The sequence below is a fragment of the Thioalkalivibrio sp. ALE31 genome (assembly GCF_000377405.1).
Classification (GTDB): Bacteria; Pseudomonadota; Gammaproteobacteria; order Ectothiorhodospirales; family Ectothiorhodospiraceae; genus Thioalkalivibrio.
The window spans coordinates 86038-199165 of record NZ_KB905021.1 but is presented as its reverse complement, the minus strand read 5'-3'; the positions used below and the strand labels follow the sequence as shown (position 1 = coordinate 199165).

The window sequence follows — 113128 nt, the reverse complement described above, 5'->3', positions numbered from 1 at the left end:
GTTCCAGCGGGGTGTACGGGCGCACGCCGTCCACTTCCTCGATCGTGTCGTCGATGTAGAACAGCGGCACGATCTCGACCAGGCCGCCGACGCTGATCACCGCCAGGGTGAGGATGATCAGCAGGCCGGCATTGGTTTCAACGCTTTCATGCTTCATGGATCTAGTCTCTCCCTAATCAGGCCGTGCGGGCTTCGGCGGACGCGGCCTGGGCCTCGCGGGCCTCGGCCTTGATGCCCGAGCGAACGGTCATCGCGATGTTGAACGCCATGATCAGCATGCCGGCCAGGAAGAACCCGCCACCAATGGCACGCACCACGTACGGCTTGTGCAGGAACACCACCGACTCGGTGAAGGTGTAGGCCAGGTTCCCGTACTGGTCAAAGGCGCGCAGCATCAGGCCCTGACCGATACCGGCCACCCACATCGCGGTGATGTACAGCACGATCCCAATGGTCGCCAGGAAGAAGTGCACATACACCAGCTTCAGGCTGTACAGGTTGACGTTCCACAGCCGCGGGATCAGGTGATACAGCGAGCCGAAGGAGATCATCGCCACCCAGCCGAGGGCGCCGGAGTGCACGTGGCCCACGGTCCAGTCGGTGTAGTGCGACAGCGCGTTCACGCTCTTCAGGGACATCATCGGACCCTCGAAGGTCGACATGCCGTAGAACGCCAGCGCGGTGATCAGGAACAGCATGATCGGGTCGGTGCGCAGCTTATCCCAGGCGCCCGACAGGGTCATGATGCCGTTGATCATGCCGCCCCAGGAGGGCAGCAGCAGCAGGATAGAGAAGGTCGCCGCCAGGGTGGAGACCCAGTCCGGCAGCGCGGTCCAGTGCAGGTGGTGCGCACCCACCCACATGTACAGGAAGACCAGCGCCCAGAAATGGATGATGGACAGCTTGTACGAGTAGATCGGGCGGCCAGCCTGCTTCGGCACGAAGTAGTACATCATCCCGAGGAACGCGGCCGTCAGGAAAAAGCCCACCGCGTTATGGCCGTACCACCACTGGGTCATCGCATCCTGCACCCCGGAGAAGATGGAGTAGGAATGCGGGTGGAACAGGCCGACCGGGACCTGGATGTTGTTGAAGATGTGCAGCAGCGCGGTGGCCAGGATAAAGGCCATGAAGAACCAGTTCGCCACGTAGATATGCGGCTGGTTCCGACGCAGCAGGGTCATCAGGTAGATCATGAAGTAGGCGACCCAGACCACCAGGATGATGATGTCGATCTGCCAGTTGAACTCGGCGTATTCGCGGCCCTGGGTGATCCCCATCATGTAGGTGATCACGCCGAGGACCAGCGCCAGGTTCCACCCGTAGAAGGTGAAGCTCGCCATGGAGTCACTCCACAGCCGGGTCTGACAGGTCCGCTGCACCACGTAGTAGGACGTGGCGAACAGCGCGTTACCCCCGAAACCGAAGATCACGGCCGTGGTGTGGACCGGACGGAAGCGCCCGAAGGTGATCTGCGCGATATCGAAGTTCAGGAACGGGAACGCCAGCTGCGAGGCGATCCAGACACCGGCGGCCATCCCGAACACGCCCCAGAGGACGGCGGCAATGGCAAACCGCTTGATAATCGCGTAGTTGTACTGCTCGGAAGTCGCGACTGACGCTGCGGGTGCGGCACCCGCCGTAGTGGCTGCTTGTGACATGACTTTTCCACCTTGCTGCGGGGAACACGGATGTCCCGATGGTTCGGGGGCGTGAACTCTACCCCATTCCGGGCCCACAAAAAACCAATACCGCCTGTGTAACTCGGATATTGAGCGGGACGGGCGGAACTTTTCCTGTCCAAGAGAATACATCTTCCGGTGGATCGCCCGCGAGGGACGCGGGCGGCATTTTCGTTGATCCAGATCAACGAACCGGCTGAACCGGGATCACGCGCCCGTCTGGCCGCGACGGGGGCGGCGCATCCGGCACCCAGGCATGACCATAGACCACCTCCCAGGTCGCGGGCAGACGACCCTCCACGCCGAAGTCGCGGGCATAGGCCTCGGCGACGGCCACCAGACGCCGGGGGCCAAACAGACCCGACGAACGCCCCGCCAGGGCGTTGCGCACCCCGACCCCGCGCAGGTCGCGGATCAGGCCGGTCAGATCCGGGTAGGTCAGGGTCAGGGCCTCCTGGTCCATCACCGGATCGGCAAAGCCGGATCGCACCAGGGCATCGCCGATGTCGTGCATGTCCATGAAGGCGTTGACATGTGCCCCGGCGCCGCCATCCACGGTCGCGAAGGCGGCGCGCAGCTCGCGCAGGGTGTCCGGGCCGAAGGTGGTAAACAGCCACAGCCCGCCCGGGCGCAGGATACGCCGCACCTCGGCGAAGGCCTGGTCGAGGTCGCTGCACCACTGCAGGGCCGAGCTGGAAACCGCCAGATCAAAGGACCGCTCGGCCAGCGGCAGGGCCTCAAGGTCACCGCAGACCACCTGCGGCCGCCGCAGCCAGCGCCCGCGCCGCCGCGCCCGCGCAACCATCTCCGGGGCGAAGTCCACGCCGGCCAGGCGCGCCCCGCGGTAGCGGCGGCTCAGGTGATCCAGGGCCTCGCCGATGCCGCAACCCAGATCGACGATGCGTTCCGGCTCCATCCGGATCCAGTCCAGACGCTCCAGCATCCGCTCCTGCACCTCGCGCTGCAGGACCGCATGCTCCTCGTAGGTGGCAGCGGCCCGTGCAAAGGCCTCGCGCACCCGCGCCTTGTCGAGATCGAAGCTGTCGGGTCGGGTCATGCGGACTCCCCTGCACTGCAGTGATCCAGAAACTCGGAAACAAATCCGGCCAGCCGCTGCGGCCGCGCCCACCAGTCCGCATGACCGCCCGCCCCGCGACCGGTCCGGCCATCGGGGCGCAAGCTCGTCAGTCCCACCTCCACCGCGGCCGGCACCAGCGCGTCCTCCGGCTCCAGCCAGCACGCCACCGGCGCCTGCACCCCGGCCCAGGCGGCGCGCAGGTCGGCGCCCTGCAGCAAGTCCAGCCCCGCCGCCAGCCCTTCCGGGGAGGCGGGGGCCGCCTGCATCCGGTCTGCCAGTGCGCGCGCGAGCGAGGCCGCATCGGGACTGCCACGAGCACAGAGCATCGCCAGACGCCGATTGAGTCGGCGGCGGTCGCCTCCGAGGGCGGCGCGGAAGTCCTCCAGCTCGTCCAGCGGCAGGGCGGCCGGCCAGTCATCATTACGGATGAAGCGTGGCGTTGCCCCAATCAGTACAAGCCCCTGCGGGCCCGTCCACTGACGCGCCGCCGCGAGCGCCACCAGGCCGCCCAGGGACCAGCCAGCCCAGACCGGGTACTCGACGTCCGCGGGCAGCGCGGCGATCAGGGCCGCGGCGGCGCCCTCCGCATCCGCCAGCCGCCAGCCGTCGCCCGCGGCCCCATGACCGGGCAGATCCGGCGCCAGTACCCGCGTGCCGGCCGGCAGCTTGGCCCGCAGGGGCGCCCAGACCGCGCCGGAAAAGCCCCAGCCGTGCAACAGCACCAGCGTCGGGTCATGGACCGGGCGGGTCGCAGCCTCCATCTCAGCGCGCTGAACGCCGGCCACCGGCTTGCGTATCATGTGCGCTCGCAATCTCTTGCCCATCCGCGCAGACAGGCTCACCGCTCATGGCTATTACAATCGGCATCATCATCGCGTATCTGCTGGGATCGCTTTCCACGGCCATACTGGTCAGCAAGCTGCTGCGCCTGCCGGACCCGCGCACCACCGGGTCGAAGAACCCCGGCGCCACGAATGTCCTGCGCTCGGGCGGCAAGAAGGCGGCCATCATCACGCTCATCGGGGATGTCGGCAAGGGCTGGCTGCCGGTGTTCGTCGCGCTCCAGCTGGAGCTCTTCCCCGGCTGGGCGATCGGCCTGATCGGCCTGGCCGCCTTCCTCGGTCACGTGTTCCCCGTGTACTACCGCCTTCAGGGCGGAAAGGGTGTGGCCACCGCACTTGGCGTGATCCTCGCAATCAGCCCGGCGGCCGGCGGACTGGTGCTGCTCACCTGGCTCGTGGTCGCCGCGATCTGGCGATATTCGTCGCTGGCGGCCCTGGTCGCGGCCGGCATGGCCCCGGTGTACACGATCCTGCTGGGCATGGATCACTGGATCAGCGCCGCGGTCGCGCTGATGAGCGTAATCCTGTTCATCCGCCACGACAGCAATATCCGCCGTCTGATGCGCGGCGAGGAATCGCGGATCGGCCAGAAGAACAAGGCCCCGGCCCCCGGAGACTGACGGCCCGCCGAGCACGGGCCGGGCAGGGCTTCAGCCCGGTCCGGCCGGAACCGGCGCCTCCAGTTCGGCCAGGGGCCAGCGGGCCCGCGCGGCGACAACCGGGGCCCCGGCATCCCCTACGCCACCGGCCTGCAGCCGCCGCAGCCCGGCCAGCGCGATCATCGCCCCATTGTCGGTGCAGAACTCCGGGCGCGGAAAATACACCGGCACCCCCTGGCGTTGCGCCATGGCCTGCAGCCCCGCGCGCAGCGTGGTGTTGGCGGCCACGCCACCGGCCACCACCAGCGCCGGGGCCCCGGTCTGCTCCAGACCGCGCCGGGTCTTTTCCACCAGGGTGTCGGTCACGGCCTCCTCGAAGGCGCGGGCCACATCCTCCGGGCGGTAACTTTGCTTCTTCAGCGCGGTCAGGACGGCGGTCTTCAGGCCGGAGAAGCTCATGTCCAGCCCCGGGCGATCCAGCATGGGGCGCGGCAGCCGCAGGGCATCCGGCTCGCCCTGTTCCGCCAGGCGCGCCAGCGCCGGGCCACCCGGATACCCCAGCCCCAGCAGCTTGGCGGTCTTGTCGAAGGCCTCGCCGGCGGCATCGTCGATGCTCTCGCCGATCAGGTCGTAGTCGCCCAGGGCCCGGGCATGGATCAGCTGGGTATGCCCCCCGGAGACCTGCAGCACCAGGAACGGGAAGTCGAGCCCGGTATCCTCCAGAAACGGCGCCAGCAGGTGGCCCTCCAGGTGATGCACCGCCAGCGCCGGGATACCCCAGCCCCAGGCCAGGGAGCGGGCCACCGAGGCACCGGTCAGCAGCGCCCCCAGCAGTCCCGGCCCGCCGGTGTAGGCCACCGCATCCAGGTCCGGCCCGTCCACGCCCGCCTCCTCCAGCACCGCGCGCACCAGCGGCAGGAGCCGCCGGATGTGGTCGCGCGAGGCCAGTTCCGGCACCACGCCGCCGTAGATTGCGTGCAGATCCGTCTGGCTGTACAGCCGGTGCGCGAGCAGGCCACGGTCGCTGTCGATCAGCGCCACGCCCGTCTCGTCACAGGAGGTTTCGATACCCAGTACCTTCATGGCGCCAGCATGCCGGGTTTCGTCGATGCCACCAAGCATCCCCGGAACGACCGCGCCATTGCGCCAGGACCGGGGTTCACAGGCGCCCCCGGCGATCGGGGATACCCCCCAGCGGCAGATGCGCGCAGCCGCGACCGAGAGCCATGACCTGGAAGCGCTCGCCCATCTCGCCCGGCAGGGTCAGCATGCGCACGGCCTGCGCCGCCTGCATGGTCAGGCGGGCATCCTCGCCGCTACCGACGCGGGCCTCGAAACGCTGCGGCAGCCCCGCCCCCAGGAGGAACTCGCCCTGCCCGGCGTAGGCCAGCACATCGAGGCCCGCGGCATCCGCCGCCTCGGCCACAGCGGTGAAGTCGACACTGGCGGTCAGGTCCATCAGCCCCGGATAGGCCAGAGGATCCTGGATCATCTGCTGGCGGTAGTAGCCGACCAGGGTCCCCTGGTGCCGTTCCGGGGCGTAGTAGGCCGCCTGCGGAAAGCCGTAATCCACGATCACGGCCACCCCCTGCTCCAGCCCCTCGGCGAGCGCGCGCACCCACGCCGCCTGCGCCGGCCGCCACTCGGACAGGTAGCCCTCGGGCCAGGGGCCATAGTCGGCCGCCAGCCGCGTCACGGGTTCGGCCAGGGCTGGCGGGGCCTCGCGTTCGGCCAGGGTCAGCGCCCCGTCCGCCTCGGTAGTGACGCCGACCTGCCACACGCGCCCCTCGCGCCAGCGGAACAGCTCCACCGGCAGGGCATCCAGCACCTCGTTGGCCAGCACCACCCCACGCAAGGGGGCCTCGGGGAGGGCATCGAGCCAGGCCACACGCGCGTATTCCGCCGGCTCCAGCTGGGCCTGCAGGTGGGCCTGCTGCCGGGCGCGCAGGTCCGGGCTCACCTCGATGATCCAGTACCGCCCCCAGGCCACCCCAAGCTCGCGCAGGGTGGTGATCACGTCCCCCGCCAGGCGGCCACTGCCGGCACCGAATTCCAGCAGCGTGCCGGCGCCGTCGAGGTCATCGCGCAGCACCGGGGCCAGCCAGGTCGCCAGGGTCTCGCCGAACAGCGGCGAGAGCTCCGGCGCGGTGACGAAGTCCCCGCCCTCGCCCAGCTTGTGGGCCCCGTTCACGTAATAGCCCAGGCCCGGCGCATACAGGGCCGCCTGCATGTAATCGACGAACGGAAGGAACCCCTGGCCCGCCGCAATACTCTGTTGCAGGTGAGTGCGCAGACGCGCGGCGATCTCCCGGGCGACCGGATCGTCGGCGGTGTTTGTGCTAGGTTTCGGCGGCAACATGGCGACGCATGGTACCAACCCGGGGATGGACGTGGCGCAGGCACCCACCGACAATTTGAGCAGGACACCCGACCCGGCGGGCGTGGTGCTGATCACCGGGGCCGCACGGCGCGTCGGCGCCACCATTGCCCGGCACCTGCACGCGGCCGGGTTGCGGGTGCTGATCCATTACCGCGGCTCGCGTGACGAGGCCGACGCGCTGGCCGCCGATCTGAACACGGCGCGCCCCGACAGCGCCCGCACCCTGCAGGCCGACCTGCTCGACCCCCAGGCCATCGAAGTCCTCGCCCGCGACGCCGAGGCGGCTTGGGGGCGGCTGGACTTTCTCGTCAACAACGCCTCGACGTTCTATCCAACCCCCGTTGGCGAGATCCGCGAATCCGCCTGGAACGACCTAATCGGCTCCAACCTGAAGGCGCCGACCTTCCTCACCCAGGCCTGCAACCCGGCGCTGCAGCGGGCGCGGGGCGCGGTCGTCAATATCGTGGATATCCACGCGCTGCGCCCGCTGAAGGGCTACCCGGTGTATTCGGCGGCCAAGGCCGGGCTCTGGGCCCTGACCCAGGCCTTTGCCCGCGAACTGGGGCCCGGCGTGCGGGTCAATGGGGTTGCGCCCGGCGCGATCCTGGCGCCGGAGGATGCGCAGAATACCGGCACCCACGAGGCCATGATCGAGCGCACTGCCCTCAAGCGCGAGGGCAGCCCGGAGGATATCGCCCGCACCGTGCGGTTCCTGCTGCTGGATGCGCCGTACATTACCGGCCAGGTCATCCCGGTGGATGGCGGGCGCTCCGCATCGCAGTAGCCGTACCCGGGGTCAGCCGCGCTACACTGGCCAGAACCAAGAACACGCGTCAGGAGACCACCCGATGATCGATTCCAAACGCTTCGACGATCTGGCTCGCCGGATCACCGAGAGCCTCCCGGAGTCCGTGCGCCATATGCAGGAAGACGTGCAGCGGCAGGTCCGCTCATCGCTGCAAAGCGGCTTCGAGCGCATGGACCTGGTCACCCGCGAGGACTTCGACATCCAGGTCGCCCTGCTGGAGCGCACCCGCGAACGCCTCGCCGAACTGGAGGCTCGCGTAGCCGCGCTGGAGGGGCGGCCGGACGACACCCCGGGGCAGTAGCCACCACTGAAACCACCCGCCGGGGACGGACCCCCGGCGGCCGAACGGAGGGGCACGGATGCCCGTCACCATTGCCTACGCCCGCGCCATCGACGGCATCCATGCCCCGCTGGTGACCATCGAGACCCACCTGGCCAATGGCCTCCCGGCCTTCCAGATCGTCGGCCTGCCGGAGGCCGCGGTGCGCGAGAGCCGTGATCGCGTGCGCGCGGCGATCCAGACCAGCGGCTTCGAATTTCCGCGGCGGCGCATCACCGTCAACCTGGCCCCGGCGGACCTCCCCAAGGACGGTGGCCGCTTCGACCTCGGCATCGCCCTGGGCATCCTCGCCGCCAGCCAGCAGATCCCGGCCGAAGCCCTGGCGGCACACGAATTCCTCGGCGAACTGGGGCTGGACGGCCAGTTGCGGCCGGTGGGCGGCACACTGGCGGCCGGACTCGCCGCCGCGGATGCCGACCGCGCCCTGGTGGTCAACCCGGAGGACGGCGCCGAGGCGGCACTGGCGAGGCGCGCGCGAGTTCTCACCGGGTCACACCTGACCGCGGTATGCGCGGCGCTGGCCGGACGCGACGCCCTGGCACCCGCCCGGCCGCCCGACCCGAACCCGCCGAGCCACCCGGACCTCGCGGACGTACGCGGCCAGCACCAGGCGCGGCGCGCCCTGGAGATCGCCGCGGCTGGCGGGCACCACCTGCTGATGGTCGGCCCGCCCGGCAGCGGCAAGTCGATGCTCGCGGCGCGCATCCCCGGCATCCTGCCGCCGATGGACGAGGCCGAGGCGCTGGAGACGGCCGCCATCCACAGCCTGCGCGGCAGCACCCACCTGCGGGGTGACTGGCGGGCCCGGCCGTTCCGCTCCCCCCATCACACCGCGTCGGGCGTGGCCCTGGTGGGCGGCGGCAGTACCCCGCGCCCCGGGGAGATCTCGCTTGCGCACCAGGGCGTGCTGTTTCTGGACGAACTGACGGAGTTCGACCGCGCGGTGCTGGACGTGTTGCGCGAACCGCTGGAGACCGGCGTGATCCACATCTCGCGTGCCGCCCGCCAGGCCGAGTTCCCGGCCCGCTTCCAGCTCGTGGGTGCGATGAACCCCTGCCCGCAGGGCTTCGACTGCGACCTGGCCGAACGCTGCGAATGCACCCCGGAACAACGGGCCCGGCACCGCAAGCGCCTGTCCGCACCCCTGCTGGACCGGATCGACCTCGCCATCGAGGTGCCCCGGATCCCGCCGGCCGACCTGGCCGGCGCGACCGAGCCCACCGAGACGTCCGCCGCGGTCGCGACGCGCGTGACCCGGGCGCGCAACCGCCAGCAGGCGCGCCAGGAGGGGCTCAACAGCACCCTGGATGGCGCGGGACTCGATCGACACGCCGCCCTTGCGGCCGTCGACCGCGAGCTACTGGACAAGGCGGCCGAGCGCTTCCGTCTCTCGGCACGGGCCTATCACCGCATCCTGCGCGTGGCGCGCAGCATCGCCGATCTGGAGGGCGCGGAAGCGATTGCCACCCGACATCTCACCGAGGCGCTGAGCTACCGCGCCCTGGACCACTGGCGTACCCAATAAACGGGGAAGCGTCGGCCCGCAAAGAAAAGGCCCCGCCCGGTCTACCGGGCGGGGCCTTTGTACGCGGCAACGGCGCGACGATCAGTCTTCGAAGGTCGCCACGTAGACGGCCAGATCGGCGATGTCCTGATCCGACAGGTTCGCGGCATTCGGCGCCATCAGGGCCGTCTGGTCACCGACGGTCTCGCCGGCGCGGTAGCGCACCAGCTTGTCGGCGATGTACTCGGCATCACGGCCGGCCAGCTTCGGGAACACCGGGGTGCCCTGACCCTGCGCACCGTGGCAGGCCACGCAGGTGTTGTAACGCGACTGACCGCGTTCGGCATCACCCTCGCCGACCGCAATGGCGGCCACGGCTTCGGCCTCTTCCTCGGCAGCTGCTTCGCCCGCGTCGGTGGTGGCAACCGGCTCCTCGCCTTCGGCGGCCGCGTCGTCAGCGGCAGTGTCGCCGTTTCCGTTGGCGCTGCCCTCGTAGCCGTGATCGACGCCTGCCTGATCGAGCATGTAGGCCACAGCCTCGTGCAGCTGCTCGTCGCTCAGGCTGGAGTCTCCACCGCGCGCCGGCATGGCGCCGATGCCGTTGATCGAGTTCTCGAACAGGGTCTCCAGACCTTTGTCGTTCAGACGGTTAGTCCACTCGTCCGTGTCATCCTTGAGCGGGGCACCGGAGGCGCCCGAGTCATGGCAGGCGGCGCAGACGTTAGCGTAGATGTCGCCCGGGCTCAGGTCCGCGGCTTCCTCGGCGGTATCCACCTCACCGGAGACCACCCGGCCGATCGGCGCGATGCGTTCGGCAATACGCTCCTCGCTCACGGCCTCCGCCTGCGAGCCCATCATGTCCCCAATCCAGCTCGCAAGCTGCGACACCAGAAACAGGACTGTCGCCAGCAGGGCCAGGGACGAGATAAACAGCAACACCTTGTTCCCGGTGTCCATCTTGATCGGTTGATTTCCCACTTCTCTCCCTCCGAGATCCTGGCCATGCATGGCCTTGTGGTGTGCTCTTTCGAAAGCGCTCGCGCGGTACGCGCAAATCGGGCGCAGAGTATAGGGCATCATGCCAGGCGCGACCACAAACCCAGCGGCGCGGTCAAATATGGCTGGACGCACCCGCGGCCCCGCCCGTATCATTGCAGCCCTTGCGCCCGTAGCTCAGCTGGATAGAGCGCTGCCCTCCGGAGGCAGAGGTCAGAGGTTCGAATCCTCTCGGGCGCGCCATTACGCAAAAAGGGACCCTCGTGGTCCCTTTTTGCGTAATGGGGTGTCTGAGGGCCCGATTCGAACCTCCGTTCGAGCCGAGGCCCGCAACGCGGGCCGACGCGCGGTACCGCCGCAGGCGGTGCCGGCCCGAAGGGCCAAGCGACCGCAGGTCGCGCAGCCATCCTCTCGGGCGCGACGCCCGAACACCCCGGGCGTAGCCCCAAGCTCCATTCAAGCCGAGACCCGCAGCGCGGGCTGAGCGCGCCACAGCCACGGCCCGTGCCGGCTCGAAGGACCGGCGGCGCAACGAGCCCAGCCCCTCGGCGGCAGCCTCGGGACGTTCGCCGACACGAAGCCAGCCTCGCGCCCCCACCCTCTCGGGCGCGAAGCACGAACACCCCCGAATCCAACCCGGCGAACCTCCAGTTCGAGCCGAGACCCGCGCAGCAGCGCTGGCATTCCCGCCTGCTTGCGGGATACGCACCGAAGCGCCACCGGCCTCCGCTCGCCCCACACCCGCCACAGCGACGCCCCGTGCAGCCCGAATCGTCGCCCGGCATGATCTGGATCAAATCGAAGGCCGATTCCGGGGGCTAGCGTCGAAGGTGCATGGACCCAACTAGAGGAAAGATCATGCTGATGGAAATCATGTTTCAGTCGCCCATCGGGATCCTGACGATCGTGACGCTGGCGGGCATCGCGGCCTTCTTCGCGTACGTGATTTACTTCATCGTTCACGGGATGCACGAGAACGACAAGGGGCAATAGGCCCGGACGGATCCTGCCCGGGGCAGCCCCTCCAAACAGAAAAGGCCGGGGCGTCGGTCATCCAACGCCCTGGCCTTTGGTACGGATTACCCGGGGCGCCCGGGTAACCCGTATGGTTGCGTCCGACTCAGGAGCCGGAGCCCCCGGGCGTATCGCCCAGTTCGGCGCGCGGTGCGTCGCCACGGCGAGCATCCGCGGCCACTTCCGGGCCGACGCGGCTCGGCTCGGCCAGGGAGTCGGTGCAGGTCTGGGCACCGTGGTACAGGCGCACGACGTGCTTGGCCTCGGCGAAGAACAGCCAGCGCTCCATGCCGATCCCGACCAGGCTCGACACCGCCGCCAGCCAGGCGATACCGGCCGGCGCACCGGAGAGGATCGAACCGAAGACCAGTACCGGGGCGATGAAGCCGAGCAGGAAGACGCCCATCTTGATGTTGTCGATGGTGTCCTTGCGCGGGTCGTAGCCGAACTCGTCAGTCAGGAAGGTCCCGGCGGTGTGGCCGGTATCCAGCAGACGCACGGTCGCCCGGTTGAAGGTGGTCGCGGTGTTGATGGTCGGACCGTTCACGCGCGAGATCCAGAAGTAGTAGATCCCCTTGAGCAACGCGGCGGCCAGCAGCGCGACGATGGCCACGCCCGCGTGCAGCGTGGTGGCATTGCCGAACACCGCGGCGATGGCGGCGAACAGCGTGGTGCCGGTCGCGATGCCCAGCATGATGTAATTCGCCGGGGTCAGCGCCGTGTTCCACTGGCGGATGGTCTTCAGGCAGCCGTAGATCATGCCGGTGGAGAACAGGGTGATCACGGCCAGCACGGCAGCGATCGCGCCGGCCATGGCGGGCAGCGGCCCGATGGCCGAACCCTGCAGCAGCACACCCAGACCGTAGATACCGGCGAAGGGGTAGAACAGCACCGCGAACACGGCCTCGCGCGACAGCCAGGAGGTCTTGAAGCGCATGAAGGAACGCCAGGCGTTCTTCTTGTTCGCCAGGTGACCGGTGGAGAGCATCAGCCCCAGGGTGATCATCCCCAGCGACACCAGGCCGTGCGCCAGCAGCTCGCCGTGGCTCATGGCCGGGCCGATACCCGCGAGATGGAAGGCCGCCAGCAGGATGAACAGGCCGTAGCCCGCACCCGAGATGACGGTAAACAGGATGACGGAAAATGCCGGATGCATATGAATTCTCCCGTTCGGGCCGCGCCTAGCGCGCGACCATCTTGTTGACCCAGTCCTTCACCGAGGTGACGAGCTTGTTGGCGCGCACGTCGTCGGTGGGGATCGGGCGGGTGATACGCGGGGGCAGATAGGTGTTGACCGGCTTGTAGCCCAGCTCCGGCATCTGCTTCACGCCGCCGCGCTCGCGCACCAGGCGGCTGACCTCGGAGTCCTGGTCGTCGAAGTCACCGAAGAACCGGGCGTGCGCCGGGCAGGTGATCACGCAGGCCGGCTGGCGCTCTTCCGGCGGCAGCTGCTCGTCGTAGATACGGTCCACGCACAGCGTGCACTTCTTCATCACGCCGTCTTCGCGGTCCAGCTCGCGCGCACCGTAGGGGCAGGCCCAGGCGCAGTAGTTGCAGCCCATGCACTTGTCCTGGTCGACCAGCACGATGCCGTCTTCCGGGCGCTTGTAGGAGGCGCCGGTCGGGCAGACGTTCACGCAGTCGGCATGCTGGCAGTGCATGCAGGACATCGGGATGTTCACGGTCTTGTTGTTGGGATAATCGCCGACTTCGTAGTGGCGAATACGGTTGAACCACACGCCGCTGGGGTCCTCGCCATAGGGGCGATAGTCGGTCAGCGCGCCGGTGGTACCGCTGGTGTTCCACTGCTTGCAGGCCACCGCGCAGGCGTGACAGCCCACGCAGGTATCCATGTCGATTACGAGTCCAAGTCGCATTTCAGGTACTCCTCAAATTCTCTCGGGCCGCCGGCTTCGGCCGGCGGCATGGCCCGGATCCGTGATGCCTACTGTTCGTCGTCCAGCGAGCCGCGCGTCAGCACGTCGCGGATGGAACGGTTCAGGTGCACCGGCTTGTGCGCCGCGTAGCGGAGCTGGTCCGGGGCCTCGGACATGCCGGGCGCCGGCTTGATCGTGTCGAAGTCGGGCCAGGTGCTGGCCTCTTCCGGGTCGGCCGGGGTGATCTTGACCTTCAGGTCGTACCACGCGGCCTGGCCGGTGACCGGGTCGGAGTTGGTGATGTTGTCCACCGGGTCGCCCTTCTTCGGCAGCAGCTCACTGATCAGGTGGTTCATCAGGAAGCCCTTGTTGGACTCGTTCGCGTCCGGCTTCAGGCCCCAGGCGCCCTTCTGCTTGCCGATGGCGTTCCAGGTCCAGACGGTGTTCGGCTCGCAGCCCTCGATCAGTTTCACCTGCACGCGGATCTTGCCGTTGTGCGACTCCAGCCAGACCCAGGACATATCCGCGATGCCCATGGACTCCGCCTTGCCGCGGTTCATGTACAGGTAGTTCTGGGCGCAGATCTGGCGCAGCCAGGCGTTCTGGGAATCCCAGGAGTGGTACATGAACATCGGACGCTGGTTGACCGCGTAGAACGGGTACTCGTCCTCGTCGATGCGGGTCTGCTCCAGCGGCTTGTGCCAGATCGGCAGCGGATCGAAGAACTGGGTCAGGCGGTCCTTGTGCTCCTGCTTGGTCGGCTGCGGGCCGTCATACAGGCCCTGGCCGGCGAGCTTGAAGCGCTGCTGGGTCTCGGAGTAGAGCTCGATCGTGATCGGATCGGTCTTGCCCACCCAGCCGGCGTGCTTGGCCAGTTCCAGGTAGTCCTTGTTGGCGAAGCGGTAGAACTGCTGGTTCGGCGCCAGGTGGTGCACGAAGAACCCCTGGTTCTCGATGTACGCCTCCCACTGCTTCGGGTTCGGCTCGCCGCGCAGGTGGGTCTTGCCGTCCTTGCCGCGATAGCCGGACAGGAAGCCGATGCCCGGCTCCTTCTCGAAGTTGACGATGAAGTCCTTGTAGTCCGCGAACTTGCGGCTACCGTCGTCCTTGGTGAACGCCGGGAACTTCAGGCGACCCGCCAGCTCGACCATCACCTCCTGCCACGGACGCACGTTGCGGTCGACCTCGAGGATCGGGTGGCGGATGGAGTCCGCCGCCGCGGCCGGCTCGGAGATCGGGCGGTCCAGCATGGAGATGGTGTCGTAGCGCTCCAGATAGGTGGTATCCGGCAGCACCAGATCGGCAAAGTTGACCGTCTCCGAGTGGAACGCATCCGCGACCACCAGAAACGGGATCTTGTACTCGCCGCTGTCGTCCTTCGCCCGCAGCATGTCCATTACCTCGGCGGTATTCATCGAGGAGTTCCAGGACATGTTCGCCATGAAGAAGATCAGCGTGTCGATCGGATAGGGATCGCCGTTGACCGCATTGGTCACCACCATGTGCATCAGGCCATGGTTGGAGATCGGGGCATCCCAGGAGAACGCCTTGTCGATGCGCAGCGGGTTGCCTTCGTCATCGATGACCAGGTCCTCCGGCGCGGTCGGGAAACCGAGCGGCGGGCTCTTCAGCGGGGTGTTCGGCGCGCATTCCTTGGCCGGCTTGATGCCCGGCGGGACATGCTTGGGATACGGCGGCTTGGCCAGGTGACCGCCGGGGCAGTCCACCGAGCCCAGCATGATCTGCAGCAGATGGATCGCGCGGCAGGTCTGGAAGCCGTTGGAGTGCGCGGAGATGCCGCGCATCGCGTGCATGGACACCGGGCGCCCGAACACCTTGTCGTGCTTGCGGCCCCAGGAGTCGGTCCACTCGATGTCGAGCTCGATCGTCTCCTTGAACGCGACGTGCGCCATCTCCAGCGCCAGGCGCTCGGTCTGGTCGGCCGGGACGCCGGTGACCTCGGCGGTGTTCTCCGGGGAATACTCGTCGCTCAGGTAGCGCTCGGCCAGCAGCGTCATCACGGTCTTGACCGGGCGGCCGTCGGGCGCGGTGTACTCGCCGAACAACGCCGGCTTGATGTCGACCTGGGTGCCGTCGACGAACGCCTCCTGTTCCAGCTCCCAGACCAGCGGGTTGCCGGCCTCGTCACGCAGGATCAGGCCATCGCCCTTCTGCCCCGGGGTCTGCACCACCAGCTGGGTGGCGTTGGTGTAGCGCACCAGGAAGTCCCAGTCGAACTGGTCGTTCTTCAGCAGCACGTGCAGCATCGACAGCGCGAACAGGCCGTCGGTACCGGGCTTGATGCCCACCCACTCGTCGGCGATCGCCTGGTAGCCGGTGCGCACCGGGTTGATCGCGACAAACTTGCCGCCGCGGCGCTTGAGCTTCTCCAGACCGATCTTGATCGGGTTGGAGGCATGGTCTTCCGCCACGCCCCACAGCATGTGGTACTTGGTGCGGTCCCAGTCGGGGTCGCCGAATTCCCAGAAGGCGAAGCCGGTGGTATACAGACCGCCGGTGGCCATGTTCACCGAGCAGAAGCCGCCGTGGGCCGCCCAGTTGTAGGTGCCGAACTGGGTCGCCCACAGACCGGTCAGAGCCTGCATCTGGTCGCGGCCGGTGAAGAACGCCAGCTTGCGCGGGTCGGTCTCGCGGATCTTCTGCAGCCGCGTGGACAGCATGTCCAGGGCCTCGTCCCAGGAGATCGGCTCGAACTCGCCGGCGCCGCGCTCGGTGCCGGGCTTGCGGCGCATCGGCTGGTGCAGGCGCGCCGGGGACTGCTGCTTCATGATCCCCGCGTTACCCTTGGCACACAGCACCCCCTTGTTGATCGGGTGATGCCGATTGCCCTGGATATAGCGGACCTTGTTGTTCTGGACGGTAACCTTGATGCCGCAGCGGCAGGCACACATGTAGCAGGTGGTGTACTTGATCTCCTGCTCGCTGTGGTTCTCGAACTCGGGCAACGCGCTCATTCAGACGACCCCATAGATTACGGTTTGCTTATTCATGGGCCATATTGGCCATAAGCCGGGCTTTTGGCCAACGAAAAGTTCTTATCTTGGAATAAGACAAAATTATCTGTGAGAGATTTTGTTTATTGCCGCAACGATTCTGAGGCATTGTTGTTGCGTTCCCGGAGAAGTGGTCTACGATGTGTGTGATGAAACATATCGCCCCCATCGGCAGGACGGAGCACCCCATGGAACAGCCCCTCAAGGACGAGAACGCACTGGTGGATGCCTTCGGCCGCCGCATCGAATATGTCCGCCTCTCGGTCACCGACCGCTGCGACCTGCGCTGCTTCTACTGCATGCCCAAGGGCTTTCGCGACTTCGAGGAGCCGGATCACTGGCTCAGCTTCGAGGAGATCGAGCGCGTCATGGGAGCCTTCGGACGTCTGGGCACCCGCCGCGTGCGCCTGACCGGCGGCGAGCCGCTGGTACGCAAGAACCTCCCGGACCTGGCCGCACGCCTGAACGCCCTGCCTGGCATCGACGACATCTCGCTGTCCACCAATGCCACGCGCATGGCGCGCCATGCCCAGGAACTGAAGGATGCCGGCGTGGCGCGCATCAACGTCAGTCTCGACTCGCTCAAGCCGGAAGTCTTCAAGGAGATCACCGGCGGCAAGCTGGAGAAGGTCCTGGACGGGCTGATGGCCTCCAAGGCCGCCGGGCTCGACCCGATCAAGATCAACATGGTGGTAATGGGCGGGATCAACGAGCCGGAAGTCGAGGACATGGTGGACTTCTGCATCGAGCACGGCTTCACCCTGCGCTTCATCGAGACCATGCCGATGGGCGACACCGGCCGCGAGGCGAAAGAGGGCCACTACGTGAACCTGCAGGACGTGCGCGCCCGTCTGGAGCCGCGCTACAACCTGGTACCCGGCGTGATGCCCGGCGGCGGCCCGGCGCGCTACATGCAGATCCCGGACACCCCCGTGCGCATCGGCTTCATTACGCCGATTTCGCAGCACTTCTGCGATACCTGCAACCGCGTGCGCCTGTCGGTGGACGGCACCATCTACACCTGCCTGGGCAACGACCACAGCCTGAACCTGCGCCCCTACCTGCGCGAGGGCTGCACCGATTCCGAACTGGAGGATCTGGTGGTCCAGGCCATCAACCTGAAACCGGAACGCCACGAATTCTCCGAGCGCCCGGAAAAGGTCATGCGCTTCATGTCCATGACCGGCGGCTAGCGTCACGGCGGGGCTGGCCTCCTACATGCCTGGGGCCTCGACACCGCGCGAGCATTCCACAGGAACGAGGAAGGCCCGCTGGAAAGCGGGCCTTCTACGTGTCGGCGAACGGCGATCGGGCTCAGTCGACGGCGCCTTCCGGCGGCAGCTTTTCCTTCATGGAGTCGGACAGCGGCACATCGTGCACGACCAGCACCGGCAGGCGGGCGTTGCGCACCAGCCACTCGGTCGCGGAACCGGAGAGCATGTTGGCGATCTGACTGCGCCCGCGGGTCCCCATCACGATCATATCCGCGCCCCACTCCTCGGCATGACGGGAGATCTCCTCCGGCGCACTGCCCACGGCGATGGCGACCTCGTCATCTGCCTCCGCCCACTCCTGCAACTGCGACCGGATTTTTTCTTCCGCCGAATGGCGCATTTCCTTTGCATTCAGGGGCGACGACCCCGCACCACTGAACGCACCAGCGGAACTGGGCCCTGCCACGTCCGACGGCTTCATCACATAGAGCAGCCGCTTCTTCGCCCCAGGGCAGTGCTGGCGTGCAACAGCCAGGGCCGCGGCAGAGGCGGGCGAGAAGTCGACGGCGATGATGACGCGCTGCAGCATGAAGATCCCCAATTGAACGCATGGAAGAGCCCCGGCAAAGGCTTGAGCGGGGCGGCAAACTTCAGGACGGGCTTATGAAGTGCTAGACTTTGTCGCCTTTCCTGGCGGTTTCAGTCTGTACCGGCATTGAACCGCTTGCAACCGCGCCATCCACTGGTGGCAACCGGGCCCGGCTACTTCGCACAAGTCTCTGGTACCTGTTCGTTCACCCGTTGATCCCGACGCATGTCGGCTTCGGCGCGCATCGGTATTGGGGACCATATCGTGCAGCAGACCCTACAAGACTTCCTGTCCCGCCAGCGCAAGATCTGGTTGTTCAATGTGCGCGGAGACCTGATTGCCGGGATCGTGGTCGCGCTGGCCCTGATCCCGGAGGCGATCGCGTTTTCCATTATCGCCGGGGTGGACCCGAGCGTGGGCTTGTACGCGTCCTTCACCATGGCGGTGGTGATCGCCTTCGCCGGAGGGCGCCCCGGCATGATCTCGGCCGCGACCGGGGCCATGGCCCTGCTGATGGTGACACTCATCGCCGAGCACGGACTGCAGTACCTGCTGGCCGCGACCATCCTGACCGGCATCATCCAGATCCTGTTCGCCTGGGCCAAGCTCGCGCGCTACATGATGTTCATCCCGCGCACGGTGCTGGTCGGCTTCGTGAATGCGCTGGCGATCCTGATCTTCCTGTCCCAGGTGCCCTACCTGGTGGATGGCGACACCACCATGTGGGCGCTGGTCACGGCCGGCCTGATCATCCTCTATGGCCTGCCGATGATCCCTGGCTATCCGAAGCTGCTGCCGCCGCCGCTCGTCGCGATCGTGGTGCTCAGCGTCGTGGTCTATTTCATGGGGCTGCCGACGCTGGAGGTCGGCGACATGGGCGACCTGCCGGACGGCCTGCCGGTGTTCCTGTTCCCCGACATCCCGCTGAACTGGGAGACGCTGCAGATCATCTTCCCGACCGCCTTCGCGCTGGCGATCGTCGGCCTGCTGGAGTCGCTGCTGACCGCCTCCATCCTCGACGATCTGACCGACACGCCCTCCGGCAAGAACCGCGAGGCCCAGGGCCAGGGCATCGCCAATGTCGTCACCGGCTTTTTCGGTGGCATGGCGGGCTGCGCGATGATTGGGCAGTCGGTGATCAACATCAAGTCCGGGGGGCTGGGGCGGTTGTCCACGCTGTCGGCGGGCATCTTCCTGCTGCTGTTCATCGTGTTCCTGGGGGATCTGGTCTCGATCATCCCAATGGCCGCGCTGGTCGCGGTGATGATCATGGTCTCCATCGCCACCTTCGACTGGGGCTCGCTGACCACCCTGCACAAGCTGCCGCGCACCGACGCCACCGTGCTGATCGTGACCGTCGGCACCACCGTGATCACCCACGACCTGTCGCTGGGCGTATTCGCCGGCGTGCTGCTCTCGGCGATCTTCTTCGCGCGCAAGATGGTCAAGGCGGTCGAAGTCACTAGTGCGCTCTCCGAGGACGGCCGGACCCGGATCTACACCGTGCGCGGCCAGCTGTTCTTCGTCGCCGTGGACAAGTTCATCGACAGCTTCGACTACCGCGAGGGCATCCATCACATCGAGATCGACCTGACCCGCGCCTCGCTGTGGGACAGCTCGGCGGTGGCCGCCATCGACAAGGTCGTCGGCAAGTTCCGCCGCAACGGCATGGAGGTCGAGGTGAAGGCCCCGCGAGGTGAAAGTGGTGAACTGCACGACAAGCTCGCGCAGCACGACAAGGGCGCCGACCTGGGGCCGGGCGGGCACTAGCACCGCCACCGTCATTGCGAGGAGTGCAGCGACGAAGCACAAAGGCGCGAAGCGCGTTGAACGGCCGCAGGCCGGCCCGAAGGGCGAGCGCAGCGAGTAATCTCCCTCCGAAACCCTCGGACCCCGACACTGCGCAAGCTTCAGGAGGTTGCCGCGGCCCCTGCGGGGCCTCGCAATGACGGTGCCCGTGGCGGCGCCGGGGGATTGGAGAGATTGGACCTCTTGTCCAGGCGTGGCAGGCTAGGCGGATGATGAATCTTCGCCGGCCGGCACCCCCGGCCGACCCCCGGGCCGAGCAGGAGCGGATTCGGCGTGCGCTGCTCTGGCCCATGCTGGGGGCCGCCATCCTGATCGTGATCCACGCCCTGCACGACCTGCTGGGCGGGGACTGGTCGCGGCTGGGCATCCTGCCGCGCGACGCGGTCGGGGCGCTGGGCATCATCACCTCGCCGCTGATCCACGGCTCCTGGGGCCACCTGCTCGCCAATGTGCCGACCCTGTGGGTGCTCGGCATGCTCACGCTCTACGGCTTCCCGCGCGCCACCCGCGTTGCGGTCCCGCTGATCTGGCTGATGGGCGGACTGGGCGTCTGGCTGTTCGCGCGCGAGGGGCTGCACATTGGCGCCTCGGGCCTGACCCACGGGCTGATGTTCTTCGCCGTGGTGATCGGGATTCGCCGCCGCGATGCGCTGTCCATCGCGGTGGCCATCATCATCCTGTTTCTCTACGGCAGCATGATCTGGGGCGTCTTCCCCAGCGGCCCCAGAGTCTCGTTCGAGGCGCACCTGTTCGGTGCGGTTGTCGGTGCGGTCTGCGGCTGGTTCCTCTATCGCCGCGACCCGTTCCCGGTATATCGGCGGCATGACTGGGAGGACGAGGACCCCACCGACCCCGAGACCCTGCGCAAAATCGAACAGGGGCGGCTCGACGAGATCGAGCCGAAAGAACCACCGGAGGGGCCCGGGCGCCGCGACTAGCCGGGCACCCTTTCTGGATGCCGTTCGTCGCGCTCGGTGCATCCCGCGACGTAGCGGCGACGGCGCTTCGTCGCACCGTCATTGCGAGGAGGCGAAGCCGACGTGGCAACCTCCGAACTCTGGCAACGCGGTGCTTCCGGAGCGAGATTGCTTCGTCGGCTTTGCCCCCTCGCAATGACGGGGGCAGGGTCCGGCGTGGTGGGGCGCTCTAGCGCCCGAAGGTCATGCGCATGCCGGCCATCAGGGTCAGGCCGGGGGCCGGCTCGTAATAGCGGCGGTTGCCGTCGTTGATGCGGATGTTGTCGACGTTGTCTGCGTCCAGCAGGTTGTTTGCGGCCACGAAGGCCTCGACATGGGCGTTGCCATCCTGCCAGTGGCGGCCCGCGCGCAGGTTCAGCGTGGTCTGTCCGCCCACCCGTTCGTCGTTGGCGTCGTTCACGTAGCGCCCGCCTGTGTACAGCGCATCGATGGTGAAAAAGTAAGGTCCCTGACGCCAGTCGGCCTCCACGAACAGCTGCTCGCGCGGCAGCCCGGGCAGGCGATTGCCGTCGCGCCGTTCGCCCTGCTGGTCCACGAAATCCCGATAGCGGAAATCGTTCAGGCTGAGCGCGCTGGACAGCGTCCACTGCTCCGTCGCGGACCAGTCGACCGCCAGCTCGAAGCCGTTACGCGCGGTCCGGCCGGCGTTGGTGTAGAACGTGCGACCGTCCACGTTGGGCTCTTCGAACGGGGCGATCTCGTCGCGTACGCGGGTCGCGTAGACCGAGGCATCCCAGGCCAGGCGACCGGTCTCGCGGCGGATCCCGACCTCGATGCTGCGTGCCCGCTGAGGGTCGAGGGCGTCGTTGAAGCCACCCCCGCCCTCGGGGTTCGCGAACTCGGTGAAGGTCGGGGTCTCGAAGTTGGTGGCCACGTTCACGTAGGCCCGGTAGTCCGGCTGGAAGTGCCAGATCAGCCCCGCCATCGCGCTGGTCTCGCGGAAGGTCCTCGCATCCGACCGATCCGGTTCGCCGACCCGGTCAGAGAAGTGGTCGTCGATGGACATGCGGATGCGGTCGTGGCGCGCGCCGAGCACCATGTTCCAGTCCGACCCCAGCGCGGTGTCGGTTTGTATAAACACTCCTCGCGAGCGGGCGCGCTCTAGCTGGTCCAGGGCCAGATCTCCAACGACCTCGTCTTCGTCACAGTCCAGCCCCGGTGCGAAAGTCCCCGACGTACAGCGCCGGGTGCGGTCGTCACGCTGCTCTTCCAGGTCGATCCCGGTCAGCACCCGGGTCGGCCCGATGTCCTGTTCGTACTGGGCGTTGAGGCCGTAGAAGTCGCGATCAAAGGCCACCCGCGAGTCACCGGGGAATGGCAGTTGCTGCGCGTAGTCGCGCTGGGTCCAGAACCCCCCGAGGCGCAGCTCGCCGGGTCCGAGGGACTGTTCCCACTGCAACCCCGTCGTGAGCTGCTCGGCCGCCTGGGTACTGTCAAGGGCCGTGGCCAGCGGGGCGGCCGCGCGCCGGTTCTGACGCATCTCCTCGCGGGTGAGCCCGCCGGGGTCGTCGGTGCGGGGAGCATCGAGGTAGCGCAGGTGGAAGTTCAGCGTGCCGGCCTCCAGCTCCGAGGCGGTGTGCAGGCGCAGGTAGCGCTTCTCGGCGGTGGACTGGTCGCGGTAGCCGTCGATCGCGAAGTCGTGGGCGGTCAGGGAATAGCGATGGGTGCCGTGGTCCTGTTCGGCGATGGCCTCGGCGCGGCGATAACCGTAGCTGCCCAGCAGCACCCCGCCACCAAAGCCACGCGGGTCGCGGCCGTCGCGGGTGCGCGCCGAGATCACGCCTCCGGAGGCATTGCCGTACAGCGCGGCGCTGGGTCCGCGCAGCACCTCGATGTCGCGCAGGTTAAGCAGGTCGATCGCGTCCACCTGTGACTGGCCGTCGGGGGTGGTCTCCGGGATGCCGTCCTGCAGGATGCGCAGCCCGCGCACGCCAAAGGGAGCGCGCGATCCGAAACCGCGGATCGAGATCCGGACATCCTGGGCAAAGTTGTAGCGGTTCTGGGCGAACAGGCCCGGCACGCGATTGAGCGCCTCGTCCAGCTGCAGGCCCTGCCGCCCCTCGGTCGCCTGGCGCTCGTCCACGCGCGATACCGCGGCCGGCAGGTCCGCCAGCGGCGTGGCCAGGCGCGGAGCAGTGACAGTCACTTCGACTGGATGCAGGACCGTGGGCCCGTCGTCGGCCTGTGCGGTGACCGCCACCAACAGGCTGGCGAACAGGGGCCAGCGCACTCGCCCAGAGAACGTCGGATCCGGCCGTCGCGCCACCACGGTCCCTCCCATTCGGTACTGCATCGTGACGGGCCTCGAACCCGCTCACCCTTTAGAGGACTCGCCGCTCGCTAGCAGGTTCCCGGCCCAGGTGTTTCATTTGCGCAACAGTGTCGCGTTTTAACGCGATCTTCACCGCCCCGTAACGGACACGTCACTCGCCCTCCCCATGCTTGCGCCCTGTCGGGACGCCCTCGCGGCCCGCCAACTTGCACACCTAATGAAGGGGAGAATCCCATGAATCGCAAGCACCTGCTGACCAGCCTCATCGCCGCCGGACTCGTCGTACCGGCCCTGGCTACCGCCGACTGGACGCTGTACGGCCGCGCCCACCTGTCCGCCGATGTCCTCGACGACGGCGCCGACTACAACGAGTTCAATGTCTCGAGCAATTCCAGCCGCCTGGGCTTCAAGGGCGAGCGCGAGTTCCGCGAACAGCTGGTCGGGATGTTCCAGATCGAACAACAGATCGACTTCGACACCAACGGCACAAACTTCGCGACCCGCGACACCTTTGTGGGCCTGAAGGGCTCCGAGTGGGGCATGCTCCGCATCGGCAAGTTCGACACCCCGTTCAAGCGCGCCCGTGGCCCGGCCAACTTCTTTGGCGACCAGATCGGCGACATGCGCAACCTGACCCGTTCCGCCGCGCAGACCGGCCGCTTCGACGAGCGTTTCAACAACAGCATCCACTACCAGACCCCGAGCTTCGGCGGCCTAACCTGGAACATCCAGTACTCGAACGAGACGGACGGCGCCACCACCGCCGACGGGGCCCCGAACAAGGCCTACTCCACATCTCTGAACCTGAGTATGGGCGACCTGACCGGCGCTCTGGCCTACGAGAAGCAGGAAGATGGCGATGTGAACCCGGATGCCTGGCGCCTGGCCGTCGGCTATCGCATCACCCCGGCCTTTCGCATGGGCGCCTTCTACCAGAACTCGGAAACCACCAGTGGTGACGATGCGGATATCTACGGCCTCGGCGGCCAGTTCCGCCTGACCCCGAGCATGTACCTGAACGGTCACGTCTTCCAGCTGGATTCCGATCTGGCGGATGCTGACGCAACGATGTACGCCCTGGGCCTGGAATACCGCCTCGACAGCGACCTGCGCTTCTACGGCAACATCGCAATGGTCGACAACGACGACAACTCGGCCCTGGCGCCGTGGAATGCCGCCAAGAGCGTCAGCCAGCCGGGTGTGGGTGGCGAGACCGCTACCGCCCTCTCGATCGGGATGCGTTACGACTTCTGACCGGGCAACACCGGGGCCGGCGGCCAGGACCGCCGTCCCCGTTTTACGAGCCCCGCCGGACTACGCCCCGGCGGGGCTTTTAGTTTTGTGGGAGGCCTTTCGTCGGGCGCGCTTAGAAGGCGGGTTCCCAGCCACTGGAACCCTCGACCAGCCGAAGGCGATCGGTGAGATCCTCCGAGTACCCGCCAGCGGACACCGTGGCATCCACCTGACAGTCAAAGACGCCCCCGTCCACCTCGCTGCAGTCGCTGCTGTGGATATCGACCGAGACGCCCTGTGCGCCGAGGCCGCTGGCCGCGACCATCTGGGCCATCACCGCCTCGATGTCGGCGGTCGACGGGCCACCACCAGAACACCCCGCCAGTACAAACGCGACGCCCGCCGCAGCCAGTCCTTTCTTGATCATCATTGCACTCCTCCTGAGTTATTGCAGGTAACAGGTCGTGCCCGAGTCTGGACCCGGGGAAACGCGGATTCACCGACACGAAGCTAGCGGGTCAGCTCGCGCGCCAGGGCCAGATAGACGCGCCGGTTTGCCTCGTCCCGGGTCGCCTCGCCGCGGAAGCGGGCAAAGGCCATGTTGTCGCGCTCGCCGTGTATCGGCACACGGTCATAGTCGGCATAGGTATCGTCGAGCTCCAGCCGGAACAGCGTGAGGACCGTATCCATGCCCCTGCGCAGGCCGCGCTCGCGGGTCTGGATGACGAGGATGGCGGTACTATCGCGCGACCCGAGCGGGAATACGTGATCGGCGGTCATGTCGCCCACCGGCTGCACATGCGCCGCCACCGTCTGCGCCAGCAACGCCTGACCGTAGGCCTGTTCGGCGGACCGCAGCGCCGAGCGCTCGTCCGAATACTCGAAGCTGCGCACGCTCTGGTTTTCCAGTTGCTGCTGCTGACGATCCAGCGACGTGGCGCGGCGGTTCAGGAGGGTCTCCTCGCGGCCGAGGTCGCGCCGGGTACCAAAGCGGTTTTCCGCCACGATCAAACGATCGTCCAGGACCTTGCGGGCATCGGCCAGGTCGGCCCGCAGGGTGCCCTCGGGTGCGCGCCGCCGGAACCCGCCCGTCACGCCAATCGTTTCGTCCAGTTCGTAGTAGTCGAGCAGACCGGAGGCCAGGATCGGGTCCAGTTGCGCGTTCACGGCTTCGCCGCCGCGATACGGGCGGCCGGACACCATCACGCACACCCCGTGGGTAGCACGCGCATCGATCTGTAAAGGGCTGTCGGCACTGGGGCAGGAGCGACTGGCGTCCACCTCCCAGGAGCGCCACGAATAGCCGTCGAACCGCGCCACCGGGCGCACCGGCAGCTCGTGCTCCATGATGGCCTCGTTCAGTGCGGCGAGGACGGAGTCGGCAATCTCGGCCTGCTTCGCTTCCAGGGCCTCGATCTCGGCCTCGACCGCTTCCACCGCCTCGCGCTCCTCTTCGACGAAGGCGTCGATGGCCGCGAGGTTCTCCTCCAGCTCGCTGCGTTCGGCCGCCAGCTCCTCGCGCGCCTGTTCCAGTTCCGCGCGCGCTTCTGCCTGCTCGCGCTCGAAGTTGTCATGGACGGCGCGGCGCTTGTCGGTGAAGGTGGCATAGGCCGCCTGCAACTGGTCGGCCGGCTCGCCTTCCACCATCAGGGTCAGATCGGAGACCGTCTCTGCGGCCAGCTGTTCGGAGAGCGCCTCAAGGTGGACCGCGGCCGGCTCCAGGTCGGCTACGGCGGCCTCGACGGATACGGTCAGCGACCAGCCGGCCTCGACCTCCTCGAGAAGCCCGCGCGCCTGGGCCTGATCGGCGATGGGCAGCTCGCCAAAGTCGAACTCGGCCTGATCGGGATAGGAAGAACTGCAGCCCGTGGCAAGCGCCAGGGCGAAGGCAGGCAGGACGCCCGCGAGAGATGCACGCTTCATGAACGCATTCCTTTGCTGAGACCTCGGCTTCCGTGCCGCAGGATTGATAGAAGGCTAGCCGCGAGCCCGGTCAATCAACTTTCGTGATCCGGCGAACGCCCGTTGACCGGCCGATCACCATCGCCCCATCACCATCGGCGAGGTGCCGCCCTGTGGACCGGCTGGATAAAAACAGCCGCCAAATCCGGGGGGTTCGGCGGCTGGCCGCGTCACGGACGTTTGGGGGTCTGGTACTCGGCTTCCTTCTGGAAGGGTTCCCAGATGGTCTCGTAGCCGACGAAGCCCTTTTCGTTGGGCTTCATCTGCCGGGTTACCAGAAAGCGTGACTTGCCGTCCGGCACTTCCGGGTGCTTCTTGTCGGATTGCTGACTCATGGTGCATTCACCTCGCTTCGATGAAAAAAGAGGGGCGGAGAACTGGCGTCGCCCTGCCCCGACATACTCACGCGCCGAACGCCTGCTCCATCACTCGATAGGGACCGCGCGCCCGCTGTCGATCTCCGGGCCCGACTCCACCTTGCCACCGTGTGCGATTTCCTCGTCGGTGGCATCGCGTACCAGCAGGATGTTCAGCTTGAAGATCACCTGACGGCCGCACAGTGGATTGTTGCCGTCGATGGTGATGGTCTTGTCGTCGAGCCGTGTCACCAAAAAGCTCTTGGTCTGGCCGCGATCGTTCTCCATCAGGATGGCGGTCCCCACCTCGCGGTACTCCTCCGGCACGTTTTCGATCGCGTCCGTGATCACGAGCGACTCGTCGCGCGGGCCATAGAGGGCGTTGCAGTCGATCGGCACTTCGATGGTTTCGCCCTGGGCACGGCCTTCCAGCTCGCCCATGACCTGGGGCGACAGGACCTCGTTGACGCCGTGGACATAGCCCAGCGGGAACTCGACCTCGGTCAGCACCTGGCCGGTTTTCTGGTCGATCACCTGGTAGTTCAGCTCGACGTACTTGTTGTCCTTGATTACTTCGGTCATGAACAGTCCCGCATTGTCAGAAAATGGACGCACCGAAGATGCGTACCTCGCCTTCCTCGTAGCCGAGGACCATCCGGCCCAGCCACTCGCCCTCCTTCTTCGTGCTGCGCACGCGATACAGGACGGTGACATGCTCGCCACGGCGAATAATGCCCAGGAAATCCCAGTCCTCGCTGAGATTGCGGGTCAACTCGCTCTGGGCGAACTGCTTGCCCACCTCGACCTCGTTGAGGCCAAACAGCAGGTGGTAGGAGAACCGGCGGACGAACTTGCCGTACTGCCCCTTGTTGGAGTGCTTGATCAGGTCGCTCCAGATGGGGTGGGCAATCTCGAGGATCTCCTGGTCGGAGTGGTCGATGATGTTCATCGAGGTCTCCGGCAACGTCTGTGCTTCAGCTGCACTGGTCATATTGAAAACCCTCAGGTGTGGCGGTTGAAAGGGATGATCTACGCGCGAACGCGTGGGTCATCGCGGCTGCCGAGCATGGTGGCGAGGCCGGCTGCGGCCCCGCCACCGCCACCGCAGCACCCTAGGCTTCCTCCTTCTCGGCCTCCTTGGCCGGCGCCTCGTCCTTGTCGACCAGGTGGTAGCAGGGCGCCTTCTCCATGGTGTACTCGCCCGTCTTCGGGTCACGACGCGAAACCGTCAGGTGGTGCCAGTTCTTGTCGTCGAGCTTCATGTAGTCGCCGCGGTAGTAGTAGCCCGGCCAGCGGGTTTCCTTGCGGAACAGGGTGTGGTGGAAGACGCTCTCGGCGGTGCGCACGCGGTGCTTCAGTTCCCAGGCACGCAGCAGCTCATGGATGTCCTCCGCCGCCAGCTTCTCGAGGTCCTCTTCGAGGATGTGCATCTTCTTCAGGCCGATATTGAGCAGCTTCTCGTTGGTCATGTAGCTGACCGTTACGCCGCCACAGTATTCATCCATCAGCTTCTGCAGGCGGTCAAGACCCTGGCGCGGGTTGATGAAGTTCGGATTGACCGAACCGGCCACGACCTCGTTGCTGTAGACCTTGTAGTGCTCCAGCGGCTTATAGATCTCCTCTTTCAGCTTGTTGATCTGCGAATCGGAGACACGGATGCCGTCGGCCTTGCCATCGTCGATGTACTTGCAGGCGGCCTTCGCGGCCAGACGGCCCTCGGTGAAGGAACCGGAGGAGAACGCGTGCGGCGTACCGCCCACGGCATCGCCGGCACCGAACAGGCCCTCGACACTGGTCATGCGGTTGTAGCCCCAGAAGTACTCGGGCGGGGAAACATCCTCCGGACCAGAGCACCAGGCGCCACAACCCGTGGCGTGCGAGCCCATCACGTAGGGCTCCGAGGTGGTCAGCTCGGGGTTCTCGTTCTTGGGGTCCACGTCGGTGGCGGCCCACAGGACGGCCTGGCCGACGGTCATGCCCAGGAAGTTTTCCCAGCCCACCTCTTCAAGGTGCGGGTCCTGGAAGGCCTCCATGGTGACCATGTGGATCGGGCCACGGCCCGCGTTCACCTCGTTCAGGAACGCATGGTTGCGCAGGCAGGTCGGGATCGGGCGATGCGTACGGTGAGAGACCTCCGGATCCAGGTATTCCTTGCCGACCATCTCCTGCAGCTGCGGCCACCACTTGGATTCGTACTCTTCCCCGTTGCAGTTCTGCGTACGGGTCTTCAGATGCAGGAAGTACGCACCCACCGGACCGTAGCCATCCTTGAAGCGGGCCAGCACGATGCGGTTCTCCATCTGGGTCATCTTGGCACCGGCGTTGATCAGCAGGCCATAGGCCGAGCCGGAAGACCACGGGGCATACCAGACGCGACCCGCACCTTCACCGACCGAACGCGGCTTGAAGATCATCGAGGCGCCACCGGCGGCCACGATCACCGACTTCGACTTGAAGACGTGGTAGTTGCCGGTGCGCACATTGAAGCCCACGGCGCCGGCGACCCGGTTCTCCTTGGACTCGTCCATCAGCAGATGGGTCACGCAGATCCGGTTGTAGATCGTGTCCGCGGACTTCTTGGCGGCCTCGGCCACGATCGGCTTGTAGGACTCGCCGTGGATCATGATCTGCCAGCGACCTTCTCGCTGATAGGCGCCCGTCTTCGGGTCGCGCATCAGGGGCAGGCCCCACTCCTCGAACTGGTGCACGGTGGAGTCCACGTGGCGCGCCATGTCGAACAGCAGGTCCTCGCGCACCATGCCCATCAGGTCGATACGGGCGTAGCGCACATGGTCCTCGGGGTTGTTCTCGCCCCAGCGGGTGCCCATGTAGCAGTTGATCGCGTACAGGCCCTGGGCCACCGCGCCGGAACGGTCGATGTTGGCCTTTTCGGCAATCACGACCTTCTTGTCCTGACCCCAGAAGCGAGCCTCCCAGGCGGCACCCGTGCCGCCGAGCCCGGCGCCACAGACCAGGATGTCGATGTTGTCTTCGACGATTGTCTTGTAGGCCATCAGTAGTACACCCCTTCTTTCAGTTTGAGACCGGCGGCCTCAAGCGTGTGCAGATCCCCCTCATCCATCCGGATGTACTTGGGCTCGTTGAACAACAGCTGGCTGTCGCGCATGGACTTGTCGGGTGCGGGGACGTCTGCCAGCTGCGGGATGTGCTTGCCCCAGGGCTTGGTGGTAATCGGCGACAGGAAGTCCTTCTCCCGACCGTCGCGGAACTTGATCTTCCAGGCAATGGTGCCGCGCTCTTCGTCGCGATCGACGCGCACGCTGTGCCCCAGTGGCGCGAAGTCCGCGTAGCCGCGCACGTCAATCGCATGGTGCGGGCAGGCCTTCACGCAGGAAAAGCATTCCCAGCACATGTTGGGCTCGATGTTGTAGGCGCGACGGGTGGTTTCGTCGATATGCATGATGTCTGACGGGCAGATGTCCACGCAGTACCCACAGCCATCGCAACGGGTCATGTATACGAAAGTTGGCATGGTTGTCCTCGATCGATGCTGGTGTTCGGGTTAATGGCTAGTAGTGGTGCGGCGCTTCACGCTGGATACCCTTCCCCATCTCCATCGGCGCATCGCGCAGCAGTTCCATGGAATGGCGCTGCTGCTGCTCGGGATCGTCGCGCGTGAGGGTCGGGAGGTTCTCGGCGGAGCCATCGGCACGGGTAATGCGCTTCTGGTAGGCCGCGGCAGGCTTGAAGAACATGTGCGCGAACTTGGACCAGTAGACGGTCGCGAACAGGGTCGTGGTCGCCGCGAGGAAGAGCGCGAAGAACAGCCACCCGAGGGCGCCGGTGCCTTGGGTCAGCGACCACAGGATGGCGAAGGTCGACATCGCCAGCAGCGACACGATGAACAGATCGGCCCGGACCAGCTGGTACCAGCGACGGCCCTCGGAGTAGACGTCGACGCGAATGAAGAACCAGAACCAGTAGCCGCCGAAGGCCAGCGACAGGGCGCCCAGATGCCACAGGACCGGCCACACGCCCGCGGCGGGCTCGCTGGCGTAGCCAAAGATCAGGACCGCGGAGGAGACCACGAACAGGACAAAGCCCCACATGGTGAACAGATGGGACGCGCGTCGCTTCGGGTTCTTGAATTCACCGGAGGTCAGAACCTCTTTTCCCAGGGTCTGCATGGCCTGGGAGAATTTCTCGCCGCCGCTCACGCTGCGGGTCGCGTTCTTCTCGGCTTTCTTGGCGTTCTCGAAGAAGTACTGGGCACTCCTCTTGTGCATCATGTCGAGGATCGTGCCGGCGGCCACCAGAATGACCATGAGCACGACATACGCCTGCATTGCGGCTGGTGGAATAAACGCAGCCAGTTCGGCAAAGGGATTGCTAGTGATCACGGCGTCAGGCCTCCTCAGAGTGTCCAATGGGCACACCGAGTCTGTGCCAACTCGATCTTTTGCTTCAAATCAAACTTGCTTCCCCGCGCATAAGCCTGATGAATGAGGTCATATGCTTATTTATGGAAACGCTTATCTAGCGGCCCGGGCAGACGCCATCGCAAGCCGCCAGGCTGGCCAGGGGCCGCGCACCGCCCGCTGCCCGCAGCACGCGGGTCCGGGGCGCCAGCGATGGCACCGGAGCGAACGCCCGGGCCGGGTGAGACAAAGGGAGAACGGTCGCAGATCGAGGCGCTCCCGGGGCAGGGCTGACGGCCATGACGGGCGGGCAGATCCGGATGTACGGCTGCGGGGACGGTCAAGAAACCCGAACCTTTATGGACTATCTTGTGCTACGTTCGGGGTCGACCAGCAGCGCGCCCGACCCGTCAACCGGGTGGGCGCATGCGCCCCGAACACGACTTACGTGTGGCACAGACCACCCCATCCATGCAGTTCACATCCAGCGTCGGCAGGAGAGAAAGCCCCATGATCAAACCGCACGGTGCAGACACCCTGAAGCCCCTGTTCGTCTACGACCCCGATCAACACCACGCCCTGCTGCAGGAGGCCGAGACCCTGCCCTCCGTGGTCATCAGCTCCGGCGCCGCCGGCAACGCCGTCATGATGGGCGGCGGCTATTTCACGCCGCTGACCGGGTTCATGAATGTCGCCGACGCCATGAGCTGCGCGGAGAACATGCGAACCACCAGCGGCCTGTTTTTCCCGGTGCCCGTGGTCAACCTGCTGGAGGATGCGGACGCCATTCGCGGGGCCAAGCGGATTGCCCTGCGCGACCCGAACATGGAGGGGAACCCGGTCCTCGCCATCCAGGAGGTCGAGGCGATCGAGGAATTCACGCCCGAGCAGATGGCGACCATGACCGAAAAGGTCTACGGCACGACCGACATGGAACACCCCGGGGTCGCCGCCTTCAACAGCGTGGGCCGCGTCTGCGTATCGGGGCCCATCCAGGTGCTCCACTTCTCGTACTTCCAGGATGATTTCCCTGACACCTTCCGCACTGCCGTCGAGATCCGCAACGAGATCTCGGAACGCGGCTGGAACCGGGTGGTCGCGTTTCAGACCCGCAACCCGATGCACCGCGCCCACGAAGAGCTGTGCCGCATGGCCATGGAGCAACTCGATGCGGACGGCGTGGTGATCCACATGCTGCTGGGCAAGCTCAAGCCCGGCGACATCCCGGCCCCGGTGCGCGACGCCGCCATTCGCAAGATGGCCGAGCTCTACTTCCCGCCGAACACGGTGATGATTACCGGATACGGCTTCGACATGCTCTATGCCGGTCCGCGCGAGGCCGTGCTCCATGCGCTATTCCGCCAGAACATGGGCGCGACCCACTTCATCATCGGGCGTGATCACGCCGGGGTGGGGGACTACTACGGGCCGTTCGATGCCCAGACGATCTTCGACACCGAGGTACCCGCGGGCGCGCTGGAGATCGAGATCTTCCGGGCCGACCACACGGCCTACTCGAAGAAGCTCGACCGGGTGGTGATGATGTGCGATGCACCCGACCACACGAAGGAGGATTTCGTGCTCCTGTCCGGCACCAAGGTTCGCGAGATGCTGAGCCGAGGCGAGGCACCGCCGGTCGAGTTCTCCCGCCCGGAAGTGGCCAAGATCCTGATGGAGTACTACCAGGGGCTGAACCGGTAGCAGAAACGCGGTTCAGGCATCCGACCACCCGCACACTCGCGCGGGTGGCCGGATGTCGGCTCCGGCTAATAGGTCTTGGACAAGGTCGCCTGGATCTGCGCGAAGGTGCGGGCGACGTCGAAGGTCTGCACCTGAATCCCCAGCTGACGCCCGATCTGGGTCGCCGAGAATATCCCCCTTATGCGAGTCTCACCCGTCTGGGGATCCCGCTGACCGACCAGCGCATGCTGGCGCCCCCAGTCCTTCAGCGTGGCGACGATATCCGCCACGTCCGCCTGCATCACGCGCTGCATGTCCAGCAGGTCCACGTCATCCAGCGGCACCATCAGGTCACGCACCCGAAGGTCGTCGTACCGCATGCCGCGCTCGTTCACCATCTGGACCGGGCGCTCCCCCTGAGTGTCGCGGGCCGTGATCAGACCCAGCACGCGCTCCGAGTCCACTACGATCAGCAGCCGGACACCCCGGGCGATCATCTGCTCGGTCGCCTGGTTGAGCGTCGCCTCGGGACCGATCGTCGCAACCGGCACCCGGCGGAAATCGGTCATTACGCACAGCGCCGAGGAAGCCAGGGTGACCTGGGGGTCTTCCTCCGACACCTGCTGGAGCCCGATTCCGGGGGCCGCCTTTTGCGACGGAAGGGGCTTGTGCGGGAATTCTGCGGTCATCGCGTTTCTCCATCCACGGTGGAATCCAGAGGGACACGAATGACGCGCCCTCTCCTAGACGATGCCCTGAGACGAAGGCGCTGACAAGCGGGTCGATCATCCCGCGCCGAAACGCCACCCCGCTGCCGAATGCGGGCCGTATGACCGAGTCGGATCAGGCCGCGCTCTCCTCGGGTGTCGCCCGGATCGCAAAGTCCATGGTTTCGAGATCGCCCAGCGCCCAGGTCGCCCGCGGCGCCCCAAGCCCGGCCACGGTGCCCGGATTCACGAGCCAGGTGGCGCCATCCTTCACGTGCGGCTGCTGGCGGATCTCGGTCTCGTGGCTGTGGCCGCAGCAGACGAGGTCATAGTCCCCGGTGCAGGCCATCGCATGGGCGTAATGGGGGTAGTGCGTGACGAAGATGCGCCGGCCACCGAGGGTGATGGTGGCGTCCAGCCCGTAGTAGTGCAGGAGGCCATCGGACTGGTGCGCGATGCGCGAGATCGCGACCGGGTCCCCCAGGTTGTTGCCGTGCACCGCGTGGATCGGCACACCCAGCTTCAGTGACGCCCGCAGCGTGTTGCCGCCGATCACGTCACCACAGTGGATGACCGCCTCGGCGCCCTCGGCAATGCCGGCCTCGATCGCGCGGGCCAACATCGGGCCACGGTCGTGACTGTCGGAAACAATGCATACCTTCATGGGTTGGCAGGCCTCTGTTGTGAAATTCCGGTGCCGGAACGATAACACTGCCGCGCCCCGCCCTGCGTCCGGGCCCGATTCGGGGCATCCGAACGGGCGCGAAGAATCCATCTTTGACTCCCTTGTGGTGGATACTCCGGAACTGCATAGTGGGGGTAACCCCGATCGAAGTAAGGGGTATTGCAGTATATCGCGATTGTCTAACTTACAAGGCGTTGACGATTTATGGCACAGACCCCGTCGCAGGAAATCAAGAACACCACCTGTTACATGTGCGCCTGCCGCTGCGGCATCCGGGTGCACCTGCGCGACGGGGAGGTGCGCTACATTGATGGCAACCCGGAGCACCCGATCAACGAAGGCGTGATCTGCGCCAAGGGCGCCTCCGGGATCATGAAACAGCACTCGCCCGCGCGGCTGACCCAGCCCCTGCGGCGCAAGGCCGGCGCCGAGCGCGGGGATGGCGAGTTCGAGCCGATCTCCTGGGAAGAGACCTTCGAGATCCTCGCCGAACGCCTCGGGCACATCCGCGAGACCGACCCGAAACGCTTTGCCCTGTTTACCGGGCGCGACCAGATGCAGGCCCTGACCGGGCTGTTCGCCAAGCAGTTCGGCACCCCCAACTACGCGGCCCACGGCGGCTTCTGCTCGGTGAACATGGCCGCCGGCATGATCTACACCATCGGCGGCTCGTTCTGGGAGTTTGGCGGCCCCGACCTGGAACGCTCGAAGCTGTTCGTGATGATCGGCACCGCGGAGGACCACCACTCCAACCCGCTGAAGGTGGCGATCTCCAAGTTCAAGCGCCAGGGCGGGCGCTTCATCTCCATCAACCCGGTGCGCACCGGCTACTCGGCCATCGCCGACGAATGGGTGCCGATCCGCCCCGGGACCGACGGTGCCCTGCTGCTGGCACTGATCCACGAGATCATCAACAAGGGCCTGTACGACCGCGACTTCCTGGTCCGCTACAGCAATGCCGGCCAGCTGGTGAACATGAACGAGGAGCAAGACGACTTCGGCATGTTCCTGCGCACCGAGGATCCGCCCGAGGAGGGCTGCTACGACGCGCAGAACCAACTGTGGTGGGACCGCAAGACCGGACGCGCGGTGCCGACCCACACGCCGGATGCCGATCCCTTCCTGCTCGGCGAGTTCACCCTGGATGACGGCACCCCGGCCAAGCCCGCCTTCCAGCTGCTGCAGGACCGGGTCGCCGAATACACGCCGGAATGGGCCGCCCGGATCACCGGGATCGATGCCGAGGACATTCGCCGGCTGGCCCACGAAATGGGCGTTACCGCGCGCGACCAGCGCATCGAACTCCCCATTGCCTGGACCGACTCCTGGGGCGTGGAACACGAATCCGTCACCGGGAACCCGGTGTCGTTCCATGCGATGCGCGGACTGGCCGCGCACTCCAACGGCTTCCACACCATCCGTTCGCTGTCGATTCTGATGTCGCTGCTGGGCACCATCGACCGCCCCGGCGGCTTCCGCCACAAGGCGCCGTTCCCGCGTCCGATTCCACCCTGCGCCCGCACGCCCAAGGGGCCGGAGGGCGTGCAGCCGGGCAAGCCGCTGGACGGCATGGTGCTCGGCTGGCCCGCGGACCCGGACGACCTGTTCGTGGACGACAAGGGCGAGCCGGTACGCCTCGACAAGGCCTTCTCCTGGGAATACCCGCTGGCCGTGCACGGCATGATGCACAACGCCATCACCAACGCCTGGCGCGGGGACCCCTACCCGATCGACACCTTGCTGATCTTCATGGCCAACATGGCGTGGAACTCGACCATGAACACGGAAGAGGTCCGCAAGATGCTGAACGACAAGGATGACAACGGGGACTACAAGATCCCGTTCCTGGTCGTCGCGGACGCGTTCCAGTCCGAGATGACCGCGTTCGCGGATCTGATCCTTCCGGATACCACCTATCTGGAACGCCACGACGTGATGTCCATGCTGGACCGCCCGATCTCCGAGTTCGACGGCCCGGTGGACTCGGTGCGCATCCCGGTGGTGCCGCCCAAGGGCGAGTGCAAGCCGTTCCAGGAAGTCCTGATCGAGCTCGGCTCGCGCCTGAAACTGCCGGCGTTCGTGAACGAGAACGGGGAGCGCAAATTCCGCGACTACCCCGACTTCGTCGTCAACTACGAGACCGAACCGGGCTCCGGTATCGGCTTCCTGGCCGGCTGGCGCGGCAAGGGCGGGGAGAAATCCCTGCGCGGCGAACCCAACCCCAACCAGTGGGAGATGTACGCCCAGAACAACTGCGTATTCCAGTACGAGCTGCCGCGCAGCTACCAGTACATGCGCAACTGGAACAAGGGTTATCTCGAGTGGTCGCAGCGCAACCGCATCACGCGCTTTGGCGAGCCGATCCTGATCCACCTCTATTCCGAGGTGCTGATGAAGTTCCGCGCCGCCGCCCAGGGCAAGGGCCCATCGCGCAAGGCCCCGGCGCATCTGGCCAAACGCGTGGAGACCTTCTTCGACCCGCTGCCGTTCTACTACGACCCACTGGAATACCAGACCACCAACAAGCACACCTATCCGTTGGCCGCGATCACCCAGCGTCCCATGGCGATGTACCACTCCTGGGACTCCCAGAACGCCTGGCTGCGACAGATCCACGCGCACAACCTGCTCTACGTGAATTCGCGCACCGCGCGCGCCGCCGGGATCAACGACGAGGACTGGATCTGGGTGGAAAGCCAGTGGGGCCGGGTACGCTGCATGGCCAAGTACTCCGAGGCGGTCGAACCCGGAACGGTCTGGACCTGGAACGCGATCGGCAAGGCCGCGGGGGCCTGGAACCTGACACCCGAGGCCAACGAGTCGCGCAAGGGTTTCCTGCTGAACCACCTGATCTCCGAGGAGCTCCCCGGCCAGGATGGCCCGATCTCCAACTCCGACCCCGTCACCGGGCAAGCCGCCTGGTACGACGTGCGCGTGCGCATCTACAAGGCCGAAGAAGGGGCGCCGCAGGAGACATCTCCCCAGTTCAAGGCCCTGCACCCCTACCCCGGCCAGTCCAAGCGGGCCCGTGTGGTGAACTTCTTTGCGGGAATAGGAGGTAAGAAATGACCCAACTCGCCCTTGTCATCGATCTCAACGTCTGCGTGGGCTGCCACGCCTGCGTCACCAGCTGCAAGGAATGGAACACCTCGGGCGATGCCGGCCCGCTGGTCGACCAGAACCCCTACGACGCGGATCCCACCGGTACCTTCTTCAACCGCGTGCAGAGTTTCGAGGTCGGTGAATACCCGAATACCGAGACGGTCCACTTTCCCAAGTCCTGCCTGCACTGCGAAGAGCCTCCCTGCGTGCCGGTCTGCCCGACCGGGGCCTCCTACAAGCGCGAGTCGGACGGCATCGTGCTGGTCGATTACGACAAGTGCATCGGCTGCAAGTACTGCTCCTGGGCCTGCCCCTACGGGGTGCGCGAGGTGGACACCGAAAGCAAGGTGATGACCAAGTGCACCCTGTGCGTGGACCGCATCTACAACGAGGAGCTGCCGGAGTGGGATCGCAAACCCGCCTGCGTACGGGCCTGTCCGACCAACGCACGACTCTACGGGGACATTCATGACCCCGAATCGGTCGTCTCGAAGGCGATCCGTGAAGCGGGCGGCTACCAGCTGATGCCGGAATGGGGCACCAAACCGGCCAATCACTACCTGCCACGACGCAAGACTCAGCTGACCATCCGCGAGGACGAGGTGGAGCGCGCCGACAACCCGCTGAAGATCGACAGTCAGCTGCCGAAGCCCGGGCAGGAAGAACCCTCGCTCGACGACGTCACCAGCTGGTAAACAGGGACGAAGACACTATGCATCCAGCCTTCTCGGTTATCTTTCTCACCACCCTGATCGGCGCCGGCCAGGGCCTGTTTCTCGGTCTGTTCGGTGCCGAGTCTCTCAGTCTTCTGGGCGTGCTGCCGCCGCCCGGTTCGGACTTCCTGGCGCTGGGCTCCGCACTCGCCCTGGTCTTCCTGGTCCTCGGGCTGGTCGCCTCGTTCTTCCACCTGGGGCGCCCGGAACGCGCCTGGCGCACCGCCACCAAGTGGCGCACCTCGTGGCTGTCGCGCGAGGTGATCGTGCTCCCGGCGTTCATGGGCGTGGTCTTCCTGTACGGCGCGGCCCACGCGTTCGGGTTCAACCCGCCTCTGGGCACGCTGGCCGGGGACGTCCCCATCCTGCCAACCGTCGTGCTCGGTGCCATCGGCGCGCTGCTGGCGATCGTTCTGTATGTCACGACCGCGATGATCTACGCCTGCATCAAGTTCCTGCAGGAATGGCACTCCCCGCTGACCGTGGTGAACTACACCGTGCTGGGCGCTGCCAACGGCTTCACGCTGGCGGCTGCCTATGCGGCCTGGGCCGGTGTCCCGCTGGTCGCCTTCCTGGCGACGGTGGCGATCGTGCTGACGCTGCTGGGCCTGGCCACCCGCATCGCATCGCTGGTGCGCAACGCCCGTATCAAGTCGAAATCCACGGTGCAGACCGCGATCGGCGTGAAACACCCGAAGATCCAGCAGAAGTCCCAGGGCTTCATGGGCGGTTCGTTCAACACCCGGGAGTTCTTTCACCACATGTCCGCGACGTTCCTGCGCGGGATGAAGTGGATCTTCCTGCTGGGGGCGTTCGCGATCCCGGCGCTCCTGCTCCTGATCGCCCTGGTCACCCGGGTCGACCCGGTCAATGTGCTGATCGCCGCGTTTGTCATCCAGTACCTGGGCCTGGTGGCCGAGCGCTGGTTCTTCTTCGCCCAGGCCAACCACCCGCAGAATATCTACTACCAGTCGGTCGCCTGACCCCGGTTGGGGGGCGGCCTGGCCGCCCCTCGTTCACCCCCACTACGGGCCCTGTTTCAAACAGACCGCTCAGGTGGCAGGCCAGCCCTCCGTCGCGATGCCTTCCCCCAGATCGACCTCTACCAGGCGGCGACGCACCTCCAGCAGCTTCTCGACCAGGGCCGGTTCGACGCGCTCGTAGGCCTCCGCGTCCGGCACCCGGTTGACCACCACCCCCAGCAGTTCGGTGATCGCGTTGCCGATCGAGTTCTGGCTGATCGTCACGATCAGACGGCCCTCGTCATTGCGGTAGATCAGCTGCTTGAAGGCCGGCTGCCAGCGAATGGCATGGGCGTACTTGGCATCGGTAAAGCAGCGGTCGCGCACCTTCTTGGCAGTCTTCAGGAAGTCGTTGTTGAACAGCAGGACCTCCTCCACCGCATCGGGAAAGTGCACGCCCTCGGGCATCGGGGCATTGCGGGTGGAGACCTGGGAGAAGAAGGTGCGATAGAAGTCCAGGAAGCCCTGCAGGATGGCGTCGTATTCGCGCCAGAAGCGGATGTCCTTCAGCGCCTCGACCCCGCCCTGGATCTCCCAGCTCGGCAGGCCGTGCGGGTAGCCGGTCAACCCGAGGCGCGCCTCGTGATCGGACGCCGGGCGCAGGATCTGCAGGTCCAGGGCCCGGGTAAAGAACGCCCGGTAGACCTCGCGCATATAGGCCTGAAACAGGCTGTGCTGCCCGCCATCAGTCAGATTGGGATTGCCCGGATCCGCCAGCGGCGCATCGGCCAGCGACGCCATCGGGAAGACGATGAAATGGTTGTGCAGCATGCGGATGCTGGGCACCCCCGGCGCGGTCAGCGGCCAGGTCGCGTCCAGGCTGGCCTCGCCCGCCAGCACCAGGGCCTCGGCCGGGTCCGGGTACTGCTCCAGCATGTACTCGATGATCACCCCGTTCATCCGGTTCCAGACATGCCGCACCGGCTCCGGCACCTGGGTGCGCCGCACCGGGCGGCCCATCGGGTCGAGGATGGTCTGCGAGGTGTTGTAGATGATGGAACAGTCGAACTCGTTGCTGTGCCCCAGCGCCTTGCGATAGAGCAGCAGGTTTTCCGGATTCACCAGCAGCCCGTTGTTGTGGACCAGGTCCGCCAGGTTTTCGGTGCTGTTGAAGAATTCGTTGGGTTTCATGCCCTCCGGGATGTCCAGGGGGATGGGCCGAAACGGCGTGGTGATCTCGCGGGGGCCGGCTTGCATGACGGTCAGTGACTCCTTGCAGGGGGGCGATGCCAGGGCGGCGCGGGCGGACTTGTACCTACAACCACAACACCTGTACTGTAACTTGCGCGGCTCGGGAGTGTCTGCCGCGACCATAGCACAACCACCCACTCCTCAGAGGAGCGAGAGCATGCGACTGATTCTGTTGGGGGCGCCCGGCGCCGGCAAGGGCACGCAAGCCCAGTACATCTGCGAGAAGTACAACATCCCGCAGATCTCTACCGGCGACATGCTGCGCGCGGCGGTGAACGCAGGCACCCCACTGGGCATGAAGGCCAAGGAGGTCATGGATGCAGGCGGCCTGGTCTCCGACGACATCATCCTGGGTCTGGTGAAGGAACGCGTGGAGCAGCCCGATTGCTGCGACACCGGCTTCCTGTTCGACGGCTTTCCGCGCACCATCCCGCAGGCCGAGGCCCTGAAGGAACAGAACGTGCCGCTCGACTTTGTCGTGGAGGTGGATGTCCCGGACGAAGAGGTGATCCGGCGCATGAGCGGGCGGCGGGTGCACCCGGGCTCCGGTCGCACCTACCACGTCGAGTTCAACCCGCCGAAGGTCGAGGGCAAGGACGACGTCACCGGCGAGGACCTGATCCAGCGCGAGGACGACAACGAAGAGACGGTGCGCAAGCGCCTGGAGGCCTATCACAGCCAGACCCAGCCGCTGGTCGACTTCTACGCCAAGTGGGAGGAAAGCGGCGAGCCTGACGCCCCGAAGTGCGTCCATATCAAGGGGACCGGATCGGTGGAAGACATCCGCGACCAGATCTTCAAGGCCCTCGGATAGCAAAGACCCGCCCGGTCTTCCGGGCGGGTCTTTGTAAAGGCGGGGCACACGCCCCAGCTGGCCCCTGGCCCCTGGCCCCAGACACGGGACCAGGGGCTTTCTGCTAGCGACCGAGCACCTTGGTCACCTTGTTCTGCCGCAGCCGGTAGGCATCCGGCATACCGGAACCCAGCAGGGGCCGCAGGTACATGCGGAAGGCATCGGTCACATCGGTGCCCGAGGCATCGATGAACTCGTCCGGCATCACCTTGGTCTTGCCGGCGACCGCCTCCAGCGGCACATACTCGTAGTCCACCGAGTAAAAGCCGGTGCGCTTGATCGCCACCGAACCGTCGCGACCTTCCCACATCGCGAACTGCACAGCCTTCTCGCCCACCTCGCGGGCTTCGCGCTGGTCGACATCCGAAACACAGCCAATAAAGGCCCGCTGCAGATAGCCGAAGGTGTCGCCACGCACCCGCTTCACCCCCAGCTTGTCGCGGATCTCGCCACACAGCATGTCCGCCAGCGCCCCGGTACCGGAGAGCTGGACGTTACCGTGGGCATCCTTCTCGACATCCTTCGCCAGCTTGGTCGCGATGGGTTCATCGTTGGCATCGTGGATGCCTTCGCTGACCGCGATCACGCAGCGGCCGTGGCGATCCATGGTGGCCTTCACGTCCTTCAGGAACTGGTCGACCTCGAACACCCGCTCCGGCACGTAGATCAGGTGCGGCCCGTCATCCGGGAATTTCTTGCCGAGCGCGGAGGCCGCGGTGAGAAAACCGGCATGACGCCCCATGACCACCGCCAGATAGATCCCCGGCAGGGCGTAGTTGTCGAGGTTGGCACCAATAAAGGCCTGCGCCACGAACCGTGCCGCCGACGGGAAACCCGGCGTGTGGTCGTTCTCCACCAGGTCGTTGTCGATCGTCTTCGGGATGTGCACGCAGCGCATCGGGTAGTTGGCCTTGCGCGCCTCCTCGCTGACGATGCGCACCGTGTCGGAGGAGTCGTTGCCGCCGATATAGAAGAAGTAGGTGATCTCGTGGGCCTTCAGGACCTTGAAGATCTCCTTGCAGTAGTCAAGGTCCGGCTTGTCGCGCGTGGACCCCAGGGCGGACGAGGGCGTCTGCGCGACCATCTCCAGGTTGTGGGTGGTCTCCTGGGTCAGGTCCAGGAATTCCTCGTCGATGATCCCGCGGACCCCGTGGAAGGCCCCGTAGACCAGTTCGACGTCGGTGAATTTCCGGGCCTCGAGGACCGCACCCACCATGGATTGATTGATTACCGCCGTCGGGCCTCCACCCTGGGCGATCAGAACCTTGGCCATCTTCGTCCTCCTTTTGCGACTTGCGTGCGAACCATCGGTGAACCGGCCGCATAGCGACCGGGGCATCTCGATGCAACAAAGCCCGAAGATAGCAAATTCCGCACCCTGTGTACGGAATTGTTTAATTGTATTATCAGAAACTTATTTAATGGCGCACAGCCCGGCGGGCCTACCTGCATAAGCGTCAGTTGTGCCCCCGGCAGGGGGCAAGGCAGAACTCAGTCGCGCAGGTGCTGATTGACGAAGTGCGTGACCCGAATCATCGCGTCGCGCGAGGCGAGGTCATCGGCGAAGGTGCGGTTATTGCCGTTGCGGAAGTCGAAGCCGCGACCCACACCGGGATATTCGATCCAGGTGACATCACCGCCGCGGCTCTCCAGTCCATCCGCGGCCATGCGCGCGGTACGGTGGCGCTGGTACTGCTCCTCGTCGCCGATCAGGATCATCATCGGGATCTCGAGCTGATTGACCTCGTTGGCGTAGCGGTACACCTGGTGCGGCTCGCCCAGATTCGGGTCCTGCAGGTGCGGGTAGTAGCCGGCCCAGCAGGCGACATCCTCGACCTGGCGCTCGAAGGTGACGGCGACCTTCAGGGTCTTGTAGCCGCCACGAGTGATGGAGACCAGGCAGGCACGGTCGCCCGCGATGTCGTCACGCGCCAGCAGGACATCCAGCCCGCTGTTCAGATCGCCTTCCAGCTCGTAGTCATGATCCAGCGGGTGGCTCTCCATGAAGCGGCCGGTGTACAGGTCCGGCGCCAGCACCACGAAGCCGCGGGCGGCCAGGCGCTTCACGTGCAGTTCGGCCAGGTCGTCCAGGCCGCGCCGGCCGTGGGTCCAGAGGATCGCCGGATAGGCCTCGCCATCGGCCGGTCTTGCCACCATCGCCGGGATGTCGATGCCGTCGCGCTGGTATTCGATGCGTTCAATGGTGACCTCGTGGTTCTCCAGATCGGAATACATCACGCCGTCTTCCCACCAGTCGTCATCCCACCACCAGTTGTCGGAACCGGTGGGTTCATCGGCCGCCAGCGGCGCTACGAACAGGCTGGCAGCCGCCAGGAACAGGAGAGGACGCAGTACAGAAACCATCGGGAACCTCGTGCGGATCAATGTGGACAGGGCCGTCACAGGGAGACGGGCCGCTCGCGGGCTTTCTTCCGAGGGTAGTGCAAATGGCGAGGCCCTGCCGGGGGGCGCAGCAGATCGCCCAGATCCGACAGACTCCTAGTCTCCGCCGGAAAACCCGAGCTGGCGCCAAGCCTCGTAGACGACCACGGCGACTGCGTTGGAGAGATTCAGGCTGCGGCTGCCGGGCTGCATGGGCAGGCGCAAGCGCTGCCCGGGAGGCAGGGCTTCGAGCACCGAGTGGGGAAGACCGCGGGTCTCGGGGCCAAACAACAGGGCATCGCCAGCGCGGAAGGCCGGCGCATCATAGCGGGCGTGGCCGCGCGTGGTGATGGCGAAGACCCGGTCGGGCCGCACCGATTCCCGCCACTGTTCGAGGCTGTCATACTCTTGCACCCGGGCCAGCTCGTGATAATCGAGCCCGGCGCGGCGCGCCCGCGCACTGTCCAGCTCGAAACCGAGGGGATGGATCAGGTGCAGCGCGGCGCCGGTATTGGCCGCCAGACGAATGATATTGCCGGTGTTCGGCGGGATCTCCGGTTGAAAGAGGACGATGTGAAGCATGAGTGATTCGCGCACCGATCCGCGGCTGGCCCTGGAGTTCTGCGGGCTGCATTTGAACACGCCGCTGGTGCTGCTGTCCGGCTGCGTCGGCTTCGGCGAGGAGTACACCCGCGTGGCCGGCTTCTCCAATCGCGACGCCGGTGCGATCTGCCTGAAGGGGACCACGGGCGCGGCCCGGCTTGGCAACGCGCCGCACCGGGTCTACGAGACCCCGGACGGCATGCTCAACGCCATCGGCCTGCAGAACCCGGGCGTGGACCACGTGGTGGACCACACCCTGCCGCAGCTGGACTTCGAGGAGACCCGCTTCTTTGCCAATGTCTCCGGCTCCACCATCGAGGAGTACATCGAGGTCACCCGCCGCTTCGACGACTCGCCCATCGACGCCATCGAGATCAACATCTCCTGCCCCAATGTAAAGGAAGGCGGGGTCGCCTTCGGCAACGACCCGGACATGTCCGCGCGCGTGGTCGAGGCCTGCCGCAAGGTCACCTCCAAGCCGCTGATCACCAAGCTCTCACCCAACCAGACCGACATCGCCGAAAACGCCCGCCGCTGCATCGAGGCCGGCACCGATGCTTTTGCGGTGATCAACACGCTGATGGGCATGGCGGTGGACGTCGAGAACCGGCGCGCGGTGATCGGCAACAACCAGGGCGGACTCTCGGGGCCCGCGATCAAGCCGATCGCGCTGCTGAAGGTCCAGCAGGTCTATCAGGTGGCCGCGCCCCACAACGTGCCGATCATCGGACAGGGCGGCGTGATGAACGCGACCGACGCGCTGGAATTCCTGATCGCCGGGGCCAGCACCGTCGGCGTGGGCACCGGGCTGTTCTACGACCCGCTGTGCCTGCCCAGGATCCTCCACGGCATCAGCGACTACATGGATCGCCACGGCTACACCCACGTACGGGACCTGACCGGCACCCTGCAACTCAACGGCGCCGTCTCCGCCTGCGCCCCGCCCGCCCCGCAGGACCCCACCACCTGAAGGCCTGTTTCACCACGAAGCACACGAAGGCACGAAGAACGGCCAGGTCAAAAGCGGTTCACAGGAAGAAGGGAAGATGGGAAGGGTTTTTGGGTAAAGGCCGCTGGCCCGTGTCCTGGGGCCTGCCCGGCGGGTTGATCAGTCCCGGGGCACCATTCCCGCATTCTTCCGTCCTTCCCATCTTCCTGTTAATGCTCTATCGCTTTTGACCTGGCCGTTCTTCGTGCCTTCGTGGGCTTCGTGGTGAAATCAGCCTAGTCGTCGTCGAGGCCGAGTTCGTGGATCTTGCGGGTGAGGGTGTTGCGCCCCCAGCCGAGCAGGGCGGCCGCCTGCTGGCGGTGGCCGCCGGTGGCGTTCAGGGCCTCGCGGATGACCGTGCGCTCCAGTTGCGGCAGCACCGAACCCAGCAGGTCCTGGTCTCCACGCTGCCAGTGCTGGCGGGCCACCTGGGCCAGTTCGGCCGTCCAGTCCCGCGGGCCGGCAACCACGCCGGCCGGGCCGCCGTCCGGCTCGGTCCGGGGCTCGGCGGGCTGGTGCAGCTCGGCCGGGAGGTCGTCCAGGTGGACCTCGCGGCCCGACGCCATCACGGTCAGCCAGCGGCAGGTGTTCTCCAGCTGACGCACGTTGCCCGGCCAGGGCAGGCGCTGCAGCTCCGCCACCACCTCGGGGCGCATAGTCTTGGCTTCGACCCCCAGTTCCTGCGCCACCTCGGCCATGAAATGCTGCACCAGCAGCGGGATGTCCTCCGGGCGCTCGCGCAGGGACGGCACATGGATCCGGATCACGTTCAGACGGTGGAACAGATCCTCGCGGAACAGCCCCGCGCGCACGCGTTCCTCCAGATCCTGGTGGGTCGCGGCGATGATGCGCACGTCCACCCGGATCGGCGTATGGCCACCCACGCGGTAGAAGGTGCCATCGGACAGCACGCGCAGCAGCCGGGTCTGCAGGTCGAACGGCATGTCGCCGATCTCGTCGAGAAACAACGTGCCACCATCGGCCTGTTCGAAACGGCCCTTGCGGCTCTGGTTGGCGCCGGTAAACGCACCACGTTCGTGGCCGAACAGTTCACTCTCCAGCAAATCCTTGGGGATGGCCGCGGTATTCAGGGCAATCAGCGGCTGATCGGCGCGCGGGCTGTGCTGGTGCAGGGCACGGGCGACCAGTTCCTTGCCGGTGCCAGACTCCCCGTTGATCAGCACGGTGATGTTGCTGCGCGACAGGCGGCCGATGGCGCGGAACATCTCCTGCATCGCCGGGGCCTCGCCGATGATCGGGGTTTCCTCGATCTCGGGGCCAGCGGTGCCATTGTCCTGCCCGGCGCGCCGCGCCTCCAGTGCCCGCTGCACCAGCGCCACGGCCTCGTCCACATCGAACGGCTTGGGCAGGTATTCGAAGGCCCCGGTCTGGTAGGCGCCCACGGCGCTCTCCAGATCGGAGAAGGCCGTCATGATGATCACCGGCGGCGGATCCGGGCGCGTCTGCATGCGCGCGAGGAAGTCCAGGCCATTCAGTCCCGGCATGCGGATATCGGCGACGATGGTGTCCGGCACCGGGTCCCGGTCGAGCGCCGCCCAGGCGGCGTCCGCGGTCTCGAAGCCGCGCACCGCGATCGCGTGACGCTGGAGGGCGCGCTCCAGCACCCAGCGAATCGAGTCGTCGTCGTCAATGATCCAGACAGTGGGCTCCATCACTTCCTGGCCTCCCGGGCCTTCGGGGGTTCAAGGGGCAGCAGGATGTCGAACGTGGTCGCCCCCGGGCGCGAATGGCATTCGATCAGACCGTCGTGCAGCTGGATCAGGCTCTGGGCAATGGGCAACCCGAGCCCGGTCCCGGCGGCGCGGCCGGTCACCATGGGGAAGAAGATGCGTTCGCGGATCTCCTCCGGGATACCGGGCCCGTTGTCGCGCACGCTCAGCTTGGCGACCAGGCGGTGGCGATGGCCGGAGATGGTGTACTGGCGCAGGATGCGCGAGCTCAGGGTGATCTCGCCCCCGTCCTCCAGCGCATGCACCGCGTTCTGCACCAGATTCAGGATCGCCTGCACCAGCATGTCGCGATCGGCCTGCACGTCCGGGATGCTGGGGTCATAGTCGCCGCGGATCTTCAGCCCCAGCGGCAGCTGCACACTGACCAGGCCCCGCACGTGCTCCAGCACCTCGTGCAGGTTGACGGGCTCGCGCCGCGGCAGGTTGTTCGGCCCCAGCATTCGATCGACCAGGCTGCGCAGCCGGTCGGCCTCGCGAATGATGATCTGGGTGTATTCCTTCAGGCCCGAGTCGTCCAGTTCGCTGGCAAGCAACTGCGCCGCCCCCCGCAGCCCCCCTAGCGGGTTCTTGATCTCGTGGGCCAGCCCCCGGGTCACCGCGCGGGTGATCGCCTGCTGCTTCTGTAACTGCTCCTCGCGGCTGATGCGCTCGTGGCGATCGATCGCATTCAGCTCGAACAGCAACTGCCCCGGCTTGTCGCCCTCGCCACGGAGCGGGGTGATGACCACGTCGGCGAGGAAACTTTCGGCCCGCAGCGGCTCCATCTGGCGCGCGCGCAGGGTGATCGGCTGATCCAGCGTCAGCGCCGAGCGCAGGCGGCTGGACAGATTCCGGTCCAGCTTGAGCCACTGGCCCAGACCATGCCCGACGATGCGTTCGCGACTGAGACCGAGCAGCACCTCGGCGGCGCTGTTCATGCTCAGCAGGCAAAGCTCGGCATCGGTCACCAGCACGGCCGTGGAGAGGTCGTCCCACCAGGGCGGGGTGGCCGGGCCGGAATTGGAAGCGGGCGTGGTCATCAAGAGGCCTCAAGCAGGAATCGCGCCAAGCAGGAATCGCCAGGCGGGGCGCCGAAGCCGGGGGCACGGTCACAAAACGCAGCCGAATCGCCAACCCCCAGAACCCAAAACGCCCCATTATGGTGCAATCATAGCACCATCATGGGGCGTTGTGTGCACTATTGAAGTGCAGAGATCGAAGTTGTCAATTCGGAGCCGGCGTCACCGGCCAGGGAGACGCTGATTGAATCGCGCGTTCGCGCTCGAGTCGCTTTTGCGTGCGAACAAGGCGCGGTGACTGCCGTGCAGTCACTCTGCACAAGGGAACCGCAACGCCGCTCCCCCGCAAAAGCGGCCGAGCCCCTTCTTTCAATAGCTTGCGGGGTTGGTGCCCCCTGTTCCCCGATCCTGCGTTGCGCCGCTTGCGGGTAGAACCACTACCCGCTGCACGACGCGCCTTGTCTCGGAAAACAGGGGGCACCAACGCGGACGTGCGATTCAATCAGCGTCTCCCTAGGGCGCCCTGGGTGCCTGCGGGGCCCTGGGCGCCTGCGGCGCACCCCCGGGCGGGAATTGCTGCGGCCGCTGCTGCTGTTGCTGCTCGCGCGGAATGGCCATCCGCAGCACGTTGAACTCGATGGTCGCGCTCGCCCCCAGCTCCTCGCCGGATGCGTCCACGATCCGGGCCTGCAGCGTATGCTCGCCGCGGTTGAGCCCCTCGAAGGTCGCCGTGGGCGACTGACCCTCGCCCGCCTCCGCGCCGTTCAGCACCCAGATCACGCGATGGCCCGCGTCGGCATCCAGCGCTGGCTCGAGATCCAGCTCGGCGCTCACATTGCCGTCGTTCGCGCGCACCCCCGAACCGTCCTCCGGACGGGCAATTGCGACCCGCGTGTACACACCCTCCGCCTCCGGCTGACCGCGGGGCCGCACGGGCCGTTCGAGAATCTCCCGCGCGCCTTCCAGCGGGACCGCGCGCATGGGCTCGCGCACGTCCACGGGCTCGCTGGCGCGCCCCTCGGGCGGACGGTCACCAAAATGGACATTGCCCTGATCGTCGGTCCAGCGGTAGACGTCGGCACTCGCAAGCGCCGGGGCGAGAAGGACAGCCAGCGACAAGGCCAGCCAGAGCGTGGTTCGGAACATGGGTCTTCCTCCTTGGGCGGGATGGCGCGGCACCACCACCCTGCCTCCCGTGTACGTTCGGACCACCACAAGCCCGGAAGCTCCCGCGCCACCGGCACGGGCCAGCCGGGATCAGGCGGCCGCGCGAACCCAGACGCCCTGCAGCCGAGCCGCATCGGCCTGCAGGGTCGCGAGGCGATCCCGCTCGACCGCCGCGGCCGTTCCCGACTCCAGCGCGGACAGCCAGTCATCCAGCGCAGCCAGGCGGAGCATCGTGGGCGCCGCCCCGCGTTCGATTGCAGTCAGTGGCCGCCGGGCATTGAACCCGGCCAGCACGGCCCGGTACCGATCGGCATCCGGCTGTCCGGAGGCGTCCACGGCGAGCGCCAGGGCGATGCGCGCGAGCTGCCAGAAGGCCGGTACCGGCGCGGGCGGGATCACCAGATCGGCAAGACCGGCACCTTCCGGGTAGATGCGCACGGACTGCCAGTAGCTTCCCGCCAGCGGCAGGTCCTCGAAACGGTAGAGCCCCTGGTGGTGCAGCTCGGCGTCCAGGATCGCCCGGGACTCGGCATCCAGCGTGGACGCCATCGCATCGGCGCGCTCGCGCATCTGCTGCTGCAGCACCCCGCGCCGGTAGCCCTCGCCGACGGGCAAGGCCCCGGCCGTGTGACGCCCCTGCCAGTCGGCGGCGCGCTCGCCCAGGGCCTCCAGACTGCCGGGCCCCTCGGCCGCAACCGCGCCCTGCAACGCCTGACCGCGCTCCAGCACCAGCAGGACCTCACCAGGATCGGGATCCGCACCCCGGCCGATCACGCGACCGCAGCCGCCAGGTACCTCGCCGAGCGCGGATTCGAGCGCCGGCGCCACGGCGGATGCCAGGCGCAGACACTGCACCGGCCGGCCATCCAGTTCGAGGCCGCTCGGGCCATGGGTCAGGGCCAGGCCGGTCGCATCGGCGCAGGCCCGGGTCTCGGATTCGTTCTCTACCATCGGAAAATCACCCAGGACGGGGGTACGAAGTTGGGGTCGAGCTCGTTGCGACGGCCGTCCAGCGTGCCGTCGCCCGTGGTGTCGATCAGGTAGTAGGTCGGGCCCACGGCGGGCGTGACCTCGACCATCACCAGCTCGCCACCCATGCGGTATTCGCGCCGGGTCTCGCCGTCGCGCTCGATGATGATGATGTCGGCGTCCTCGAGCGAGCGCTGTTCGCGGGCGCGTTCATCCAGCACCGGGGGCGGCGGATCCGCGCCCTCTTCAAGCTCCGGCGGCGGCGGGGCATCCCCCCACTCGCGGTCTTCCTGCGCCAGCGCCGTGCCGGAAACCAGCAGCAGGGCCGCCAGCAGCGACAGGGGCAGGCTCGCACGCATCGAGGTCATCATCACAGTTCCATCAGTCGTTTCTTTTCTTCCGCGGACGGCTCGAAGCTGCGCGCCTCGTAGTACTCGAAGATCACGTCCACCACGTCTTCCGGTGAATCTACCAGCGAGTATAGCTGGAGGTCTTCCTCGTCAATGGTGCCCTGCTCCACGAGCGTATCCCGGAACCAGTCGAGCAGGCCCTTCCAGAATTCGCTGCCCACCAGCACGACCGGGATGCGCCGGGTTTTGCCGGTCTGCACCAGGGTCAGGATCTCCGCCAGTTCGTCCAGCGTCCCGAAGCCCCCGGGCAGCACCACGTAGGCCGAGGCGTACTTGACGAACATCACCTTGCGCGAAAAGAAGTGACGAAACCCCAGGCCCACGTCCTGGTAATCGTTCGCACTCTGCTCGTGCGGCAACTGGATATTCAGGCCGATGCTCGGCGAGCGCCCGGCGAACGCCCCCTTGTTGGCCGCCTCCATGATGCCCGGACCGCCGCCGCTGACCACCGCGAAACCGGCGTCCGAGAGCTGCCGCGCGGTTGCCTCGCCCAGCTGGTAGTAGCGATGCTCCGGCGGGAAGCGGGCGGAGCCGAAGATGCTCACCGAGGGCTTGATATGCGCCAGGCGTTCGAAGCCCTCCACGAACTCCGCCATGATCTGGAAGATCTTCCAGCTCTCGCGGGTCAGGGCGGAGTCATCGATCGGGCGCAGGCCCGGGTGTTCGGCACGTTCGCGGTTGTTCATGCAGCGGGTTCCCAAGGGTGAAGGCTTCAGCGTACCGGCGCCCCCGGGCGCGCACAAATGGTCGCGGCCCGGGCCGGGCCTGTAGAATGGCGCGCGTTCCCTGTCCGGATTCCACCTTCATGTCGCAAGCGCCTCTTGTCCTGGTCGACGGCTCGTCGTACCTGTTCCGCGCCTTCCATGCGCTGCCGCCGCTGACCGCGCCGGATGGCGCCCCGACCGGGGCGATGATTGGTGTGGCCAACATGCTGCGCAAGCTGCGCGCGGACTACGGCCCGGAACACATGGCGGTGGTGTTCGACGCCAAGGGCAAGACCTTCCGCGACGACATCTATCCGGAATACAAGGCCACCCGCCCGCCGATGCCGGACGAGCTGGCCGCCCAGATCGAACCGTTGCACGAACTGGTGCGGGCGATGGGCCTGCCGCTTTTGTGCGTCGAGGGCGTGGAGGCCGACGACGTGATCGCGACCCTGGCCGACCAGGCGGCCCGCGCCGGGCATGACGTGGTGATCTCCACCGGCGACAAGGATCTCGCGCAGCTGGTGAATGACCGCATCACGCTGGTCAACACCATGAGCGGGGTCACGCTGGACCCCGAGGGCGTGCAGGAGAAATTCGGCGTCGCCCCGGAGCAGATCGTCGACTACCTCGCGCTGATGGGCGACAGCGTCGACAACATCCCGGGCGTGGACAAGGTCGGCCCCAAGACCGCGGCCAAGTGGATCGCGAAGTACGGCGATCTCGACACCATTCTGGAACAGGCCGACGGCATCGGCGGCAAGATCGGCGAGAACCTGCGCGCCGCGGCCGAGCGCCTGCCCACCTCGCGCGAACTGATCACGGTCAAGCGCGATGTCGAGCTGGACGTCGGCCCCAACGACCTCAACATCCGCGAGCCGGACCACGAGCGCCTGCTGGAGATGGTGCGCCGCTATGGCTTTACCCGCTGGCGCGCGGAGCTGGAGGGCGGCGAGGACGCGGCCGCTAGCGGCAATCCGGGCTCGCCGCTGGCGAAGGCCGACTACCGCACGTTGCGCGAGGAGGTCGAACTGGCCGAGCTGCTGGAGCGTCTGGACCAGGCCGAGCGGGTCGCCTTCGATACCGAGACCACCAGCCTGGATGCGATGCGCGCCGAGATCGTCGGCATGTCCTTCGCCTTCGAGCCAGGCACCGCCTACTACCTGCCGCTGGCCCACACCGGGCCGGATGCCGACCCGCAGCTGCCGCGCGCGGAGACGCTGGAACGTCTGAAGCCCTGGCTGGAATCCGAGGACCACGGCAAGCTGGGGCATCACCTGAAGTACGACCGCAACGTGCTGGGTAATCACGGCATCACCCTGCGCGGCATCGTCGACGACACCCTGCTCGAGTCGTTCTGCCTGGATGCCGGCGCCAACCGCCACGACCTCGACTCCCTGGCCGAGCGCCACCTGGACTACCAGACCACGCATTACGAGGACGTGGCCGGCAAGGGCGCGAAGCAGATCCCGTTCGCCGAGGTGGATATCGGCATCGCCACCGATTACGCCGGCGAGGATGCCGACATCTGCCTTCAGCTGGATGCGGTGTTCCAGCCGCGCCTGCAAGAGGCTGAAGGCCCCGCGTTCGTCTACCGCGAGATCGAGATGCCGCTGGTCCCGGTGCTGGCGGATATCGAACGCGTGGGCGTAAAGGTGGACCCGGATCTGCTCGGCGAGCAGAGCCAGGAGCTGCTGGCCGAGATGGAGCGCATCGAGCGCGAGGCCTTCGAGGAGGCCGGCGGCGAGTTCAACCTCGGCTCGCCCAAGCAGATCCAGGAGATCCTGTTCGAGCGCCTGGGCCTGCCGGTGCTGCGGCGCACGCCCAAGGGCCAGCCCTCCACCGCCGAGGACGTGCTGGAGCAGATGGCGGACGACTACGCCCTGCCGCGCCTGATCCTCGAGCACCGCGGCCTGTCCAAGCTGCGCAGCACCTACACCGAGACCCTGCCCCGGCGCATCCACCCGGAGACCGGACGGGTGCACACCTCCTACCACCAGGCGGGGGCAGCCACCGGGCGGCTGTCGTCCTCGGAGCCGAACCTGCAGAACATCCCGGTGCGCACCGAGGCCGGCCGGCGCATCCGCCGCGCGTTCATCGCGGATGAGGGACACCAGCTGCTGGCGGCGGACTACTCGCAGATCGAGCTGCGCATCATGGCCCACCTGTCGCAGGACGCGGGCCTGCTGAAGGCCTTCGGCGAGGGCCAGGACATCCACCGCGCGACCGCCGCCGAGGTCTTCGGGCTGGACCCGGAGCAGGTCTCCGGCGATCAGCGCCGCGCGGCCAAGGCGATCAACTTCGGCCTGATCTACGGCATGTCCGCCTGGGGCCTGGCGCGCAACCTCGGCATCGAGCAGGGCGAGGCGCGCGAGTACATCGACCGCTACTTCAATCGCTATCCCGGCGTGCACGACTATATGGAACGCGCGCGCGCCTCCGGGCGCGAGAACGGCTATGTCGAGACCCTGTTCGGCCGCCGCCTGTACCTGCCGGAGATCAACAGCCGCAACGGGGCGCGACGCCAGCAGTCCGAGCGTGTCGCCATCAACGCCCCGATGCAGGGTACCGCCGCCGACATCATCAAGCGCGCGATGGTGCGCGTCGCCAACGATCTCGCGAACTCGAATATCGACGCCCGCATGATCATGCAGGTGCACGACGAACTGGTGTTCGAGGTGGCCGATGCGGCCGTGGAGGACCTGACCACGCTGGTGCGCCAGGCCATGAGCGGGGCCGCCGAGCTCGACGTGGAGCTGGTGGTAGATGTCGGCACCGGCGCCAACTGGGACGACGCACACTAGATGTCGGATTCACTGGCCAAGGGGTTCAACCGGCTCGCCCCCTGGCTGGTCGCGGTCCTGTTGCTGGCGACCGCCTGGGTGCTGGCCGAACGCTATCTGGACACCGGTGGTTCCGGCGGGATCACCATCGTCCAGCCGGAGGACTGCGACCTGAACGCAGGGCCCTGCAGCGCCGACCATCCGGCGGGCGGTACGCTGACCCTGGGGATCACGCCACGCCCCGTGCCGATGCTGCAACCACTTGAGCTGACCCTGGAGCTGGACCCGGCGGCCCGGGGCAACCTCGGCGAACCCGAGGCCCTGGAACTGGATCTGGCCGGGGTGGAGATGTACATGGGCTTCCAGCGCCCGCGGCTGGAACACACAGGCGGCGGGCGCTATGTCGGCGAGACGACGCTGCCCATCTGCACCACCGAGGCCATGACCTGGGCCGCCACCGTGATGCCCGCGGGCGATGCGGATGCGGCCCGGGTCCAGTTTCGTTTTGTCACCCGCCGCAGCCACAGCGACAACCCCTGAGGAAAACCGACATGCAGCGTATCCCGCTGAGCAGCCTGCTCTGGGTACTGGCCGTGCTGGCGGCCGGCGCCCTGCTCGTCTTCGTGATGCTCCGCCCGGCACCACCCCCCGTGTCCCAGGGGGCCGACCACGAACGCCTGCCGGTGGCCGATGCGGTATCCGGCGGGCCGATCGAACTGCCCGTTTCCACCACGGGCGAGCGGTTCCGGCTGGCGGACCTGGAAGGGCGATACGTCTGGGTCTACTTCGGCTACACCGCCTGCCCGGATGCCTGCCCGACCAGCCTGGGCTGGATCAGCGCCGCGCTGGACCGCCTGCCGCCCGAGCTGGAGGGCGAGGTCGCGGCGGTACTGGTAAGCGTCGACCCGGAACGTGATGACCGCGAGCGCCTGGAGACCTATGTGGGGCACTTCCACCCGGCCATCCAGGCGGCGACCGGGTCCCACGAAGAGCTGCAGCCGATCACGGAACGCTACGGCGTATTCTACGAACGCACCGAGATCGACTCGGCCATGGGCTACGTGGTCGATCACAGCTCGTCCACCTACCTGGTCGGCCCGGAAGGCGACTTGCTGCAGATCTACCCGCACGGGACACCCGCCGCCGAACTGGTGGAGGGCCTGCGAACCCATGCGGAGGCCACCGGGACAGCCAACTGAGCCACACCCCGGACGGCAACGATGGATTCTGTGAAAAAATTCGCAATCGAGAGGCACGCGGCAGGAACTTTGCCCGCGCAGTGCTTTCTCACTTACTGAGCGCTCTAGCCCAGCGCGGCCCGCTTCTCTCCCTGAGCGGGCAATAGGCCTCTCTCCCCCCCTGTAGAGGCCGAAATTAGCCCCGGTCCCACCCCAAGGCCGGGGCTTCTTTTTGTCTGCGTTTCGTGTATCCGCTCGACCGTCGGGCAGAGACGGGCCTCAGCCGGTCGCGGGAGCCGACTCCGGATCATGCTCGGCCAGCCAGCCACCCAGCAGGCCGCGCAGGTCATCGACACCCTGGTTCTTCAGCGAGGAGAAGGTCTGCAACGTCGCCTCGACGCCCATGGCCTCCAGCTCACCATGCGCCTTGCGCAACTGGCGGTCGGCCTCCTGGCGCGAGAGTTTGTCCGCCTTGGTCAGCAGGCAGTGCAAGTGGCAGCGCTCCAGAGGCACCCAGTCCAGGAGCTGGCGATCCAGCTCGGTCAGCGGCCGGCGGATGTCCATGATCAGCACCAGCCCCACCAGGCACTGGCGCGTCTGCAGATAGCCACCCAGAAGCTGATCCCATTCGGCGCGCTTGCCGGCCGACACCTTGGCGTAGCCGTAGCCCGGCAGGTCGACGAGCCGCCAGTGCTCGGCGGGCGGCAGACGGAAGAGGTTGATCTCCTGGGTGCGCCCGGGGGTGCGGCCCACCCGCGCCAGCGCCTTGCGCCCGCACAAGGCGTTCAGGGCGCTGGACTTGCCGGCGTTGGAGCGCCCGGCAAAGGCGATCTCGACGCCCGTGTCGGCCGGGAGCTGGGCAATCTGCGCCACGCCACGCAGGAGGTCAGTTTCGCGAAATCGGGGTTCCATGGGGCGAGAGAGCGTCCTAGGGAAACACTGATGAATGTACACGCTTGTCAGCGCTCTCCGGGGCCAAACATGCAAAAGGGGCCACGCAGGCCCCTTTGCTCGAATCTGGCGGAGAGGGAGGGATTCGAACCCTCGATACGGGGTTACCGTATACACACTTTCCAGGCGTGCGCCTTCGACCGCTCGGCCACCTCTCCGTTTTCCGCAACCGCTGGACGGCTACAGAGCGCGGAATCCTAAACCAGGCGCGGCAGCGGCGCAATGGAGGGCCGGTGGAAAACGCTTGCGGATCAGGACCCACCCTTGCCTGGCAACCCCGGGAAGGCATGCACGTTTCCACCCACCGCGCCCGCGTCGTGGATGCGCGGCGTCCCCACGGCGGTGACCTCGTCGATGCGAATCAGGGCATGCATCGGCACGTGGAAGCGCTCCACTCCCTCGAACTCGGTACGCAGGCGTTCCTCCGAGGGATCCACCACGACCTGCGAGCGCTCCCCGAACAGCAGACCCTCGATGGTCACGAACCCGTACAGTTCATCCTGATAAACATCACGGGCGAACAATTCGTAGGTTTTGCCATTGTTCAGAAAGCTGATCCGGTAACGTATGTTCTTGTCCATGATCTTAAGGAGACGCTGATTGAATCGCACGTCCGCGCTCGAGTCGCTTTTGCGTGCGAACAAGGCGCGGTGAGTGCCGTGTAGTCGTTCTGCATAAGGGAGCCGCAACGCTGTGCGCGCGCAAAAGCGGCCGAGCCCCTGCTTTCAATGGCTTGTGGGGTTGGTGCCCCCTGTTCCCCGATCCTGCGTTGCGCCGCTTGCGGGTAGAACCACTACCCGCTGCACGACGCGCCTTGTCTCGGAAAACAGGGGGCGCCAACGCGGACGTGCGATTCAATCAGCGTCTCCTTAATCATGGGGGAGCAACCGCAGATTGCAACGGGTTGGCGTTGGTCCGGACGGGCAGAGCCGGTATGATTCCCGGCGTCATCCGCATGGGCCCCGGCACGCCAACGATGAATTCCTCCCAGGAGCTGCTCGATCACTTGAGCCGCAACAGTTCGCCATACCAGGATCCGCTCACGCGGATTCGCTGGGATGCGCTGTCGCCGGAGGACTTCTGGATCCCGGAAGAGGCCGTCTCGCTATTCGGTACGCCGGAATACTCGGCGTTGTCCGCCGAGCAGAAACGCCGCCTGTCGCAGTACGAGTTCCTCTACTTCATCAGCGGGGCACTGTGGCTGGAGGGCCTGTTCATGGAGCGCATCTCGCGCATCTCCATGCACTCGACCGGCCGGCTGGACCGGCTGAACTACCGCCTGCACGAGCTGCGCGAAGAGGCCGGGCACAGCCTGATGTTCATCGAGTTCATGCGGCGCAGCGGCCTGGAGCTGCCGGAGAAGCGCTTCCCGAAGCCACGTCTCGCCACCCTGGTCGGACGCTTCGCCCCGTTCGAGTCCTCGATCTTCTGGATCGCGGTGATGATCGGCGAGGAGGTGCCGGACCGGATGAACCGGCTGATCCACCAGCGCCGCGACCAGATAAGCCCCACGGTGCATGACGTCGTCACCACCCACATGATCGACGAGGCCCGCCACATGGCGCATGCCCGCGACACGCTGGAAAGCTACCTGGACTCCCTGCCCGCCTGGCAGAAGGCCACCTACCGGCCGCTGATGCGCCGGGTATTCCGTCAGTTCGTGCACGCCTTCTACTACCCCACGGCGGATATCTACCAGCTCGCGGGCCTGCCCGCGGGTCCGGACTACCGCCGACTGGCACGCGACAATCCGCGCCGGGCCGCCTTCATCGACACCTGTGTCGACCCCGCGCTGCAGATCCTGCGCGCTCAGGGGCTGGTCCTGAACTGGCGATAGGGAAACATTCCGGCCAGGACCAGCGCCCGGACCCGGCACCGCCGCGCCCCGCGCGGCCACGCCGCTTGATTGGGTATCATCCAGTCCATGGCCCCGCACCTTCAGCTCCGACCTCCAAGCACGACCTGGCGTCAGATCGAGCTCGGCATCTTCATCGTGCTGCTGGTGATGATTGGTCTGCGGGTCTGGTTCCAGCCACCCTCTGCACTGGAGCAGCTCACCTTTCGCGAGGAGTTGCAGGTCGTTCTGGTGGACACTCCACTTGGCCGTTCGGAACTGACCATGGCCAACGGCCACGACCAACTGGACCTCGACCTGCTGCACGGCTTTGCGCGGGAGCTGGGCACGCGCATCCGGGTCACCCGCGTGGACACAGCGGCCGAGGCCCACCAGCGTCTGCGCGAACAGCGCGTGGATCTTGCCGCCGGCTTGCTGGTCGATCCCGGCGATCCCGCGGTCAAACCGGGCCCGGAGATCCTCGCGATCCAGCAGCTCCTCGCCTTCTGGCGCGGCAACGAAGCGAACGCGGCCCTGTCCGCCCTCGACGATCTGCCTGCCGGAACCCGTCTGGGGTTCACCGCGCAATCCCCCTTGCCGGAACGCCTGCGGGACCACCTGGCCCAAGTCGAGGCCTCAAGACAACGGAGCTCGACCCTGGCGGAGGGCCCCGAATCCGCCGATCCGGAAGAGAACCCCTTGGAAACGCTGAGCGACGAGCCACCTGACCCAGCGATCGACCTGGTACCGCTGGGCACCGCCGAGGCGCTGCGCCAGGCCCTGGCCGCAGGCGAGATCGACTATGCCCTGATGAACTCGCTGGAGTTCGGGCGGCTGCGGCGCCTGCATCCGGAGCTGCGCACCGCGTACGAGTTCGAGCGCGGTGCGACCGTCACCTGGCTGTTCCCGTCCGGGTTCGACCACAGCCTGATCGAAGCGGCGGAACGCTATATCGAGCGCCTGCGCGAGAGCCGCGAACTGGAGCTGATGACCGACCGTTACCTGGGCCACCTGGAGACCCACGACCTGGTGGACGCCCTGACCTTCGCCCGCCGAGTGGAGGACCGCCTGGATCGCTTTCGCGACCTGTTCGAGAGCGCCGGCGAGCAATACGGCCTGGATTGGCGCTTCATCGCGGCGGTGGCCTATCAGGAGTCACACTGGAATGCCAACGCCGTGTCGCCCACCGGCGTGCGCGGGCTGATGATGCTGACCCAGAACACCGCTGCGGGTCTCGGCATCGACGACCGCACCGATCCCGCATCGAGCGTGGACGGTGGCACGCGATACCTGCTGGATCTGCGCGAACGACTCCCGGAGCGAATCCCGGAACCGGACCGCACCTGGATGACCCTGGCGGCCTACAACGTCGGCCTCGGTCACCTGCACGACGCCCGTCGCCTGGCGGATGCGCATGGCGACGATCCGGATCGCTGGCTGGACGTGATGCAGTGGCTCCCGCGCCTGGCCGACCCCGAATGGTACGAGCGCACCCGCTATGGCTACGCCCGTGGCTGGGAGCCGGTCGTCTACGTGCAGAACATCCGCAGCTACTACGACAAGCTGATCCAGCGCTTCCCCGAAAGCGGCGACCACAGACCGCCGCCCCCCGAGCCGTATCGCCGGGTCCCGGTGTCGCTCTAGGTGTGGAATCTCACAAGGATGTCCACGGGACGACCGGACTGCATTCAGCACCGGCGGATCAATATCGAGCCCTCGTGCGTCTCTCCCCGAACACCCTCCGGAAAGGCCTGCATGACCCGTTCTCTCGCCGTTGTTCTGCTCACTCTGGTAGCGCTTCTGGGGACGCCGCTTATCGCCCTGGCCCAGGATGCCGGGGATCCAACCGGCGCTGCGAACGCAGCCGCCATCATCGAGGCCGGCGGCGCCGAGGTCCCGGTGGAGCGCTATCGCGCCGACGGCGACGCCGTGCTGCTGTGGTTCCCGTCCGAGCACGGGTTGCGCGACGGCCACCGCACCCAGGCCCTGGCCCTGCAGGCCATCGGCATCGAGGTCTGGCTGGTTGACCCCTTCAGCGGCCACTTCCTGCCGGAGGCGGCCTCCAGCTTCGATGACATGCCCACCACGACGGTCGCGGACCTGATCGAGTCGGCTCACGCCGATACCGGTCGCGCCGTCTTCGCGTTCGGCCACGACCGCGCCCTGCCCTGGCTGCTCACCGGGCTTTACCAGTGGCAGCTCGCCCACCCGGATGCGGACCACATGGCCGGCCTGCTGATGGCCAGCCCCTACCTGCACACCGGCGTGGACACCGAAGGTGCCGAGCTGCAGGCCATCGTCGGGCTGACCAACCTCCCCGTGTACATCCTGCAACCGGCGCAATCCCCACAGCGCCAGCAACTCGGCCGCATCCGCGCGGGTCTCACGGAGGGCGGTAGTGCCGTGGGGGCCCGCCTGCTTCCCGGCATCCGCGACCGGTTCTTCTTCCGCCCGGATGCCACGGCCGGCGAGCAACTGGCGAGCGAGCACTTCCATCGCGAGATCGCCTTCGGCATGGAGATGCTGTCGCGCCTGCCCCGCCAGCGGACGCCGGCCGTGGCCGATGCGGACACCGACCTGGCCGTGCGCACCCCCACCGGCGGCGACGCGCAACTGAATACCCTGGACGAGCCCGTGGCCGCCCCGCCGCTGGAACGGCCCGACCTTGCCGGCGACAACCGTCGTCTGGAGGACTATCGCGGCGAGGTCGTGCTGGTGAACTTCTGGGCAAGCTGGTGCCCGCCCTGCGTGCACGAGATGCCATCCATGCAGTTGCTGGAGGATGAACTGCGCGCGGAAGGCTTTCGCATCCTCGCGGTGAATCTAGGCGAGGACGAGGCCACCATCCGCCGCTTCATCGAGGACGAAGTGCAAACGGACTTCACCATCCTCCTCGACCCGGACCAGGCCTCCCTGAATGACTGGCGCGCGATGGCCTACCCCACCAGCTACGTCATCGACCGCGAGGGCCAGCTGCGCTACTACCTGTTCGGCGCGATCGAATGGACCGAACCCGGCGTCATCGACCAGATCCGCGAACTCCTCGACGAACAGGCGCAAGGGTAACGCCGCCGCCCGAAATACCCGCCACACGTGGGCCCTTGCGCGTGCTCGGCAATATTCGGGACTACGCTTGAGGAATGGCGGATGCCGAGGAGAATCCGATGGAAAAGCCCCAACCCGCATCGCCCCGTGTATGCGGCCTGCTCGCGAGCCTGGCACTGCTGGTGGCCTCACCCACCTTCGCGGAGGTGGAGGTGGGCATCACCGCCGACATGGCCGAGTTCGAGGTGCGCCACGGCGACGAGCGCGTGACGGTGACCCGCGACCAGGACACCTTCGCGACCATCGATCTCGACTATGCGCAGATTGCGCGCCCCTGTCCGCCCTTCTGCATCCAGCCGATGAGCCTGGGTCGAGGGGTCGAGACGCTGGGTGAACTGGAGTTCATCGATTACCTGCGCCAGACCACCGAGCGCGACGACCTGCTGATCATCGATTCACGCACCCCACGCGAATATCGCCGCGGCACCATCCCCGGTGCCATCAACATCCCCTGGGATCGCCTGCACTTCGCCTCCGGGGCCGACCCGGACGACGTACGCAATGTGCTGAGCGACCGGTTCGACGTGGTCTTCGACGGGGACTTCTACGACTTCAGCCACGCGAAGACCCTGGTGCTGTTCTGCAACGGCCCTTGGTGCGGGCAGTCCCCCACCAACATCCGCACGCTGACCAACCTCGGCTACCCGGCCGAACGCATCAAGTGGTACCGCGGCGGCATGCAAATGTGGCACGCCTTCGGCCTGACCACGGTGGAAGGCTCCACCGACGAATAACGCACGACCGTCCGGCCGGCTATTCGGGCTCGGTCATGAGGGTACGGACGCGGTTGATGACGTCGGGGTCGTCCCATTCGATGGCGCTGTTGACGGAATAGCGCACGCGGCCGTCGCGGCCAAGGATGAAGGAGCTGGGGAAGGCGAATACACGCCAGTCGGCGGCAACCCGGCCGTCGAAATCCATCAGCACCGGGAAATCCACCTGCACCTCGTCCATGAAGGCGGAGATGTGCTCGGCGCTCTCCTGATAGTTAACCGAGACGATGGCGAAACCCTTGCCCAGGGTCTCGGCCATGCGGTTCATCGACGGGATCTCGTGGACACAGGGCGGGCACCAGCTGGCCCAGAAGTTCAGCAGGACCACCTGGTCCGCGTAGTCGGACAGCGACTGCTCATCGCCAAGGTGATCGGTCAGGGTGAAGTCCGCGACCGGCGGTGGGTGATCGCGCGCTACCAGCCCCCGACCGGCCTCGACCTCGTGCGCGAGTTCCGGCATCGGCGCCGCCGCCAGCGGGCGCGGGACGCTGGCCAGCAACCGGCCCGCCTGCAGCAACTGCGCGGGCAGACGGGCCGCCATGGCCACTTCCTCCGGTTCGGGGTCGGAACGGCGCAGGTAGTAGAAGTCGCGCACCCCCGGGATCATCTGCACGAATACCGCGCTGCCACCCCGGCGCAGGTCGGTCAGGATCTCGTCCAGGTGCCAGCGGTAGACGCCCTGGGTCGGCTGCAGCAGAAACACCGGAAGGCTGGTGGCCCGCACGACATCCACAAACTCCGCGGGCGCCCCGGCGACTGGCGTGTCCACCATCAGGTTGGGGAAGGCCAGGGCCGCACCCAGCACGTAGGCCGCCTCGGGCCCGTCTTTCTGCCACTGGCGCAGGCCGCGCAGCGCGGTGATGGCCGGGCGACCGGAGGCCACCAGCATGACCTCCTTGCCCGTCTCTTCATGCGCGGCGCGCAGCAACGCGGCCACGCTGACTCCATCCAGGCTGCGCATGCTCTCGTTGGTGCGGGGGAGGAAATGGGCATCCAGCAGGTCCACCTGCCAGACCTCGATGCCCATGGCCGCCAGCTCGCGGCCGAACTCGGCATGGTTGGCGTGCGCGCCCGCCTGCGGCAGCAGCCAGAGGTAGAGGCGCTCACCCTCGGCCGGGTAGACGGTCACGTCCAGCTCCACGCCGGCGGGATCCGTCACGGTCATCGAACGCGGCTCCGCGGCGTCGGCCAGCACCGGCGCAGCTAGAATCAGGCACAGCAGCAGGCCAAGACGTGGCAGAACGCTCATCGACACAGGACGCATGGATCAGGGAGACGGAAGGCGACTATAGCGCCCCGCCGGGCGGGCGGAAACGTCACCACCCCGCTGGGGATACGGGATCAGCGCGGGTGAATGTGCCGGTAGGTCCGCAGGCGGCGGGTCTTCTCCACCATCCGCCACAGGGAACGGCTGTTGTTGTAGCGCGAGACATGCTGCAGCGGGACCCACAGGATGTCGTGCGACTCGTGGCTGCCGGGCACCGGCAGGCGGTCATCGATCTCCAGCAGGAAGCGCACGTCGATGTGCTCGTGCATCGGGAAATGCGGGCTGGCGGGGATGGTGTGGATATCCAGGTCGAAGATGTCTTCCTCGACGAGCCGGATATGCTCGGGGGACAAGCCGGTTTCCTCGTGTGTCTCGCGCAGCGCCACCTGCAGGATATCCGCCTGACCATCGGCATGCCCGCCTGGCTGGAACCAGCGATGGTGCTTGCCGTGCAGCAACAGCAGGGCCTGCTCGCGATCCGGACTGACCACCCAGGCCGAGCCGGTCACGTGGGCCGGCGTCAGGTCGCAATTGAAGCAGTCCGGGTGGTCGTTGACGAAATCCAGCGCGCGGCGGACGAAGCCGGCCTCCTCGATGAAGGTCGTCTGGTGACGGGCGAGCAGGTCCAGCAGCTGCGCGCGATGCATCTCAGGTCCCGGCGGGGTTGTGCAGCGCGTGGATCGCCGCGCGCGCCGCCTCGTCCACGTCGCCCTCGCGGCCGGCCAGGGTCAGACGCCCGAAGGCGCCCACCGCACGCACATCGATCAGCGACACATTGGCCGCCTTCAGCGCCTGGTTCGCGGCGTAGATGATGTAGCCGGCCGGCTCCGCCTCGAGGATGAACATGCTCTGATCCGGCAGGATCATGTTCCCGCGGCGGTTCTGGCGGTTGATCAGCACGGTGTGATCCGGGGTCATCCCGCGGATGGTCTCCTGCCAGGGGATGCGGCAGGGCTGGCGATCCTCCTGGCTGGCGCCCAGGCGCGAGAGCAGCACGCGACCGGCCTCCTGCACCTCGCTCTGGTCGCGGTGGTGGATCACCATGGAACCGAACTCGCGCTCCACGACCTGCTGCGCGAGGTGCACGTTGGTCGCCTTCAGCGCCACGTCGGTCAGACGGTGCACCGCCATCCCCGGCGAAACCTCCACCCACAGGCAGGAGTCCCCCGGTACGGGCAGAAAGCCCTGGGAGACCGTAGCCATGTATTCCGCCAGCTGCGGCTGGAGGGAATCCATGTAGACGTAGGTTCGCAGCTGGATCATCGATTCGCTCTGGGCCGGGGCCTGGGCCCCATGGGTCCCGCGCGTCGCGGCCCGAACCCGCGCGGGGCGTCCGCGCACAGGTTACGCAAGCCGCCTGCTACTGCCGGCCTGCGTGAGTACACGGGAGAATTGAGGGGCGTATTGTGAACGCAGCGGGCCTCAAGCTCAATCTCCGGGCCGCATCGGCGCCCCTGCAACGCGCGGACACAAGCCCCGTATGGCCTCGTATAATGCTACGCCAGCCCAGCCGCCACAGGGATTGTCATGACAAAGCAGGACGCGGAACACCTCCTGGCCCGCGTGGAAGATGCCGACCTCGATCTGGCCGAGACCCTGCGCGAACTCGTCGACTGGCTGCGCCCGGAAGATCCCCGCAATGTGGCCCCGGTTATCGGCCGGATCGAACAACTGACCCTGGCGCTCGCGGACCACCCGGGCCTGCAGGAACGGCTGCGTCAGCGACTGGAGGACGGGCTGGAGGACGCCCGGCACCTGACGCTGTACACCGGGATCGGCCTGTTCTCGCGCAAGGGATTCTTTCGCGAGGCGGCCGAATTGATCTACGAGCGCATCAACCCGCGCCCGATGGATCGCCAGGATCTGAAAGATGTGCTGTTTCACGTCTTTCACCAGACCGACGATGCGGTCTGGGTCGCCGCCCTTCCGGACGATGCCTGGTGGCGCCTGCTGGAGGCACTGGGCTGCCTGTCCGGCGAGCATCCCGGGGTCCTGCACCGGGCCCGCGAGGAGATCCTCTACGCCCTGGAGATGCTGTCCATCTGGGTGGCGGCCGAGGAGCTGGAACCGGAACTCCTGCGCCTGGACCCGTCGATCGCGGAGCGCAACTCGGCGTTTGTGGCCCAGGAGCGCGAGATCTCCGCCTACGTGCGCGACTATCGCGCCGCGCTGGAGGACCCCAACCGCGAACGCATGGACGACCGCCACGCCCGCGTGCTGCTGGAGCAGTGCGGCGAGCAGATCGCGCGCCTGCGCCAGCTGGCCATCACCCACGGCAACAGCCTGTCCCTGACCCACCTGCTGGAACGCCTGGACCAGACCCTCCGGCGCATCCACAAGCTGCTCGACCTGCTGGAACCCGATGCGGAGCGCGATACCCGCGCCGCCTCGGTCGGCGTGTTCCGCGAACTCATCACCATCAGCGCCCGCCAGCACGGGGTGCGCGCGCTGTGGCAGGACAACATCAAGCTGGTCTCGCGCAGCATTACCCAGCATGTCAGCGACACCGGCGAGCACTACATCACCCAGTCGCGCGGCGAATACTTCCAGATGCTGCGCTCCGGGGCCGGCGCCGGGCTGATTATCGCGGTGATGGCGCTGATCAAGATCCAGATCGGGGCCCTGGATCTGTCCCAGGCGGCCTACACACTGTGGACCAGCCTGAACTACGGGCTCGGTTTCGTGCTCATCCACATCCTGCACTTCACCGTCGCCACCAAGCAGCCGGCGATGACCGCCGCGCGCCTGGCCGCCGCCATCGAGGAGAGCGAACGCGGGACGGCCGACCCGCGCAAGATGGCGGACCTCCTGATGCGGGTGGGACGCTCGCAGTTTGCCGCGGTGCTGGGCAACGTGGGCATCGCCCTGCCCACCGCGATCCTGATCGGGCTGTTTTCCGCCCGCCTGTTCGAGACCCCGATCCTGTCCGGCCAGGAGGCCGACTACCTGATGGACGGCCTGCGCCCGATCATGGGGCTGGCGCTGTTCTTCGCCGCGATCGCCGGGGTCTGGCTGTTCGTCTCCGGCCTGATCGCCGGGTTCTTCGACAACCGCTGCGCCTATCTCGACCTGCCCGGCCGGCTGCGGGAACACCCTTGGCTGCGCCGCCTGCTGCCCACCGGCGCCCGCCACCGCCTGGCTGACTGGATCGGCTACAACTACGGGGCCCTGATCGGGAACTTCCTGTTCGGTGTCCTGCTCGGGGTCACCGGATATGTCGGCTACCTGCTGAGCCTGCCGCTGGATATCCAGCACGTGGCCTTCGCCTCGGCCAATCTCGGCTATATCACCGCCAGCGAGACACCCGGGCTGGGGATATTCACACTGTTCCTGGTCTTCGTGCTGCTGATCGGGGCCGTCAACCTGTGGGTCAGTTTCGGCCTCGCGCTGTACGTCGCGCTGCGCGCCCGGGGCGTGCGTATGGGGGCCTTCGGCCGCGTCTTCCGCGCCTACGGCCATCATCTGCGCGAACGCCCGCGGGAATTCCTGTTCCCCCCGCGTGCCGTTGCCGCCGCCGACGACGACAACGACAAAGGCGATGCTCGGTAGCCACGCCCGGGGTCTCCTGCTGCCGCTGGCCATCCTGTGGCTGGCCGGCTGTGCCGGAGCGGTGCCCAACCCGTCCGGTGGCGAGTCCCGCGTGCCGATCCTCGCCCCGGAGGTCATCCACACCGCGGACGGTGATCGACTGCCGCTGCATCGCTGGGGTCCGGAGACCCCGGAGCAGGTGGTGCTGGCCCTGCACGGGTTCAACGACCACGGCGGCAGCATGCAGGCCCTGGGCGAGGCCCTCGCCGAGCATGCCATCGCGGTCTACGCCTATGACCAGCGCGGCTTCGGCGGCACGCGCAATGCCGGCTACTGGTCCGGTCATCGGATCATGGCCGAGGACGCCCGCACCGCGCTGCGGCTGCTGCAGGCGCGTTATCCCGATCGCACGCCCTACCTGGTCGGCAAGAGCATGGGCGGCGCGGTCGCCCTGCTGGCCGCGGCGGAGGCGCCCGATGCCGGGGACGGGACACCCCTTGTAGCCGGCACGGTGCTGATCGCCCCGGCCGTCTGGAGCCGGGGCGACATGCCCTGGTATCAGCGCTTCGGCCTGTGGCTGGGAGCGCGCCTGGCGCCCGGCTGGCGCCTGGACGGCGAGATGGCGGCGGAACTGGATATCCACCCGACGGACGACCCCGCCGTGCTGCAACAGATGCGCGACGACCCGCTCGTGCTGCGCGACGCGCGCATCGATGCCCTCGACGGCCTGACCACCCTGATGACCCGCGCGCTGGAGACCGGTCCCGACCTGCCCGCGCCCAGCCTGACCCTCTACGGGGCGCGCGACGACCTCGTGCCACCGCGCCCCCTGGCGCGCCTGCTGGAGGGGCTTTCCGCGCAGGAGTCCGGTGCCCACCGCGCCGTGCTCTACCCCGAGGGCTACCACATGCTGACCCGCTACACCCGCGCCGGAACTACCTTCGCCGACATCGCCGCGTGGCTGCAGGACCCGCAAGCCCCCCTCCCCTCCGGCCACGAACGCAGCATCGATGCGCTAACGCAATACCTTCGAGACCTGGACTGACTGGCCGCGCCGGCGCATCAAAGCTACGCTCGATGCAGCAACCTCTGGAGAACGCCCCATGACCCACTCGACCCCCAACCGTCTTGACGATCTGGTGGCCCGCAGTCGGCGCGACCAGGCGGAGCGCGAACGCGGCTATCGCGAGCAGGCCCTGAAGATGTATCCGTGGGTTTGCGGGCGCTGCGGGCGGGAGTTCACCCGCGCCAATCTGCGCGAGCTGACGGTGCACCACCGCGACCACAACCACGACAACAACCCCCCGGACGGCAGCAACTGGGAACTGCTGTGCCTGTACTGCCACGACAACGAGCACCAGCGCTATACCGATGCCACCCCCGGAAGCGGCAAGACGGGCGGCACCACGGCCACGCACAACCCGTTTGCCGGGCTGGCCGGCATGCTCAAGGGGGACAACGATCCGCAGGGCGACGACTCGGGGGCGTAACCCCCGCGACCGCTTTCACAGCCGGCGCCACCAGAACTGCAATGGCTTGTGGGTTTCCTGCGTCTCGCCAATATCCGGCCAGGGAAACTGGCAGACCAGGCCCTCGGCCCGGGTGTAGCCGCGCCTCCTCCAGAAACCGTCCAGCGGCCGATAGTCCGCCGGGCGCCGCGGGTGATCCTGCGGGCGCACCACCGCACAGAAGGTGGCATGCGCAAACCCCAACCGGCGGGCCGCCGCCTCGCGCGCGGCGAAAAACCGGTGCCCGGCTCCCTGACCACGAAACTCCGGCTCCAGCACTGACTCCGCGAGGTAGTAGTACGCCGCCGGGTCCAGCCCCTGCTCGCGAAACGGGGCCTGGAATTCCGCCTCGGCCGCGGCCAGAGGCAACGCGGTGGAGGCGCCCACCACACGGCCATCTTCCAGCGCCAGCACCAGCGTGCTGTCCGGGCAGTCCGCGTAGTCCTGCAGGTACCGCGCCTCGTACTCCGCACTGCCGTCGTAGAGGTACGGCCACTCGCGGAACACCGCGATACGCAGGCGTGCCACGGCGTCCAGATAGGGCGTTATACCCGCCCCGCCCACGGTCCTGAATTCCATTCGTTTCGGCCTCCTGCGCTCGCGCTCAGACCGCTCCCGGGGTGTCGGCCGGGGCCGGCTGCCCCACACCGCGCAGCAAACGGCCGAGGATATCGGTCCCGCTCAGGATGCGGCGCTGATCATCGGTCCACAGCAGGATGACATCGTCGCCGACCACGGTGTCGCCACTGCTGGCCGGGCGCACCTTGAAATGCGGCACCAGCCCGCCCAGACGTCGGCCCCCATCACGCACCACCAGAGGATGATGGCAGTGATGCTGGGGATCAAAGCGTTCCGGTGCAAACAGGGCCTCGCGGGTAAACTCCGGGACCCGGATCACCGTGCGCGGCTCGCCTTCGGGGTCGGTAATCACTATCCATCCCCGCCCCGGCCGATTGAGCCGAACCAGGAACGGATCATCGGTCCGCGGCGCGATCGCGGGGAAGACCGGGCGCCCGTCCGCGAATTCCATGGCGACCACGCTGTCCGGATCCAGCGCCTGCCCCTCGTGCTGCACCAGGATGTCGTCCAGCTCCAGGAAATTGCGGGCACCGCGGCCCTCGACCCGCGTGATCTCGCTGCCGTGCGCCTGCATATGCAGATCGATCAGATAGTGCAGATCGCGCTCCGGAAAGAACCGGATCTCCTCGCCGCCGAGCCAGCGATCCAGCACCCAGGCCGTGGGGCGCGCCACCGGATACATCAGGAACTGGTAGAACCGCAGCAGCGGATAGAGCGCCCCGGCCACCTTCAGCGCGTGCCGGGAGAAATAGGACTGCGGCAGGATCTCGGCAAAGATCGTGATCACGACCGTGGAGAACAGGAACGCCGCCACGCCCCCCATCGCCGAGCCCGACAGCAGCGCCAGCAGCACGTTGACGGCGACATTGCCCCAGAGGATGGTCACCAGGGCAAAATTCGCATCGCCGCGCAGGGCCAGCAGGCGTTCCGCGCGCGGATCCCCCTTCTGCGCCTGGACCTCCAGTTCCAGCTTGCTGCGCGAGAACAGCCCGAGGTTGAGCCCGGACAGGATAGCCGATTGAGAGAGGCAGACGAGGATACCCAGCCAGGTCAGAAGGCTCATGGGGTCATTTCCTTGGCACGCGCATACATGGGATCAGGGTACCGCGCCGTACGCCGTGCGCGCCCGCACGGAACAGGCCCTGCTCTGTGCGATACCACCCCCACGCCGGTTGAGAGCATCTACACTCGAAGACGGGGCCGGTGCCTGCCGGGCCGGCCCCGCAGCGGTCCCGTCGACCCGTCCAACGGGTACCCGGGGCCACCGTCTACGCCACAGGAGGATCTGCATGGACACTGTCTGGATCGTTGTCGCCGATGCCGCGCGCGCCCGCATCTTTGCCTGCGAGGGCCGCGCCTGTCAGGGGATGCACGAGAGCGAGACGCTCTCGCACAGCGAGTCCCGCGCCCACAACCAGGATCTCGTCTCGGATCGCCCCGGACGCAGCTGGAGCAGTGCCAGCGGGGATGCGCGGCACGCCATGCAGGAGAGTACCGATCCCGCCGCCAACGAACGCAACCGTTTTGCCCGCCAAGTCGCCGAGCGGCTCAAGGCCGCCTATCACGAGGGCACCTTCAAGCGACTCGTGATCGTCGCCGCGCCGACTTTCTTGGGCGCCCTGCGCGAGGTACTGGACCCGACCGTCGCCCAGAGCGTGACCGCCGAGGTGGCCAAGAACGTGACCAAGTCCACCGACGCCGCCAGCCTGCGCAAGCACCTGCCGGATTTCCTCTACTGACCGCCCCGCCCCGGCCCCGACCCGGGGCCGGGCTTCACCACGCGCGCCACACCCAAGCGACGGGCGCGCGATTGTGTGCATGGATCCGAGTTTTCCTGGCTCAGTGCATCAGGTCATCGGGCTGCAGCGTTCCGAGCAGACGCGGCCCGTCGGCATGCGGCTCGAACACGGCCATCTCGGCCTCGTCGATCTCCACCTCCGCGGCGTGGCGCAGGTTCAGGTCATGGCCCACGATCACAATGTTCTTCTCCGGGGCCTCGGGCGGCGTGTTCAGGTGCTGCCGCAGCCCTTCGATCAGGTCCTCGCGGCGCGCATCGTCCTGAATAATCGGCAGGTTGTAGAGTTCGGTCCGGATCTCGTACTCGCCGAACCCGTAGTGCGCGGTCTCCCAGTTACGGCAGAACTCGCTGGTCAGCACCTGCTCGACCGGTATGGCGTGCCGCTCGAAGCCCTTGCCCACCTGCCGCGCCTGTTCCCGCCCGCGGGTGCTCAGGTTGCGCTGCCCTTCGCAGTCCGTCATGTCGGAGAGGTCATAGTCGTCGTGCGACCGATCCGTGGCCGCATGCCGCCAGTAGATCACCAGCCCGCCCGCCTGCAGGCGCTCGATCAGGGCCTTCGGTGCCAGCGGCTCGGCGCCGGCCGGGGCCACCATCGCCAGCATCAGGGCCAGTACTCTACCCACCATCCCGTTCCTCACCACATCACCCCCGATCTTTCCGCCCTCCCCTTTGCGTAGACGCTCCGGCGTCATTCTGCCCGGCCACGCGACCCCGGCCCGCCAGGGCGGGCCGGGGTCGCTTAGTCGAAATCCTCGGGGGTCAGTATGCCGAGCACGCGGGGCGCATCCCCGCCCGGCTCGAACACCGCGATCTCGCCTTCGTCGATGCGCACCCGCGCCGCGCGCTGGAGGTTGATGTTGTGCCCCACGATCACCACGTTGCTGTCGCCATCCTCCGGCGGCGTCACGAGATAGTCCCGCAGGGCCGTCACCAGCGCCTGCTGTCGCTGACGGTCGCGCACCGGCGGCACGTTGAACAGGTCGTCCCGAACCTCCCAGGAGCCCTCGCCGAAGGCGATCCGGGCGCTGTCGATATTGCGGCAGAACGCCGAGCTCAAAATGCGCTCGACCGGGATCGCGTGACGTTCGAAGCCGGCGCCGACCCGGCGCGCCTGCTCGCGTCCGCGGTCGTCCAGATTGCGCTGCAGTTCGCAGCGGCTCATGTCGGTCAGGTCCTGATCGCGGCGGCTGTGATCGGTCGCGGCGTGGCGCCAGTAGATCACCAGCCCGCCCGCCTGCAGGCGCTCGATCAGGGCATCGGGCTCGAGCGCATCGGCACTCGCCAACGTGGGCAGGAACAGCAGGGTCAGCAACAGCCACAGGCCGGAACGAAACATCGGCATCTCCTCGCAAGAACACGCATTCAGTAGGCCTGCAGACCACGCGGCGGGGGCACCGGTTCGGTGCATCCGCCGACGGCACTCAACGCGACACTGCGTTGACGCCCCCCGACCCCAGCCCTAGTATGCCGTCACTGCCTTGCCCGGAAACCCGCGCCCCCATGACCTACTGTGTCGCCATCGACCTGGACGACGGCCTCGTCTTCGCCTCCGACTCCCGCACCAATGCGGGCGTGGACCAGGTGAGCACCTACAGCAAGATGCACACCTTCGAGATCGAGGGGCAGCGGGTATTCGTGGTCCTCGCGGCCGGCAACCTGGCCACCACGCAGTCGGTGGTGCAGCAGCTCAAGCGCGACATGGAGGAAGGCGCCGAGGAAAGCCTGGCGACGGTGGAGCGCATGTCGGATGCCGCCGAATACCTCGGCCGGCTCAACCGCGAAGAGGCGGAGAAGCATTCCGAGGCCCTGTCCCGCTCCGGTATTAAGGCCGAGGCCACCCTGATCATCGGCGGCCAGATCGGCGACGATGCCCCGGCGATCTTCATGGTCTACCCGCAGGGCAATTACATCACCACCTCGCAGCAGACGCGCTTTTTGCAGATCGGCGAGAGCAAGTACGGCAAGCCGATCCTGGACCGCATCATCGAACCGGCCACCCCGCTGGGGGATGCCGCGCGCTGCGCGCTGGTCTCCATCGACTCGACCATTCGTTCGAACCTGACTGTGGGGCCCCCGATCGAGGTGATGGTCTACGAGCGCGGCACCCTGACCTTCGACCATTACCTGTGCCTGGAGACCGACGACGCCTACCTGCGCTCACTCACCCAGGCCTGGGACACCAACATCAAGAAGGCCTTCACCGACCTGCCGCGCTTCGACTGGGAGTCCGCCCACGCGCGCAAGCAGCGCGGGACCCGCGTCAGCCGCGGCTCCGGCAAGGCCGCAGCGCCCGCTTCGAGCAAAGCGAAAAAGTCCCGCCGCTGAACGGATCGCAGTTTCACCCGCGATCCATCGACTACCTCCCTATGCCGCCTGGGTCTGGGTTTGCGCCGGCGCGATCCGGAACCAGGTCTCCACGTTCGCACCGTGGATGTCCCCGATATCCCGCTGCAGCACATCCATGAAGGCATGCAGGCCGTCTTCCGCGATCAGCTCCTCCACATGCGCGCTGGAGGCGTGGCGGCGCGCCTGGATCACCAGACGCAACGGCAGTTCGTTGCGTGGCAGCTTCTCCAGCGCGTCCTGCACCTGAGTCAGGGCGTGGGTCACCGAACGCGGGAAGGCGGTGTCCTGTAGCAGGAACCGCACCACGTCCACACCGTTGATCCGCCGCTTCACATGCTGGCGGTACATCTGAAAGCCACTCCCCGAACGCAGGATGCTGGTCCATAGCAGCCCCTCGTAGGGCTCGGGATCCTCGCCGTCCTTTTTCAGGAGTTTGAGGGCGCCCACGTCGACATGCCGGGTGGACATGTCGGCGCGCTCCAGATTGCGCCCCAGGCGGATGAAGTCATAGGCCGCATCATGACTCATGGTGCCAGCCAGCAGCCCCGTGAGGGTCTGGCAGCGCTGAACCACCTCGGACAGAAACTCGAACCGGCCGCGCTTGCCGATGCCCTGATCGATATGGTCACGGGCGAACAGGTACAGCTCGTTCATCACCTCCCACGCCTCGGAGGGAACCAGGTCGCGGGTGGTACGCACATTCTCGCGCGCCGACCGCAGGGAGTTGAGCACCGAGCTCGGGTTGTCGGCATCCGCCAGCAGGAATTTCACACAATTGCGTTCATCATCCCGCTGGTAGTGATTGTCGAACAGGCCCTCGTTGCCGGTGACCTCCACCAGGCCCTTCCACGACACCTGCACCGATTTCGGCATGTCCAGCGCCAACAGATTGAAGGCCGTGACCATGCGTGCCGTATTCTCGGCGCGCTCGACATAGCGCGCCATCCAGTAAACGCGTTCGGCGACTCTCGAGAGCATCTCAGTTCTCCTCGTCCACGATCCAGGTGTCCTTGCTGCCCCCGCCCTGCGAGGAGTTCACCACCAGCGAGCCCTTGCGCATCGCCACGCGGGTCAGTCCGCCGGCGGTCACGTCGGTGCGCACCCCCTGCAGGATGAACGGGCGCAGGTCCAGATGGCGCGGCTCGATCTCGTCGCCGCACAGGGTCGGGGCGACGGAAAGATCCAGCGTCGGCTGGGCGATATAGTTGCGCGGGTCCTTCTTGATCAGCTGGGCAAACTCGGCCCGCTGCTTCTTGGTCGCGTGCGGGCCCACCAGCATGCCGTAGCCGCCGGACTCGTTGGCCGGCTTCACCACCAGCTCGTCGAGGTGGTCCAGCACATAGGCGCGATCCTTCTCGTTCACGCAGAGATAGGTCGGCACATTGGGGATGATCGGCTCCTGGTCCAGGTAGTAGCGGATGATGTCCGGCACATAGGCATACATCACCTTGTCGTCGGCCACGCCGGCACCGGGGGCGTTGGCCAGGCCCACGTTCCCCTTGCGCCAGGCGCGCATCAGGCCGGGCACGCCCAGCATCGAATCGGGGTTGAACACCTCCGGGTCGAGGAACTCGTCATCGATGCGCCGGTAGATCACGTCCACGCGCTCAAGACCGTCGATGGTGCGCATGTAGACGCAGTCGTCGTCCCCGACGACCAGGTCCGCGCCCTCCACGAGCTCGGCGCCCATGCGCTGGGCCAGGAAGGAGTGCTCGAAGTACGCGGAATTGTAGATGCCGGGCGTCAGCACCGCGATCTCGGGATAGTCCTGCGGGCGCGGCGAGATCGACGCCAGCATGTCGAACAGCTGAGTCGGGTATTCGTCCACCGGCAGGATGCTGGAGCTCTCGAACATCTCCGGGAACACGCGCTTGGTGACCTGGCGGTTCTCCAGCATGTAGGAGACCCCGGAGGGTACGCGCAGGTTGTCCTCCAGCACGTAGAACTGCCCCGATCCGTCGCGCACCAGGTCGGTACCGCAGATATGCGCCCAGACGCCCTGCGGCGGCTTGATGCCGATGCACTGCTCGCGGAAATTCTTCGACTGGTTCAGAACGTAGCGCGGGATCACCTTGTCCTGAAAAATGCGCTGCTCGTTGTAGATGTCGTCGATAAAGAGATTCAGCGCGTTCAGGCGCTGCTCCAGCCCGGCGGACACCTGGTCCCACTCCTTGCGCGCGATCACCCGGGGGATGATGTCGAACGGCCAGGCGCGGTCGATATTCTCGCCCTCGGTATACACCGTAAAGCTGATCCCCATCTCGAGGATCGCGCTGTCCGCGGCCTGCTTGCGGCTGTGGATCTCGCCCTCGTCCAGCGAGGCCAGGTATTCCGCCAGCGCCTTGCCCGGCCCGCGCGGCTTGCCGGGCTTATTGATCAGTTCGTCATAGAACGGGGCGGGGTCATAGCGCTTCCAGTCGATGGCCATTCGTCGGATCCTCTGACGCGGTGGGCGGGTTCCTCTACAGTAACGCCTTTTCCGACCACTGGCGCGACGGCCAGGGCCACTCAGACGTCTCACTGAGGCTTTCGTCCGCTACAGCCCGACCGAGGTTCCCATGCCCGACGCACTCGAACACCGCCTGATCGCGCTCTTCCAGCACCCGAAGATCCAGGGCTGCAACTGGCAGCCGCGGCTGTTCTGGCACGCCGCCGCGGACGGGTCACCGTTTGGGCGCCTGCGGGTGGACGGGGGCGAACTGGAGGTCTTCCTGGCCACGATCGTCGGCGAGGCGTCCACCGAGCAGGCGCGCCTGGACCGCGAACAGGACGGGAGAGGACGCTTCATCGCGGCCAATGCGCGCCGCCACGAGCTGCCGCTCTTCACACGCCTCTGACACACCCCGGAATCATCACGCGCCCCGTCATCGCGAGGAGCGTAGCGACGTGGCGATCTCCCGGGGCGGCCCCTGCGGGGCATTCCAAGGCAGTGCTTGTAGCGGAGCCCGGCGAGCGGCGCCGCTCAGGCAGGCTTGCGGAATTCGACCTGTTTCCAGTAGCCGAACAGGCTGGCCGGGGCGACCATGCAGGGTTCCTGCCCGGTGACGCGGACAAAGTCCTCGAACTCCATATCGGGGCGAAATCCGACGGCCTTGGACAGCGGGCGCAGGCAGCGCTCGAAGCCGCGCAACAGCCATTGCTGCGAGGCGAAGTGATTCACCACCAGCAGGCGACCGCCGGGGCGACAGACCCGCCACATCTCGGCGAACAGGGCGTCGGGGTTCGGCACCACCGTGGCCACGTACATCGCCACCACCGCATCGAAGCTGTTGTCGGCAAAGCCGAGTTGCTCCGCGTCCATTTCGCAAAGCCCGGATACGGCCGGGAGTCCCCCGTTCAGGCGGCCCCGTGCGACCTCCAGCATCTCCCGGGAGACATCGATCCCGACGACCTCGCAGTCGTCCGGGTAGTCCGGCAGCGAGATGCCCGTACCCACCCCGACCTCGAGGATGCGCTTGCCGGAGAGCGGTGCCAGGGTTTCCTGCGCACTTGCGCGCCCGGTCGCGAACACCCGCCCGAACGTCGCGTCGTAATGACGGGCGTAGCGCCGGTAGCTCTTGCGAATGCTGACGAGATCCATGCCGAAGCGTCCCGAATCTGAATGGCCGGGCACCGCAACCCGGTGCCCGTGAACGAAACGAGCCCGATCAGGACTCGGGTTCGACTGCCTTCATGCTCAGACGAATGCGCCCCTGCTTGTCCACTTCGAGTACGCGAACCGTCACGGAATCCCCCTCGGCGAGGAAATCGCCCACGTTCTCGACTCGCTCGTCGGAGATCTGCGAGATGTGCACCAGGCCGTCGCGGCCCGGCAGGATGGAGACGAACGCGCCGAAATCCATGATCTTGGCGACCTTGCCGGTGTACTGCCGGCCCACCTCGATATCCGCGGTCAGCTCCTCGATGCGGCGCTTGGCCTCGAGACCCGCCGCCTGGTCGGTGGAGGCAACCTTGACCGTCCCGTCGTCCTGGATGTCGATGCTCGCGCCGGTCTCCTCGGTCAGGGCCCGGATGGTGGCCCCGCCCTTGCCGATCACATCGCGGATTTTGTCCGGGTTGATCTTCATGGTGATGAAGCGCGGCGCGTGGGAGGACATCTCGTCGCGATGACGCGGCAGCACCTCGTTCATGCAGCCGAGGATGTGCATGCGGCCCTCGCGCGCCTGCGCCAGCGCCTGCTCCATGATCTCGCGGGTAATGCCGTCGATCTTGATATCCATCTGCAGGGCGGTGACGCCGTCCGACGTCCCGGCGACCTTGAAGTCCATGTCGCCCAGGTGGTCCTCGTCTCCGAGGATGTCGGACAGCACCGCAAAGCGGTCCCCTTCCTTGATGAGGCCCATCGCGATCCCCGCGACCGGCGCCTTCAGCGGCACCCCGGCATCCATCAACGCGAGCGACGTACCGCACACCGAGGCCATGGAGCTGGAGCCGTTGGATTCGGTGATCTCGGAGACCACGCGGACCACGTACGGGAAGTCCTCGTCGTTCGGCATGGCCGCGGCGACGCCGCGCTTGGCCAGACGCCCGTGCCCGATCTCGCGGCGCTTGGGCGAGCCCACGAATCCGGTCTCGCCGGTGCAGTAGGGCGGGAAGTTGTAGTGCAGCATGAAGCGGTCGCGGCGCTCGCCCTCGATCGCGTCGATCACCTGGGCGTCACGGTCGGTCCCCAGCGTCGCGACTACCATGGCCTGGGTCTCGCCGCGCGTGAACACCGCGGAGCCGTGGGCACGTGGCAGCACGCCGGTGTCGATGCGGATCGGGCGGACCGTCTTGTTGTCGCGGCCGTCGATGCGCGGATTGCCGTCGAGGATGCGATCGCGCACCAGACGGTACTCGAGATCGTGGAAGGCGGTCTTGATGGCATCCGCCGATGGGCCGGACTCGGCGTCGCTGGCGAGGGCCTCGACGGCCTGGGTACGCAGCTCGCCGATGCGCTGGGTACGCGCCTGTTTCTCGGCAATCTGGTAGGCCTCGACCAGGGCATCGCCCACTACGGCCTTCACCTGATCCTCCAGCGAATCGCTGGTGGCCGGGGCCTCCCACTCCCAGGCCGGCTTGCCGGCCTCGGCCGCCAGCTCGCGGATCGCCTGGATCGCGGCCTGCATCTGCTCGTGGCCGAACATGACCGCCCCCAGCATCGCCTCTTCGGAGAGTTGGTTGGCCTCGGATTCAACCATCAGCACGGCATTCTCGGTGCCGGCCACGACCAGATCGAGGTCGGACTCCTCCAGCGCGCTGTAGGTCGGGTTCAGCAGGTACTCGCCGGCGCGGTAGCCAACCCGCGCGGCCCCGATCGGACCCGCGAACGGGACCCCGGACAGCGCCAGCGCCGCGGACGTGCCGAGCATCGCGGGGATGTCGGGATCCACCTCGGGGTTGATCGACATCACCGTCGCGACCACCTGGGTCTCGTTCTTGAAGCCTTCCGGGAACAGCGGGCGGATCGGGCGATCGATCAGGCGCGAGGTCAGGGTCTCCTTCTCGCTCGGACGCCCTTCGCGCTTGAAGAACCCGCCGGGGATCTTGCCCGCGGCGTAGGTGCGTTCCTGGTAGTTCACGGTCAGGGGAAAGAAGTCGCGTCCCGCTTCGGCCTCCTTGCGGGCGACCACGGTGACCAGGACCACGGTCTCGGCCATGTTGACGAGGACGGCGCCACTGGCCTGGCGAGCGATGTCACCGGTTTCGAAGGTGACCGTATGGTTTCCGTACTGGAACGACTTCTTGTATGCCACGTTATTTCCCGTTTCCCGTGTTCATCCAACGTTGATGCCTGAATTCTGGCCTTCGCGGGCCATTGCGCGGCCCCGAAAGCGAACAGGCCCGCACCAGTGGCGCGGGCCTGTCGTGCCGGCCTTAGCGGCGCAGCCCAAGCTCCTGAACCAGGGCCTGATAGCGGTCCTGGTCGTGGCGCTTGAGGTAGGTCAGCAGCTTGCGACGCTGGCTGACCATCTTCAGCAGGCCGCGGCGCGAGTGATGATCCTGCTTGTGCTTGTCGAAGTGCCCCATCAGATGCTGGATGCGGGCCGTCAGCAGCGCGACCTGGACCTCCGGCGAACCGGTGTCGTTGGCATCGCGCTTGTGCTTCTCGACGATGGCCGATTTTTCTTCGGTAGTGAGCGACATGAAAACCTGACTCCTGAGATTACTTGACCGTTAATCGACCAGTGGCGCTGGCGATAGGCGCGCAATGGTACCACGGCCCACGCCGGCATGAACAGAATACAACCACCCGCTTGCCGGGCCGCCGTCAGGCCGCGGGAACGAACAGCCGCCGCGCCCGCACCTGCCCCGCGTCGTCGCGCACCCCCACCGCCAGGAAGGCCCCTGCGGCATCGAACACCCGGACCAGGGCCCAGCCGGTTTCGGCCTCGCGCGGGGCATCGGACGCGCCCGGGGCCTCGGCGATCACCGCCGTCGCCGCCGCGGGATTGCCATGGCGCATGGCGGCACTGGCGGCTGCATCCAGGGTCACCGCCGGCCAGTGCGCGAGCGCCGCCTCGGCGGGTTGCAGCAGGGCTTCGATGGCCGCGGCCCCGCCGGCCTCGAACGCGGCCTCGACCGTCTCCAGCGACACCATGGACTCGGCATCGAAATGGCCATGCCCGACCCGGTGCAGGGTATCCACCGCCGCACCGCACCCCAGCGCATGCCCGATATCGGCGACCAGCGACCGGATGTACGTGCCCTTGGAGCAGTGCACCTCCAGGCGCAGCCGGTCCGGGGCGGTCTGCTCGATACGCAGGGAATGTATACGGACCGGGCGCGGCGGCCGCTCGACCTCCACCCCGCGCCGCGCCAGCTCGTACAGCCGCTGGCCCTGGTGCTTGAGCGCCGAGACCATCGGCGGGACCTGGGCCTGATCGCCGCTGAAACGCTGCTCCAGCTCGCGCAGGGTGGTCGAATCAATCGCCGGCACCCGGGACTCGCGGATCACCTCGCCATCGAGGTCGGCGCTGTCGGTCTCCACTCCCAGCTGTGCCTCGGCGATGTAGCGCTTGTCCGCATCCAGCAGCCAGCCGGAGACCTTGGTCGCCTGACCGAAGCACAACGGCAGAAGGCCGGTCGCCCGCGGGTCCAGTGCCCCGGTGTGACCGGCCTTCTTCGCCTGCAGCAGATACTTGACGCGACCCAGCGCCTGGTTGGAACTGCGCCCCCGAGGCTTGTCCAGCAACAGGATGCCGTCGACCTCGCGCCGCTTGCCCGCCATGGATGGATCGCCCGACCGGAAACGCCGGGGCTCAGGCCCCGCGTTCCGGCCCTTCGCCCGGGTCACGGGCGTCCTCGGCATCCCCCTCCGAGGACCCGCCGCTACCGTCCCCGGCATCGGGATCGTCCGCGTGGTGCGCACGATCCTCGGCCAGTGCCTGGTCGATCAGCGACGACAGGTGCGCCCCGCGCTCCGGGGTGTCGTCGTAGGTGAAGCGCAGTTGCGGCACCGAGCGCAGGCGCATGCGCTGCCCCAGAGCCCGGCGCAGGAACCCGGCGGCATTGTTCAGCCCCTGCTGCGCCTCCGCGCCCTTCTCGGCTCCGCCCAGCTGGGTGAAATACACCCGGGCATGAGCCAGGTCGCGGGATACCTCGACCCCCGCCAGGGTGATCATGCCAACGCGCGGATCCTTGACCTCCATGCGGATGAGCTCGGCCAGCTCGCGCTGAATCTGCTCGCCGACCCGGTCCGAGCGATGAAAGTCGCGGTTTCCGGGCATCAGAGGGTCCGTGCCACCTCGACGCGCTGGAAGACCTCGATCTGGTCGCCCGCCTTCACGTCGTTGTAGTTCTTCACCGCGATCCCGCACTCGGTGCCGGCCTTGACCTCGTTCACGTCGTCCTTGAAGCGACGCAGGCTTTCCAGCTCGCCCTCGTAGACCACCACGTTATCGCGCAGCACGCGGATCGGGTTGCCACGCTTGACCGAGCCCTCGACCACGAGACAGCCAGCGACCTGGCCGAAGCCGGAGGCCTTGAACACATCGCGGACCTCGGCCAGACCGATCACCTCTTCGCGGATCTCGGCCGACAGCAGGCCGGACAGCGCCTGCTTCACGTCGTCGATCGCCTCGTAGATCACCGAGTAGTAGCGCACGTCGATCTCGTTCTCCGCGGCCAGGCGCTTGGCGCCGGCATCGGCACGCACGTTGAACGCGATCACGATCGCCTCGGAGGCCATCGCCAGGTTCAGGTCGGACTCGGAGATCCCGCCAACCCCGGCAGAGACCACCTTCACACGCACCTCGTCGGTGGACAGCTTGATCAGCGACTCGCGCAGGGCCTCGGCCGACCCCTGCACATCCGCCTTGATCAGGATGTTCACGGTGGCGATCTCGCCTTCCTGCATCTGGTTGAAGATGTTCTCCAGCTTGGCGGCCTGCTGCGCGGCCAGCTTGCGCTCGCGCTGCTTGGTGTCGCGATGTTCAGCCACCTCACGGGCAGTCTTGTCGTCCGCGACCACCAGGACCTCGTCACCCGCCTCCGGCACACCGGACAGGCCGAGGACCTCCACGGGCATGGACGGACCGACTTCCTTCACCGCCGTGCCGGTATCGTCGAACATCGCCCGCACACGGCCGTACTCCTTGCCCGAGAGCAGGATGTCGCCGTGCTTGAGCTTGCCGGACTGGACCAGGATGGTGGCCACCGGGCCTCGGCCCTTCTCCAGGCGCGATTCGATGACCACGCCACGCGCCGGGCCCTCGTCCGGGGCCTTCAGTTCCATCACCTCGGCCTGCAGGCCCAGGGCCTCCAGCAGTTCGTCGATCCCCTGTCCGGTATGGGCAGAGACTTGGATGAACTGGGTATCGCCGCCCCAGGCCTCCGGGATTACCTCGTGCTGGGCCAGCTCGTTCATGACCCGCTCCGGTTCGGCCTCCGGCTTGTCGACCTTGTTGACCGCGACCACAACGGGCACACCCGCCGCCTTCGCATGCTGGATAGCCTCTATGGTCTGCGGCATCACGCCGTCATCCGCGGCCACCACCAGGATCACGATATCCGTGGACTGGGCGCCCCGGGCCCGCATCGCGGTAAACGCGGCATGGCCGGGCGTATCCAGGAAGGTCACGCCGTCGTGGTTGTTCTTCACATGGTAGGCGCCGATGTGCTGGGTGATGCCACCGGCTTCGCCGGAGGCGACCTTCTCCTTGCGGATGTAGTCCAGCAGCGAGGTCTTGCCGTGGTCCACGTGACCCATCACGGTGACCACCGGCGGGCGCGGCTTGGCCTCGGCGGTCTGCTCCAGACCGGTATCGATCTCGTCCTCGACCGAGGTCTCCTTGGCCGCGATGGGGTTGTGCCCCATCTCCTCGACCACCAGCATCGCGGTGTCCTGGTCGATGGACTGGTTGATGGTGGCCATCACACCCATGCCCATCAGCGCCTTGATCAGCTGCGGCGCCTTGATCGCCATCGCCTGCGCCAGGTCCGCCACGGTAATGGTCTCCGGCACCTCGACATCCCGCACCACCGGCGCGGTCGGCTTGGCAAAGCCATGCTTGCTGGTCACCGCCTGGGCGGCCGCGGACTGGGCCTTGCGGCTCTCGCCCTTCTTGCGGCGCCCGCGACGATCGCCGGCCACATGCAGCTCCTTGCGATCGTCCTTGCGCCCACCCTTGCGAGCACCCTTGCCGGCCTTCGCATCGCCTTCCGGCGCCGTGGGCGCAGCCGCCCTGGCCGCCGCCTCGCGTTCCAGACGGGCCTGTTCTTCCTTCTCGCGCTTGGCCTCCTGGGCCTCCAGTTCCTTCTGCCGGCGCTTCTGGCGTTCCTCGCGTTCAGCCGCCTCCTGCTTGCGTGCCTCGGCCGCCTTGCGCTGGGCCTCGCGCTCGGCCTCGACCTGCAGGGCCAGCTGCTCGGTGCGGCTCAGCGGACGCTTCGGCTTGGCCGGCTCCGGCTCCGGTTCCGGCGCGGCCTCCTCGGCGGGCGCCGCCTCGACGGGTTCGGGTTCGGGCTCCGGCTCGGCGGGCGCCTCGGGCTCCTCGACCGGGGCTTCCTCGGCCGCCGGGGTCTCCTCGACCGGCGACTCGGCGACCGGCTCCTCCACCGGGGTCCCGGCGCGGGTCTCTTCGGGGGCCTCCGGCGCCGGGGCCTGTTCCTCGACCGCCGGGGCCTCTTCTACCGGCGCCTCGGGCTGCGCCTCGGCGGGCTTGCGCTTCAGCGTGCGCTTCTTGCGCACCTCGACGTTGACCGTCTTGGAGCGGCCCTGACCGGAGCTGACCTTGAGGGTCTGCGCCTGGGTGCGGCGTTTCAGGGTCACGCGCCCCGACTCGCCGCCTTCGCCGTGCGACTGGCGGAGGTGATCGAGCAGCTTGCGCTTTTCGGCATCGGTGATCGCCGCCTCGGGACCATCGACCTCGACGCCCGCCTCCTTGAGCTGAACCATGAGGCGGTCAACCGGTGTCCCCACCGATTCCGCGAATTGCTGCACTGTCATTTGCGCCATGGCGCCTACCTCCATTCCAGATTCTTTTCAGGCCTGCCGACAGCCCGGATACGGGTTCGCGATAACGGCGACCGGGGCTTAATCCCCGGTCTCGAACCACGGGGCGCGCGCGGTCATGATCAGCGCCGACGCCTCTTCCGTATCCAGACCGGTCATCTCGACCACATCGTCGGATGCCTGCTCCGCCAGGTCCTCCATGGTGCACACGCCATGTGACGCCAGCTTGTTCGCCAGCGCCGCGGTCATGCCCTCCATGTTCAGGAGATCCTCGGCGGGCTGATAGCCCTCACGGCCTTCCTCGGCCGCAATGGCCTTGGTCAGAAGCGCATCGCTCGCGCGGTTGCGCAGCTCCTCGACCATGTCCTCGTCGAATTCCTCGATCGCGAGCAGCTCGGCCTCGTCTACGTAGGCCACCTCGTCCAGGGTGGTAAAGCCTTCCTGGACCAGAATGCCGGCGACTTCCTCGTCGACATCCAGGGCCTCCATGAAGAAAGTGACCAGCTGTTGTGCCTCGGCCTCGCTCTTCTCGGCCGCCTGTTCCTCGGTCATCACGTTCAGCTCCCAGCCGGTAAGCTGGGAGGCCAGGCGGATGTTCTGTCCGCCGCGACCGATCGCGAGCGACAGCTTGTCCTCCTCGACCGCGATGTCCATCGACTGCTTGTCCTCGTCGACCACGATCGACAGGACCTCGGCCGGCGACATCGCATTGATCACGAACTGGGCCGGGTTCTCGTCCCAGACGATGATGTCGATGCGCTCGCCCGCCAGTTCATTGGAGACCGACTGCACACGCGAGCCGCGCATGCCGACACAGGCCCCGACCGGATCCAGGCGCGGATCGTTCGAGCGCACCGCGATCTTCGCGCGCATACCCGGATCGCGCGCCGCGCCCATGATGTCGATGATGTTCTGCCCGACCTCCGGCACCTCGAGCTTGAACAGCTCGATCAGGAACTCCGGCGCGGTACGGCTGAGGATCAGCTGCGGGCCGCGCGCCTCGGGACGGATCTCCTTGAGGAAGCCGCGCAGCCGGTCATTGGTGCGCACCGTCTCGCGCGGGATCATGTGCTCGCGCGGGATCAGCGCCTCGGCGTTGCTGCCAAGATCCACGTAGGTCCCGTTGCGATCGGTGCGCTTGACGATACCCATGACCAGCGTGCCTACGCGATCCTGGTACTCCTCGACCACCTTGGCGCGTTCGGCCTCGCGCACCTTCTGCACGATGACCTGCTTGGCGGTCTGGGCGGCGATACGCCCGAAGTCGACGGCCTCGACCGGCTCCTCGATCACGTCGCCAACCTGCGCATCGGGGTTCTTCTGCTGGGCATAGGACAGCAGGATCTGGTACTCCGGGGACTCGAACTCCGGGTCCTCGTCGTCCACCACGGTCCAGCGGCGAAAGGCCTCGTAGTCGCCCTCCTCGCGGTCGATGCTTACACGCACGTCCATCTTGCCGCCGTGGTACTTGCGGGTCGCCATCGCCAGGGCCGATTCCAGGGCGTCGAAGATGATGTCCTTCTCCACTCCCTTCTCGTTCGCCACGGCATCGGCGACCAGCAGGATCTCCTTGTTCATGTCTTGCCTCTCCGCACTCGGCAGTCACCTGCCGATTCAACAAAAGCGTAGCAGCGTCCCACGCAGCAGCCGCGTTACAGCTGCTCCAGGACGCGCGCGTTGTGGATCGCGGCCAGCGGCAGCTCGTAGGCCATGCCGTCCACTTCCACCTCGATCATGGGTTCGTCCACCGACAGCAGCACGCCACGGAAATTGCGGCGATCGTGCTCCGGCCATGACAGGCGCACCTTCACCGGGTGTCCGATGTAGCGCCGGAACTGCTCGGGGGTAAACAGGGGGCGTTCAACGCCCGGGCTGGAAACTTCCAGGGTGTAGTTGCCCTTCAGGACCTGCTCGACTTCCAGTACCGCGCCCACCTGCTCGCTGACCCGCGCGCAGTCATCCACGGTGACGCCGTTCTCGCCGTCGATAAAGATCCGCACGACGGGCGGCTTGGAACCGGCGTGATACTCCAGCCCCCAAAGCTGCATTCCCTCCCCCTCGACCACCGGGGTGAGCAGCGTGTTCAGTTGTTCAGCCTTCTGCGACAAGGGCGTCTCGATCGACTCCGTCCCGATGGCGGGACCCGGAAACAAAAAAAGGGCGCCGAACGCCCCTCGTACACCTCTAACGATGGCTGCAGCGAAACGTCCGCTGCGAGGCGCGCGGGAGCGCGGCCTTAAGGACCCAACCCGGCCGCGAGCAGTTGCGGCCGGACCATCGATCCTTAACAAAAAGGCCCCATACGGGGCCTCTCTGACAATTGGTAGCGGGGGCAGGATTTGAACCTGCGACCTTCGGGTTATGAGCCCGACGAGCTGCCAGACTGCTCCACCCCGCATCCGAGACGCAGAACTATACCAAAGCGCCGCCCTGGCCCGCAAGAGCTGGCGGCGATTATTTACCGGGTGCGGCGCTCGCCGGTACGCAGATGCGGGCGCAGGTCGTAGCGCCAGATGTACCCCGGCAGCGCGAACATCGCGAACAGCGACAGGGTGATGACATAGAACTCCCAACCCTGCGAATGGATGCCACCGGTTGCCTGGAACTCCAGCCCCTTGCCGATCAGCCCGGCGAGGATATAGAGCCCGAACCACTCGAAGATCCGGGTCCAGGGCCCCTTGGTCCCATTTTTCGGCAGCACCATCAACGCGATGCGTTCACTCAGCCACGGCAGGTTCGCGCTGATGAACGCGACTGCCACAAACCCCCAGACGAGGGCCTCGAACGGAATCCACTGTGTCACGACTTACCCAATGATTGCGTAGTGGGTGAGAGACAGCAGAAGCCCCGGGAAAATTCCCAGCAGCAGTACCGCCAGCCCGTTGATGCTGAGCGCGGTGGCCAGGGCGCCGGACGGCTGCACCGGCTCCTCGGCGCCCTTCTGCGGGTCATCGAAGAACATCATCTTGACCACGCGGAGGTAGTAGAAGGCGCCGATAATGGAGAAGATCACCGCAACAATCGCCAGCCACACCAGGTCCGCGCCCACGGCCGCCTGGATCACCGCCAGCTTGGCGTAGAACCCGACGGTCGGCGGCACGCCGGCCATCGAGAACAGCAGCAGCAGCATGATGAAGGCGAACCAGGGGTTACGCTTGGCCAGGCCCTTGAAGTCGTCGATCTGGTCGGCTTCATACCCCTTGCGCGACAGGAACACGATCATGCCGAAGCCACCGGCCGCGGTGATCGCGTAGACGATCACGTAGAACATCGCCGAGGCGTAGCCGCTGTCGGTCCCCGCCAGGATGCCCATGAACAGGAAACCGATATGGGCAATGGTCGAGTAGGCGAGCATGCGCTTGATACTGGTCTGCGCGATCGCGATCACGTTGCCCACCGCCAGCGACAGCACGGCCAGGATGATCAGCATCCCCTGCCAGTCCGCGTGCATCGGGCCCATGCCCTCCACCAGCAGGCGCATCAGGAAGGCGAACGCGGCGATCTTCGGCGCGGTGGCAATGAACAGCGTCACCGCCGTCGGGGCGCCGTCGTAGACATCCGGCACCCACATATGGAACGGCACCGCCCCCAGCTTGAAGGCGACGGCCACCACCAGGAACACCAGGCCGAACACCAGCGGGATGTTCAGGCTGTCGTCCGCGGCCACCAGCTCGGCGGCGATCACGGCGATATCCAGCGAGCCGGTCATGCCATAGATCATCGACATGCCGTACAGCAGCAGGCCGGAGGCCAGCGCGCCCAGCACGAAGTACTTCATCGCAGCCTCGGTCGCCCGGCTGTTGTCGCGCCAGAAGGCGACCAGCGCGTAGGACGACAGCGACAGCAGCTCCAGGCCCAGGTACAGGGTCAGCAGGTTGTGCCCGGAGATCATGATCATCATGCCGAGCACCGCAAACAGGCCCAGCACGTAGAACTCGCCCTTGTGGATACCGCGCTCCATCAGGTACGGACGGGCATACAGGAACACCAGGAAGCTGGTCACGTACACCGCGATCTTCAGGATGTCGGCCATTGGGTCCTTCACGAAGGTATCCGAGAAGGTCAGGACCGTCTCCGGCCCCATCAGCCACAGCGTCAGGCCGGCCGCCGCGACCAGCGTCGCCTGCACCAGGCCGTAGGTGACATCGCGCCGCGAATCCGGCAGGAACGCGTCGATCACCAGGATCAGGCACGCCATCCCGAGCACGAACATCTCGGGCACGGCGGGGAGGAAATTGGGGATCTCGAAATTCATGTCAGGCGTCCCTTCAGAGCTTCGACTGCGCGATATGCGCCACGAGGTGGTCGATGGTCGCGTTCATCACATCCAGCAGCGGCGCCGGCCACACACCCAGCAGCAGGGTGAAGAAGGCCAGCACGCCCATCAGGAAGAACTCGCGGCGGTTCATGTCGGACAGGCCGGCCACGTTGTCATTGGCCACCGCGCCGAAGATCACGCGCTTGACCAGCCACAGGGTGTAGCCCGCGGCCAGGATCAGCGTGGTCGCGGCGAGGAAGGCGATCCAGAAGTCCGCCTTGAACGCGGCCAGGATGACCATGAACTCGCCGACGAAGCCGGAGGTGCCCGGCAGCCCGGTGTTGGCCATCGCGAACAGCACGAAGAACGCGGCGAACCACGGCATGGTGTTCACCACGCCACCGTAGTCGGCGATCTGCCGGCTGTGCAGGCGGTCGTACAGCACGCCAACCGCGAGGAACATCGCCGCCGAGATGAAGCCGTGCGAGATCATCTGCACCATGCCGCCGGCAATACCCAGCGAGGCCCCTTCCCAGTCACCGGTGTTGGAGTAGATGTAGAAGGCGAGGAAGAAGCCCAGGGTCACAAAACCCATGTGCGCGATCGACGAATAGGCGATCAGCTTCTTCATGTCGCTCTGGATCAGGGCGACCACCCCGATGTAGACGATCGCGATCAGCGACAGCACGATCATCAGCGTATCCAGCACCGCGCTGGCATCCGGGGTAATCGGCAGCGAGAAGCGCAGGAAGCCGTAGCCCCCGATCTTCAGCATGATCGCGGCCAGGATCACCGAGCCGCCGGTGGGCGCCTCCACGTGCGCATCCGGCAGCCAGGTATGTACCGGGAACATCGGGATCTTCACCGCGAACGCCATGAAGAAGGCGAGGAAGATCAGGATCTGCGCGGTCATGCCGATCTGCAGGGCATGGAAGTCCTGGATCAGGAAGCTGCCGGACTGGATGTACATCCAGATCAGCGCAACCAGCATGAACACCGAGCCGAGGAAGGTGTAGAGGAAGAACTTCAGCGTCGCATAGACGCGCCGCGGCCCGCCCCAGATCCCGATCACCAGGAACATCGGGATCAGCATCGCCTCGAAGAACACGTAGAACAGCACCGCGTCCATCGCCGCGAACATGCCGATCATCAGGCCTTCCATCACCAGCATCGCGGCCATGTAGTAGGCGATGCGGTCCTTCACCGATTCCCAGGCCGCCACCACGACCACCACGGTGATCAGCGTAGTCAGCAGGATCAGCGGCATGGAGATCCCGTCCACACCCAGGTGGTAGTTCACGTTGAACGCGGGAATCCACGAAGCCAGCTCCTGGAACTGCATCTCCGCGGTGCCACGCTCGAACGCGAACCACAGCGGCAGACTGGCCACAAAGGTCGCCACGGCCACCGCGAGCCCGAGCCGCCGCGCAACATGGGGCGCGTCGCGCCCGGCGGCAAGCACCAGGAAGCCGCCGAGAATCGGCAGCCAGATCAACAGACTCAAGATAGGCCAGTCAGCAAACATGGTCGTTCCTTGAAACAGCGATGGGCTTCGAGCGCATGGGTGACGAAGCCGCTCAGATCACGTAGGCGAACATCAGGACCAGCAGGCCGATGATCATCACGAACGCATAGTGGTAGAGGAAGCCGGACTGCATGTGGCGAATGCGCGCGGCGATCCAGCCGACCGAGCGCGCAGTCCCGTTGACCAGCAGCCCGTCGATGATCAGCGCATCACCGTAGCGCCACAGCGCACGGCCCAGTCGCACGGTCCCGCCGGCGAAGAACCAGTCATTGAAGCGGTCGAAGCCGTACTTGTCCTCGAGGATGCGCACACCCAGCTTCAGCCGTTCGGCAATCACGCCGGGCAGTTCCGGCCGCTTCATGTACAGGTACCAGGCGGTCGCAAGCCCCGCCATCGCCAGCCAGAACGCCGGCAGCATCAGGCCGTGCAGCACGAATCCGAACACCCCGGTGTAGGTCTCGCCCTTGGTCGCCAGCACGTCCTGCTCCGGCAGCACGAACAGGCTGTTGGCGAAGAAGTCACCGAACAACATCGGCCCGATGAAGTAGCCGGCCACCACCGACGGGATCGCCAGCAGGATCAGCGGGACAGTCACCACCCAGGGCGATTCCTTCGGCTGCAGCGGGCCGTGATCGTCGTGATGATCGTCATCGTGGTCATCGCCATGATCCGGCATGTATTTGTGCGCCTGGTCGTAGCGCTCCTCGCCATGGAACACCATGAAGAACATGCGGAAGGTATACAGCGCGGTCACGAACACGCCGGCCAGCACCAGCCAGTAGGCAAACGTCGCGCCCGGGGTCTGGGAGTAGCCCACCGCCTCGATGATCGCGTCCTTGGAGAAGAACCCGGAGAAGAACGGGAACCCGATCAGTGCCAGCGAACCGATCAGTGCCGTCACGTAGGTAATCGGCATGTGCCGACGCAGACCGCCCATCGCACGCATGTCCTGGAGGTGGTGCATGGCGATGATTACCGAGCCCGCGGCCAGGAACAGCAGCGCCTTGAAGAAGGCGTGGGTCATCAGGTGGAACAGGCCGGCAGCGTACGCCGAGGCGCCCAGGGCCACCGTCATGTAACCCAGCTGCGAGAGCGTGGAGTACGCGACCACGCGTTTGATGTCGTTCTGCACCAGCCCGATCAGGCCCATGAAGAAGGCCGTGATCGCGCCGATGATCAGGATGAACGACAGCGCCGCGACCGAGAACTCGTACAGCGGCGACATGCGCGCCACCATGAAGATCCCCGCGGTGACCATGGTCGCCGCATGGATCAGCGCGGAGATCGGCGTCGGGCCTTCCATGGAATCCGGCAGCCAGACGTGCAGCGGCACCTGGGCGGATTTCCCCATCGCACCGATGAACAGGAAGATCAGTGCCAGATCCAGCAGGCCGAAGGTCCAGCCCGGCCAGATGGTGATGGTCGCATCCCGCATCGACTCGGCTTCGGCAAACACCTCGGTGTAGTTCAGGCTGCCGGCGTAGAACACCAGCGCGGCGATCCCGATCAGGAACCCGAAGTCCCCCACCCGGTTCACGATGAACGCCTTCATGTTGGCGTAGATCGCGGTCGGGCGCTTGTACCAGAAGCCGATCAGCAGGTAGGAGACCAGACCCACAGCCTCCCAGCCGAAGAACAGCTGCATGAAGTTGTTCGCCATCACCAGCATCAGCATGGAGAAGGTGAACAGCGAGATGTAGGCGAAGAAGCGCTGGTAGCCCGGATCGTCCTGCATGTAGCCGATGGTGTAGATGTGCACCATCAGCGAGACGAAGGTGACCACCAGCATCATCATCGCGGTCAGGTTGTCGACCAGGAATCCGACCTCGAACTGGATGCCGTCGGAGACCATCCAGGTGTAGACGGTCTCGTTGTAGACCCCGGCATCCCCGAACACGTGGGCCCAGAACACCACCACGGACAGGATGAACGAGATCGCCACCCCCAGGATGGTGACGCTGTGCGCGCCGGTACGCCCGATCTGGCGGCCGAAAAGTCCGGCGGCGATCGCGCCGAACAGCGGCGCCAGAACGATAAGCAGATAGATCGTATCCATGGCCCGTTATCCCTTCATTGCGTCCATGTCCTGGACGTTGATGGTTCCGCGGTTACGGAACAGCAACACCAGGATGGCGAGGCCGATGGCCGCCTCGGCCGCGGCGACGGTCAGGATGAAGAACACGAACACCTGGCCCGCGAGGTCCTGCAGGAAGAACGAGAAGGCGATGAAGTTGATGTTGACCGCGAGCATCATCAGCTCGATGCACATCAACAGCACGATCACGTTTTTCCGATTCAGGAAGATCCCGGCCACGCTGATGGAAAACAAAAGCGCGGCCAGCACCAGGTAGTGCTCTAGCGTAATCATGTTCTAGCCCTGAGTTCTTTCGGGGGCGGCGTCCGCCCCCGGTGTCCGGGTCCCGCCGCGCGCGGCCGGGATCCCCGATTGGGATTGCACTCGGTTTGCCTACTTGGATTCGTCCTTGCTGCCCGGCGCGTCGGCCCCGGACCCCTGCCCACCCCGGCGCGGGGCCTTCTTCTTCTCCGACGCCATGGTGACCATGCGCACGCGACCCTCGCGGGAGACGGCCATCTGCTTGCCCGGATCGATGGACTTGTTGTCCGGGCGCTTGCGCATGGTCAGCGAGATCGCGGCGATGATCGCGACCAGCAGGATCACCGCGGCAATCTCGAACGGATACACGTATTCGGTGTACAGGATCGCGCCCAGGGCCTCGGTATTGGCGTACTCGGGCCCGGCGCGTTCCGGGACGTCCATGGTGATGTAGCGGGTGATCACCAGCACCAGCACAGTGGCCATGGCCAGCGCGACCACGATGCCCACCGGCAGGTACTCGGTGAAGCCCTCGCGCAGCTTGGCCAGGTTGATGTCCAGCATCATCACCACGAACAGGAACAGCACCATCACCGCGCCGACGTACACCAGCACCAGCACGATACCGAGGAACTCGGCCTCCGCCAGCAACCACAGGGCGGCGGCCGCCACGAAACACAGCACCAGGAACAGCGCCGCATGTACCGGGTTGCGCACACTGATCATGGCCAGCGCGCCGCCCAGCAGGATCGCGCCGAACAGATAGAAAAGGACGAGCTCGAAGGTCATGAGGCGTTCCCTGCGTTACCGGTAGGGGGCATCGACCGCGCGCGCCTGCGCGATCTCTTTTTCGAAGCGATCACCAATGGCCAGGAGCTTGTCCTTGGTCATGATCTGCTCGCCCCGGTTCTCGAAGTGGTACTCGAAGATGTGCGTCTCGACGATGGAATCCACCGGGCAGGCCTCCTCGCAGAAGCCGCAGAAGATGCACTTGAACAGGTCGATGTCATAGCGCGTGGTGCGGCGCGTGCCGTCGGCGCGCTCCTCGGAGTCGATGGTGATCGCCAGCGCCGGGCAGACCGCCTCGCACAGCTTGCAGGCGATGCAGCGCTCTTCCCCATTGGGGTAGCGGCGCAGGGCATGCAGGCCCCGGAATCGCGGCGACATCGGAGTCTTCTCGTCCGGGTACTGCACGGTGAACTTGCGACTCAGCAGGTAGCGCCCGGTCAGGCGCAGCCCCAGCAGCAGCTCGAAGAACAGGAAACTCTTGAAGAAACGGCGCACGGCTTTCATCTCGAACTCCTCACGCGAACCACGGGCCGACGTTGAAGGCGACCAGCACGCCCTCGACGAACAACCAGACGATGGTCACCGGGATCAGGACCTTCCAGCCCAGGCGCATGATCTGGTCATAGCGATAGCGCGGGAAGGTGGCGCGGAACCACAGGAAGGCGAACAGGAAGATCGCGGTCTTGAACAGGAACCAGTGGATCCCGTGATCCAGCAACGAACCGATCACCGGCAGATCGAAGGCGGCCGCCGGCAGGATCCCCTGGAACGGCGACAGCCAGCCGCCGAGGAACAGTATCGCGGTCAGCGCCGAGATCAGGATCATGTTGGCGTATTCCGCGAGGAAGAACACCGCGAACGCCATGCCCGAGTATTCCACATGGAAACCCGCGACGATCTCGGACTCGCCTTCCGCGACGTCGAACGGGGCCCGGTTGGTTTCCGCGATCCCGGAGATGAAATAGACGAAGAACATCGGCAGCAGCGGCAGCAGGAACCAGTGGTACATGCTCCCCGACTGCGCCTCGATAATCCCGCCCACGTTCAGGGTGCCGGCGGCCATCAGCACCCCGACCAGGGCAAAGCCCATCGCGATCTCGTAGGACACCAGCTGCGCGGCCGAACGCAGCGAACCCAGCAGCGCGTATTTCGAGTTCGAGGCCCAGCCGGCGATGATGATGCCGTACACACCCAGCGAGGTCAGCGCCAGCAGGTACAGGAGTCCGGCATTCACATCCGCCAGCGCCCCGCCCTCGAAGAACGGCACCACCGCCCAGGCGGCCAGGGCCGGGGCGATCGTCAGTACCGGCGCGCTTAGGAACAGAAAGCGGTTGGCGTTGGTCGGGAGGATGACCTCCTTGGTCAGCAGCTTCAGCGCATCCGCGATCGGCTGCAGCCAGCCCCGCGGGCCGACCCGGTTCGGGCCCACCCGCACGTGGGCGTAGCCGATCACCTTGCGCTCGGCAAAGGTGGTGTAGGCCACGGCCAGCATCAGCGGGATCACGATCAGCTGAATGCCGATCAGGATCTGCATCACGGTCGGCAGGCTGTAGAAGAGGTTCATCATCCAGTCGAACATGTCTTAAGTCCCTCAGGCCCGCGCCAGCGCGACCGTGGTGTTCGGCAGGCCGAGGGCCCCCATCGCCGCGGAGCCCGCGAAGGTCACGGCCAGACCCGGCGGTACCGAATCGTCCAGCAACAGGGTCAGTTCCGTCTCGGCCTTGCCCTGACGCAGCCGCACGCGACTGCCGTGGGCATGCCCGCCGGCGGAGTCGGGGTGCACCAGCACGCTCTCCGCCAGTTGCCCCTCGGGGCTGGCCTGCAACGGCTCGGCGCGGCGAAGCAGCGGATCGCCGCTGTAGAGAGCGGCCGCCTGCACGCGCAGAAGGCCCTCGCCGCTGCCGGCCTCGGGCAGGTCCACATGCACCTTGTTCAGGTTGACGCCCGTGTCGAAGCTGGCATCGGCCAGCTGCCCCTTCAGCTCGTCCCGCACCGCAGGCGAGTCGAGATAATCGAAGCCGGCCTGCTCCAGCAGGTTGCCCAGCACACGCCACACCTTCCACCCGGGACGCGCATCATCCGGCGTGCGCGCAGCGGCACGGAAGCTCTGCCAGCGACCCTCGGCGTTCACGAAGGTCCCGGAGTGCTCGAAGCTGGTGGCGATCGGCAGCAGAACATCGGCGACCGCCTCGAGGTCCTCGTTCGCGAAACTGGTGAGCGCGACGACCAGCCCGGCCTGTTGCAGGGCCGCGCGGAAGTTGACCGGGTCGGCGCCGTCACGCCCCGGCTCGAGCCCGGCGATCACGAAGGCGTCGCGGCCCTGTTCCAGCATCGCGGCGGCATCGGCGCCGGCAGTCTCCAGCTCGCGGCCGGCCGGACCGCGATGCGGCAGTACACCCGCGAGCCACGCGCCCCCGGCATTGGCGCCCTGCGGGAGGTAGCCCAGGCTCGCCCCGGTATGCTTGGCGATCCAGCCGGCCAGGGCCCGCAACGTGGAGAAGGCCGGCCCCTGCATCGCGGCAGCCCCGAGCAGGACGTGACCCTGCTTCGCGTCCAGCAGGGCCCGCGCGGCGCGTTCGAAGGCCTCGCGCGTGGCGGGGTCGTCGGTCTCGGCCGCCTTGACGACCTTTTCCAGCTTCTTCGGCAGCGCCTTGCCGGCCGCGGCGATCTGTCCGGCGACCCCGGCCAGCGCCAGCACCTGGTCGTGCGCGTCACCGACCAGCTGGGCCTGCACCGGATAGGTCAGATCCAGCAGCATGTCGTTGATCAGGCTGACCCGGGCACCACGCGAGGCGGCCTTGCGCAGGCGGTGCGCAATCAGCGGCTGCTCGCGACGCGGGTTGCTGCCGACCAGCAGGACGCCATCGGCGTTTTCCAGATCGCCGATCGCGGCACCCAGATAGGGGAACAGCGGCGCTGCGGCCTCGTCGCGGAAATCGCGCTGGTTCACGCGGTGATCGATATCGGTCACACCCATGCCGCGCAGCACCTTCTGCGCGAGATAGTGCTCCTCCAGCGAGAGCGAAGGCGACAACAGGGCGCCGATGCGCTCCGGAACGACCTCTTTGAGGCCCTCGACCGCATAGCTCAGCGCGGTCTCCCAGGAGACCTCCTGCCACTGGCCATCGACCTTGATGCGCGGACGGGTCAGGCGATCCTCGGCGTACAGGCCCGTGTAGCTGAAACGGTCGCGGTCGGAGATCCAGGTCTCGTTGACGGCCTCGTTCTCGCGCGGGACCACGCGCATCGCGCGGCCGTCATCGGTATGCAGGAACAGGTTGGAGCCCACGGCATCGTGCGGGGCAATGGTGGCGGCCTGGGCATATTCCCAGGCACGCGCGCCATAGCGCGACGGCTTGGCGGTCAGCGCGCCCACCGGGCACAGGTCGATCACGTTGCCCGACAGCTCGTGGGCGACGGTCTTCTCGACGTAGGTGCCGATGCGCATGTGCTCGCCGCGCCCGGTCGCCCCCAGCTCGCGCACCCCGGCGATCTCCTCGCCGAAGCGCACACAGCGGGTGCAGTGGATGCAGCGGGTCATCTCGGTCTCGATCAGCGGACCGATGTCCTTGTCCTTCACCACGCGCTTGGCCTCGGTGTAGGTGGACACGCTCTCGCCGTAGCCCATGGCCACGTCCTGCAGCTCGCACTCGCCGCCCTGATCGCAGATCGGGCAATCCAGCGGGTGGTTGATCAGCAGGAACTCCATGGTCCCCTTCTGCGCGCGCAGCGCCAGCGGGGACTGGGTGTACACCTTCATCCCGTCCATCACGGGCGTCGCACAGGCCGGCAGCGGCTTGGGCGCCTTCTCCACCTCCACCAGGCACATGCGGCAGTTGGCCGCCACCGACAGCTTCTTGTGATAGCAGAAGCGCGGGATGCGGATATCGGCATCATCGGCGACGTCGATGAGCATGGCGCCCTTTGGCGCCTCCACCGTACGGCCGTCAATCTCGATGCTGACCAGATCCTGTTTCTGATCCTGACTCATGCTCGATTCCTGATGCGATGGCGCGGTAGAGCGTCAGGCGGCGTCTGCCACCGGGCTCCGGCCGTGCTGGATGTAGTATTCGAATTCGTGGCGGAAGTGCTTGACGAAGCTGCGCACTGGCATGGCCGCGGCGTCACCCAGGGCGCAGATGGTGTGCCCCTCGATCTTGCTCGCCACGTCGTCCAGGCGTTCCAGGTCCTCGGGACGGCCCTGGCCTTCCACGATGCGGGTCAGCATGCGGTAGAGCCAGCCGGTCCCCTCGCGGCAGGGCGTGCACTGGCCGCAGGACTCGGAGAAGTAGAAACGCGAGATGCGCTGCAGGGCCTTGACCATGTCGGCGGTCTCGTCCATCACGATCACCGCGCCGGAACCCAGCATGGAGCCGGCATGGGCGATGGAGTCGAAGTCCATGTTCGCCTGCAGCATCGCGTCGCCCGGGACCACCGGCACCGAGGAGCCGCCCGGGATCACCGCCTTCAGCTTGCGGCCGTTCAGCACCCCGCCGGCCATCTCGAGGAGATCCTTGAACGGCGTGCCCAGCGGGATCTCGTAGTTGCCCGGCTTGTTCACATGCCCGGAGACGGAGAACAGCTTCTCGCCACCCGACTTGGGCACGCCGAGATCCGCGAACCACTGGCCACCATTCCGAATGATGGACGGGATGGACGCCAGCGACTCGGTGTTGTTGATCGTGGTCGGCTTGCCGTACAGACCGAAGTTGGCCGGGAACGGCGGCTTGAAGCGCGGCTGGCCCTTCTTGCCCTCCAGCGACTCCAGCAGGGCCGTCTCCTCGCCACAGATGTAGGCGCCCGCGCCCAGCGACGGGTGGAGATCGAAGTCGACCCCGGACCCGAAGATATCCTTGCCCAGATAGCCGGCCTCGTAGGCCTCTTTCAGCGCCGCGGTGAAGCGCGTGTTCACCTCGTCCATGAACTCGCCGCGCATGTAGTTGTAGCCCACGGTCGCGCCGATCGCGTAGCCCGCGATGGCCATCCCCTCGATCAGGGCATGCGGGTTGTACATCAGGATCTCGCGATCCTTGCAGGTGCCCGGCTCGGATTCGTCCGAGTTGCACACGATGTACTTCTGCCCGGGGGTATTGCGCGGCATGAACGACCACTTGAGCCCGGTCGGGAACCCGGCACCGCCGCGGCCGCGCAGGTTGGAGGTCTTGACCTCCTCGATCACGTCCTCGGGGGCCATCTTGCCCTTGTAGACCTTCTCCAGCGCCTGGTAGCCGCCGACGCTCTTGTAGGTCTCGAGCGAGGCCGGATCGTCCAGGTAGCGGGTCGCAAAGCAGATCTGGTTGGCCATGCTACTTCTCCAGACCGTCGAGGATCTCGTCGACCTTCTCGGGCGTGAGATTCTCGTAGTAGACGTGATCCACCTGCATCATCGGGGCGCCACAGCAGGCCGCCAGGCACTCCTCTTCCATCTTCAGGTAGAACTTGCCGTCCGGGGTGCTCTCCCCGAGCTTGATGCCGAGACGGTTCTCCAGGTGCTCGATGATCTGCTCCGAGCCGCGCAGCATGCAGGAGATGTTGTTGCACACCATGATCGTGTGCTTGCCGACCGGCTCCAGCTCGTACATCGAATAGAACGAGCCCACCTCGTAGACCGCGATCGCCGGCAGGCCGAGGTACTCGGCGACGGCGTCCATTTTGGCGGTGGAGAGATAGCCATCCTCGTGCTGCACCGCGCGCAGGGCGCCCAGCACCGCAGAGCGCTTCTGGTCTTCGGGATAGCGCGCCAGCCAGGCGTCGATCTCTTCGCGCTCGTGGTCGCTGAGCTCCACCTTCTTGCCGGCGGGCTTGTGGAAGGCGACGGTTTTCTGTTCGGCAGCCATCAGCGGTCGATCTCCCCGAATACGATGTCCTGGGTCCCGATAATGGCGACCACATCGGCCAGCATGTGGCCGCGCGCCATCTCGTCCAGCGCGGACAGGTGCACAAAGCCCGGCGGGCGAACCTTCAGGCGATAGGGCTTGTTGGAACCATCCGAGACCAGATACACGCCGAACTCGCCCTTCGGATGCTCGACCGCGGCATAGGCCTCGCCTTCCGGCAGGCACATGCCCTCGGTGAACAGCTTGAAGTGGTGGATCAGGGCCTCCATGTCGGCCTTCATCTCCTCGCGCTTCGGCGGGGTGATCTTGTGATCCTCCAGCAGCACCGGGCCCGGGTTCTGGCGCAGCCAGTCCACGCACTGACGGATGATGCGGTTGGACTGGCGCATCTCCTCGATGCGCACCAGATAGCGGTCGTAGCAGTCGCCGTTGACGCCCACCGGGATATCGAAATCGAGGCGGTCATAGACCTCGTAGGGCTGCTTCTTGCGCAGGTCCCACTCGATGCCGGAGCCGCGCAGCATTGGACCGGTAAAGCCCAGCTGCTTGGCACGGTCGGGATCGACCACGCCGATGCCCACGGTGCGCTGCTTCCAGATCCGGTTGTCGGTCAGCAGGGTCTCGTATTCGTCCACGCAGCCGGGGAAGCGCTCGGTGAAGGCCTCGATGAAGTCCAGCAGCGAGCCCTGGCGGATTTTATTCAGGTCATCCACCACTTCCTGGGATTTCCAGGAGGACGGCTGATACTTGGGCATCGTGCCCGGCAGGTCGCGCGCGACGCCGCCCGGACGGTAATAGGTCGCGTGCATGCGCGCACCCGAGACCGCCTCGTAGCAGTCCATCAGGTCCTCGCGCTCGCGGAAGGCATACAGGAACACCGCCATCGCGCCGATATCCAGCGCATGCGCACCCAGCCACATCAGGTGATTCAGGATGCGGGTGATCTCGTCGAACATTACCCGGATGTACTGCGCCCGCAGCGGGGCCTCGATGCCCAGCAGCTTCTCCATCGCCAGCACGTAGCCGTGCTCGTTGGCCATCATCGACACGTAGTCGAGACGGTCCATATAGCCGATGGACTGGTTGTAGGGCTTGCTCTCGGCGAGCTTCTCGGTGCCGCGATGGAGCAGACCGATATGCGGGTCGGCGCGCTGCACGACCTCGCCGTCCATCTCCAGCACCAGACGCAGCACGCCGTGGGCGGACGGATGCTGCGGCCCGAAGTTCAGGGTGAAGTTGCGAATCTCAGGCATTCTCGGCTCCTTCGCCCGGCTTCTCGCCCTCGCTGTAGCGATGGTCGTCGCGGATCACCTTGGGCACCAGCACGCGGGGCTCGATGGTCACTGGCTGGTACACCACGCGCGCCTGTTCGGCGTCGTAACGCATCTCGACGTGGCCGATCAGCGGGAAGTCCTTGCGGAACGGGTGGCCGACAAAGCCGTAGTCGGTGAGGATGCGGCGCAGGTCCGGGTGCCCGGAGAACAGGATGCCGAACAGATCGAAGGCCTCGCGCTCGAACCAGTTGGCCGAGGCCCAGACCTCCACCAGCGACTCGATCTCGGGAAATTCCTCATCGTCCAGCCAGGCCCGCATGCGGACGCGGCGGTTGTGCGCCACCGACAGGAGGTGGGCCACCACGGTGAAGCGCGGCCCGTCCCAGTTGGAATCTTCCGGCGCGTCATCGAAGGTGAAGCGCCCCGAGGTCGCAGCCTCGACTCCCCGGGAGAAGCCCGTATTGGTGGCGGAATCGGTACCCCACTCGTCCTGGCCGTATTCGAGGTAATCCACCCCGCACAGGTCGATCAGGATCTCGAAACCCAGCGCATCACGAAGCTTCTCGCCCGCCTCGCGCCAGGACCCGGGCGTGATATCGACGGTGATCTCGTCGTTCGCCTCGTGCAGGCTTTCCAGGGCATCGCCCAGTTCCGCCCGCAGGGCGTCGATCCAGTTGTCTTGTTCAGCCATCGGAAACCCCGGGTGCGTCAGCGCGCGATGGTGTTCGTGCGCCGGATCTTGTTCTGCAGCTGGATGATGCCGTAGAGCAGCGCCTCGGCCGTCGGCGGGCAACCCGGCACGTAGACATCCACCGGCACGATGCGGTCGCAGCCGCGCACGACGGCGTAGGAGTAGTGGTAGTACCCGCCCCCGTTGGCACAGGAGCCCATGGAGATCACCCAGCGTGGCTCGGGCATCTGGTCGTAGACCTTGCGCAGGGCCGGGGCCATCTTGTTGACCAGGGTGCCGGCGACGATCATCACGTCCGACTGGCGCGGACTGGGCCGGAAGATAATCCCGAAGCGGTCGAGGTCATAGCGCGCCGCACCGGCGTGCATCATCTCCACCGCGCAGCACGCCAGGCCGAAGGTCATCGGCCACAGGGAGCCGGTACGGGCCCAGTTGATGAGCTTGTCCGCCGAGGTCGTGACGAAGCCCTTTTCAAGAACGCCTTCTATTCCCATTCCAGCGCCCCCTTCTTCCACTCGTAAATGAAACCGACCACCAGAATGACGAGAAACAGCGCCATCGCAAGAAGCCCGAACAGGCCAATGGTGTCTAGCGACACTGCCCACGGGAACAGGAAGGCGATCTCCAGATCGAAGATGATGAACAGGATCGCCACCAGGTAGAAGCGCACATCAAACTTGAGCCGCGAGTCCTCGAAGGCCTCGAAGCCGCACTCGTAGGGCGAGTTCTTGGCGGCGTCCGGCTTGCGCGGACCCACCGCCATACCGACGATCAGCGGTACGATCCCGATCACGATGCCCACTGCGATGAACAGCAGGATGGGTAGATAACCTTCCAGCATTTCTCTCTCCCGTACGCCGCCTCTGGCGGGCAGGTTCGCGAGGCGTCGCGTGGATCGGGCGCGCCGGCGAGCCGTTCAGCGTTGCTGGTTGAAAGCGCGGGTACGGACCGCCCTCGTGGAGACGAGACAGGACCGCACACCGGGCACGGAGTCTAGGTGATGCCCAAAAACGGTGTCAAGTATTCGTAATTTTATAAGACGCTGATTTTATTGTTATTTGGCCCGGGCACTCAGGAACAGAGAGCAACCCGGGCCATCCAGAATTTGGTGCAGATGGTGGGACTCGAACCCACACGGCTTGCGCCACTACCCCCTCAAGATAGCGTGTCTACCAATTCCACCACATCTGCCGTTTGGTACAGGTACCCGGGATCAGTCGGGCACGTCGGCCGGCCGGCCGGATTGCGGGGTATCGCCCGCGGGCTCCTGCCCCGGGACCACCTCGCGCGGAAGATCCGGCGGACCGTCACCTTCCTCTTCCATGGCCTCCATCTGGTCCAGCAGGCTCTCGGCCTCCGGGCTGGAGGCGGCCAGATAGGCCAGTGTCAGGCTGTTCAGGAAGAACACCACCGCCAGAAACGCGGTCGAACGGCTCAGAAAGTTGGCCGAACCGGCCGCCCCGAACACCGTTGCCGAAGCCCCGCTGCCGAAGGCGGCGCCGGCATCGGCCCCTTTGCCGTGCTGCATCAGGATCAGCGCGATCAGGCCGATCGAGACCGCGACCTGGACAACCAGGAGCAGGCCGTAAATCATGCTGCGACTCGCTCGCCCGCGGCACGGACGATGGCGGTGAACCCGTCGGCATCCAGCGAGGCGCCGCCGATGAGACCGCCGTCGATATCCTCCAGCGCCAGCAGCCCGGATGCATTGTCGGCCTTCATGCTGCCGCCGTAGAGAATGCGCAGCTCCGCGGCGATGCGCGGGTCGCGGCCGGCGACGCGATTACGGATGAAGGCATGCACCTCCTGGGCCTGTTCCGGCGTGGCGGTCAGCCCGGTGCCGATCGCCCAGACCGGCTCGTAGGCCACCACGGCACTGGCGAAGGCCTCGACCCCGGCCGCGTCCAGCACCGCATCCAGCTGCTCGGCCACGACGCTCTCGGTACGGCCACCCTCGCGGTCGTCCTTCTGCTCGCCGACACACAGGATCGGAATCAGGCCGGCCGCCTGGGCCGCAACGAATTTCGCGGCCACCCAGGCACTGTCCTCGTTCTGCCGCTCACGGCGCTCGGAGTGCCCGACGATCACGTAACGGCAGCCGACCTCGGCCAGCATGGCGCCGGCCAGTTCGCCGGTGTAGGCGCCCTTCTCCTGGTCCGAGCAATCCTGGGCACCCACCGCAATGGGGCCGCCCGAGAGGTCGTCGGCGATTTCGGCGAGGTAGACCGCGGGCGGACACACCGCCACGTCCACGCCCCGGATATCGCCCAGGCTGCCCTTCAGGGCGCTCAGGAGCGCGCGGTTCGCGTCCCGCGAACCGTTCATCTTCCAGTTTCCGGCGACCAGCGGCGTGCGCATGCGGATCTTCCTCCTGCGGTCGGACGCACCCCATGGATAGACGGGGTCCGATCATGATGATTAGAGCGGCGGGATGTTACCGGCGCACCGGGAGCAAATCAACCAAGCCGGCACGCGCCACGCCGGCGGCGCCCGGCGCGGGGTGACGCAGGGAGAGCCGCCCGCGGGCGCCGAGGGCGTCAGATCGCCGCGCGGATACTGTCGGCGATGCGCTCAGCGGCCGAGCGGGTCTCGTTCGCGTCCTCGCCCTCGACCATCACCCGCACCAGCGGTTCGGTACCCGAGGGACGCAGCAGCACTCGGCCGCGCTGGCCCAGCTGCCCCTCGACCGCGGCAACCTCCGCGCGTACCGGCTCGGCCTCCAGGCAGCCCGAAGCGGCACCGCTGACGGGCACATTGATCAGGCACTGCGGGAGCTTGGGGATCGCCGCGGCCAGCGCCGACAGCGGCTGGCCGGCGCGATGCATCAGGTGGGCGACCTGCAGCGCCGCGACCGTGCCATCACCGGTCGTGGTGTGCTCGAGGCAGACGATGTGGCCCGACCCCTCGCCACCCAGGGTCCAGTCGCGACGCCGGAGCTCCTCCAGCACGTAGCGATCCCCGACCTTCGCGCGCACGAACGGGATGCCGGCGCCATTCAGGGCCTGCTCCAGGCCGAGGTTGGTCATCAGCGTCCCGACCACCCCACCATCGAAGCCCCCGCTCTGCTGCCGCGCCAGCGCCAGGATGCCGAGGATCTGATCGCCGTCCACGACCGTGCCATCGGCATCGGCCAGGATCACGCGGTCACCATCGCCGTCCAGGGCAATCCCGAGGTCCGCCCCGCTGGCGCGCACCTGCGCCGCCACCTTCTCGGGGTACAGGGCGCCCACGCCCTCGTTGATGTTGTAGCCGTCAGGACTCGCGCCAAGGATCTCGACACGGGCGCCCAGCTCCTCGAATACATGCGGGGAGACGTTGTAGGTGGCCCCATGGGCGCAGTCGATCACCACCTTCATGCCGCGCAACTCGGAGCGCGCCGGGATGGCGCTCTTGCAGAACTCCACATAGCGCCCGGCCGCATCGCTGATGCGCACGGCCTTGCCCAGTCGCGCCGCGTCGATCGGCTGCGCCGGCTGATCCAGGCGCGCCTCGATCGCGGCCTCGGTCGCATCCGGCAGCTTGTCGCCCTCGGGCGTGAAGAACTTGAACCCGTTGTCGTGGAACGGGTTGTGCGAGGCACTGATCACGATGCCCGCGGTCGCACGGAAGGTATGGGTCAGGTAGGCGATCGCGGGCGTGGGCATCGGCCCCAGCAGCGCGACATCCAGCCCGGCGGCCGACAGCCCGGCCTCCAGCGCCGACTCGAACATGTAGCCGGACACCCGCGTGTCCTTGCCCACCAGCACCGGGCCCTGGCGCTGGCCGTTCTCGCCCAGCACCTCGCCCACGGCATACCCCAACCGCAGCGCAAACTCCGGCGTCATGGGCCACTCGCCGGTGCGCCCGCGAATCCCGTCCGTCCCGAAATACTTGCCCATCAGTTCCCTCGATTGTCCTGCTCTTCGCCGCCATCCGGCCGCAACTCCGAGTATAGCGCCAGCGCGTCGCGGGTCGCCGAGACGTTGTGCACACGCAGGACACGCGCCCCGGCCTGCGCCGCCAGCATCGCCGCCACGGCACTCCCCGGGTCCCGCTCGGCGACCGGGCGATCCCCCAGCAACTGGCCGATCATCGATTTGCGCGAAACGCCGACCAGCAACGGCAGGCCGGCCCCGGCCAGATGCGGCAGGCCACGAAACAGGGCGACGTTGTGCGCCAGGGTCTTGCCAAAGCCAAACCCCGGGTCTAGCAGGATCTGGCCTCGCGGCACGCCGGCGGCCCGCAATTCGCGCACCCGCTGGTCCAGAAAGGCCGCGATCTCGGTCACCACGTCGTCATAATGCGGCGCACGCTGCATCGACTGCGGCTCGCCCTGCATATGCATCGCGCAAAGCGCCACGCCATCCTCGCGCGCCGCCTCGACCGCCGCCTCCAGGGCCCCCTCGGCTCGGAAGCCGTTGACGTCGTTGAGCAACCCGGCGCCGGCCGCGACCGCCTCGCGCATCAACGCCGGCTTCATCGTATCCACGGACAGCGGCACACCGATTTCCGCGTGCAGCGCCTCGATCACCGGCAGCACCCGGCGGCGCTCCTCCTCCAGTGGTACCGGCTCCGCGCCGGGACGCGTGGACTCACCCCCCACATCGAGGAGATCCGCCCCCTCCGCGACCATGGCGCGGGCGCGCGCCAGGGCCTCTTCGACCCGGGCATATTGCCCGCCATCGGAGAACGAGTCCGGGGTCACATTGAGGATACCCATGATGCGTGGCCGCCCCAGGTCCAGGCGGCGCGCTCCGCATTGCAGCACGGGTGCATCGGTCGGCACGATCATTCTCCTTTGCTACCAACGAAAAAGGCCGCCAGGAAAGGGCCTGGCGGCCTGGGTTCGACGCGTCGGCGGGGGCCCCGCTCAGGACTGCGGCGCGGGGCCGCCTACAACACCCTTGTTGTCGTCGTCATCGCGACCTTCGGAGCCGTCACCCGAGCCACTGGCGTCGGACTCCTCGCCGGCCTGCGCGGTACCGCCGGGGCCGCCGCCGCTGTCCCAGTCGGCGGGTTCGCGGGGTTCGCGCCCGGCCATGATGTCCTCGATCTGCTTGTCGTCGATGGTCTCGTACTTCACTAGTGCCTGGGCCATCGCATGCAGCTTGTCGATGTTATCCACCAGGATCTGCTTCGCGTGCTGGTAATTCGTGTCGATGATCTGGCGCACCTCGGCGTCGATCTCGCGCGCGGTCTCGTCGGACATCGGCTTGGACTTGCCCATCTGCCCGCCCAGGAAGGGATGCCCCTCTTCCTCGCCGTAGTCCAGCGGGCCCAGCTTGTCCGACAGGCCCCACTTGGTGACCATATTGCGCGCGATCTGGGTGGCACGCTCGATGTCGTTGGAGGCCCCGGTGGTCACCTTGTCGTTGCCGAAGATGATCTCTTCCGCCAGCCGCCCGCCGAACAGGCTCGCCAGCTGGCTTTCCAGACGCGTCTTCGAGTGGCTGTAGCGGTCTTCCTCCGGCAGGAACATGGTCACCCCGAGGGCGCGCCCGCGCGGGATGATGCTGACCTTGTACACCGGGTCATGCTCCGGCACCGTCAGGCCGACGATCGCATGCCCGGCCTCGTGATAGGCGGTCAGCTTCTTCTCGTCCTCGGACATCACCATGGACTTGCGCTCGGCACCCATCATGATCTTGTCCTTGGCGCGCTCGAAGTCGGACATATCCACCAGGCGCTTGTTGGCCCGGGCCGCGAACAACGCCGCCTCGTTGACCAGGTTGGCCAGATCCGCCCCGGAGAAGCCCGGCGTACCGCGGGCAATCAGGTCCGGGCGCACATCCTCCGCGATCGGGGTCTTCTTCATGTGGACCTTGAGGATCTGCTCGCGGCCGCGCACGTCCGGCGGCGGCACCACCACCTGGCGGTCGAAGCGGCCCGGGCGCAGCAGCGCCGGGTCCAGCACGTCCGGGCGGTTGGTCGCGGCGATCACGATGACCCCCTCGGTGCCCTCGAAGCCGTCCATCTCGACCAGCAGCTGGTTCAGCGTCTGCTCGCGCTCGTCGTGACCACCGCCCATGCCGGCGCCGCGCTGGCGACCGACCGCATCGATCTCGTCGATGAAGATAATGCAGGGAGCGTGCTTCTTGGCCTCGGAGAACATGTCTCGCACGCGCGAGGCGCCCACGCCGACGAACATCTCGACGAAGTCGGAACCGGAGATGCTGAAGAACGGCACCTTGGCCTCGCCGGCGATGGCCTTGGCCAGCAGCGTCTTGCCGGTACCCGGAGAGCCCACCATCAGCACCCCGCGCGGGATCTGGCCGCCGAGTTTCTGGAACTTGGACGGGTCGCGCAGGAAGTCCACCAGTTCGGTGACCTCTTCCTTGGCCTCGTCGCAGCCGGCCACGTCACCGAAGCCGACCTTGACCTGGTCCTCCGACATCAGCTTGGCCTTGGACTTGCCGAAGGACATCGCGCCCTTGCCGCCGGCGCCACCGCCCTGCATCTGGCGCATGAAGTAGATCCACACGGCGATCAGCAGCAGGATCGGGAACCAGCTGATCAGGATGCTCATCAGCAGGGAACGCTCGGCCTCCTCGTGGGCATTGACCTCCACATTGTTCTGCAGCAGGTCGCCAATCAGGCCCGGGTCGTTCGGATTCACCGTGGTGAATCGCTGGCCTTCCAGGGTGGTGCCCTCGATCTTCTCGCCCTTGATGGTCACGTTATCCACGCGACCGCCCTGCACATCGCGGATGAACTCGGAGTAGGTAATGCTCCGCACATCCTGCGTCTGCTGCTGTGGGCCGAAGTTGTTGAAGACAGACATCAGGACGACGGCAATCACCGCCCAGATGATCAGGTTCTTGGCCAGACCGTTCAAAACGACACCTCGAAAAACATCAATCGTCAGTTGCAGGCAGCTTTACACATCCCGGGGCTCGCGTGCCAATACATACACTTCCCGTGACCGAGGCCGCGAGGCCTTCGGTTTGCGCACCTTGACCGAGCGAAACCGGCGGCGCACCTCGGCCAGGTAGGCATCGGAACCTTCGCCCTGAAACAGCTTGACCAGAAAAGCCCCCCGGGGGTTCAGAATCTGGGTGGCCAACTCCAGCGCCAGTTCACACAGATGGATGGAACGCGGCTGATCCACGGCATCCGTACCGGTCAGGTTGGGGGCCATATCGGAAAGCACAAGGTCGGCCGGCTCGTCCCCGAGCGCGCTCAGGATCGCATCCAGCACGGCGTCCTCGCGGAAGTCGCCGGTCACGATCTCCGCGCCCGGCACGGGATCCATGGGCAGGATATCGGTCGCGACCAGGACCCCTTTGCGCCCGATTTTCTGCGCGGCGTACTGGGTCCAGCCGCCCGGCGCCGCACCCAGGTCCACCACGCGCATCCCGGGCTTCAGCAGCCGGTCGCGCTCGTCGAGCTCCTGCAGCTTGTAGACCGCGCGCCCGCGGTAGCCCTCCTGCTGGGCCCGCTGGACGTAGGGGTCATCGAAATGTTCCTTCAGCCAGCGCTGGCTGGAGCGGCTACGCTTGGGCATGCCCGATCCTTGCGCCGGCACTCGGCGTGCTACAATTTTGGCTTTCCAACACCGAAAAACGGCCTCCCGTGAATCTGACCGACGCGCAACGCCGCCACCTGCGCAGCCTCGCCCATCCCCGCAAACCCGTCGTGACCATTGGCCGCAACGGGCTGACCGACGCGGTGCTGGCGGAACTGGAACTGGCGCTCACCCACCACGAACTGGTCAAGATCAAGGTGAATATCGGGGATCGCGAGGCCCGCAACGGGGCCGTCGAGGAACTGTGCGAGCGCACCGGCGCCGAGCGGATTCAGCGCATCGGTCATGTCGCCACCCTGTTCCGGCGCAACCCGGAGGACCCGAAGGTCTCGCTGGACCCGGCCTGACAGCCGGATACGGCGGCGTCAGTTGACGTAGCGGACCTCCAGGATCTCGTACTCCGTCTCCCCGCCCGGGGCCTGCACGGTGACCACATCGCCCTCTTCCTTACCGATCAGCGCCCGCGCGATCGGGGAAGACACCGAAATCATGTTGTTCTTGATGTCGGCCTCGTCCTCGCCCACGATCTTGTAGGTCACCTGGCGCCCGTCCTCGGTCGCCTCCAGCACCACCGTGGTGCCGAACACGACCTTGCCGGTCTGCGGCAGGGCCGTGACGTCGATGATTTGGGCATTGGAGAGCTTCGCCTCCAGCTCGCGGATGCGGCCCTCGATGAAGCTCTGCTGCTCGCGCGCGGCGTGATACTCGGCGTTCTCCTTGAGGTCACCATGCTCGCGCGCCTCGGAGATCGCGTTGACCACGCGCGGGCGGTCCTCGCCCTTCAGCTTCTTCAGCTCTTCCTTCATCTTTTCCGCGCCAGTCACGGTCAAGGGCGTCTTGTTCATGCGCTTTTCCCTCCGAGATTTTCCTGGTGGAGGTCCTGCAGCCGGAAGACGTCGTTCGCCCCCAGATGATCCAGGGCCTGCACGGTGGCCTTGGCCCCGGCAATGGTGGTGGTATAGCCCACCTTGTGCATCAGCGCCTCGCGGCGGATGGTGTAGGAGTCGGAGGTCGACTGCTTGCCCTCCACGGTGTTGATGATGAAGCTGATCTCGTCGTTCTTGATCATGTCCACGATATGCGGACGACCCTCGGTGACCTTGTTCACGCGGGTCACCGCGATCCCGGCCTCCTCCAGCACGTTCGCCGTGCCCCGGGTGGCCAGAACCTCGAAACCCAGCTCGACCAGGCGGCGCGCGACTTCACCCACCAGCGGCTTGTCGATCTCGCGCACGGACACGAAGGCCTTGCCGGTGGACGGCAGCAGCACGCCCGCCCCCAGCTGGCTCTTGGCGAAGGCCTCGGCGAAGCTGCGACCGACCCCCATCACCTCGCCGGTGGACTTCATCTCCGGCCCCAGGATCGGGTCCACGCCCTGGAACTTGGCGAACGGGAACACCGATTCCTTTACCGAGTAGTAATCGGGGTAGACCGCATCGCCCACGCCCTGCTCGGGCAGGGTCTGCCCGGCCATGCAGCGGGCGGCAATCTTGGCCAGCGGCCGGCCGACGCTCTTGGAGACATACGGCACGGTGCGCGAGGCGCGCGGATTGACCTCCAGCACGTAGATATCGTCGCCCTTGATCGCGAACTGGGTGTTCATCAGGCCGACGACCTTGAGCCCCAGCGCCATCTTGCGCACCTGCTCGACCATCTCGTCCTGTAGCGCCATCGACAGCGAGAACGGCGGCAGCGAACAGGCGGAGTCGCCCGAGTGCACGCCGGCCTGCTCAATGTGTTCCATGATCCCGCCGATGATCACGTTCTCGCCATCCGAGATGGCATCGACATCGACCTCGATCGCGTCATCCAGGAAACGATCCAGCAGCACCGGGGCATCGTTGGAGACGGACACCGCGTTCTGCATGTAGCTGCGCAGGTCCTCGCGGTCGCGCACGATCTCCATCGCGCGGCCACCGAGCACGTAGGACGGACGCACCACCAGTGGATAGCCGATCTCGTCGGCCAGCTTCTCCGCCTCTTCCTCGCTGCGCGCGGTGCGGTTCGGCGGCTGCTTGAGTCCCAGCTTGTTCAGCAGGGCCTGGAAGCGTTCGCGGTCCTCGGCCAGGTCGATCGAGTCCGGGCTGGTGCCGATAATCGGCACCCCGGCCGCCTCGAGATCCCGCGCCAGCTTCAGCGGGGTCTGCCCGCCGTACTGCACGATCACGCCGGCCGGGTTCTCGGTCGCCACGACCTCCAGCACGTCCTCCAGGGTCAGCGGCTCGAAGTACAGCCGATCCGAGGTGTCATAGTCGGTGGAGACGGTCTCCGGGTTGCAGTTGACCATGATGGTCTCGTAGCCATCCTCGCGCATCGCCAGCGCCGCGTGCACACAGCAGTAGTCGAACTCGATGCCCTGGCCAATACGGTTCGGCCCGCCGCCCAGGACCATGATCTTCTGTTTGTCGGTCGGTTCCGCCTCGTTCTCCTCTTCGTACGATGAGTACATATAGGCGGTGGTGGTCGCGAACTCGGCCGCGCAGGTATCCACCCGCTTGTACACCGGGCGCACGCCCAGGCCGTGGCGGTGCTTGCGCACGGCCTTTTCCGTCTCGTTGAGGATCGTCGCCAGGCGCAGGTCGGAGAAGCCGCGCTGCTTCAGGCGGTACATCTCCTCGGCCTTGATGTCGCCCAGGATGCGGTCGCGCAGGCCCTTCTCGACGTCCACCAGTTCCTGGATCTGGGCCAGGAACCAGGGGTCGATCGCGGTCAGGTCGAAGATGTCCTGGATCGAGAAGCCGGCGCGGAAGGCGTCGGCCACGTACAGCACCTGCTCCGGGCTGGGGTTGGCGAGCCGGGTGCGCAGCTGATCGACCACGTCGTCGGCATCCAGGTCAATGCGCTCGTCGAGACCGTCCATGCCGGTCTCCATCGAACGCAGCGCCTTCTGGAACGACTCCTGGAAGGTGCGGCCGATGGCCATCGCCTCGCCCACCGCCTTCATCTGCGTGGTCAGCCGCGCCTCGGCCTGCGGGAATTTCTCGAAGGTGAAGCGCGGGATCTTGGTGACCACGTAGTCGATGGACGGCTCGAACGAGGCCGGGGTCAGCCCGCCGGTGATCTCGTTTTTCAGCTCGTCGAGGGTGTAGCCCACCGCCAGCTTGGCCGCGACCTTGGCGATCGGGAAGCCGGTCGCCTTGGAGGCCAGCGCGGAGGAACGCGACACCCGCGGGTTCATCTCGATCACGATCATGCGCCCGTTCTCGGGGTTGATCGCGAACTGCACGTTGGAGCCACCGGTTTCCACGCCGATCTTGCGCAGCACCGCCAGCGAGGCGTCGCGCATGATCTGGTATTCCTTGTCGGTCAGGGTCTGCGCCGGGGCCACAGTGATCGAGTCCCCGGTGTGGATGCCCATCGGGTCCAGGTTCTCGATGGAGCAGATGATGATGCAGTTGTCCGCCTTGTCGCGGACCACCTCCATCTCGAACTCCTTCCAGCCCAGCGCCGATTCCTCCAGCAGCACCTGGTTGACCGGCGAGAGGTCGATCCCGTTCTTGACGATGTACTCGAACTCCTCGCGGTTGTACGCGATCCCACCACCCGAACCGCCGAGGGTGAACGACGGCCGGATAATCACCGGAAAGCCGATCTTCGGCTGGATCTCCTGCGCCTCCTCCCAGGAGTGCGCGAGCATCGCGGTCGGGGTATCCAGACCGATGTCGGCCATCGCCGCCTTGAAGTGGTCGCGGTCCTCGGCCATGTCGATCGCCGCCTCGTTGGCGCCGATCATCTCCACCCCGAACTTCTCGAGCACGCCTTCCTTCGACAGGTCCAGCGCGCAGTTCAGCGCGGTCTGACCGCCCATGGTCGGCAGCACCGCATCCGGGCGCTCCTTCTCGATGATCTTGGCGACCGTCTCCCACTCCACCGGCTCGATGTAGGTGGCATCCGCCATCTCCGGATCGGTCATGATGGTCGCCGGGTTGGAGTTCACCAGGATCACCCGGTAACCCTCCTCGCGCAGGGCCTTGCAGGCCTGGGCGCCGGAGTAGTCGAACTCGCAGGCCTGACCGATCACGATCGGGCCGGCCCCGAGGATCAGGATGCTCTGGATGTCGGTACGCTTGGGCATGTGACGGCTCTCGCAGGCTGTCGAAATCGGAAATCGGGAGGAGAAGCTTTAGCGGCGCGCGGCGCGCATCATCTCGACGAAGTCGTCGAACGCCGGGGACACATCGTGCGGGCCCGGGCTGGCCTCGGGGTGTCCCTGCAGGCTGAACGCCGGGCAGTCGGTGCGGGCAATACCCTGCAGCGTGCCGTCGAACAGCGACCGGTAAGTCGGCGTCAGCGTATCGGGCAGGTTGTCCTCGTCGATCGCAAAGCCGTGGTTCTGCGACGAGATCATCACCCGCCCGCTTTCCTCGTGGCGGATCGGGTGGTTCGCCCCGTGGTGGCCGAACTTCATCTTCACGCTCTTGCCGCCGCTGGCGATCCCCAGCAGCTGATGCCCGAGGCAGATGCCGAACAGCGGCAGCTTGCGCTCGCAGATGTCGCGGATCGCATCGATCGCGTAGGTGCAGGGCTCGGGATCGCCCGGGCCGTTGGACAGGAACACCCCGTCCGGCTTCAGCTCCATCACCTCGTCCACCGGGGTCTCGGCCGGCACCACGGTCACGCGGCAGCCCCGGTCCGCCAGCTTGCGCAGGATGTTCTGCTTCATGCCGAAGTCGTAGGCCACCACATGAAATTCAGCCTGCTCCGGGTCCACCCGGGCCGGCTCTTCGCCGAGCTGCCAGGTGCCCTCCAGCCATTCGTAGCGGCTGCGCGTGGTGACCTCGCGCGCCAGGTCCATGCCCTTGATGCCGGGAAACTCGCGCGCGGCGGCCAGGGCCGCTTGCTCGTCCACATCGCCGGCCTGGATGCAGCCGTTCAGCGCGCCCTTCTCGCGCAGGATGCGGGTCAGCTTGCGGGTATCGATCCCGCTGATCGCCACGATGCCGTGACGCAGCAGGTAATCCGGCAGCGACTCGCGCGAACGCCAGTTCGACACCAGCGGCGGCAGGTCGCGGATGATCAGCCCGGCGGCATAGGCGCGGGTGGACTCGTCATCCTCCGGGTTGGTACCGGTGTTGCCGATATGCGGATAGGTCAGCGTGACCATCTGCCGGTGGTAGGAGGGATCCGTCAGGATCTCCTGATAACCGGTCATCGCGGTGTTGAACACCACCTCGCCGACCGTCTGGCCCTGGGCGCCAATCGCCTGACCATGAAACACAGTGCCATCTTCCAGGACGAGCAGAGCGGGCGCGGACACAGGGGACCTCCGGATGGTCTGGGTCGGGGCCGCCAGGCGGTTCGCCGGCGGCGGTACTGCGATCGATTCGGGTCTTTGACCCGGCCTCGCCCGCACCGTTTCAACAGGGACGGGACCCTGTTCTGGACAACGGTTCGGTGCTCGCGGGACGGGTACGGATACGCCTTCAAGTGTACGCGAGCGCCGCGCGCGGCGTCCAACGAGATGCCCGCTTGCGACGTCATCCGCCTCTCCGCTCCAGCCCGGCGATCGTTCATTCTATGCCGTTGGTGGCTGGCCCCCGTTCGTCGCCTGGTGTTTCACCTGCCTTCGGTCCGCCGCCTGCCTGGTTGTGGCTGGTCCTGGTTCATCGTTCGGTTTTTACGGTGCCTCCGGTCCACATACTGCCTGGCGCTGACTCGCCAGCGCGCCGCGAGGTACTTCTTTGCTCGTGCAAAGAAGTACCCAAGAAACACGCCCGACTGCCGCGACCCCGGCCCGCTACGCGGGCCGGGGTTCCCCTCACTCCGAGGGTTTTCGCGGGCGGCGCTGAACTCGCTACGCCTTCGGCTTCGCTCAGACATCCAGCGCCTCTGATCCCGCGAAAACCCTCTCCACTCGGCGCGACGACAACGGGGGTTCAAGGTCAAGACAACAGCGATCCACAGGTTCGTGGTAATAGATGAAGGCTGGGTCTTCCGGCATCTGGGCACGCTCGGCCTTTGGCCGTTGCGTGCCGCGCCCGCG

At 66.5% G+C, this 113128-nt stretch carries 104 protein-coding genes and 4 tRNA genes (1 of these 108 cut by a window edge); 30 read left to right on the top strand and 78 right to left on the bottom strand.

The features are described 5' to 3' along the window. The 4 genes from ccoO to D103_RS0104360 form a co-directional block, all read right to left on the bottom strand. Positions 1 to 157, bottom strand: partial view of a cytochrome-c oxidase, cbb3-type subunit II gene (gene ccoO, locus D103_RS0104375; RefSeq protein WP_018867752.1) — the start only. It extends 578 nt beyond the left edge of the window; only the first 157 of its 735 coding nucleotides appear in the window; the start codon lies at positions 155 to 157; the stop codon falls past the left edge of the window. 19 nt (positions 158 to 176) lie between these two features. Then, complete coding sequence (gene ccoN / locus D103_RS0104370) at positions 177 to 1661, bottom strand: cytochrome-c oxidase, cbb3-type subunit I (protein WP_028485053.1); 1485 nt, start codon at positions 1659 to 1661, stop codon at positions 177 to 179. A 205-nt stretch (positions 1662 to 1866) separates the two neighbouring features. Next, the gene (bioC, locus tag D103_RS0104365; RefSeq protein WP_018875943.1) at positions 1867 to 2739 is read right to left on the bottom strand and encodes a malonyl-ACP O-methyltransferase BioC; all 873 of its coding nucleotides are present in this window, start codon (positions 2737 to 2739) and stop codon (positions 1867 to 1869) included. Further along, complete coding sequence (locus tag D103_RS0104360) at positions 2736 to 3560, bottom strand: alpha/beta fold hydrolase (RefSeq protein ID WP_018875942.1); 825 nt, start codon at positions 3558 to 3560, stop codon at positions 2736 to 2738. Before D103_RS0104360 ends, bioC begins: the two co-directional genes overlap by 4 nt. A 47-nt stretch (positions 3561 to 3607) precedes the next feature. On the opposite strand from D103_RS0104360, the gene plsY reads away from it, so the two are divergent. Continuing rightward, entirely contained in the window at positions 3608 to 4222 is a 615-nt protein-coding gene (gene plsY / locus D103_RS0104355) for a glycerol-3-phosphate 1-O-acyltransferase PlsY (RefSeq protein ID WP_018875941.1), read from the top strand. Between the two features lie 30 nt (positions 4223 to 4252). On the opposite strand, the gene tsaD is transcribed toward plsY, so the two are convergent. Next, complete coding sequence (gene tsaD, locus D103_RS0104350) at positions 4253 to 5284, bottom strand: tRNA (adenosine(37)-N6)-threonylcarbamoyltransferase complex transferase subunit TsaD (RefSeq protein ID WP_026280265.1); 1032 nt, start codon at positions 5282 to 5284, stop codon at positions 4253 to 4255. A gap of 76 nt (positions 5285 to 5360) precedes the next feature. Beyond that, positions 5361 to 6560 carry a class I SAM-dependent methyltransferase gene (locus tag D103_RS0104345; protein ID WP_018875939.1) on the bottom strand — a complete coding sequence of 400 codons (1200 nt, stop codon included), beginning with the start codon at positions 6558 to 6560 and terminating at the stop codon, positions 5361 to 5363. Between the two features lie 82 nt (positions 6561 to 6642). Here D103_RS0104345 and D103_RS0104340 point away from each other — a divergent pair, with 82 nt between their 5' ends. The 3 genes from D103_RS0104340 (at position 6643) to D103_RS0104330 (ending at position 9254) form a co-directional block, all read left to right on the top strand. Then, positions 6643 to 7365 (top strand): pteridine reductase, encoded by a 723-nt coding sequence (locus D103_RS0104340; RefSeq protein ID WP_018875938.1) that lies wholly within the window; start codon positions 6643 to 6645, stop codon positions 7363 to 7365. A 64-nt stretch (positions 7366 to 7429) separates the two neighbouring features. Then, complete coding sequence (locus tag D103_RS0104335; RefSeq protein WP_018867744.1) at positions 7430 to 7690, top strand: accessory factor UbiK family protein; 261 nt, start codon at positions 7430 to 7432, stop codon at positions 7688 to 7690. Positions 7691 to 7748: 58 nt separating this feature from the next. Further along, the gene (locus tag D103_RS0104330; RefSeq protein ID WP_018875937.1) at positions 7749 to 9254 is read left to right on the top strand and encodes a YifB family Mg chelatase-like AAA ATPase; all 1506 of its coding nucleotides are present in this window, start codon (positions 7749 to 7751) and stop codon (positions 9252 to 9254) included. A gap of 81 nt (positions 9255 to 9335) precedes the next feature. Here the strand turns inward: D103_RS0104330 and D103_RS0104325 are convergent, their stop codons facing one another. Next, entirely contained in the window at positions 9336 to 10211 is an 876-nt protein-coding gene (locus tag D103_RS0104325; RefSeq protein ID WP_018875936.1) for a c-type cytochrome, read from the bottom strand. 184 nt (positions 10212 to 10395) lie between these two features. On the opposite strand from D103_RS0104325, the gene D103_RS0104320 reads away from it, so the two are divergent. Beyond that, positions 10396 to 10472, top strand: a tRNA-Arg gene (locus D103_RS0104320). Between the two features lie 615 nt (positions 10473 to 11087). Continuing rightward, the gene (locus tag D103_RS14320) at positions 11088 to 11222 is read left to right on the top strand and encodes a hypothetical protein (protein WP_018875935.1); all 135 of its coding nucleotides are present in this window, start codon (positions 11088 to 11090) and stop codon (positions 11220 to 11222) included. A 127-nt stretch (positions 11223 to 11349) separates the two neighbouring features. Here the strand turns inward: D103_RS14320 and D103_RS0104310 are convergent, their stop codons facing one another. From D103_RS0104310 to D103_RS0104300, 3 genes are all read right to left on the bottom strand, one after another. Continuing rightward, complete coding sequence (locus tag D103_RS0104310; RefSeq protein ID WP_018867740.1) at positions 11350 to 12399, bottom strand: DmsC/YnfH family molybdoenzyme membrane anchor subunit; 1050 nt, start codon at positions 12397 to 12399, stop codon at positions 11350 to 11352. A gap of 25 nt (positions 12400 to 12424) precedes the next feature. After that, positions 12425 to 13120 (bottom strand): 4Fe-4S dicluster domain-containing protein, encoded by a 696-nt coding sequence (locus D103_RS0104305; RefSeq protein ID WP_026279312.1) that lies wholly within the window; start codon positions 13118 to 13120, stop codon positions 12425 to 12427. Between the two features lie 68 nt (positions 13121 to 13188). After that, entirely contained in the window at positions 13189 to 16095 is a 2907-nt protein-coding gene (locus tag D103_RS0104300; protein WP_018875934.1) for a molybdopterin oxidoreductase family protein, read from the bottom strand. Positions 16096 to 16322: 227 nt separating this feature from the next. Here D103_RS0104300 and moaA point away from each other — a divergent pair, with 227 nt between their 5' ends. Next, positions 16323 to 17327, top strand: coding sequence for a GTP 3',8-cyclase MoaA (gene moaA, locus D103_RS0104295; RefSeq protein WP_018875933.1), 1005 nt, complete (start codon positions 16323 to 16325; stop codon positions 17325 to 17327). A 121-nt stretch (positions 17328 to 17448) separates the two neighbouring features. On the opposite strand, the gene D103_RS0104290 is transcribed toward moaA, so the two are convergent. After that, positions 17449 to 17937 carry a universal stress protein gene (locus D103_RS0104290; RefSeq protein ID WP_018880902.1) on the bottom strand — a complete coding sequence of 163 codons (489 nt, stop codon included), beginning with the start codon at positions 17935 to 17937 and terminating at the stop codon, positions 17449 to 17451. A 264-nt stretch (positions 17938 to 18201) separates the two neighbouring features. On the opposite strand from D103_RS0104290, the gene D103_RS0104285 reads away from it, so the two are divergent. Next, positions 18202 to 19707, top strand: a complete 1506-nt coding sequence (locus D103_RS0104285; protein ID WP_026280264.1) for a SulP family inorganic anion transporter — start codon at positions 18202 to 18204, stop codon at positions 19705 to 19707. Positions 19708 to 19955: 248 nt separating this feature from the next. Beyond that, positions 19956 to 20684 carry a rhomboid family intramembrane serine protease gene (locus D103_RS0104280; protein WP_018875930.1) on the top strand — a complete coding sequence of 243 codons (729 nt, stop codon included), beginning with the start codon at positions 19956 to 19958 and terminating at the stop codon, positions 20682 to 20684. Between the two features lie 208 nt (positions 20685 to 20892). On the opposite strand, the gene D103_RS0104275 is transcribed toward D103_RS0104280, so the two are convergent. Further along, complete coding sequence (locus D103_RS0104275) at positions 20893 to 23004, bottom strand: TonB-dependent receptor (protein ID WP_231366577.1); 2112 nt, start codon at positions 23002 to 23004, stop codon at positions 20893 to 20895. A gap of 225 nt (positions 23005 to 23229) precedes the next feature. On the opposite strand from D103_RS0104275, the gene D103_RS0104270 reads away from it, so the two are divergent. Then, positions 23230 to 24249: a porin gene (locus D103_RS0104270; RefSeq protein WP_018875928.1), complete on the top strand. Its 1020-nt coding sequence runs from the start codon at positions 23230 to 23232 to the stop codon at positions 24247 to 24249. Positions 24250 to 24361: 112 nt separating this feature from the next. Here D103_RS0104270 and D103_RS0104265 read toward each other — a convergent pair whose 3' ends face one another. From D103_RS0104265 to D103_RS0104230, 8 genes are all read right to left on the bottom strand, one after another. Beyond that, positions 24362 to 24658, bottom strand: a complete 297-nt coding sequence (locus D103_RS0104265) for a hypothetical protein (RefSeq protein ID WP_018867731.1) — start codon at positions 24656 to 24658, stop codon at positions 24362 to 24364. Between the two features lie 80 nt (positions 24659 to 24738). Next, on the bottom strand, positions 24739 to 26151 hold the full coding sequence (locus D103_RS0104260) for a hypothetical protein (RefSeq protein ID WP_018867730.1): 1413 nt from the start codon (positions 26149 to 26151) through the stop codon (positions 24739 to 24741). Positions 26152 to 26360: 209 nt separating this feature from the next. After that, positions 26361 to 26525 carry a hypothetical protein gene (locus tag D103_RS14225; RefSeq protein WP_017942944.1) on the bottom strand — a complete coding sequence of 55 codons (165 nt, stop codon included), beginning with the start codon at positions 26523 to 26525 and terminating at the stop codon, positions 26361 to 26363. Between the two features lie 90 nt (positions 26526 to 26615). Continuing rightward, entirely contained in the window at positions 26616 to 27128 is a 513-nt protein-coding gene (locus D103_RS0104250; protein ID WP_018867729.1) for a peptidylprolyl isomerase, read from the bottom strand. A 16-nt stretch (positions 27129 to 27144) separates the two neighbouring features. Then, complete coding sequence (locus D103_RS0104245) at positions 27145 to 27495, bottom strand: hypothetical protein (RefSeq protein ID WP_018867728.1); 351 nt, start codon at positions 27493 to 27495, stop codon at positions 27145 to 27147. 163 nt (positions 27496 to 27658) lie between these two features. Next, positions 27659 to 29560, bottom strand: a complete 1902-nt coding sequence (gene aprA / locus D103_RS0104240; protein ID WP_018867727.1) for an adenylyl-sulfate reductase subunit alpha — start codon at positions 29558 to 29560, stop codon at positions 27659 to 27661. Continuing rightward, on the bottom strand, positions 29560 to 30039 hold the full coding sequence (aprB, locus tag D103_RS0104235; RefSeq protein WP_038028264.1) for an adenylyl-sulfate reductase subunit beta: 480 nt from the start codon (positions 30037 to 30039) through the stop codon (positions 29560 to 29562). The genes aprA and aprB overlap by 1 nt, the downstream gene beginning before the upstream one ends. A gap of 37 nt (positions 30040 to 30076) precedes the next feature. Continuing rightward, a complete protein-coding gene (locus D103_RS0104230) occupies positions 30077 to 30853 on the bottom strand; it encodes a hypothetical protein (RefSeq protein WP_018875926.1) in 777 nt (258 codons plus the stop codon). Between the two features lie 582 nt (positions 30854 to 31435). Here D103_RS0104230 and sat point away from each other — a divergent pair. Next, positions 31436 to 32626, top strand: coding sequence for a sulfate adenylyltransferase (sat, locus tag D103_RS0104225; protein WP_018875925.1), 1191 nt, complete (start codon positions 31436 to 31438; stop codon positions 32624 to 32626). A gap of 65 nt (positions 32627 to 32691) precedes the next feature. Here the strand turns inward: sat and D103_RS0104220 are convergent, their stop codons facing one another. Together D103_RS0104220 and D103_RS0104215 are read right to left on the bottom strand one after the other, a co-directional pair. After that, positions 32692 to 33294 (bottom strand): CBS domain-containing protein, encoded by a 603-nt coding sequence (locus tag D103_RS0104220; protein ID WP_018867723.1) that lies wholly within the window; start codon positions 33292 to 33294, stop codon positions 32692 to 32694. A gap of 154 nt (positions 33295 to 33448) precedes the next feature. After that, positions 33449 to 33976, bottom strand: a complete 528-nt coding sequence (locus D103_RS0104215; protein ID WP_018867722.1) for a metallophosphoesterase family protein — start codon at positions 33974 to 33976, stop codon at positions 33449 to 33451. 225 nt (positions 33977 to 34201) lie between these two features. On the opposite strand from D103_RS0104215, the gene D103_RS0104210 reads away from it, so the two are divergent. From D103_RS0104210 to D103_RS0104200, 3 genes are read left to right on the top strand one after another with little or no spacing between them, the layout of a single operon-like run. Then, entirely contained in the window at positions 34202 to 37066 is a 2865-nt protein-coding gene (locus tag D103_RS0104210; RefSeq protein ID WP_018875924.1) for a molybdopterin oxidoreductase family protein, read from the top strand. Continuing rightward, a complete protein-coding gene (locus D103_RS0104205; RefSeq protein WP_018867720.1) occupies positions 37063 to 37794 on the top strand; it encodes a 4Fe-4S dicluster domain-containing protein in 732 nt (243 codons plus the stop codon). The genes D103_RS0104210 and D103_RS0104205 overlap by 4 nt, the downstream gene beginning before the upstream one ends. Before the next feature lie 17 nt (positions 37795 to 37811). Further along, a complete protein-coding gene (locus D103_RS0104200) occupies positions 37812 to 38795 on the top strand; it encodes a DmsC/YnfH family molybdoenzyme membrane anchor subunit (protein ID WP_018867719.1) in 984 nt (327 codons plus the stop codon). 69 nt (positions 38796 to 38864) lie between these two features. Here the strand turns inward: D103_RS0104200 and D103_RS0104195 are convergent, their stop codons facing one another. Next, the gene (locus D103_RS0104195) at positions 38865 to 40031 is read right to left on the bottom strand and encodes a hypothetical protein (RefSeq protein WP_018875923.1); all 1167 of its coding nucleotides are present in this window, start codon (positions 40029 to 40031) and stop codon (positions 38865 to 38867) included. Positions 40032 to 40182: 151 nt separating this feature from the next. Here D103_RS0104195 and adk point away from each other — a divergent pair, with 151 nt between their 5' ends. After that, a complete protein-coding gene (gene adk, locus D103_RS0104190) occupies positions 40183 to 40839 on the top strand; it encodes an adenylate kinase (RefSeq protein WP_018867717.1) in 657 nt (218 codons plus the stop codon). Between the two features lie 103 nt (positions 40840 to 40942). Here adk and D103_RS0104185 read toward each other — a convergent pair whose 3' ends face one another. From D103_RS0104185 to D103_RS0104175, 3 genes are all read right to left on the bottom strand, one after another. Next, the gene (locus D103_RS0104185; RefSeq protein ID WP_018867716.1) at positions 40943 to 42151 is read right to left on the bottom strand and encodes a 6-phosphofructokinase; all 1209 of its coding nucleotides are present in this window, start codon (positions 42149 to 42151) and stop codon (positions 40943 to 40945) included. Positions 42152 to 42369: 218 nt separating this feature from the next. Further along, positions 42370 to 43242 carry a dienelactone hydrolase family protein gene (locus D103_RS0104180; RefSeq protein ID WP_018867715.1) on the bottom strand — a complete coding sequence of 291 codons (873 nt, stop codon included), beginning with the start codon at positions 43240 to 43242 and terminating at the stop codon, positions 42370 to 42372. A 135-nt stretch (positions 43243 to 43377) separates the two neighbouring features. Further along, the gene (locus D103_RS0104175) at positions 43378 to 43842 is read right to left on the bottom strand and encodes a tRNA (cytidine(34)-2'-O)-methyltransferase (RefSeq protein ID WP_018867714.1); all 465 of its coding nucleotides are present in this window, start codon (positions 43840 to 43842) and stop codon (positions 43378 to 43380) included. Here D103_RS0104175 and D103_RS0104170 point away from each other — a divergent pair. Further along, positions 43841 to 44833: a dihydroorotate dehydrogenase gene (locus D103_RS0104170; protein ID WP_018875922.1), complete on the top strand. Its 993-nt coding sequence runs from the start codon at positions 43841 to 43843 to the stop codon at positions 44831 to 44833. The two genes, D103_RS0104175 and D103_RS0104170, sit on opposite strands and share 2 nt — an antisense overlap. A gap of 254 nt (positions 44834 to 45087) precedes the next feature. Here the strand turns inward: D103_RS0104170 and ntrC are convergent, their stop codons facing one another. From ntrC to D103_RS0104140, 6 genes are all read right to left on the bottom strand, one after another. After that, entirely contained in the window at positions 45088 to 46524 is a 1437-nt protein-coding gene (ntrC, locus tag D103_RS0104165; protein WP_018875921.1) for a nitrogen regulation protein NR(I), read from the bottom strand. Then, positions 46524 to 47621, bottom strand: a complete 1098-nt coding sequence (glnL, locus tag D103_RS0104160) for a nitrogen regulation protein NR(II) (protein WP_018875920.1) — start codon at positions 47619 to 47621, stop codon at positions 46524 to 46526. Before glnL ends, ntrC begins: the two co-directional genes overlap by 1 nt. A gap of 492 nt (positions 47622 to 48113) precedes the next feature. Further along, positions 48114 to 48746 (bottom strand): DUF4124 domain-containing protein, encoded by a 633-nt coding sequence (locus tag D103_RS0104155; RefSeq protein WP_018875919.1) that lies wholly within the window; start codon positions 48744 to 48746, stop codon positions 48114 to 48116. 111 nt (positions 48747 to 48857) lie between these two features. After that, positions 48858 to 49718 (bottom strand): hypothetical protein, encoded by an 861-nt coding sequence (locus tag D103_RS0104150; RefSeq protein ID WP_018875918.1) that lies wholly within the window; start codon positions 49716 to 49718, stop codon positions 48858 to 48860. Continuing rightward, positions 49712 to 50107, bottom strand: a complete 396-nt coding sequence (locus tag D103_RS0104145) for a DUF2782 domain-containing protein (RefSeq protein WP_018875917.1) — start codon at positions 50105 to 50107, stop codon at positions 49712 to 49714. The genes D103_RS0104150 and D103_RS0104145 overlap by 7 nt, the downstream gene beginning before the upstream one ends. Then, positions 50107 to 50832, bottom strand: a complete 726-nt coding sequence (locus D103_RS0104140; protein WP_018867707.1) for a TIGR00730 family Rossman fold protein — start codon at positions 50830 to 50832, stop codon at positions 50107 to 50109. Before D103_RS0104140 ends, D103_RS0104145 begins: the two co-directional genes overlap by 1 nt. 119 nt (positions 50833 to 50951) lie before the next feature. On the opposite strand from D103_RS0104140, the gene polA reads away from it, so the two are divergent. The 3 genes from polA to D103_RS0104125 are packed head-to-tail and all read left to right on the top strand — an operon-like array spanning position 50952 to position 54832. Then, positions 50952 to 53654, top strand: coding sequence for a DNA polymerase I (gene polA, locus D103_RS0104135; protein WP_018875916.1), 2703 nt, complete (start codon positions 50952 to 50954; stop codon positions 53652 to 53654). After that, positions 53655 to 54173: a hypothetical protein gene (locus tag D103_RS0104130; protein ID WP_018875915.1), complete on the top strand. Its 519-nt coding sequence runs from the start codon at positions 53655 to 53657 to the stop codon at positions 54171 to 54173. An 11-nt stretch (positions 54174 to 54184) separates the two neighbouring features. Continuing rightward, positions 54185 to 54832 carry an SCO family protein gene (locus D103_RS0104125; RefSeq protein ID WP_018875914.1) on the top strand — a complete coding sequence of 216 codons (648 nt, stop codon included), beginning with the start codon at positions 54185 to 54187 and terminating at the stop codon, positions 54830 to 54832. Between the two features lie 258 nt (positions 54833 to 55090). On the opposite strand, the gene yihA is transcribed toward D103_RS0104125, so the two are convergent. The 3 genes from yihA to D103_RS0104110 all read right to left on the bottom strand — a co-directional run bounded on the left by yihA (position 55091) and on the right by D103_RS0104110 (position 56343). After that, the gene (gene yihA, locus D103_RS0104120) at positions 55091 to 55723 is read right to left on the bottom strand and encodes a ribosome biogenesis GTP-binding protein YihA/YsxC (protein WP_026280263.1); all 633 of its coding nucleotides are present in this window, start codon (positions 55721 to 55723) and stop codon (positions 55091 to 55093) included. A gap of 106 nt (positions 55724 to 55829) precedes the next feature. Further along, a tRNA-Ser gene (locus tag D103_RS0104115) sits at positions 55830 to 55920 on the bottom strand. Between the two features lie 93 nt (positions 55921 to 56013). Next, positions 56014 to 56343 carry a DUF1820 family protein gene (locus tag D103_RS0104110; protein WP_026279324.1) on the bottom strand — a complete coding sequence of 110 codons (330 nt, stop codon included), beginning with the start codon at positions 56341 to 56343 and terminating at the stop codon, positions 56014 to 56016. A 395-nt stretch (positions 56344 to 56738) separates the two neighbouring features. Between D103_RS0104110 and D103_RS0104105 the strand changes: the two genes are divergently transcribed. From D103_RS0104105 to D103_RS0104090, 4 genes are all read left to right on the top strand, one after another. Further along, entirely contained in the window at positions 56739 to 57599 is an 861-nt protein-coding gene (locus D103_RS0104105; protein WP_018875912.1) for a diiron oxygenase, read from the top strand. Positions 57600 to 57686: 87 nt separating this feature from the next. Beyond that, positions 57687 to 59240 (top strand): membrane-bound lytic murein transglycosylase MltF, encoded by a 1554-nt coding sequence (gene mltF / locus D103_RS0104100; protein ID WP_018867826.1) that lies wholly within the window; start codon positions 57687 to 57689, stop codon positions 59238 to 59240. Positions 59241 to 59351: 111 nt separating this feature from the next. Beyond that, entirely contained in the window at positions 59352 to 60662 is a 1311-nt protein-coding gene (locus D103_RS0104095) for a peroxiredoxin (RefSeq protein WP_018875911.1), read from the top strand. Between the two features lie 74 nt (positions 60663 to 60736). Next, entirely contained in the window at positions 60737 to 61435 is a 699-nt protein-coding gene (locus tag D103_RS0104090) for a rhodanese-like domain-containing protein (protein ID WP_018875910.1), read from the top strand. A 19-nt stretch (positions 61436 to 61454) separates the two neighbouring features. Here D103_RS0104090 and D103_RS0104085 read toward each other — a convergent pair whose 3' ends face one another. From D103_RS0104085 to D103_RS0104075, 3 genes are all read right to left on the bottom strand, one after another. Beyond that, a complete protein-coding gene (locus tag D103_RS0104085) occupies positions 61455 to 62723 on the bottom strand; it encodes a TlpA disulfide reductase family protein (RefSeq protein WP_026280262.1) in 1269 nt (422 codons plus the stop codon). A 92-nt stretch (positions 62724 to 62815) separates the two neighbouring features. Continuing rightward, positions 62816 to 63388, bottom strand: a complete 573-nt coding sequence (locus D103_RS0104080) for an NUDIX hydrolase (protein WP_018875908.1) — start codon at positions 63386 to 63388, stop codon at positions 62816 to 62818. A 1-nt stretch (position 63389) separates the two neighbouring features. Then, on the bottom strand, positions 63390 to 64004 hold the full coding sequence (locus D103_RS0104075) for a BMC domain-containing protein (protein WP_018867821.1): 615 nt from the start codon (positions 64002 to 64004) through the stop codon (positions 63390 to 63392). A 264-nt stretch (positions 64005 to 64268) separates the two neighbouring features. On the opposite strand from D103_RS0104075, the gene D103_RS0104070 reads away from it, so the two are divergent. From D103_RS0104070 to D103_RS0104060, 3 genes are read left to right on the top strand one after another with little or no spacing between them, the layout of a single operon-like run. After that, positions 64269 to 66290, top strand: a complete 2022-nt coding sequence (locus D103_RS0104070) for a site-specific recombinase (protein ID WP_018875907.1) — start codon at positions 64269 to 64271, stop codon at positions 66288 to 66290. Continuing rightward, positions 66280 to 67314 (top strand): alpha/beta fold hydrolase, encoded by a 1035-nt coding sequence (locus D103_RS0104065; protein ID WP_018875906.1) that lies wholly within the window; start codon positions 66280 to 66282, stop codon positions 67312 to 67314. Before D103_RS0104070 ends, D103_RS0104065 begins: the two co-directional genes overlap by 11 nt. Positions 67315 to 67372: 58 nt before the next feature. Further along, positions 67373 to 67759, top strand: coding sequence for a YajD family HNH nuclease (locus tag D103_RS0104060; RefSeq protein ID WP_018875905.1), 387 nt, complete (start codon positions 67373 to 67375; stop codon positions 67757 to 67759). Positions 67760 to 67774: 15 nt separating this feature from the next. Here D103_RS0104060 and D103_RS0104055 read toward each other — a convergent pair whose 3' ends face one another. Together D103_RS0104055 and D103_RS0104050 are read right to left on the bottom strand one after the other, a co-directional pair. Beyond that, positions 67775 to 68356, bottom strand: a complete 582-nt coding sequence (locus D103_RS0104055) for a GNAT family N-acetyltransferase (RefSeq protein ID WP_018867817.1) — start codon at positions 68354 to 68356, stop codon at positions 67775 to 67777. A gap of 25 nt (positions 68357 to 68381) precedes the next feature. Continuing rightward, positions 68382 to 69419, bottom strand: a complete 1038-nt coding sequence (locus D103_RS0104050; RefSeq protein ID WP_018875904.1) for a DUF21 domain-containing protein — start codon at positions 69417 to 69419, stop codon at positions 68382 to 68384. Between the two features lie 226 nt (positions 69420 to 69645). Here D103_RS0104050 and D103_RS0104045 point away from each other — a divergent pair, with 226 nt between their 5' ends. Then, positions 69646 to 70095 carry a host attachment protein gene (locus tag D103_RS0104045; protein WP_018867815.1) on the top strand — a complete coding sequence of 150 codons (450 nt, stop codon included), beginning with the start codon at positions 69646 to 69648 and terminating at the stop codon, positions 70093 to 70095. A 100-nt stretch (positions 70096 to 70195) separates the two neighbouring features. Here the strand turns inward: D103_RS0104045 and D103_RS0104040 are convergent, their stop codons facing one another. Both D103_RS0104040 and D103_RS0104035 read right to left on the bottom strand, forming a co-directional pair. Beyond that, positions 70196 to 70780: a histidine phosphatase family protein gene (locus D103_RS0104040; RefSeq protein ID WP_038028257.1), complete on the bottom strand. Its 585-nt coding sequence runs from the start codon at positions 70778 to 70780 to the stop codon at positions 70196 to 70198. Between the two features lie 113 nt (positions 70781 to 70893). After that, positions 70894 to 71490, bottom strand: a complete 597-nt coding sequence (locus D103_RS0104035) for a histidine phosphatase family protein (RefSeq protein ID WP_018875902.1) — start codon at positions 71488 to 71490, stop codon at positions 70894 to 70896. 164 nt (positions 71491 to 71654) lie between these two features. Here D103_RS0104035 and D103_RS0104030 point away from each other — a divergent pair, with 164 nt between their 5' ends. Further along, a complete protein-coding gene (locus D103_RS0104030) occupies positions 71655 to 72479 on the top strand; it encodes a proteasome-type protease (protein ID WP_018875901.1) in 825 nt (274 codons plus the stop codon). 39 nt (positions 72480 to 72518) lie between these two features. Here D103_RS0104030 and D103_RS0104025 read toward each other — a convergent pair whose 3' ends face one another. Together D103_RS0104025 and D103_RS0104020 are read right to left on the bottom strand one after the other, a co-directional pair. Next, the gene (locus D103_RS0104025; RefSeq protein ID WP_038028255.1) at positions 72519 to 73478 is read right to left on the bottom strand and encodes an alpha-E domain-containing protein; all 960 of its coding nucleotides are present in this window, start codon (positions 73476 to 73478) and stop codon (positions 72519 to 72521) included. Between the two features lies 1 nt (position 73479). Further along, on the bottom strand, positions 73480 to 74928 hold the full coding sequence (locus tag D103_RS0104020; protein ID WP_018875899.1) for a circularly permuted type 2 ATP-grasp protein: 1449 nt from the start codon (positions 74926 to 74928) through the stop codon (positions 73480 to 73482). A 130-nt stretch (positions 74929 to 75058) separates the two neighbouring features. Between D103_RS0104020 and D103_RS0104015 the strand changes: the two genes are divergently transcribed. Next, a complete protein-coding gene (locus D103_RS0104015) occupies positions 75059 to 75337 on the top strand; it encodes a hypothetical protein (RefSeq protein WP_018867809.1) in 279 nt (92 codons plus the stop codon). Between the two features lie 125 nt (positions 75338 to 75462). Here D103_RS0104015 and D103_RS0104010 read toward each other — a convergent pair whose 3' ends face one another. From D103_RS0104010 to rlmE, 31 genes are all read right to left on the bottom strand, one after another. Beyond that, a complete protein-coding gene (locus D103_RS0104010) occupies positions 75463 to 76080 on the bottom strand; it encodes a class I SAM-dependent methyltransferase (RefSeq protein ID WP_018867808.1) in 618 nt (205 codons plus the stop codon). A 67-nt stretch (positions 76081 to 76147) separates the two neighbouring features. Further along, positions 76148 to 78235: a polyribonucleotide nucleotidyltransferase gene (pnp, locus tag D103_RS0104005; protein ID WP_018875898.1), complete on the bottom strand. Its 2088-nt coding sequence runs from the start codon at positions 78233 to 78235 to the stop codon at positions 76148 to 76150. A gap of 121 nt (positions 78236 to 78356) precedes the next feature. Next, positions 78357 to 78626, bottom strand: coding sequence for a 30S ribosomal protein S15 (gene rpsO, locus D103_RS0104000; protein ID WP_018867806.1), 270 nt, complete (start codon positions 78624 to 78626; stop codon positions 78357 to 78359). Positions 78627 to 78750: 124 nt separating this feature from the next. Then, entirely contained in the window at positions 78751 to 79710 is a 960-nt protein-coding gene (gene truB, locus D103_RS0103995) for a tRNA pseudouridine(55) synthase TruB (protein ID WP_018875897.1), read from the bottom strand. 31 nt (positions 79711 to 79741) lie between these two features. Continuing rightward, positions 79742 to 80209, bottom strand: a complete 468-nt coding sequence (rbfA, locus tag D103_RS0103990) for a 30S ribosome-binding factor RbfA (protein ID WP_018875896.1) — start codon at positions 80207 to 80209, stop codon at positions 79742 to 79744. After that, positions 80209 to 82926 carry a translation initiation factor IF-2 gene (gene infB, locus D103_RS0103985; RefSeq protein ID WP_018875895.1) on the bottom strand — a complete coding sequence of 906 codons (2718 nt, stop codon included), beginning with the start codon at positions 82924 to 82926 and terminating at the stop codon, positions 80209 to 80211. Before infB ends, rbfA begins: the two co-directional genes overlap by 1 nt. Positions 82927 to 83013: 87 nt before the next feature. Then, positions 83014 to 84510, bottom strand: coding sequence for a transcription termination factor NusA (gene nusA / locus D103_RS0103980; protein ID WP_018867802.1), 1497 nt, complete (start codon positions 84508 to 84510; stop codon positions 83014 to 83016). A gap of 74 nt (positions 84511 to 84584) precedes the next feature. Continuing rightward, positions 84585 to 85040 (bottom strand): ribosome maturation factor RimP, encoded by a 456-nt coding sequence (gene rimP / locus D103_RS0103975; protein ID WP_018867801.1) that lies wholly within the window; start codon positions 85038 to 85040, stop codon positions 84585 to 84587. 213 nt (positions 85041 to 85253) lie between these two features. Then, positions 85254 to 85330: transfer RNA gene (locus D103_RS0103970), tRNA-Met, on the bottom strand. Positions 85331 to 85390: 60 nt separating this feature from the next. Further along, positions 85391 to 85735 (bottom strand): DUF2818 family protein, encoded by a 345-nt coding sequence (locus D103_RS0103965; protein WP_018875894.1) that lies wholly within the window; start codon positions 85733 to 85735, stop codon positions 85391 to 85393. A 3-nt stretch (positions 85736 to 85738) separates the two neighbouring features. Beyond that, entirely contained in the window at positions 85739 to 87187 is a 1449-nt protein-coding gene (gene nuoN / locus D103_RS0103960) for an NADH-quinone oxidoreductase subunit NuoN (protein ID WP_018875893.1), read from the bottom strand. Between the two features lie 13 nt (positions 87188 to 87200). Then, positions 87201 to 88715, bottom strand: coding sequence for an NADH-quinone oxidoreductase subunit M (locus D103_RS0103955; RefSeq protein WP_018867798.1), 1515 nt, complete (start codon positions 88713 to 88715; stop codon positions 87201 to 87203). Between the two features lie 52 nt (positions 88716 to 88767). Next, the gene (gene nuoL / locus D103_RS0103950; RefSeq protein ID WP_018875892.1) at positions 88768 to 90771 is read right to left on the bottom strand and encodes an NADH-quinone oxidoreductase subunit L; all 2004 of its coding nucleotides are present in this window, start codon (positions 90769 to 90771) and stop codon (positions 88768 to 88770) included. 6 nt (positions 90772 to 90777) lie between these two features. After that, a complete protein-coding gene (gene nuoK, locus D103_RS0103945) occupies positions 90778 to 91083 on the bottom strand; it encodes an NADH-quinone oxidoreductase subunit NuoK (RefSeq protein ID WP_018141813.1) in 306 nt (101 codons plus the stop codon). A 99-nt stretch (positions 91084 to 91182) separates the two neighbouring features. Beyond that, the gene (locus tag D103_RS0103940) at positions 91183 to 91839 is read right to left on the bottom strand and encodes an NADH-quinone oxidoreductase subunit J (protein ID WP_018875891.1); all 657 of its coding nucleotides are present in this window, start codon (positions 91837 to 91839) and stop codon (positions 91183 to 91185) included. A 15-nt stretch (positions 91840 to 91854) separates the two neighbouring features. Then, complete coding sequence (nuoI, locus tag D103_RS0103935) at positions 91855 to 92343, bottom strand: NADH-quinone oxidoreductase subunit NuoI (protein WP_018141815.1); 489 nt, start codon at positions 92341 to 92343, stop codon at positions 91855 to 91857. A 10-nt stretch (positions 92344 to 92353) separates the two neighbouring features. Next, entirely contained in the window at positions 92354 to 93418 is a 1065-nt protein-coding gene (gene nuoH / locus D103_RS0103930) for an NADH-quinone oxidoreductase subunit NuoH (protein WP_018867795.1), read from the bottom strand. Positions 93419 to 93430: 12 nt separating this feature from the next. Then, positions 93431 to 95830: an NADH-quinone oxidoreductase subunit NuoG gene (gene nuoG, locus D103_RS0103925; RefSeq protein ID WP_018875890.1), complete on the bottom strand. Its 2400-nt coding sequence runs from the start codon at positions 95828 to 95830 to the stop codon at positions 93431 to 93433. A gap of 33 nt (positions 95831 to 95863) precedes the next feature. After that, the gene (gene nuoF, locus D103_RS0103920) at positions 95864 to 97144 is read right to left on the bottom strand and encodes an NADH-quinone oxidoreductase subunit NuoF (RefSeq protein WP_018875889.1); all 1281 of its coding nucleotides are present in this window, start codon (positions 97142 to 97144) and stop codon (positions 95864 to 95866) included. 1 nt (position 97145) lies between these two features. Then, positions 97146 to 97676 carry an NAD(P)H-dependent oxidoreductase subunit E gene (gene nuoE, locus D103_RS0103915; protein ID WP_012982125.1) on the bottom strand — a complete coding sequence of 177 codons (531 nt, stop codon included), beginning with the start codon at positions 97674 to 97676 and terminating at the stop codon, positions 97146 to 97148. Beyond that, on the bottom strand, positions 97676 to 98929 hold the full coding sequence (locus tag D103_RS0103910; protein ID WP_017941350.1) for an NADH-quinone oxidoreductase subunit D: 1254 nt from the start codon (positions 98927 to 98929) through the stop codon (positions 97676 to 97678). Before D103_RS0103910 ends, nuoE begins: the two co-directional genes overlap by 1 nt. Then, positions 98922 to 99641, bottom strand: coding sequence for an NADH-quinone oxidoreductase subunit C (locus D103_RS0103905; protein ID WP_018867791.1), 720 nt, complete (start codon positions 99639 to 99641; stop codon positions 98922 to 98924). Before D103_RS0103905 ends, D103_RS0103910 begins: the two co-directional genes overlap by 8 nt. Positions 99642 to 99658: 17 nt before the next feature. Further along, complete coding sequence (locus D103_RS0103900) at positions 99659 to 100135, bottom strand: NADH-quinone oxidoreductase subunit B family protein (protein WP_012982122.1); 477 nt, start codon at positions 100133 to 100135, stop codon at positions 99659 to 99661. Further along, complete coding sequence (locus D103_RS0103895) at positions 100126 to 100482, bottom strand: NADH-quinone oxidoreductase subunit A (protein WP_017941353.1); 357 nt, start codon at positions 100480 to 100482, stop codon at positions 100126 to 100128. The genes D103_RS0103900 and D103_RS0103895 overlap by 10 nt, the downstream gene beginning before the upstream one ends. Positions 100483 to 100747: 265 nt before the next feature. Further along, a tRNA-Leu gene (locus D103_RS0103890) sits at positions 100748 to 100832 on the bottom strand. 22 nt (positions 100833 to 100854) lie between these two features. Continuing rightward, complete coding sequence (gene secG, locus D103_RS0103885; RefSeq protein WP_018867790.1) at positions 100855 to 101235, bottom strand: preprotein translocase subunit SecG; 381 nt, start codon at positions 101233 to 101235, stop codon at positions 100855 to 100857. After that, positions 101232 to 101999, bottom strand: coding sequence for a triose-phosphate isomerase (gene tpiA, locus D103_RS0103880; protein ID WP_018875888.1), 768 nt, complete (start codon positions 101997 to 101999; stop codon positions 101232 to 101234). The genes secG and tpiA overlap by 4 nt, the downstream gene beginning before the upstream one ends. 179 nt (positions 102000 to 102178) lie before the next feature. After that, positions 102179 to 103519 (bottom strand): phosphoglucosamine mutase, encoded by a 1341-nt coding sequence (gene glmM, locus D103_RS0103875; protein WP_018875887.1) that lies wholly within the window; start codon positions 103517 to 103519, stop codon positions 102179 to 102181. Then, a complete protein-coding gene (gene folP, locus D103_RS0103870) occupies positions 103519 to 104412 on the bottom strand; it encodes a dihydropteroate synthase (RefSeq protein ID WP_018867787.1) in 894 nt (297 codons plus the stop codon). Before folP ends, glmM begins: the two co-directional genes overlap by 1 nt. 78 nt (positions 104413 to 104490) lie before the next feature. After that, positions 104491 to 106455 carry an ATP-dependent zinc metalloprotease FtsH gene (ftsH, locus tag D103_RS0103865; protein WP_018875886.1) on the bottom strand — a complete coding sequence of 655 codons (1965 nt, stop codon included), beginning with the start codon at positions 106453 to 106455 and terminating at the stop codon, positions 104491 to 104493. A gap of 42 nt (positions 106456 to 106497) precedes the next feature. After that, a complete protein-coding gene (gene rlmE / locus D103_RS0103860) occupies positions 106498 to 107124 on the bottom strand; it encodes a 23S rRNA (uridine(2552)-2'-O)-methyltransferase RlmE (protein WP_018867785.1) in 627 nt (208 codons plus the stop codon). A 68-nt stretch (positions 107125 to 107192) separates the two neighbouring features. On the opposite strand from rlmE, the gene yhbY reads away from it, so the two are divergent. Continuing rightward, complete coding sequence (yhbY, locus tag D103_RS0103855) at positions 107193 to 107492, top strand: ribosome assembly RNA-binding protein YhbY (protein ID WP_018867784.1); 300 nt, start codon at positions 107193 to 107195, stop codon at positions 107490 to 107492. 18 nt (positions 107493 to 107510) lie between these two features. Here yhbY and greA read toward each other — a convergent pair whose 3' ends face one another. From greA to carA, 3 genes are read right to left on the bottom strand one after another with little or no spacing between them, the layout of a single operon-like run. Beyond that, positions 107511 to 107990, bottom strand: coding sequence for a transcription elongation factor GreA (gene greA, locus D103_RS0103850; protein ID WP_018867783.1), 480 nt, complete (start codon positions 107988 to 107990; stop codon positions 107511 to 107513). Then, positions 107987 to 111220 carry a carbamoyl-phosphate synthase large subunit gene (gene carB / locus D103_RS0103845; protein ID WP_018875885.1) on the bottom strand — a complete coding sequence of 1078 codons (3234 nt, stop codon included), beginning with the start codon at positions 111218 to 111220 and terminating at the stop codon, positions 107987 to 107989. Before carB ends, greA begins: the two co-directional genes overlap by 4 nt. Positions 111221 to 111268: 48 nt before the next feature. Next, positions 111269 to 112402 carry a glutamine-hydrolyzing carbamoyl-phosphate synthase small subunit gene (carA, locus tag D103_RS0103840; RefSeq protein WP_018875884.1) on the bottom strand — a complete coding sequence of 378 codons (1134 nt, stop codon included), beginning with the start codon at positions 112400 to 112402 and terminating at the stop codon, positions 111269 to 111271. Positions 112403 to 113128: the final 726 nt, after the last annotated feature.

Bases quoted from the DNA above. Each gene is read 5' to 3' on its own strand.
- nuoN (WP_018875893.1), bottom strand. From the start codon at position 87,187: ATGAATTTCGAGATCCCCAATTTCCTCCCCGCCGTGCCCGAGATGTTC.
- aprB (WP_038028264.1), bottom strand. From the start codon at position 30,039: ATGCCAACTTTCGTATACATGACCCGTTGCGATGGCTGTGGGTACTGC.
- ccoN (WP_028485053.1), bottom strand. From the start codon at position 1,661: ATGTCACAAGCAGCCACTACGGCGGGTGCCGCACCCGCAGCGTCAGTC.
- D103_RS0104075 (WP_018867821.1), bottom strand. From the start codon at position 64,004: ATGATCCAGCTGCGAACCTACGTCTACATGGATTCCCTCCAGCCGCAG.
- D103_RS0104260 (WP_018867730.1), bottom strand. From the start codon at position 26,151: ATGAAGCGTGCATCTCTCGCGGGCGTCCTGCCTGCCTTCGCCCTGGCG.
- D103_RS0103900 (WP_012982122.1), bottom strand. From the start codon at position 100,135: ATGGGAATAGAAGGCGTTCTTGAAAAGGGCTTCGTCACGACCTCGGCG.
- D103_RS0104025 (WP_038028255.1), bottom strand. From the start codon at position 73,478: ATGCTCTCGAGAGTCGCCGAACGCGTTTACTGGATGGCGCGCTATGTC.
- D103_RS0104330 (WP_018875937.1), top strand. From the start codon at position 7,749: ATGCCCGTCACCATTGCCTACGCCCGCGCCATCGACGGCATCCATGCC.
- D103_RS0104020 (WP_018875899.1), bottom strand. From the start codon at position 74,928: ATGGCCATCGACTGGAAGCGCTATGACCCCGCCCCGTTCTATGACGAA.
- D103_RS0104360 (WP_018875942.1), bottom strand. From the start codon at position 3,560: ATGATACGCAAGCCGGTGGCCGGCGTTCAGCGCGCTGAGATGGAGGCT.
- D103_RS0104175 (WP_018867714.1), bottom strand. From the start codon at position 43,842: ATGCTTCACATCGTCCTCTTTCAACCGGAGATCCCGCCGAACACCGGC.
- D103_RS0104185 (WP_018867716.1), bottom strand. From the start codon at position 42,151: ATGGCCAAGGTTCTGATCGCCCAGGGTGGAGGCCCGACGGCGGTAATC.
- D103_RS0104300 (WP_018875934.1), bottom strand. From the start codon at position 16,095: ATGAGCGCGTTGCCCGAGTTCGAGAACCACAGCGAGCAGGAGATCAAG.
- carB (WP_018875885.1), bottom strand. From the start codon at position 111,220: ATGCCCAAGCGTACCGACATCCAGAGCATCCTGATCCTCGGGGCCGGC.
- yihA (WP_026280263.1), bottom strand. From the start codon at position 55,723: ATGGAACCCCGATTTCGCGAAACTGACCTCCTGCGTGGCGTGGCGCAG.
- D103_RS0104200 (WP_018867719.1), top strand. From the start codon at position 37,812: ATGCATCCAGCCTTCTCGGTTATCTTTCTCACCACCCTGATCGGCGCC.
- ntrC (WP_018875921.1), bottom strand. From the start codon at position 46,524: ATGGAGCCCACTGTCTGGATCATTGACGACGACGACTCGATTCGCTGG.
- D103_RS0104030 (WP_018875901.1), top strand. From the start codon at position 71,655: ATGACCTACTGTGTCGCCATCGACCTGGACGACGGCCTCGTCTTCGCC.
- D103_RS0104265 (WP_018867731.1), bottom strand. From the start codon at position 24,658: ATGATGATCAAGAAAGGACTGGCTGCGGCGGGCGTCGCGTTTGTACTG.
- D103_RS0104275 (WP_231366577.1), bottom strand. From the start codon at position 23,004: ATGGGAGGGACCGTGGTGGCGCGACGGCCGGATCCGACGTTCTCTGGG.
- D103_RS0104065 (WP_018875906.1), top strand. From the start codon at position 66,280: ATGCTCGGTAGCCACGCCCGGGGTCTCCTGCTGCCGCTGGCCATCCTG.
- nuoK (WP_018141813.1), bottom strand. From the start codon at position 91,083: ATGATTACGCTAGAGCACTACCTGGTGCTGGCCGCGCTTTTGTTTTCC.
- D103_RS0104245 (WP_018867728.1), bottom strand. From the start codon at position 27,495: ATGAACATCATCGACCACTCCGACCAGGAGATCCTCGAGATTGCCCAC.
- D103_RS0104055 (WP_018867817.1), bottom strand. From the start codon at position 68,356: ATGGAATTCAGGACCGTGGGCGGGGCGGGTATAACGCCCTATCTGGAC.
- infB (WP_018875895.1), bottom strand. From the start codon at position 82,926: ATGACAGTGCAGCAATTCGCGGAATCGGTGGGGACACCGGTTGACCGC.
- nuoI (WP_018141815.1), bottom strand. From the start codon at position 92,343: ATGAAAGCCGTGCGCCGTTTCTTCAAGAGTTTCCTGTTCTTCGAGCTG.
- D103_RS0104015 (WP_018867809.1), top strand. From the start codon at position 75,059: ATGCCCGACGCACTCGAACACCGCCTGATCGCGCTCTTCCAGCACCCG.
- rlmE (WP_018867785.1), bottom strand. From the start codon at position 107,124: ATGCCCAAGCGTAGCCGCTCCAGCCAGCGCTGGCTGAAGGAACATTTC.
- tpiA (WP_018875888.1), bottom strand. From the start codon at position 101,999: ATGCGCACGCCGCTGGTCGCCGGAAACTGGAAGATGAACGGTTCGCGG.
- D103_RS0104270 (WP_018875928.1), top strand. From the start codon at position 23,230: ATGAATCGCAAGCACCTGCTGACCAGCCTCATCGCCGCCGGACTCGTC.
- rpsO (WP_018867806.1), bottom strand. From the start codon at position 78,626: ATGTCGCTCACTACCGAAGAAAAATCGGCCATCGTCGAGAAGCACAAG.
- D103_RS0104280 (WP_018875930.1), top strand. From the start codon at position 19,956: ATGATGAATCTTCGCCGGCCGGCACCCCCGGCCGACCCCCGGGCCGAG.
- nuoF (WP_018875889.1), bottom strand. From the start codon at position 97,144: ATGGCCAACCAGATCTGCTTTGCGACCCGCTACCTGGACGATCCGGCC.
- plsY (WP_018875941.1), top strand. From the start codon at position 3,608: ATGGCTATTACAATCGGCATCATCATCGCGTATCTGCTGGGATCGCTT.
- D103_RS0104105 (WP_018875912.1), top strand. From the start codon at position 56,739: ATGAATTCCTCCCAGGAGCTGCTCGATCACTTGAGCCGCAACAGTTCG.
- glnL (WP_018875920.1), bottom strand. From the start codon at position 47,621: ATGACCACGCCCGCTTCCAATTCCGGCCCGGCCACCCCGCCCTGGTGG.
- D103_RS0104230 (WP_018875926.1), bottom strand. From the start codon at position 30,853: ATGCAGGCGTATGTCGTGCTCATGGTCATTCTGGTGGCCGCCGGCACG.
- D103_RS0104155 (WP_018875919.1), bottom strand. From the start codon at position 48,746: ATGTTCCGAACCACGCTCTGGCTGGCCTTGTCGCTGGCTGTCCTTCTC.
- D103_RS0104150 (WP_018875918.1), bottom strand. From the start codon at position 49,718: ATGGTAGAGAACGAATCCGAGACCCGGGCCTGCGCCGATGCGACCGGC.
- D103_RS0104335 (WP_018867744.1), top strand. From the start codon at position 7,430: ATGATCGATTCCAAACGCTTCGACGATCTGGCTCGCCGGATCACCGAG.
- D103_RS0104050 (WP_018875904.1), bottom strand. From the start codon at position 69,419: ATGAGCCTTCTGACCTGGCTGGGTATCCTCGTCTGCCTCTCTCAATCG.
- D103_RS0104210 (WP_018875924.1), top strand. From the start codon at position 34,202: ATGGCACAGACCCCGTCGCAGGAAATCAAGAACACCACCTGTTACATG.
- D103_RS0104095 (WP_018875911.1), top strand. From the start codon at position 59,352: ATGACCCGTTCTCTCGCCGTTGTTCTGCTCACTCTGGTAGCGCTTCTG.
- nusA (WP_018867802.1), bottom strand. From the start codon at position 84,510: ATGAACAAGGAGATCCTGCTGGTCGCCGATGCCGTGGCGAACGAGAAG.
- D103_RS0103895 (WP_017941353.1), bottom strand. From the start codon at position 100,482: ATGCTGGAAGGTTATCTACCCATCCTGCTGTTCATCGCAGTGGGCATC.
- D103_RS0103905 (WP_018867791.1), bottom strand. From the start codon at position 99,641: ATGGCTGAACAAGACAACTGGATCGACGCCCTGCGGGCGGAACTGGGC.
- D103_RS0104045 (WP_018867815.1), top strand. From the start codon at position 69,646: ATGGACACTGTCTGGATCGTTGTCGCCGATGCCGCGCGCGCCCGCATC.
- D103_RS0104110 (WP_026279324.1), bottom strand. From the start codon at position 56,343: ATGGACAAGAACATACGTTACCGGATCAGCTTTCTGAACAATGGCAAA.
- D103_RS0104180 (WP_018867715.1), bottom strand. From the start codon at position 43,242: ATGGTTTCTGTACTGCGTCCTCTCCTGTTCCTGGCGGCTGCCAGCCTG.
- D103_RS0104040 (WP_038028257.1), bottom strand. From the start codon at position 70,780: ATGGTGGGTAGAGTACTGGCCCTGATGCTGGCGATGGTGGCCCCGGCC.
- D103_RS0104035 (WP_018875902.1), bottom strand. From the start codon at position 71,490: ATGTTTCGTTCCGGCCTGTGGCTGTTGCTGACCCTGCTGTTCCTGCCC.
- D103_RS0104125 (WP_018875914.1), top strand. From the start codon at position 54,185: ATGCAGCGTATCCCGCTGAGCAGCCTGCTCTGGGTACTGGCCGTGCTG.
- D103_RS0103955 (WP_018867798.1), bottom strand. From the start codon at position 88,715: ATGTTTGCTGACTGGCCTATCTTGAGTCTGTTGATCTGGCTGCCGATT.
- nuoG (WP_018875890.1), bottom strand. From the start codon at position 95,830: ATGAGTCAGGATCAGAAACAGGATCTGGTCAGCATCGAGATTGACGGC.
- folP (WP_018867787.1), bottom strand. From the start codon at position 104,412: ATGATCGTGCCGACCGATGCACCCGTGCTGCAATGCGGAGCGCGCCGC.
- nuoE (WP_012982125.1), bottom strand. From the start codon at position 97,676: ATGGCTGCCGAACAGAAAACCGTCGCCTTCCACAAGCCCGCCGGCAAG.
- aprA (WP_018867727.1), bottom strand. From the start codon at position 29,560: ATGGCCTACAAGACAATCGTCGAAGACAACATCGACATCCTGGTCTGT.
- adk (WP_018867717.1), top strand. From the start codon at position 40,183: ATGCGACTGATTCTGTTGGGGGCGCCCGGCGCCGGCAAGGGCACGCAA.
- D103_RS0104010 (WP_018867808.1), bottom strand. From the start codon at position 76,080: ATGGATCTCGTCAGCATTCGCAAGAGCTACCGGCGCTACGCCCGTCAT.
- truB (WP_018875897.1), bottom strand. From the start codon at position 79,710: ATGGCGGGCAAGCGGCGCGAGGTCGACGGCATCCTGTTGCTGGACAAG.
- D103_RS0104090 (WP_018875910.1), top strand. From the start codon at position 60,737: ATGGCGGATGCCGAGGAGAATCCGATGGAAAAGCCCCAACCCGCATCG.
- D103_RS0104215 (WP_018867722.1), bottom strand. From the start codon at position 33,976: ATGAAGGTATGCATTGTTTCCGACAGTCACGACCGTGGCCCGATGTTG.
- nuoH (WP_018867795.1), bottom strand. From the start codon at position 93,418: ATGTTCGACTGGATGATGAACCTCTTCTACAGCCTGCCGACCGTGATG.
- D103_RS0104170 (WP_018875922.1), top strand. From the start codon at position 43,841: ATGAGTGATTCGCGCACCGATCCGCGGCTGGCCCTGGAGTTCTGCGGG.
- D103_RS0103940 (WP_018875891.1), bottom strand. From the start codon at position 91,839: ATGACCTTCGAGCTCGTCCTTTTCTATCTGTTCGGCGCGATCCTGCTG.
- D103_RS0104345 (WP_018875939.1), bottom strand. From the start codon at position 6,560: ATGTTGCCGCCGAAACCTAGCACAAACACCGCCGACGATCCGGTCGCC.
- D103_RS0104205 (WP_018867720.1), top strand. From the start codon at position 37,063: ATGACCCAACTCGCCCTTGTCATCGATCTCAACGTCTGCGTGGGCTGC.
- D103_RS0104080 (WP_018875908.1), bottom strand. From the start codon at position 63,388: ATGCATCGCGCGCAGCTGCTGGACCTGCTCGCCCGTCACCAGACGACC.
- D103_RS0104250 (WP_018867729.1), bottom strand. From the start codon at position 27,128: ATGACCGAAGTAATCAAGGACAACAAGTACGTCGAGCTGAACTACCAG.
- greA (WP_018867783.1), bottom strand. From the start codon at position 107,990: ATGAACAAGACGCCCTTGACCGTGACTGGCGCGGAAAAGATGAAGGAA.
- D103_RS0104220 (WP_018867723.1), bottom strand. From the start codon at position 33,294: ATGACCGCAGAATTCCCGCACAAGCCCCTTCCGTCGCAAAAGGCGGCC.
- D103_RS0103910 (WP_017941350.1), bottom strand. From the start codon at position 98,929: ATGCCTGAGATTCGCAACTTCACCCTGAACTTCGGGCCGCAGCATCCG.
- secG (WP_018867790.1), bottom strand. From the start codon at position 101,235: ATGATTTACGGCCTGCTCCTGGTTGTCCAGGTCGCGGTCTCGATCGGC.
- D103_RS0104310 (WP_018867740.1), bottom strand. From the start codon at position 12,399: ATGCATCCGGCATTTTCCGTCATCCTGTTTACCGTCATCTCGGGTGCG.
- D103_RS0104060 (WP_018875905.1), top strand. From the start codon at position 67,373: ATGACCCACTCGACCCCCAACCGTCTTGACGATCTGGTGGCCCGCAGT.
- D103_RS0104195 (WP_018875923.1), bottom strand. From the start codon at position 40,031: ATGCAAGCCGGCCCCCGCGAGATCACCACGCCGTTTCGGCCCATCCCC.
- glmM (WP_018875887.1), bottom strand. From the start codon at position 103,519: ATGGGCAAGTATTTCGGGACGGACGGGATTCGCGGGCGCACCGGCGAG.
- sat (WP_018875925.1), top strand. From the start codon at position 31,436: ATGATCAAACCGCACGGTGCAGACACCCTGAAGCCCCTGTTCGTCTAC.
- nuoL (WP_018875892.1), bottom strand. From the start codon at position 90,771: ATGGATACGATCTATCTGCTTATCGTTCTGGCGCCGCTGTTCGGCGCG.
- bioC (WP_018875943.1), bottom strand. From the start codon at position 2,739: ATGACCCGACCCGACAGCTTCGATCTCGACAAGGCGCGGGTGCGCGAG.
- D103_RS0104145 (WP_018875917.1), bottom strand. From the start codon at position 50,107: ATGATGACCTCGATGCGTGCGAGCCTGCCCCTGTCGCTGCTGGCGGCC.
- D103_RS14320 (WP_018875935.1), top strand. From the start codon at position 11,088: ATGCTGATGGAAATCATGTTTCAGTCGCCCATCGGGATCCTGACGATC.
- D103_RS0104130 (WP_018875915.1), top strand. From the start codon at position 53,655: ATGTCGGATTCACTGGCCAAGGGGTTCAACCGGCTCGCCCCCTGGCTG.
- mltF (WP_018867826.1), top strand. From the start codon at position 57,687: ATGGCCCCGCACCTTCAGCTCCGACCTCCAAGCACGACCTGGCGTCAG.
- D103_RS0104070 (WP_018875907.1), top strand. From the start codon at position 64,269: ATGACAAAGCAGGACGCGGAACACCTCCTGGCCCGCGTGGAAGATGCC.
- rbfA (WP_018875896.1), bottom strand. From the start codon at position 80,209: ATGCCCGGAAACCGCGACTTTCATCGCTCGGACCGGGTCGGCGAGCAG.
- polA (WP_018875916.1), top strand. From the start codon at position 50,952: ATGTCGCAAGCGCCTCTTGTCCTGGTCGACGGCTCGTCGTACCTGTTC.
- D103_RS0104085 (WP_026280262.1), bottom strand. From the start codon at position 62,723: ATGAGCGTTCTGCCACGTCTTGGCCTGCTGCTGTGCCTGATTCTAGCT.
- D103_RS0104140 (WP_018867707.1), bottom strand. From the start codon at position 50,832: ATGAACAACCGCGAACGTGCCGAACACCCGGGCCTGCGCCCGATCGAT.
- moaA (WP_018875933.1), top strand. From the start codon at position 16,323: ATGGAACAGCCCCTCAAGGACGAGAACGCACTGGTGGATGCCTTCGGC.
- tsaD (WP_026280265.1), bottom strand. From the start codon at position 5,284: ATGAAGGTACTGGGTATCGAAACCTCCTGTGACGAGACGGGCGTGGCG.
- D103_RS14225 (WP_017942944.1), bottom strand. From the start codon at position 26,525: ATGAGTCAGCAATCCGACAAGAAGCACCCGGAAGTGCCGGACGGCAAG.
- D103_RS0104305 (WP_026279312.1), bottom strand. From the start codon at position 13,120: ATGCGACTTGGACTCGTAATCGACATGGATACCTGCGTGGGCTGTCAC.
- D103_RS0104290 (WP_018880902.1), bottom strand. From the start codon at position 17,937: ATGCTGCAGCGCGTCATCATCGCCGTCGACTTCTCGCCCGCCTCTGCC.